The 84523-nt window shown below is 72.6% G+C and carries 95 protein-coding genes, 2 tRNA genes and 1 riboswitch; of the genes, 69 read left to right on the forward strand and 28 right to left on the reverse strand.

All coding sequences use genetic code 11. The annotated features are described in order from the left end of the window. Positions 1 to 306, reverse strand: a 306-nt coding sequence (locus ABFY07_RS34785; protein WP_346178333.1) for a hypothetical protein, incomplete at its 3' end; no start/stop codon positions are given. A 30-nt stretch (positions 307 to 336) separates the two neighbouring features. Here ABFY07_RS34785 and ABFY07_RS34790 point away from each other — a divergent pair. The 3 genes from ABFY07_RS34790 to ABFY07_RS34800 all read left to right on the forward strand — a co-directional run bounded on the left by ABFY07_RS34790 (position 337) and on the right by ABFY07_RS34800 (position 2451). After that, positions 337 to 966, forward strand: coding sequence for an RDD family protein (locus ABFY07_RS34790; protein WP_346178334.1), 630 nt, complete (start codon positions 337 to 339; stop codon positions 964 to 966). A gap of 123 nt (positions 967 to 1089) precedes the next feature. Continuing rightward, positions 1090 to 1776, forward strand: a complete 687-nt coding sequence (locus tag ABFY07_RS34795; protein WP_346178335.1) for an RDD family protein — start codon at positions 1090 to 1092, stop codon at positions 1774 to 1776. A gap of 174 nt (positions 1777 to 1950) precedes the next feature. Beyond that, a complete protein-coding gene (locus ABFY07_RS34800) occupies positions 1951 to 2451 on the forward strand; it encodes an RDD family protein (RefSeq protein WP_346178336.1) in 501 nt (166 codons plus the stop codon). 19 nt (positions 2452 to 2470) lie between these two features. On the opposite strand, the gene ABFY07_RS34805 is transcribed toward ABFY07_RS34800, so the two are convergent. Beyond that, complete coding sequence (locus ABFY07_RS34805; RefSeq protein ID WP_346178337.1) at positions 2471 to 2758, reverse strand: hypothetical protein; 288 nt, start codon at positions 2756 to 2758, stop codon at positions 2471 to 2473. Between the two features lie 331 nt (positions 2759 to 3089). Here ABFY07_RS34805 and ABFY07_RS34810 point away from each other — a divergent pair, with 331 nt between their 5' ends. After that, on the forward strand, positions 3090 to 5483 hold the full coding sequence (locus ABFY07_RS34810) for an immune inhibitor A domain-containing protein (RefSeq protein WP_346178338.1): 2394 nt from the start codon (positions 3090 to 3092) through the stop codon (positions 5481 to 5483). 133 nt (positions 5484 to 5616) lie between these two features. Continuing rightward, complete coding sequence (locus ABFY07_RS34815) at positions 5617 to 5928, forward strand: hypothetical protein (protein ID WP_089512381.1); 312 nt, start codon at positions 5617 to 5619, stop codon at positions 5926 to 5928. A gap of 101 nt (positions 5929 to 6029) precedes the next feature. Here ABFY07_RS34815 and ABFY07_RS34820 read toward each other — a convergent pair whose 3' ends face one another. Further along, on the reverse strand, positions 6030 to 6614 hold the full coding sequence (locus tag ABFY07_RS34820) for an isochorismatase family protein (protein ID WP_065960041.1): 585 nt from the start codon (positions 6612 to 6614) through the stop codon (positions 6030 to 6032). A gap of 744 nt (positions 6615 to 7358) precedes the next feature. Then, complete coding sequence (locus ABFY07_RS34825; RefSeq protein ID WP_346178339.1) at positions 7359 to 8693, reverse strand: nicotinate phosphoribosyltransferase; 1335 nt, start codon at positions 8691 to 8693, stop codon at positions 7359 to 7361. An 82-nt stretch (positions 8694 to 8775) separates the two neighbouring features. On the opposite strand from ABFY07_RS34825, the gene clpS reads away from it, so the two are divergent. The 12 genes from clpS to rdgB all read left to right on the forward strand — a co-directional run bounded on the left by clpS (position 8776) and on the right by rdgB (position 17231). After that, positions 8776 to 9087, forward strand: coding sequence for an ATP-dependent Clp protease adapter ClpS (gene clpS / locus ABFY07_RS34830; RefSeq protein ID WP_065960015.1), 312 nt, complete (start codon positions 8776 to 8778; stop codon positions 9085 to 9087). Next, on the forward strand, positions 9087 to 9695 hold the full coding sequence (locus ABFY07_RS34835) for a DUF2017 domain-containing protein (RefSeq protein ID WP_346178340.1): 609 nt from the start codon (positions 9087 to 9089) through the stop codon (positions 9693 to 9695). Before clpS ends, ABFY07_RS34835 begins: the two co-directional genes overlap by 1 nt. Positions 9696 to 9971: 276 nt before the next feature. Then, positions 9972 to 11429, forward strand: a complete 1458-nt coding sequence (locus ABFY07_RS34840; protein WP_346178341.1) for an amino acid permease — start codon at positions 9972 to 9974, stop codon at positions 11427 to 11429. 124 nt (positions 11430 to 11553) lie between these two features. Then, positions 11554 to 11991 carry a M67 family metallopeptidase gene (locus ABFY07_RS34845; protein WP_065960009.1) on the forward strand — a complete coding sequence of 146 codons (438 nt, stop codon included), beginning with the start codon at positions 11554 to 11556 and terminating at the stop codon, positions 11989 to 11991. A 137-nt stretch (positions 11992 to 12128) separates the two neighbouring features. Then, positions 12129 to 12242, forward strand: coding sequence for a putative leader peptide (locus ABFY07_RS34850; protein WP_342673121.1), 114 nt, complete (start codon positions 12129 to 12131; stop codon positions 12240 to 12242). Positions 12243 to 12351: 109 nt separating this feature from the next. Further along, positions 12352 to 12630: a MoaD/ThiS family protein gene (locus ABFY07_RS34855; protein ID WP_065960007.1), complete on the forward strand. Its 279-nt coding sequence runs from the start codon at positions 12352 to 12354 to the stop codon at positions 12628 to 12630. Further along, positions 12630 to 13580 (forward strand): PLP-dependent cysteine synthase family protein, encoded by a 951-nt coding sequence (locus tag ABFY07_RS34860; protein ID WP_346178342.1) that lies wholly within the window; start codon positions 12630 to 12632, stop codon positions 13578 to 13580. Before ABFY07_RS34855 ends, ABFY07_RS34860 begins: the two co-directional genes overlap by 1 nt. Positions 13581 to 13959: 379 nt before the next feature. Then, positions 13960 to 14712 carry an MBL fold metallo-hydrolase gene (locus tag ABFY07_RS34865; protein WP_346178343.1) on the forward strand — a complete coding sequence of 251 codons (753 nt, stop codon included), beginning with the start codon at positions 13960 to 13962 and terminating at the stop codon, positions 14710 to 14712. 222 nt (positions 14713 to 14934) lie between these two features. Beyond that, positions 14935 to 15267, forward strand: a complete 333-nt coding sequence (locus ABFY07_RS34870; protein WP_079150856.1) for a PTS sugar transporter subunit IIB — start codon at positions 14935 to 14937, stop codon at positions 15265 to 15267. Positions 15268 to 15340: 73 nt separating this feature from the next. Next, on the forward strand, positions 15341 to 16072 hold the full coding sequence (gene rph, locus ABFY07_RS34875) for a ribonuclease PH (RefSeq protein WP_346178344.1): 732 nt from the start codon (positions 15341 to 15343) through the stop codon (positions 16070 to 16072). A 139-nt stretch (positions 16073 to 16211) separates the two neighbouring features. Next, positions 16212 to 16604 carry a hypothetical protein gene (locus tag ABFY07_RS34880; protein ID WP_346178345.1) on the forward strand — a complete coding sequence of 131 codons (393 nt, stop codon included), beginning with the start codon at positions 16212 to 16214 and terminating at the stop codon, positions 16602 to 16604. 24 nt (positions 16605 to 16628) lie between these two features. Beyond that, a complete protein-coding gene (gene rdgB / locus ABFY07_RS34885; RefSeq protein ID WP_346178346.1) occupies positions 16629 to 17231 on the forward strand; it encodes an RdgB/HAM1 family non-canonical purine NTP pyrophosphatase in 603 nt (200 codons plus the stop codon). A 45-nt stretch (positions 17232 to 17276) separates the two neighbouring features. On the opposite strand, the gene ABFY07_RS34890 is transcribed toward rdgB, so the two are convergent. The 5 genes from ABFY07_RS34890 to bcp form a co-directional block, all read right to left on the reverse strand. Continuing rightward, a tRNA-Leu gene (locus ABFY07_RS34890) sits at positions 17277 to 17351 on the reverse strand. A 13-nt stretch (positions 17352 to 17364) separates the two neighbouring features. Beyond that, positions 17365 to 17883: an HNH endonuclease signature motif containing protein gene (locus ABFY07_RS43285; protein WP_428837062.1), complete on the reverse strand. Its 519-nt coding sequence runs from the start codon at positions 17881 to 17883 to the stop codon at positions 17365 to 17367. Beyond that, the gene (locus ABFY07_RS34895) at positions 17880 to 18506 is read right to left on the reverse strand and encodes an HNH endonuclease (RefSeq protein ID WP_346178347.1); all 627 of its coding nucleotides are present in this window, start codon (positions 18504 to 18506) and stop codon (positions 17880 to 17882) included. Before ABFY07_RS34895 ends, ABFY07_RS43285 begins: the two co-directional genes overlap by 4 nt. A gap of 101 nt (positions 18507 to 18607) precedes the next feature. Then, a complete protein-coding gene (locus tag ABFY07_RS34900) occupies positions 18608 to 19423 on the reverse strand; it encodes an alpha/beta fold hydrolase (protein ID WP_346178348.1) in 816 nt (271 codons plus the stop codon). A 248-nt stretch (positions 19424 to 19671) separates the two neighbouring features. Beyond that, entirely contained in the window at positions 19672 to 20139 is a 468-nt protein-coding gene (gene bcp / locus ABFY07_RS34905; RefSeq protein ID WP_065959996.1) for a thioredoxin-dependent thiol peroxidase, read from the reverse strand. Positions 20140 to 20291: 152 nt separating this feature from the next. Between bcp and ABFY07_RS34910 the strand changes: the two genes are divergently transcribed. Both ABFY07_RS34910 and ABFY07_RS34915 read left to right on the forward strand, forming a co-directional pair. Next, complete coding sequence (locus ABFY07_RS34910; protein WP_346178349.1) at positions 20292 to 20612, forward strand: DUF3618 domain-containing protein; 321 nt, start codon at positions 20292 to 20294, stop codon at positions 20610 to 20612. A gap of 98 nt (positions 20613 to 20710) precedes the next feature. Beyond that, complete coding sequence (locus tag ABFY07_RS34915) at positions 20711 to 21052, forward strand: GroES family chaperonin (protein ID WP_065959991.1); 342 nt, start codon at positions 20711 to 20713, stop codon at positions 21050 to 21052. Between the two features lie 130 nt (positions 21053 to 21182). On the opposite strand, the gene ABFY07_RS34920 is transcribed toward ABFY07_RS34915, so the two are convergent. After that, the gene (locus tag ABFY07_RS34920; RefSeq protein WP_346178350.1) at positions 21183 to 23519 is read right to left on the reverse strand and encodes a transglycosylase domain-containing protein; all 2337 of its coding nucleotides are present in this window, start codon (positions 23517 to 23519) and stop codon (positions 21183 to 21185) included. A 290-nt stretch (positions 23520 to 23809) separates the two neighbouring features. Between ABFY07_RS34920 and ABFY07_RS34925 the strand changes: the two genes are divergently transcribed. The 4 genes from ABFY07_RS34925 to ABFY07_RS34940 are packed head-to-tail and all read left to right on the forward strand — an operon-like array spanning position 23810 to position 27259. Next, positions 23810 to 24610, forward strand: a complete 801-nt coding sequence (locus ABFY07_RS34925; RefSeq protein ID WP_065959986.1) for an ABC transporter permease — start codon at positions 23810 to 23812, stop codon at positions 24608 to 24610. 55 nt (positions 24611 to 24665) lie between these two features. Next, complete coding sequence (locus tag ABFY07_RS34930) at positions 24666 to 25430, forward strand: ABC transporter permease (protein WP_428837063.1); 765 nt, start codon at positions 24666 to 24668, stop codon at positions 25428 to 25430. A gap of 21 nt (positions 25431 to 25451) precedes the next feature. Beyond that, a complete protein-coding gene (locus ABFY07_RS34935; protein WP_346178352.1) occupies positions 25452 to 26468 on the forward strand; it encodes an ABC transporter ATP-binding protein in 1017 nt (338 codons plus the stop codon). Continuing rightward, positions 26465 to 27259 carry a DUF1707 SHOCT-like domain-containing protein gene (locus ABFY07_RS34940; protein ID WP_346178353.1) on the forward strand — a complete coding sequence of 265 codons (795 nt, stop codon included), beginning with the start codon at positions 26465 to 26467 and terminating at the stop codon, positions 27257 to 27259. The genes ABFY07_RS34935 and ABFY07_RS34940 overlap by 4 nt, the downstream gene beginning before the upstream one ends. Positions 27260 to 27266: 7 nt before the next feature. Here ABFY07_RS34940 and ABFY07_RS34945 read toward each other — a convergent pair whose 3' ends face one another. Both ABFY07_RS34945 and ABFY07_RS34950 read right to left on the reverse strand, forming a co-directional pair. Beyond that, entirely contained in the window at positions 27267 to 27875 is a 609-nt protein-coding gene (locus tag ABFY07_RS34945) for an ester cyclase (RefSeq protein WP_346178354.1), read from the reverse strand. Positions 27876 to 28006: 131 nt separating this feature from the next. Then, a complete protein-coding gene (locus ABFY07_RS34950; protein WP_346178355.1) occupies positions 28007 to 28732 on the reverse strand; it encodes an SDR family oxidoreductase in 726 nt (241 codons plus the stop codon). A 130-nt stretch (positions 28733 to 28862) separates the two neighbouring features. Between ABFY07_RS34950 and ABFY07_RS34955 the strand changes: the two genes are divergently transcribed. Continuing rightward, complete coding sequence (locus ABFY07_RS34955; protein WP_346178356.1) at positions 28863 to 29801, forward strand: LysR family transcriptional regulator; 939 nt, start codon at positions 28863 to 28865, stop codon at positions 29799 to 29801. A 15-nt stretch (positions 29802 to 29816) separates the two neighbouring features. Here ABFY07_RS34955 and ABFY07_RS34960 read toward each other — a convergent pair whose 3' ends face one another. Next, positions 29817 to 31124, reverse strand: coding sequence for an SGNH/GDSL hydrolase family protein (locus ABFY07_RS34960; protein ID WP_428837064.1), 1308 nt, complete (start codon positions 31122 to 31124; stop codon positions 29817 to 29819). 307 nt (positions 31125 to 31431) lie between these two features. Here ABFY07_RS34960 and ABFY07_RS34965 point away from each other — a divergent pair, with 307 nt between their 5' ends. From ABFY07_RS34965 to ABFY07_RS34985, 5 genes are all read left to right on the forward strand, one after another. Beyond that, positions 31432 to 32733: a DUF445 domain-containing protein gene (locus ABFY07_RS34965; RefSeq protein WP_346178408.1), complete on the forward strand. Its 1302-nt coding sequence runs from the start codon at positions 31432 to 31434 to the stop codon at positions 32731 to 32733. A gap of 96 nt (positions 32734 to 32829) precedes the next feature. Beyond that, positions 32830 to 33651, forward strand: coding sequence for a class E sortase (locus ABFY07_RS34970; protein ID WP_346178358.1), 822 nt, complete (start codon positions 32830 to 32832; stop codon positions 33649 to 33651). 61 nt (positions 33652 to 33712) lie between these two features. Beyond that, positions 33713 to 34021, forward strand: coding sequence for a DUF6412 domain-containing protein (locus ABFY07_RS34975; protein ID WP_346178359.1), 309 nt, complete (start codon positions 33713 to 33715; stop codon positions 34019 to 34021). A 209-nt stretch (positions 34022 to 34230) separates the two neighbouring features. Then, positions 34231 to 34998 carry a YidC/Oxa1 family membrane protein insertase gene (locus tag ABFY07_RS34980; protein ID WP_346178360.1) on the forward strand — a complete coding sequence of 256 codons (768 nt, stop codon included), beginning with the start codon at positions 34231 to 34233 and terminating at the stop codon, positions 34996 to 34998. An 88-nt stretch (positions 34999 to 35086) separates the two neighbouring features. Then, the gene (locus tag ABFY07_RS34985; RefSeq protein WP_346178361.1) at positions 35087 to 35941 is read left to right on the forward strand and encodes a fumarylacetoacetate hydrolase family protein; all 855 of its coding nucleotides are present in this window, start codon (positions 35087 to 35089) and stop codon (positions 35939 to 35941) included. On the opposite strand, the gene ABFY07_RS34990 is transcribed toward ABFY07_RS34985, so the two are convergent. Further along, complete coding sequence (locus tag ABFY07_RS34990; protein WP_346178362.1) at positions 35928 to 37037, reverse strand: Gfo/Idh/MocA family oxidoreductase; 1110 nt, start codon at positions 37035 to 37037, stop codon at positions 35928 to 35930. The genes ABFY07_RS34985 and ABFY07_RS34990 overlap by 14 nt on opposite strands. A gap of 56 nt (positions 37038 to 37093) precedes the next feature. Between ABFY07_RS34990 and ABFY07_RS34995 the strand changes: the two genes are divergently transcribed. Both ABFY07_RS34995 and ABFY07_RS35000 read left to right on the forward strand, forming a co-directional pair. Beyond that, positions 37094 to 38218: an ROK family transcriptional regulator gene (locus ABFY07_RS34995; RefSeq protein ID WP_346178363.1), complete on the forward strand. Its 1125-nt coding sequence runs from the start codon at positions 37094 to 37096 to the stop codon at positions 38216 to 38218. Positions 38219 to 38398: 180 nt separating this feature from the next. After that, a complete protein-coding gene (locus ABFY07_RS35000) occupies positions 38399 to 39367 on the forward strand; it encodes a hypothetical protein (protein WP_346178364.1) in 969 nt (322 codons plus the stop codon). A 25-nt stretch (positions 39368 to 39392) separates the two neighbouring features. Here ABFY07_RS35000 and ABFY07_RS35005 read toward each other — a convergent pair whose 3' ends face one another. Beyond that, complete coding sequence (locus tag ABFY07_RS35005) at positions 39393 to 39560, reverse strand: antitoxin (protein ID WP_346178365.1); 168 nt, start codon at positions 39558 to 39560, stop codon at positions 39393 to 39395. 309 nt (positions 39561 to 39869) lie between these two features. Here ABFY07_RS35005 and ABFY07_RS35010 point away from each other — a divergent pair, with 309 nt between their 5' ends. The 3 genes from ABFY07_RS35010 (at position 39870) to ABFY07_RS35020 (ending at position 41696) form a co-directional block, all read left to right on the forward strand. Beyond that, positions 39870 to 40649, forward strand: a complete 780-nt coding sequence (locus ABFY07_RS35010) for an HAD-IIA family hydrolase (protein WP_065959957.1) — start codon at positions 39870 to 39872, stop codon at positions 40647 to 40649. Positions 40650 to 40756: 107 nt separating this feature from the next. Next, on the forward strand, positions 40757 to 41083 hold the full coding sequence (locus tag ABFY07_RS35015) for a hypothetical protein (RefSeq protein ID WP_346178366.1): 327 nt from the start codon (positions 40757 to 40759) through the stop codon (positions 41081 to 41083). Between the two features lie 4 nt (positions 41084 to 41087). Next, on the forward strand, positions 41088 to 41696 hold the full coding sequence (locus tag ABFY07_RS35020; protein WP_346178367.1) for a sortase domain-containing protein: 609 nt from the start codon (positions 41088 to 41090) through the stop codon (positions 41694 to 41696). A gap of 95 nt (positions 41697 to 41791) precedes the next feature. Here the strand turns inward: ABFY07_RS35020 and ABFY07_RS35025 are convergent, their stop codons facing one another. Then, positions 41792 to 42583 carry a CbtA family protein gene (locus ABFY07_RS35025; RefSeq protein WP_346178368.1) on the reverse strand — a complete coding sequence of 264 codons (792 nt, stop codon included), beginning with the start codon at positions 42581 to 42583 and terminating at the stop codon, positions 41792 to 41794. 14 nt (positions 42584 to 42597) lie between these two features. Beyond that, the gene (locus tag ABFY07_RS35030) at positions 42598 to 42816 is read right to left on the reverse strand and encodes a CbtB domain-containing protein (protein ID WP_065959948.1); all 219 of its coding nucleotides are present in this window, start codon (positions 42814 to 42816) and stop codon (positions 42598 to 42600) included. Positions 42817 to 42853: 37 nt separating this feature from the next. Then, positions 42854 to 43008: riboswitch (cobalamin riboswitch) on the reverse strand. 176 nt (positions 43009 to 43184) lie between these two features. On the opposite strand from ABFY07_RS35030, the gene ABFY07_RS35035 reads away from it, so the two are divergent. After that, positions 43185 to 44243, forward strand: coding sequence for a glycoside hydrolase family 6 protein (locus ABFY07_RS35035; RefSeq protein ID WP_346178369.1), 1059 nt, complete (start codon positions 43185 to 43187; stop codon positions 44241 to 44243). Between the two features lie 293 nt (positions 44244 to 44536). Here ABFY07_RS35035 and glxA read toward each other — a convergent pair whose 3' ends face one another. From glxA to ABFY07_RS35050, 3 genes are all read right to left on the reverse strand, one after another. Continuing rightward, the gene (gene glxA / locus ABFY07_RS35040) at positions 44537 to 46495 is read right to left on the reverse strand and encodes a radical copper oxidase GlxA (RefSeq protein ID WP_346178370.1); all 1959 of its coding nucleotides are present in this window, start codon (positions 46493 to 46495) and stop codon (positions 44537 to 44539) included. 172 nt (positions 46496 to 46667) lie between these two features. Beyond that, on the reverse strand, positions 46668 to 47348 hold the full coding sequence (locus ABFY07_RS35045) for a FadR/GntR family transcriptional regulator (RefSeq protein ID WP_346178371.1): 681 nt from the start codon (positions 47346 to 47348) through the stop codon (positions 46668 to 46670). Positions 47349 to 47459: 111 nt separating this feature from the next. Then, positions 47460 to 47533 (reverse strand) — tRNA-Lys (locus tag ABFY07_RS35050). Positions 47534 to 47757: 224 nt separating this feature from the next. On the opposite strand from ABFY07_RS35050, the gene ABFY07_RS35055 reads away from it, so the two are divergent. Next, positions 47758 to 48351, forward strand: coding sequence for a lytic polysaccharide monooxygenase auxiliary activity family 9 protein (locus ABFY07_RS35055; protein WP_346178372.1), 594 nt, complete (start codon positions 47758 to 47760; stop codon positions 48349 to 48351). A gap of 82 nt (positions 48352 to 48433) precedes the next feature. Here ABFY07_RS35055 and ABFY07_RS35060 read toward each other — a convergent pair whose 3' ends face one another. Together ABFY07_RS35060 and ABFY07_RS35065 are read right to left on the reverse strand one after the other, a co-directional pair. Further along, the gene (locus ABFY07_RS35060; RefSeq protein ID WP_346178373.1) at positions 48434 to 48664 is read right to left on the reverse strand and encodes a DUF397 domain-containing protein; all 231 of its coding nucleotides are present in this window, start codon (positions 48662 to 48664) and stop codon (positions 48434 to 48436) included. Next, entirely contained in the window at positions 48630 to 49565 is a 936-nt protein-coding gene (locus tag ABFY07_RS35065; RefSeq protein WP_346178374.1) for a helix-turn-helix domain-containing protein, read from the reverse strand. The genes ABFY07_RS35060 and ABFY07_RS35065 overlap by 35 nt, the downstream gene beginning before the upstream one ends. A 152-nt stretch (positions 49566 to 49717) precedes the next feature. On the opposite strand from ABFY07_RS35065, the gene ABFY07_RS35070 reads away from it, so the two are divergent. From ABFY07_RS35070 to ABFY07_RS35095, 6 genes are all read left to right on the forward strand, one after another. Beyond that, positions 49718 to 50146, forward strand: coding sequence for an ATP-binding protein (locus ABFY07_RS35070; protein ID WP_065959934.1), 429 nt, complete (start codon positions 49718 to 49720; stop codon positions 50144 to 50146). 55 nt (positions 50147 to 50201) lie between these two features. Then, a complete protein-coding gene (locus ABFY07_RS35075) occupies positions 50202 to 50657 on the forward strand; it encodes a hypothetical protein (protein WP_346178375.1) in 456 nt (151 codons plus the stop codon). Positions 50658 to 51044: 387 nt separating this feature from the next. Beyond that, positions 51045 to 51845, forward strand: coding sequence for a helix-turn-helix transcriptional regulator (locus ABFY07_RS35080; RefSeq protein ID WP_346178376.1), 801 nt, complete (start codon positions 51045 to 51047; stop codon positions 51843 to 51845). 74 nt (positions 51846 to 51919) lie between these two features. Then, complete coding sequence (locus ABFY07_RS35085; protein WP_346178377.1) at positions 51920 to 52888, forward strand: helix-turn-helix transcriptional regulator; 969 nt, start codon at positions 51920 to 51922, stop codon at positions 52886 to 52888. Positions 52889 to 53442: 554 nt separating this feature from the next. Further along, positions 53443 to 53976, forward strand: a complete 534-nt coding sequence (locus tag ABFY07_RS35090; RefSeq protein ID WP_404779193.1) for an ABC transporter permease — start codon at positions 53443 to 53445, stop codon at positions 53974 to 53976. A gap of 109 nt (positions 53977 to 54085) precedes the next feature. After that, positions 54086 to 55057 carry an ABC transporter substrate-binding protein gene (locus ABFY07_RS35095; RefSeq protein ID WP_346178378.1) on the forward strand — a complete coding sequence of 324 codons (972 nt, stop codon included), beginning with the start codon at positions 54086 to 54088 and terminating at the stop codon, positions 55055 to 55057. 78 nt (positions 55058 to 55135) lie between these two features. On the opposite strand, the gene ABFY07_RS35100 is transcribed toward ABFY07_RS35095, so the two are convergent. The 5 genes from ABFY07_RS35100 to ABFY07_RS35120 all read right to left on the reverse strand — a co-directional run bounded on the left by ABFY07_RS35100 (position 55136) and on the right by ABFY07_RS35120 (position 59650). Further along, positions 55136 to 56383, reverse strand: a complete 1248-nt coding sequence (locus tag ABFY07_RS35100) for an MFS transporter (RefSeq protein ID WP_346178379.1) — start codon at positions 56381 to 56383, stop codon at positions 55136 to 55138. Beyond that, the gene (locus ABFY07_RS35105; protein WP_346178380.1) at positions 56380 to 57354 is read right to left on the reverse strand and encodes an LLM class F420-dependent oxidoreductase; all 975 of its coding nucleotides are present in this window, start codon (positions 57352 to 57354) and stop codon (positions 56380 to 56382) included. Before ABFY07_RS35105 ends, ABFY07_RS35100 begins: the two co-directional genes overlap by 4 nt. 71 nt (positions 57355 to 57425) lie before the next feature. Continuing rightward, a complete protein-coding gene (locus ABFY07_RS35110; protein WP_346178381.1) occupies positions 57426 to 58439 on the reverse strand; it encodes a zinc-dependent alcohol dehydrogenase in 1014 nt (337 codons plus the stop codon). Between the two features lie 150 nt (positions 58440 to 58589). Next, entirely contained in the window at positions 58590 to 58811 is a 222-nt protein-coding gene (locus tag ABFY07_RS35115) for a DUF397 domain-containing protein (protein ID WP_346178382.1), read from the reverse strand. Continuing rightward, the gene (locus ABFY07_RS35120; protein ID WP_346178383.1) at positions 58808 to 59650 is read right to left on the reverse strand and encodes a helix-turn-helix domain-containing protein; all 843 of its coding nucleotides are present in this window, start codon (positions 59648 to 59650) and stop codon (positions 58808 to 58810) included. The genes ABFY07_RS35115 and ABFY07_RS35120 overlap by 4 nt, the downstream gene beginning before the upstream one ends. Before the next feature lie 240 nt (positions 59651 to 59890). Here ABFY07_RS35120 and ABFY07_RS35125 point away from each other — a divergent pair, with 240 nt between their 5' ends. The 6 genes from ABFY07_RS35125 (at position 59891) to ABFY07_RS35150 (ending at position 62790) form a co-directional block, all read left to right on the forward strand. Beyond that, entirely contained in the window at positions 59891 to 60055 is a 165-nt protein-coding gene (locus tag ABFY07_RS35125; protein ID WP_346178384.1) for a hypothetical protein, read from the forward strand. Continuing rightward, the gene (locus ABFY07_RS35130) at positions 60056 to 60211 is read left to right on the forward strand and encodes a hypothetical protein (protein WP_346178385.1); all 156 of its coding nucleotides are present in this window, start codon (positions 60056 to 60058) and stop codon (positions 60209 to 60211) included. It begins immediately after the preceding gene. Next, positions 60208 to 60453, forward strand: a complete 246-nt coding sequence (locus ABFY07_RS35135) for a hypothetical protein (protein ID WP_346178386.1) — start codon at positions 60208 to 60210, stop codon at positions 60451 to 60453. Before ABFY07_RS35130 ends, ABFY07_RS35135 begins: the two co-directional genes overlap by 4 nt. 117 nt (positions 60454 to 60570) lie before the next feature. Beyond that, positions 60571 to 60861, forward strand: coding sequence for a hypothetical protein (locus ABFY07_RS35140; RefSeq protein ID WP_346178387.1), 291 nt, complete (start codon positions 60571 to 60573; stop codon positions 60859 to 60861). Positions 60862 to 60946: 85 nt separating this feature from the next. Then, complete coding sequence (locus tag ABFY07_RS35145) at positions 60947 to 61516, forward strand: TetR/AcrR family transcriptional regulator (protein WP_346178388.1); 570 nt, start codon at positions 60947 to 60949, stop codon at positions 61514 to 61516. Positions 61517 to 61611: 95 nt separating this feature from the next. Further along, positions 61612 to 62790, forward strand: a complete 1179-nt coding sequence (locus ABFY07_RS35150; protein ID WP_346178389.1) for a GDSL-type esterase/lipase family protein — start codon at positions 61612 to 61614, stop codon at positions 62788 to 62790. 15 nt (positions 62791 to 62805) lie between these two features. Here ABFY07_RS35150 and ABFY07_RS35155 read toward each other — a convergent pair whose 3' ends face one another. Next, positions 62806 to 64377, reverse strand: a complete 1572-nt coding sequence (locus tag ABFY07_RS35155) for an MFS transporter (RefSeq protein WP_346178390.1) — start codon at positions 64375 to 64377, stop codon at positions 62806 to 62808. Between the two features lie 386 nt (positions 64378 to 64763). Here ABFY07_RS35155 and ABFY07_RS35160 point away from each other — a divergent pair, with 386 nt between their 5' ends. The 21 genes from ABFY07_RS35160 to ABFY07_RS35260 all read left to right on the forward strand — a co-directional run. Beyond that, complete coding sequence (locus ABFY07_RS35160) at positions 64764 to 65546, forward strand: helix-turn-helix transcriptional regulator (RefSeq protein WP_346178391.1); 783 nt, start codon at positions 64764 to 64766, stop codon at positions 65544 to 65546. A 278-nt stretch (positions 65547 to 65824) separates the two neighbouring features. Next, positions 65825 to 66076 (forward strand): acyl carrier protein, encoded by a 252-nt coding sequence (locus ABFY07_RS35165; protein WP_065959905.1) that lies wholly within the window; start codon positions 65825 to 65827, stop codon positions 66074 to 66076. Between the two features lie 36 nt (positions 66077 to 66112). Next, complete coding sequence (locus ABFY07_RS35170; RefSeq protein ID WP_346178392.1) at positions 66113 to 67348, forward strand: beta-ketoacyl-[acyl-carrier-protein] synthase family protein; 1236 nt, start codon at positions 66113 to 66115, stop codon at positions 67346 to 67348. Continuing rightward, positions 67345 to 68577: a beta-ketoacyl synthase N-terminal-like domain-containing protein gene (locus tag ABFY07_RS35175; protein WP_346178393.1), complete on the forward strand. Its 1233-nt coding sequence runs from the start codon at positions 67345 to 67347 to the stop codon at positions 68575 to 68577. The genes ABFY07_RS35170 and ABFY07_RS35175 overlap by 4 nt, the downstream gene beginning before the upstream one ends. Before the next feature lie 8 nt (positions 68578 to 68585). Beyond that, positions 68586 to 69707, forward strand: a complete 1122-nt coding sequence (locus ABFY07_RS35180) for a beta-ketoacyl synthase N-terminal-like domain-containing protein (RefSeq protein WP_346178394.1) — start codon at positions 68586 to 68588, stop codon at positions 69705 to 69707. Next, positions 69704 to 71650 (forward strand): alpha/beta fold hydrolase, encoded by a 1947-nt coding sequence (locus tag ABFY07_RS35185; RefSeq protein ID WP_346178395.1) that lies wholly within the window; start codon positions 69704 to 69706, stop codon positions 71648 to 71650. Before ABFY07_RS35180 ends, ABFY07_RS35185 begins: the two co-directional genes overlap by 4 nt. Beyond that, the gene (locus ABFY07_RS35190; protein ID WP_346178396.1) at positions 71650 to 72954 is read left to right on the forward strand and encodes a beta-ketoacyl synthase N-terminal-like domain-containing protein; all 1305 of its coding nucleotides are present in this window, start codon (positions 71650 to 71652) and stop codon (positions 72952 to 72954) included. Before ABFY07_RS35185 ends, ABFY07_RS35190 begins: the two co-directional genes overlap by 1 nt. Next, positions 72951 to 74051 carry a beta-ketoacyl synthase N-terminal-like domain-containing protein gene (locus ABFY07_RS35195; RefSeq protein WP_346178397.1) on the forward strand — a complete coding sequence of 367 codons (1101 nt, stop codon included), beginning with the start codon at positions 72951 to 72953 and terminating at the stop codon, positions 74049 to 74051. Before ABFY07_RS35190 ends, ABFY07_RS35195 begins: the two co-directional genes overlap by 4 nt. Before the next feature lie 7 nt (positions 74052 to 74058). Beyond that, a complete protein-coding gene (locus ABFY07_RS35200) occupies positions 74059 to 74871 on the forward strand; it encodes an SDR family oxidoreductase (RefSeq protein WP_346178398.1) in 813 nt (270 codons plus the stop codon). 77 nt (positions 74872 to 74948) lie between these two features. Continuing rightward, entirely contained in the window at positions 74949 to 76040 is a 1092-nt protein-coding gene (locus ABFY07_RS35205; RefSeq protein WP_346178399.1) for an alpha/beta hydrolase, read from the forward strand. Further along, complete coding sequence (locus tag ABFY07_RS35210; RefSeq protein ID WP_065959892.1) at positions 76037 to 76363, forward strand: hypothetical protein; 327 nt, start codon at positions 76037 to 76039, stop codon at positions 76361 to 76363. Before ABFY07_RS35205 ends, ABFY07_RS35210 begins: the two co-directional genes overlap by 4 nt. Continuing rightward, positions 76363 to 76770, forward strand: coding sequence for a hypothetical protein (locus ABFY07_RS35215; protein WP_065959890.1), 408 nt, complete (start codon positions 76363 to 76365; stop codon positions 76768 to 76770). Before ABFY07_RS35210 ends, ABFY07_RS35215 begins: the two co-directional genes overlap by 1 nt. Beyond that, positions 76764 to 77171, forward strand: a complete 408-nt coding sequence (locus ABFY07_RS35220; RefSeq protein ID WP_346178400.1) for a hypothetical protein — start codon at positions 76764 to 76766, stop codon at positions 77169 to 77171. Before ABFY07_RS35215 ends, ABFY07_RS35220 begins: the two co-directional genes overlap by 7 nt. 74 nt (positions 77172 to 77245) lie before the next feature. Further along, positions 77246 to 78379: a beta-ketoacyl synthase N-terminal-like domain-containing protein gene (locus tag ABFY07_RS35225; protein ID WP_346178401.1), complete on the forward strand. Its 1134-nt coding sequence runs from the start codon at positions 77246 to 77248 to the stop codon at positions 78377 to 78379. A gap of 25 nt (positions 78380 to 78404) precedes the next feature. Continuing rightward, complete coding sequence (locus tag ABFY07_RS35230; protein ID WP_346178402.1) at positions 78405 to 79388, forward strand: ACP S-malonyltransferase; 984 nt, start codon at positions 78405 to 78407, stop codon at positions 79386 to 79388. Between the two features lie 75 nt (positions 79389 to 79463). Then, positions 79464 to 79718 (forward strand): acyl carrier protein, encoded by a 255-nt coding sequence (locus ABFY07_RS35235; protein ID WP_065959886.1) that lies wholly within the window; start codon positions 79464 to 79466, stop codon positions 79716 to 79718. Position 79719: 1 nt separating this feature from the next. Then, positions 79720 to 80688 carry a 3-hydroxyacyl-ACP dehydratase FabZ family protein gene (locus tag ABFY07_RS35240; protein ID WP_346178403.1) on the forward strand — a complete coding sequence of 323 codons (969 nt, stop codon included), beginning with the start codon at positions 79720 to 79722 and terminating at the stop codon, positions 80686 to 80688. Between the two features lie 4 nt (positions 80689 to 80692). Beyond that, positions 80693 to 81436 carry a 3-oxoacyl-[acyl-carrier-protein] reductase gene (gene fabG, locus ABFY07_RS35245; RefSeq protein ID WP_346178404.1) on the forward strand — a complete coding sequence of 248 codons (744 nt, stop codon included), beginning with the start codon at positions 80693 to 80695 and terminating at the stop codon, positions 81434 to 81436. Between the two features lie 47 nt (positions 81437 to 81483). Beyond that, positions 81484 to 82200 carry a 2-hydroxychromene-2-carboxylate isomerase gene (locus ABFY07_RS35250; RefSeq protein ID WP_346178405.1) on the forward strand — a complete coding sequence of 239 codons (717 nt, stop codon included), beginning with the start codon at positions 81484 to 81486 and terminating at the stop codon, positions 82198 to 82200. Positions 82201 to 82285: 85 nt separating this feature from the next. After that, positions 82286 to 83215 carry an alpha/beta hydrolase gene (locus ABFY07_RS35255; protein ID WP_346178406.1) on the forward strand — a complete coding sequence of 310 codons (930 nt, stop codon included), beginning with the start codon at positions 82286 to 82288 and terminating at the stop codon, positions 83213 to 83215. A gap of 50 nt (positions 83216 to 83265) precedes the next feature. Further along, positions 83266 to 84523 (forward strand): acetyl-CoA carboxylase biotin carboxylase subunit (locus ABFY07_RS35260; protein WP_346178407.1); only part of this gene is annotated, 1258 nt, incomplete at its 3' end.

Here is an 84523-nt window from a genome sequence, read left to right on the forward strand (position 1 = left end):
CCCGGCCGTCCCGGCGGGGCCGCTCCCGCGCAGGGCGCGAGTGGGCTGCCCCCGCAGGGCGGTGTCCTGCTTCCCGGTGGCGCTCCCCCGCAGGGCGGGCCGGCCGGCGGCCCCGCCGCGCCCCCCGGCGGCGTCCCCGCGCAGGCCGGTGCGCCCGGAGCCCGGCCCCAGCAGCAGCCCCTGCCCCCACAACAGCCGCACCCGCAGCACCAGCAACAACAGCCCCAGCCCCAGCCCCAGCAGCAACAGCCCCAGCCCCAGCAGCAACAGCCCCAGCCCCAGCAGCAACAGCCCCAGCCCCAGCACCAGCAGCCGCAGCCCGGCTGGCAGCAGCAGGTGCGGCAGCTCGCCCAGCAGCCCGGGCCCGGTGTGCCCGGCACGCCCCCGGCCCCCGGCGCCGCCCCCGGCGGCCCGCCGGAAGGCGTCATCCCGTGGAAGCCCCCCGTCGACAACCCGTTCCTGCGGGCCGCCCAGACCCAAGGCCGGCCGGCCGCCCTCGGCCGGCGCCTCCTGGCCCGGCTCATCGACTCCGCCGTGCTCCTCGGCGTCGTCGGCGCGGCGGCGTACCCGCTGTGGACCAAGGCGAGCGACCACTTCGACGAGAAGGTGGAGCGCGCCAAGCTCACCGGCGAGACCGTCACCGTCTACTGGCTCGACGGCACCACGGGCGCCTACCTCGGCGCGGTGCTCGGCCTGCTGCTCGTCGTCGGCGTGATCTACGAGGCGCTGCCGACCGCCAAGTGGGGCGGCACGCTGGGCAAGAAGCTGTGCGGGCTGCGGGTCCTGGACATCGAGGAGCACGACACCCCCTCGTTCGGCGCCGCACTGCGCCGCTGGCTGGTGTACGGGGTGCTCGGGCTGCTGGCGGTCGGCGTCCTCAATGTGCTGTGGTGCCTGTTCGACCGCCCGTGGCGGCAGTGCTGGCACGACAAGGCGGCGCGCACCTTCGTGGCGGGTCGCGGCTGAGGGGACGGGCCCGGCCCGCCGGGTGCGGGCACCGTACGGGGCGCTGACACGTACGGTGCATCCCGGTCGCCCGAACGGAGCGCGCCGGATGCGGCCGCCCCGGCTCCGGGGTCGACTCGGGCCATGAGCACCGACCAGCCGACGCCGGGGCCCGATGATCCCCGGCCCCACGAGCCCCGGGACGGCGAGCCCCGCCCCGGGGAGCCCCGCCCCGGGGAGCCCCGGCCGGAGGAGCCCCGGCCGGAGGAGCCGCGGCCCGAGCAGACGGAGGGCGACCGGTTCGCCGGGCGGCAGCCGCCGCCCTCGTACGGCTCGCCCTACGGCGGCACATACGGCGGCGAGTACGGGGCGGCCGACCCGCTCGCGGGCATGCCCCCGCTCGCGAACCGCGGCCGCCGCCTCGTCGCCCGGATCGTCGACGCGCTGATCATCGGCATCCCGGTGGGCCTGGTGATGGCAGTGCTCGTGGGGGACTACGACCCGGTGAACAACAACAACGAGGCGACCGCCATGACGATCGTCTACGCCCTGGTGTACTTCGTCTACGAGGGGTTGATGCTGACCAAGTACGGCCAGACGGTGGGCAAGAAGGTCATGCGGATCCGCGTCGCCATGCTGGAGAACGGGGAGATCCCGGCCGGCCAGCCGGGCTGGCTGCGCGCCGGTACCTACGCCCTGCCGGAGATCGTGCCGTGCTGCGGCTTCATCTTCTGGCTGGTCAATGTGTTGTGGTGCACCTGGGACCGGCCGTTCCACCAGTGCCTGCACGACAAGGTCGCCAAGACGGTCGTGGTCTCCGTCCCGTCCTGATCCGCCGCCCGGCCCACCGCCCGCCCGCCCGCGCGACCGACCGCCACCCGCCCGACCGACCGCCGCCCGCGCGGCCCACCGCCCGCGCGGCCCACCGCCCGCGCGGCCCACCGCCCGCGCGGCCCACCGCCCCCGCGCTGTCCGCTGTCCACCGCCTGCTGGTGTAATCGGGGCATGACCCCCGACCAGCTCTCGTACCAGCACGACGCCCGCCCCGAAGGAATGCCGCCCCCCGCGACCCCCGGTCAGCGCTTCGCCGCCCGGCTGGTCGACACCCTGATCCTCGGCGTCATCTGGACCGTGGCGCTCACCGCGACCGGCGCGCTCGGGTACGCCTACGATCACCCGGGCGAGCAGGACACGGGCAAGGTGATCCTCGCCCTGGTGATCACCATGGCGGTCTACTTCGTCTACGAGGGCGTGATGCTGGCCCGCAGCGGCCAGACGCTCGGCAAGAAGGCGCTGCGCATCCGGGTGGCGATGCTGTCGGACGGGGATGTGCCGCGCGGTCAGGGCTGGGTGCGGGCCGTGGTGTACGTGCTGCCGGGGATGCTGATCCCGCTGCTGGTGGGCACCCTGTTCTGGCTGGTCAATGTCCTGTGGTGCACCTGGGACCAGCCGCTGCGCCAGTGCCTGCACGACAAGGTGGCCAAAACCGTCGTGGTGGCGGCCTAGCCGGACGAGGGCACAGGCCTCAGCCGCGCAACGAGTGCTCGCTGACCCGCGGCTCCAGCGGCTCGGCATGCGCGTGTGCGGAGGTCCGGGGCGCGCGGTTCGTACGGGCCGCCGTCGCCCGGTCGGCGCGGGGGGTGCCGGGCATGGGGACCGTGACGGCGACGAGGAGTCCGAGCACCAGCCCCGCCACGGCGATCACCGCGACCCCGAGGCCCGCGCGCGTCTGGGACAACAGCAGCATGGCGAAGGTCGACAAGACGACGGTGGCCGAACCGTAGGCGAACTGAGCAGGAGTCGGGCGCGGCATGGCGGGATCCGTCCTCGAGGCATCGACTATGCGGGGGGCAGGAGTCGCACGGATGTGCACCGGCAAAATGACTCTACGGTGCTGAATGCCCGAGGGGAAACGCGAGTAAGCGTGACCTGACCCACGGCGCCGTTGCACGGGGGGCGCAGGGGCGCACACAGCCGTGCTCCATTCCAACTGGTGAGATGCGCGGGCCCGTTGGCGTCCGGTATCCGGTAGAGATGGGCCCGGAAACCTACTTGTCCCCTCTGTCCAAGTCAAGGGCTGTCTTTTCTCCTGCCTCTCCGGTCAAATGTCCCGCACTGGTGTCACTGGGGAGGACTGGAGAAGAGTGAACAGTCAACGGAGGGCCGCCAGAGCGGCCGCCATCGCCACCGTGGTCGCCGCGCTCGGCGCGGCGGCGCTCTCGACGAGTGCGGCCCAGGCGGACGAGGGTTCGTCTACGCGTGTCGAACGCCGCGACCCGGCGCCCGCGAAGACCGATGTCGAGCACGACCTGGCCGGGCCCTACAGCAAGCAGCAGGAGGCCCAGCGCGAGGAGGCGCTGCGCCAGGTCATATCCGGCGACGCGAAGGCCGAACGGCGCGGCGCGTCGCGGGTGGTGAAGCTCGGCAAGGACAAGTACGTCGAGCTGGCCCGGGAGAAGACCGACAAGATCTTCACGATCCTGGTCGAGTTCGGCGACAAGGTGGACGACACCACCATGTACGACCCGGACGGCCCGGACGGCCCGAAGCCGCCGGTCAAGAAGTACGGCGGCCAGCCGGGCCCGGCGCACAACACCATCCCCCAGCCGGACCGGGCCGACGACAACAGCACCGCCTGGCAGAAGGACTACAACCGCCGGCACTTCCAGGACCTCTACTTCTCCGCCGAAAAGGGGAAGGAGTCGCTGAAGAAGTACTACGAGAAGCAGTCCTCGGGCCGCTACTCGGTGGACGGCGAGGTCTCCGACTGGGTCAAGGTCGACTGGAACGAGGCCCGTTACGGCTCCAACTACTGCGGCGACACCAACTGCGCCAACGCCTGGGACCTGATCCGCGACGGCGTGAACCAGTGGGCCAAGGACCAGAAGGCGGCCGGCCGCAGCGACGCCGACATCAAGGCGGACCTGGCGAAGTACGACCAGTGGGACCGCTACGACTTCGACGGCGACGGCAACTTCAACGAGCCCGACGGCTACATCGACCACTTCCAGATCGTCCACGCCGGCGAGGACGAGTCGGCGGGCGGCGGCACCCAGGGCACGGACGCGATCTGGGCCCACCGCTGGTACGCGTACGGCACGAACGCGGGGCAGACCGGCCCGGCCGGGAACAAGGCCGGCGGCGCGCAGATCGGCGACACCGGCATCTGGGTCGGCGACTACACCATGCAGCCGGAGAACGGCGGACTCGGCGTCTTCGCCCACGAGTACGGCCATGACCTGGGCCTGCCGGACGAGTACGACACCACCGGCAAGGGCGAGTCGGCGGTCGCCTTCTGGTCGCTGATGTCCGCCGGCTCCTGGCTGGGCACCGGCGAGGACGCCATCGGCGACCTGCCGGGCGACATGAGCGCCTGGGACAAGCTGCAGCTCGGCTGGCTGGACTACGACACGGCGAAGGCCGGCACCAGGTCCCGGCACACCCTCGGGCCGGCCGAGTACAACACCAAGAACCCGCAGGCGCTGGTGGTCCAGCTGCCCGACAAGGCCGTGACCACCGAGGTCGTCACGCCCGCCGAGGGCTCCAAGCAGTGGTGGAGCGGCATGGGCGACGACCTCAAGAACACCCTGACCCGGTCCGTGGACCTCACCGGCAAGTCCAAGGCGAGCCTGGACCTCAAGGGCTGGTGGGACATCGAGGAGAACTACGACTACCTCTACACCGAGGTGTCCACGGACGGCGGCGCCAACTGGACGCCGGTGGACGGCACGGCGGACGGCAAGGCCATCCCGCGCGACGCCGCCGACAAGCCCGCGCTGACCGGGGCCTCGGGCGCGTACAAGAAGCTGTCCTTCCCGCTCGACGCCTACGCGGGCAAGAAGATCCAGCTCCGCTTCCGCTACCAGACGGACGGCGGCGTCGCCGGGAGGGGCTTCGCGGCCGACGCGATCACCCTCACGGCGGACGGCGCGCCGGTGCTGACCGACGGCGCCGAGGGTGACGACAACGGCTGGACCACGGCCGGCTTCTCGCGCATCGGGGCGTCCTTCACCAAGGACTACCCGCAGTACTACATCGCCGAGAACCGCCAGTACGTGTCCTACGACAAGACCCTCAAGACCGGCCCGTACAACTTCGGCTGGCTGGGCAGCCGGCCGGACTGGGTCGAGCACTTCCCGTACCAGAACGGCCTGCTGATCTGGCTGTGGGACACCTCGCAGCCGGACAACAACGTCGGCGAGCACCCCGGCTACGGCCAGATCCTGCCCGTCGACGCGCACGCCACCCCGCACACCTGGGCCGACGGCACGCTGATGCGCAACCGCGTCCAGACCTACGACTCGCCCTTCAGCTGGTACCCGACGGACGGCTTCACGCTCCACAAGAACGGTGTGGCCGCGAAGGTCCCGGCGAAGCGGGGCACGCCGGTCTTCGACGACCACAAGGGTACGTACTGGTACGAATCCAACCCGACGGGTGGGGTGCGGGTTGCTGACACCAACACCCGGATCTCCATCCTGAAGGAGCTGCCGGGCGCCTCCACGATGACCGTGCAGGTCTCCCGGTCCGCCTCCTAAGATCGACAGATCTGCCATCGTCGCAGGTCACAGCGGTAGCGGCCGTCGCCCTCTAGCGGGCGGCGGCCGTTCGCGTTTAGATGCCCCTACGACCTATCTTGTTGACACGACGTCTCACGGGGGGCATGGACCCATGGCCGATGGAGGATTCACCAAGCTGCCGGGCGGCAGCGTGGTCGTGGCACTGACCCTGCCGCGACCGCTCGGCGAGGGCGGCGTACGGGTGCTGGTGCACGCCGCGAACCGCCAGCGCGCCCTGACCAGGCTGCGCAACCTCGGACTGCGGGCGGTCTACCTGCGGGGGAACAGCGCGCCGCCGACCCCGGACGAGGTGACGGCGGTGCTGCACCACCCGGACGGGCTGGTGTGGCGCACGGCGCCCTACGGGGTGGGGGAGCTGTGGCACCCCATCGCGGCCCTGCTGCGGCCGCCCGCGACGGCGTAGGCCCGGCCCGGTGGATTTGCGGTGAGTATGGGACAGCGACACGCCGTGACATCGGTGTGTCGCTGTCCCATACTCACCGCAAACCAGCGAAACAGCGGCCCTCAGACCACCGGCTTGCCCGAGAGCTCCACGCCCGCCGCGCGCAGCTCCTCCAGGGCCCGCTCCGTGGTGGTCTCGGCGACCCCGGCGGTCAGATCGAGCAGGACGTGCGTCGCGAACCCCTCGCGGCGCGCGTCCAGGGCCGTGGCCCGCACGCAGTGGTCGGTCGCGATGCCCACCACGTCCACCTCGGTCACGCCGCGCTCCCGCAGCCAGCGCGCGAGCGGCATGCCGTTCTCGTCGGCCCCCTCGAAGCCGCTGTACGCCGCCGCGTACGCGCCCTTGTCGAAGACCGCGTCGATCGCCCCGGAGGCGACGGCGGGCGCGAAGTTCGGGTGGAAGCCGCTGCCCTCGGTGCCCGCGACGCAGTGCGGCGGCCAGGTGCGTTCGTAGTCGGGGTGGTCCGAGAAGTGGTCCCCCGGGTCGATGTGGTGATCACGGGTGGCGACGACATGGCGGTAACCCGGGGTCGCCTCCCCGATGAGGTCGGTGATGGCGGCGGCGACATCCGCGCCGCCCGCGACCGCGAGGCTGCCGCCCTCGCAGAAGTCGTTCTGGACGTCGACGACGATCAGTGCCCGGTGCATGGCGTGCGCCTTCCGGCTGGAAACAGGTGGGGGACCGGGAAGCGACTCGGCCCGAATCGGTGGCTGTACTGGTGATTCGACGGATGGGGTGGCTGTCACCGAGGGTAGAGACTCGGCCTTCAATGCGGGAGTGGGCGGGGACCGGACGCGGGACCGGTGGGGTCGCGCTCCGGCACGATACGGCGGCCGGGCGCGAATCCGGGCGCACGCGCCGCATCGACCGGTGCGCACGCCGTCGTCACGCGCCGCGTTGCGCCCTACCGTGCGCCCTTCCCGCGCGCGGCAGCGCGCCGGGCGCGGGGCTGCGTGGCCGCCCGGCGCGGCCAGGCCCGGCGTGCGGCCGTCCGGCGCGCGGCCCCGCCTGACGCGCGGCCCCTTGGTAAGGGGCCGCTGGGCGCGCGGCCATGCCCGTTGTGCCGCCGTGCCTGGCGCGTGGCCTCCCGGCGCGGCGGCGTGCCTGGCGCGGGGCCGCCCGGCGCTGGGCCCCGCCGCCTGTTCGTCGCCCGGCCCGCCGCTCGTCCCCTACCGCCCAGGCCCCCGGTCGCCGCGCGGGCCCGCTGCCCAGGCCCACCGTCCGGTCCCGCCGCCCAAGGGTGCCGGGACCGAGGGCGCCACCGCGGGCGCTCGGGGCCGTCGCCCGGCCCCGCCGCTCGCTCCTGGCGCCCCTCGGCTCCGCCGCCCCAGGGGCGCCGGGGCCGAGGCGGCCGGGGGCGGCGTTCCGCCGGAGGGACGAGCCGCCTCCGGTCAGCCCACCACGTACTCCGTCGGGATGACCGCCTCGCCTCGCGAGAGCTGCGTCGCCGACAGAGGCAGCGCCGACCGTGCCGCCACGTGTCGGTCCCGCGCCGCGTCCAGTGGCTCGCGGGCCACCACCTTGCCTCCGCGCACCAGCTCGACCAGCAGCTGCCGGTCCGCGAGCCCCTCCGGGACCGGGCCGCTGCCGACGACCTCGGCTTCGGCCACGCCGTCCTCGTCCAGCCGCCGCGCGGCCCACTTGCGGCCGCCGATCGAGGATTTCGCGCCCATGGACTTCTTCGCCACGGGGCGCAGCGGCGCGGCCGGGTCGTCGGAGCCGGCCCGGGCGACCAGCTTGTAGACCATCGAGCAGGTCGGGTGGCCGCTGCCGGTGACCAGCTGGGTGCCGACGCCGTACGCGTCCACGGGCGCGGCCGCGAGCGAGGCGATGGCGTACTCGTCGAGATCGCTGGTGACCACGATCTTGGTCTTCTTGGCGCCCAGCTCGTCGAGCTGGTGGCGCACCCGGTGGGCGAGCAGCAGCAGGTCCCCGGAGTCGATCCGCACCGCCCCCAGCTCGGTGCCCGCGACCTCGACAGCGGTGCGCACCGCCTCGGCGACGTCGAAGGTGTCGACCAGGAGGGTGGTGCCGCTGCCGAGCGAGTCGACCTGCGCGGTGAAGGCGTCCCGCTCGGTGTCGTGCAGCAGGGTGAAGGCGTGCGCGCTGGTGCCCACGGTCGGGATCTTGTAGCGGAAGCCGGCGGCCAGGTCGGAGGTGGAGGAGAAGCCGCCGACGTACGCGGCGCGGGCCGAGGCGACGGCGGACAGCTCGTGGGTGCGGCGGGCGCCCATCTCGATCAGCGGGCGGCCGGCGGCGGCGACCGACATCCGGGAGGCCGCGGCGGCGACGGCGGAGTCGTGGTTGAGAATGGACAGGATCACCGTCTCCAGCAGGACGGCCTCGCCGAAGCTGCCTTCGACGCGCATGATCGGCGAGCCGGGGAAGTAGACCTCGCCCTCCGGGTAGCCCCAGATGTCGCCGCGGAAGCGGTAGTCGGCGAGCCACTGGAGCGTCGCTTCGTCCACGATCCGCTGGTCGGCGAGGAAGTCGAGCACGCCGCGATCGAAGCGGAAGTTCTCCACGGCGTCCAGCACCCGGCCGGTGCCGGCGACGACGCCGTACCGCCGCCCCTCGGGGAGGCGGCGGGTGAAGACCTCGAAGACCGTGCGGCGGTCGGCGGTGCCGGCGCGCAGGGCGGCCTGCAGCATGGTCAGTTCGTACCGGTCGGTGAACAGCGCTGTCGATGGCACGTCCACCGGCAGTCCGAGGTGAGCGGTGTTCATAGACGATGATGCTACCTCCGCTACTCGTCAAAGTGACGATTTCTGGTGCCGGTTTAGGCGACGGACCATGCCGGGTGGCAGCATGGGAGGTGTGAGTGCGACACCGGTGGAGATCGAACGGCCCCAGTCCAGCGAGGCGCCCTCGGTGGTACCCGAACCCGATGTCCCGTGGGTCACCGTCGTGCACAACGACCCGGTCAACCTCATGAGCTATGTCACGTATGTCTTTCAGACGTACTTCGGCTATTCAAAGGACAAGGCGCACCGACTGATGCTGGACGTCCACCACAAGGGCCGCGCGATCGTGTCGAGCGGCACGCGCGAGGAGATGGAGCGCGACGTGCAGGCGATGCACGGGTACGGACTGTGGGCGACCCTCCAGCAGGACCGCTGATGGCGGGGCACTTCGAGCCGCTGCCCGGCGGCGGGGCCAGGCTGGCCCTGGACGAGGTGGAGATCTCCATCCTGCGCAGCCTGGCCGTCCAGCTGCTGGAGCTGATCGGGCCCGGCGCGGAGCCGGTGGAGGGGCGGGACCCGCTGGACGCGCTGTTCGCCGAGGGACCCACCAAGCCGCCCGCGGACCCGGCGCTGGCCCGGCTCTTCCCGGACGCGTACGGCGGGCCGGACCGGAAGCCGGGGGCCGAGGAGGAGGCCGCGGCGCGCGCCGCCTCGGCCGAGTTCCGCCGCTACACCGAGAACGACCTGCGGGCCCGCAAGCGCGAGGACGCCCTGGCGGTGGTGCGCGGCCTGGACGCCCTCGCGGGGGCGGAAGCCGGGGCCGGCCCGGGGGTGCTGGAGCTGTCGCCCGAGCAGTCCCGGCAGTGGCTCGGGGCGCTGAACGACCTGCGGCTGGCCATCGGCACCCGGCTGGAGGTCACCGACGAGGACGACGGCGGCGAGCTGCTGCGGCTGCCGGACAGCGATCCGCGCAAGCCCATGGTGATGGCGTACTTCTGGCTCGGCGGTCTCCAGGAGACCCTCGTCGAGACCCTGATGCCCTGAGCGGCGCCCTGATCAGTGAGCGGCGTCCTGATCACCGCTCCGGGCGCCCTGGCGGCCGCCCTCGCCACCCCGCGTTCGCCCATCTGACTGTTCGTTTAGAGGATGCTCAAGTCCGGATAACGATCGCGTCACCATGATGGGGCCTTTTGGTGCTTCGTAGGGCCTTTGTCCGCTTCTTCCTGTGGTGTGCCACACATCGCCCCGTGTGGATCAGTGTTGCGACCGTGATAAATCTTCACGATCGCCAGCCGCCACAGGAAGAAAGGCGCAGGAACCATGACCTCAGTGCGGGTCGATCGGCCTGGAGACGACGCCGTCGGCAATGGGGCCGCGAGCAACACTTCCGAAGAGGGCTACGAACGGGGCCTCGGCAGTCGCCAGGTCCAGATGATCGCCATCGGCGGAGCCATCGGCGTCGGTCTCTTCATGAAGGCCGGGGCGAACATCGCCAAGGCCGGACCCAGCATCATCCTGATGTACGCCCTCGCCGGCGTGGTCATCTTCTTCATCATGCGGGCGCTCGGTGAGCTGCTCCTGTACCGCCCGGTCACCGGCTCCTTCTCGGAGTACGCCCGCGAGTTCCTCGGCCCGTTCTTCGGCTATGTGACCGGCTGGACGTACTGGCTGTTGTGGGTGGTCACCGGCATGGCCGAGCTCACCGCGGCCGCCATCTACATCCACTACTGGTTCCCGGACATCCCGCAGTGGGTCAGCGCCCTGGTGTTCCTGGTGGTGCTGTTCGGGGTCAACCTGATCTCGGTGAAGATCTTCGGCGAGGTCGAGTTCTGGTTCTCGATGGTCAAGGTCACCGCGATCATCGGCATGATCGTCATCGGCCTCGGCGTGCTCACCCTCGGCTTCTCCCAGGCCGGTGACACCGCCGCCGTGTCCAACCTCTGGTCCCATGGAGGCGTCTTCCCGAGCGGGATCGGCGACAGCCTGATGACCTTGCAGGGCGTGATGTTCGCCTATATCGCCGTCGAGCTGGTCGGCGTCACCGCGGGCGAGTCCGAGGACCCGGAGAAGACCCTGCCCAAGGCGATCAACACCCTGCCCTGGCGCATCCTGCTCTTCTACGTGGGCGCCCTGCTGGTCCTGCTCTCCGTGGTCAAGTGGACCGAGTTCTCGGCGGGCGAGAGCCCCTTCGTCCACGCCTTCTCGGTGATCGGCATCCCCTTCGCCGCGGGCATCGTCAACTTCGTGGTGCTCACCGCGGCCCTGTCGTCCTGCAACTCCGGCATGTACTCGACCGGCCGCATGCTGCGCGACCTGGCCGCGAACGGCGAGGCCCCGCAGGTGTTCGGCAAGCTCAGCGGCCGCAAGACCCCGGCCATCGGCATCACCCTGTCCGTCGCCCTCATGGGCATCGGCGTGGTCCTGAACTACCTGGTCCCGGAGAAGGCCTTCGAGTACGTCACCTCGGTCGCCACCGCGGCGGGCATCTGGTCCTGGTCGATGATCCTGATCAGCCACATCCGCTACCGGAGCGCCGTGCGCGCCGGCCGGCTCCCCGCCTCGTCCTTCCCGGCCCCCGGCGGCGCCGTCTTCAGCTGGGTCGCGCTGATCTTCCTGCTCTTCGTCACCTGCCTGGTCGCCTACGACAAGGACGCCCGGATCTCGCTGTACGTCGGCGCGGGTTGGGCCGTGTGCCTGGCCATCGGCTGGGCCGTCCTCAAGAGCCGCTCGCCGCAGGTGGCCGCCGCGGCCCCGGAGCGGGACCAGGTCGCGAAGTAGCGACGGACTCCCTCCCGGCAGACGGGCTCCGTCTCGGTAGACAGGCTCCGTCTCGGTAGACAGGCTCCGTCTCGGTAGACGGGCTCCGGATCTCACGATCCGGGGCCCGTCTTATTCTTTGGCCATGCTGACCATCACGCAGGCCCTCCATGACCAGATCGTCGCGCACGCCCGCGCCGACCACCCCGACGAGGCGTGCGGCGTGATCGCCGGCCCGGCCGGCAGCGGCCGCCCCGAGCGGTTCATCCCGATGCTGAACGCGGCCCGTTCGCCCACCTTCTACGAGTTCGACTCGACCGATCTGCTCAAGCTCTACCGCGAGATGGACGACCGGGACGAGGAGCCCGTGGTCATCTACCACTCGCACACCGCCACCGAGGCCTACCCCTCCCGCACGGACATCTCCTACGCCAACGAGCCCGGCGCCCACTACGTCCTGGTCTCCACCGCGGAGTGCGGCAACGACGAGGGCCCGGTCCAGTTCCGCTCCTTCCGGATCGTGGACGGAGAGGTCACCGAGGAAGAGGTCGAGGTCGTCGAAGCGTACGGAAACGCGGGCTGAGACGGGGCTGAGACGGGGGCCGGAACGCGGCCTGAAACGGGTACGCGCCATGCCTCCGTCTCGCATCGTGGTCGAAGACCGACCGCATCGCGGGACGCTTCTCGGAGGGCGGGGTCGGGAATCGATACGATGACTCCATGGTTTTCGATGATGTGAGCGACAAGACGCCGGGCATGCTGCTCGTCGCGCGGCTCCACGTCGACCTGTGCCGGCTCGCCAGCGCGATGTGTCCGCGCCGGGCCGCCGCCTGACCGCCGCGGAGTCACGCCCTCCGCCCGCGCGCCGCCGTGCGCACCGCACCTCCCCCCGGACGTCGTCCGGGAGGGCCCTGAAACCCCGCCCTCCGACAGGAGCCCACACATGGCCATCGAGGTCCGCATCCCGACCATCCTCCGCACCTACACCGACGGCCAGAAGGCGGTCGAGGGCAGCGGGAACACGATCGCCGAGCTGTTCGCCGACCTCGAGACCCGGCACGCCGGCATCCAGGACCGCCTGGTCCAGGACGGCGAGCTGCGCCGCTTCGTCAACGTCTACCTGAACGACGAGGACGTGCGCTTCCTCGACGGCGTGACCACCAAGCTCTCCGACGGCGACAGCGTGACCATCCTCCCGGCCGTCGCGGGCGGCGGGGTCTGATGCGGTACGACAGCCCTCTGGCCGCGGTCGGCAACACGCCGCTCGTCAGGCTGCCGCGGCTCTCGCCCTCCGCCGACGTCCGCGTCTGGGCGAAGCTGGAGGACCGCAACCCCACCGGCTCGATCAAGGACCGGCCCGCGCTCCACATGATCGAGCAGGCCGAGAAGGACGGCAGGCTGACCCCCGGCTGCACCATCCTGGAGCCGACCTCCGGCAACACCGGCATCTCGCTCGCCATGGCGGCCAAGCTCAAGGGCTACCGCATCGTGTGCGTCATGCCGGAGAACACCAGCGAGGAGCGGCGCCAACTGCTCGCCATGTGGGGCGCGGAGATCATCTCCTCGCCGGCCGCCGGGGGCTCCAACACCGCCGTACGGGTCGCCAAGGAACTGAGCGCCGAGCATCCGGACTGGGTGATGCTCTACCAGTACGGCAACGCCGACAACGCGGGCGCCCACTACGCCACCACCGGCCCGGAGATCCTGGCCGACCTGCCGTCGATCACCCACTTCGTCGCCGGGCTCGGCACCACCGGCACCCTGATGGGCGTCGGCCGCTATCTGCGCGAGCACGTCCCCGGGGTGCAGATCGTCGCCGCCGAGCCCCGCTACGACGACGTCGTCTACGGCCTGCGCAACCTCGACGAGGGCTTCGTCCCCGAGCTGTACGACGAGACCGTGCTGACCAGCCGCTTCTCCGTCGGCTCCGAGGACGCGGTGGCCCGCACCCGGCAACTCCTCGCCGAGGAGGGCATCTTCGCGGGCGTCTCGACGGGCGCCGCGCTGCACGCCGCGCTCGGCGTCGCCCGCAAGGCGGTGAAGGCCGGCGAGAGCGCCGACGTGGTCTTCGTGGTCGCCGACGGCGGCTGGAAGTACCTGTCGACCGGCGTCTACACCGCCGCCACCACCGAGGAGGCCATCGAGACGCTGCACGGCCAGCTCTGGGCGTAGGGGGTGCCTTGTGGATCATGCTGGGCTCCCGACGCCTGGCACGCCCGCCCCCAGCTACCGCTGGGAGGTGCCCCCGGCTGCGTTGTCGTCGTCGCACGCAGCGCCGCTGCGCTCTCCTCCTCCGCCTTGCGGCTGGACGCACCAGACGCCGCTCGCTGATCCAGCCTGATCCACAAGGCACCCCCTAGTGGGTGGGGCCGGTGGGTCGTACCGGGACCGCCGGGGGCCGAGTTCCCGGCCGTCCTGGTGATTCCGCCCACAACGCGGGCTTGTGGAGGAGCGACCAGGGCTTCAGCGGCTTACGCTCGGGGGCACCGCATGACCCCCGCACCCGCCCATGGCCTTCGGCATGGGGACCCCCCGAGGAGGTTCCTGCTTCATGAAGCTCACCGTCGTCGGATGCTCAGGGTCGTTCCCGTCCGCGGAATCGGCCTGCTCGAGCTACCTCGTAGAGGCCGACGGCTTCAGGCTGCTGCTCGACCTGGGCAATGGCGCCCTCGGCGAGCTGCAGCGCCACTGCGGTCTCTACGACCTCGACTCCGTGTTCCTCTCCCACCTGCACCCCGATCACTGCATCGACATGTGCGCGTACTTCGTCGCCCGCTACTACCGGCACGACGGCGGGCGCGCCGAGACGATCCCGGTCTACGGCCCCGAGGGCACCGAGCGCCGGCTGGTCCGGGCGTATGACGACGTGCCCGACGAGAAGTGCATGCAGGAGGTCTTCGACTTCCGCACGCTGACCCCGGGCACCTTCACCCTCGGCCCCTTCACGATCCGCACCGCCCGGGTCTGCCACCCCGTGGAGGCGTTCGGCTTCCGCATCGAGCACGGCGGGCGTTCACTGGTCTACTCCGGCGACACCGGCCCCTGCGAGGCGCTGGTGGACCTCGCCCGGGGCGCCGACCTGTTCCTGTGCGAGGCGGCGTTCACGCACGGCAAGGAGGACATCCCCGAGCTGCACCTGAACGGGCGGCAGGCGGGGGAGCACGCGCGGCGGGCCGGGGTCGGCACGCTGGTGCTGACGCACATCCCGCCGTGGACGGATCCCCAGATCAACCAGCGGGACGCGCAGGCGGTCTTCGGCGGGCCGGTGGAGCTGGCGAAGGCGGGCGCGGTCTACGAGCTTTGACGGCGGCGGCCGCCTTACGTGACCGTACGGCGGCAGTCGCCGTACGTGACCAGGCCCCGGAACCGCTCGGTTCCGGGGCCTCGGCCTGTGCGACTCCTCAGCCCGGCGCTTCTCGCCCGGCACTCCTGCGCCTGGGACTCCCGAGCCATGGTGGTCTGAACCACTGGCGGAGGTCTCGGCGGCGGACATGACCGAGCGAACCGGGCTAAACCTGGTTAACGTATGACAACCCGCTCGCCGGTATCGCCCCGGGGATCGCCCAGGGATCGCCCCAGGGCCGAGAAGCGACCCGAGCACCAGGCCGAGACAACAGGAGTGGACATGGCCAGCAAGGCTGAGAAGATCGTCGCCGGGCTCGGCGGTATCGACAACATCATCGAGGTCGAGGGCTGCATCACCCGTCTGCGCACCGAGGTCAAGGACGCCGCCCTCGTCGACGAGGCCCTGCTCAAGGCCGCCGGCGCGCACGGCGTGGTGAAGATGGGCACCGCCGTCCAGGTCGTCATCGGCACCGACGCGGACCCCGTGGCCACCGAGATCGAAGACCTCATGTGAAGCCGCTGACCTGATGGGGCCGGCCTGACCTGAGCCACTGAACCGCCCTCCGCATTGCCGATAGGCTCGACCCATGTCTCGTATCGACGGCCGCACCCACGACCAGCTCCGCCCCGTGACCATCGAGCGCGGATGGAGCAAGCACGCCGAGGGCTCCGTCCTCGTCTCCTTCGGCGGCACCCGCGTCCTGTGCACGGCCAGCTTCACCGAGGGCGTGCCGCGCTGGCGCAAGGGCGGCGGCGAGGGCTGGGTCACCGCCGAGTACGCCATGCTGCCGCGCGCCACCAACACCCGCGGCGACCGCGAGTCCGTCCGCGGCAAGATCGGCGGCCGTACGCACGAGATCTCCCGCCTCATCGGCCGCTCGCTGCGCGCCGTCATCGACTTCAAGGCCCTCGGCGAGAACACCGTCGTCCTGGACTGCGACGTGCTCCAGGCCGACGGCGGCACCCGCACCGCGGCCATCACCGGCGCGTACGTGGCTCTCGCCGACGCCATCACCTGGGGCCAGGGCAAGAAGCTCATCAAGGCCGGCCGCCAGCCGCTGACCGGGACGGTCTCGGCCGTCAGCGTCGGCATCGTCGGCGGCGTCCCGCTGCTCGACCTGTGCTACGAGGAGGACGTGCGTGCCGAGACCGACATGAACGTCGTCTGCACGGGCGACGGGCGCTTCGTCGAGGTCCAGGGCACGGCCGAGGGCGAGCCCTTCGCGCGCGAGGAGCTCAACGGGCTGCTGGACCTGGCCGTCGCGGGCTGCGGGGAACTGGCCGAGATCCAGCGGGCGGCGCTCGCCGGCGAGCTCTGACCCGCGCCGGGGAACGCCACCGGGCAACCCCGCCGAGCAACCCTCTGACGCCTGTTGGCGTGTAGTCAGGTACGGAAACCGGGGGCGGGCGCGCGCGACTGCGGGCGCCCGCACCGCCACCAGGGGAGGGGACCCGTCCATGGCGCCGCGCCACCACCGCCGTACGACCGCGCTCGCCGCGCTCACCACCATCGTCCTCGCAGTGCCGCTCACGGCAGGCTGCAGCGCGGTCGAGAAGGCCATCGACTGCGCGCAGCTCGCCGTGGACATCTCCACCGACGTGGACAACCTCCAGGACGCGGTGAGCGGCGCCGCGGTCGATCCGCAGGACGCCGACAACCTGCTCGACGCCCTCGACAAGGACATCGACAAGATCAAGGACAAGACCGACAACGCGGATGTCGGCAAGGCCGTCGACCACCTCCAAAAGGCCGTGGACAACGTCCAGACCGCCATCGACAAGGGCCAGGACCCCGACCTCGGCCCCGTCAAGGACGCGGCGGGCGAGCTGACCAAGGTCTGCAGCCCCTGACGGCACCGTCGATAATCGACACCCATGAAGCGCCTGATCCTCGCCACCCGCAACACCTACAAGATCACCGAGCTGCGCTCGATCCTGAGCGACGCCGGTCTCGACGTCGAACTCGTGGGCGCCGACGCGTATCCGGAGGTCCCCGACGTCAAGGAGACGGGGGTGACCTTCGCCGAGAACGCCCTCCTCAAGGCCCACGCCCTGGCCCGGGCCACCGGCCACCCCGCCGTCGCCGACGACTCCGGGCTGTGCGTCGACGTCCTCGGCGGCGCCCCCGGCATCTTCTCGGCCCGCTGGTCGGGCCGCCACGGCGACGACCGGGCCAACCTGGAGCTGCTGCTCGCCCAACTCGCCGACGTCCCCGACGAACACCGCGCCGCCCACTTCGCATGCGCGGCCGCCCTCGCCCTCCCCGACGGCACCGAACGCGTCGTCACCGGCCGCCTCCCCGGCACCCTCCGCCGGGACCCCGTCGGCGGCGGGGGCTTCGGCTACGACCCGATCCTCCAGCCCGACGGCGAGACTCGCACCTGCGCCGAGCTGACCCCGGAGGAGAAGAACGCGATCAGCCACCGGGGCAAGGCGTTTCGGGCGCTGGCGCCGGTGGTGCGGGATCTGCTGGGGTGAGTGAGACGAAGGCGCGGCACCTGTCTGGTGCCGCGCCTTCCACGGTGGGCCCGGTGGGACTCGAACCCACGACACACCGGATCTAAACCGGCGTCCTCTGGCCAGCTGGGATACGGACCCGTCGAGCGCGAGTCTACTGCGTGTCGAATCGCTGACGCCAAGTGGCGGTGCGTTGTCGTCCCCGTCCGGAGAAGGTCTTTGTCTGACTGTGGCAGGAGGGACAGAGGTACCGCAGGTTCTGGAGGCGGTTGTCCCACCGATCCCCGTTGATGTGGTCGATCTCCAGTACGAGCCGTCGGCCCTGCCACGTATCACCCGTCCCGCACTCGTCACAGACTCGCGGCACGGCACTCTCCTCGAGCGCGCGCCTTAGCTGTGAGGTTTTCGTCCGGGTGGCCCCGGGCTCGAGTTTCCGGAGGATTGCGGCGGCGGACTTGCGATACGGAGAAGGCCGGCCACACTGGTGGCCTTGGCCGATGAAGTGAGCGGTCGAGATCCCGTACGTGGCGATGCTCCGCTGTACCAGAGCGCGGCTCGCACCTCCGGCGGGGAGCTCCAGAGCGCGCAACACTCCAGCCACGCTGTAGGACTCGGTGACAGCCCGCAATAGCTCGTTCTGGGGAAGCAGCCGCTGCGTGCCACGCCGACTCATGCCGCGCGCTGCCGCTTGCGACCGCGGTATGTGTCAGTCACCGCATGGCAGTTGGGGCACAGAAGCCTCAGGTTCTCTGGGCGGTTATCCCACCAGTCGCCGTTGATGTGGTCGACTTCATGACGCAGCGGCTTGCCGTTCCATTCCCGGCCCGTGCCGCACATCGCACACACCTCCGGAACATCACGCCGGATGAGTTCTCTGCGCAGCCGCTCGCCGGGGATCCTTCCGTCCGACTGCGATCCCAGAACCAGACGGTCCCTCAACCGTCTCCTTGGGCGTTGGGGCGATTGCGCCGAAAAGTGCGACGTGTCGATGCCGAGGGCGGCGATGCGGCGGCCGATATGGGCCTGATTGCCGCCCACAGGGCTGATCCTCAGGCGGCGAACGACCTCGGCCACACTGGTCGAACACGCGACGACTTCGCGGAGTCGTGATTCGCTGTGGCGCACCGGCGGCGTGCGGAGATGCGAGGCGTCGATGCCCGCCTCGGCGAATTTGCGGCGGAGGTAGCTTCTGCTGCCGACGGTCGGCTTGCCCCCGGACCGCCGTATGGCCTCATCGATGGTCTTCGAGGTGCGTGCGACTTCCGAGAGCAGCTCGGGCGTGTATCTGATGCGCATGGTTCCCCTCCCTGTGCGACCACACGTAGCACCATCGCACTGAGTAACGAACCCGTCGCCCAGAAGTCACGCCCACCGCCCGGCCCCGGAGGTGAGGCACGTCACGACTTGATGAAGTCGAGGATGTCGGCGTTGAGCTGATCCTTGTGGGTGACGTAGAGGCCGTGCCCGGCCGCCGGGTACTCCTTGTAGACGGTGCCGGGGATCAGCGCCGCGGTGCGGCGGCCGGTCAGTTCGGCCGGGGCGGAGAAGTCCGCGTCGCCGTGGATGACCAGGGTCGGGAGGGTGAGCCCGCGCAGGTACTCGCGGTTGTCGGTGTGGAAGACGGTCTGCTGGACCTGGAGGGTGGCCCAGGGGGAGGCGGACAGGCACATCCGGATCTTCCAGTCGATCATGGCGGGGGAGGCCTCGGTGCCCAGTTGGGTGGCGAAGTAGGCCTGTGACTGCCGGGTGAGCCACTTGGGGCGGTCGGCGCGGATCGCCGCGAGCATGGCGTCCAGGGCCGCCTCGGGGGCGCCCTCCGGGTTGTCCTCGGTCTGCTTGAGGAACGGCAGGATGGCGGAGACGAACACGGCGCGGTCGGCGCGGTCCTCGCCGTGGCGGCCGAGGTAGCGGGCCACCTCGGCGCCGCCCAGGGAGTGGGCGACGAAGATCACGTCGTGCAGGTCGAGGTGGTCGAGGAAGGCGGCGAGGTCGTCGGCCAGGGTGTCGATGTCGTAGCCGGTGGAGGGGCGGTCGGAGCGCCCGTGGCCGCGCCGGTCGAAGGAGACGCAGCGGAAGCCCTGCTCGACGAAGAAGGGGATCTGGTACTCCCACATCTCGGTGTTGAGCATGGAGCTGGTGACGAAGACGATCGGCCGACCCTGCCCGTAGTCCTCGTACGCGAGGCGGGTCCCGTCAGTGGTCTCGAAGAACATCTCGGCTCCCTGGTTCATCCTGGTTCAGCGGTCCGTCGCTGCGATGTGATCAGGATGTCCGAGCCGCCGGAAGCGGTCGATTACGTGCCAGGTAATGCCGGGGCGGGCCAGATGATCCCGGGGCGGGCCAGATGATCCCGGGGCAGAGGTGATCCCGGGGCCGAGGTGATGCCGGGGCGCTCGCCGGCGCCGCGGGGTGGCCACCTGACCACCCCGCGGCGCCGGGCGCCGCCCCAGGAGCGGTCGGGTCAGAGGCCCAGATCCTTGATGATCTTGGCGACATGGCCCGTGGCGCGGACGTTGTACAGGGCCCGCTCGACCTTGCCCTGCTCGTCGACGACGACCGTGGAGCGGATCACGCCGGTGACCGTCTTGCCGTACATCTTCTTCTCGCCGAACGCGCCGTACGCCTGGAGGATCTCCTTGTCGGGGTCGCCGAGGAGGGTGACCTTGAGGCTCTCCTTGTCGCGGAACCTGGCCAGCTTCTCGGGCTTGTCGGGGGAGATGCCCACGACGTCGTAGCCGTGCTGGGCGAGGAGGTCGAGGTTGTCGGTGAAGTCGCAGGCCTGCTTGGTGCAGCCGGGGGTGAGGGCGGCCGGGTAGAAGTAGACGATCACCTTGCGGCCCGCGTAGTCGGCGAGCGAGACAGGCTTGCCGTCCGCGTCGGGGAGGGTGAAGGCGGGGGCGGTGTCGCCGGGCTGCAGGCGCTCGCTCATGGTGGGGTCTCCTCGGGGCACGTGTGCGTGGCGCGGGTGTGTACGTACCCGACATTAGCCAGGTTCCCGATCGGGGGTGCTGTGGGGCGGGGGCCAGGGGGAACTGACACACTGTCCATCACCGGATCATCGAGATTGACGGAGGCAGCGCGGTGTCGGAGGCCAGGACCCCTGCGCAGATCGAGGCGGACATCGCCCGCAGGCGGCAGCAGCTCGCCGTGACGCTCGACGAGATCGGGGTGCGGATGCATCCCAGGACGATCGTCGGGGACGCGAAGGCGAAGGCGGCCGCGGCCGTGGACCGGACGGCGGGGCGGGCCTATGTGTCGGTGAACCGCGCCGTCACCGGCGTGCGCGCCCAGTTTGTCTCCGAGGAGGGCGCCCCCCGACTGGAGCGCATCATTCCGGTGGCGCTCCTGGTGGTGGGGCTCGCCGGGCTGTACGCGGTGTCCTCGCGGCGTCGCCGTCCGTAGCGGGACGGCGGGAGCGGGGCGGGGCGGCACGGGTGCCCGGGCGGGCTCTGCCCGGGCTGTGCCACCGGCGCGCCGCCCGGCCAGGTACGGTCAAGGGCGTGAGTACGAACACCTCCCATGACAAGCTGCCCATCCGGATGCTGCACGACCGGGTGCTGGTACGAACCGACATCCCGGAGGGCGAGCGGCGCTCGACCGGCGGCATCGTCATTCCGGCGACCGCGGCGGTCGGCAGGCGGCTGGCCTGGGCCGAGGTGGTCGCGGTCGGGCAGAACGTGCGGACCGTGGAGCCGGGCGACCGGGTGCTCTACGACCCCGAGGACCGGGCCGAGGTCGAGGTCCGCGGCGTCGCGTACGTCCTGATGCGGGAGCGCGATCTGCACGCGGTCGCGGCCGAGCGGCTCGAGGGGTCCGAGGACTCCACCGGGCTGTATCTCTAGCCGGTCCATGGAGCCGGTCCATGTAGTCGGTCCATGGAGCCGGTCCATGTAGTCGGATGTAGGCGGTCCGCATGCGCGCAGGGTGGTGGCCGGGGCCACCACCCTGCGCGTTTTGTGTCGCCTGTGCTGCTCAGCCGCCCGACCCGGGGCCGCCGGGGCCGCCCGGGTCACCCGGCCCGCCCGGTCCGCCGCCCGGGTCGGCCGTCGTCGGCTGCGAGGTCGGGACGCCCGTCGGCGGGGTGTACGTCGGCTGGGTCGTCGGGGCCGTCGTCGGGGTGAAGGTGGGCTGGGTCGGGTCGGTGGCGGGGTCGGTCGTGGGGGCCTCGCCGGCCGGCGGGGAGGTGGTCTCCGGCGGCGTGGTGACGGCCGGCGGGGTGGTGGTGTCGGCCGGGAGCGTGGGGGTGTCGGCGCCGTCCTCGGAGCTGAGGTCGAACTCGGCCGGGGTGCGTCCCTGGAGGGCGGCGGCGGTGTACGCGGCCCAGATCTCCGTGGGGTAGCCGCCGCCGTTGATGCGGGGCAGGCCGGTCGCCCCGTACAGCGACTTCTGGGCCCCGGTGGCGGAGTCCTGTCCCATCACGGCCACGACCGTTGCCAGGTCCGGGGTGTAGCCGGCGAACCAGGCCGCCTTGTCGTCCTCGGCGGTGCCGGTCTTGCCCGCGGCGGGGCGCTCGGCGGCCTGGGCGGCGGTGGCGGTGCCGCCGTCCACGACGCTCTGCAGGACGGTGGTGGTGGTGTCGGCGGCGGCGCGCGGGACGGCCTGGTCGGTCTTCTTCTTGGGGAGCGCGATCTCCCGGCCGTCCTTGGTGATCTCGGTGATCTTCGAGACCAGGCTGTACGGGGTGTGCCGGCCGTGGTTGGCGAGCGTCGCGTATGCCTCGGTCATGTCCAGCACGCTGGCCGTGGCGGGGCCGAGCGCGATGGAGGGGGAGGCGGTCAGGTCGGGGGTGTCCTTGGGGATGCCGAGGGCGATGGCGGTCTGCTTGACCTTGGCCGGGCCGACGTCCTGGGCCATCTGGGCGTAGACGGAGTTCACCGAGTTGTCGGTGGCCGTGGTGACGTCGATGGAGCCGTAGTCGACGTCGTCCTCGTTGGCCGGGGCGTAGCCGGTGGGCCCCTCGGGGCCGACCACCTCGCGCTTGTTGGTGCCGTCGTAGATCGTGTCCGGGGTGATCGGCTCCCCGCTCTGGGTGGTGGAGCCGTTCTCCACGGCGGAGGTGAACACGATCGGCTTGAAGGTGGACCCGACCTGGTAGTCGGTGCGGGTCGCGTTGTTGACGAACTGCTTGGTGTAGTCGATGCCGCCGTAGAGGGCGACCACCTCGCCGGTCTTGGGGTCGATGGAGGCGCCGCCCGCCCGGACGTACTTGTCGACCTTGCGGGAGTCGCTGAGCTTGCTCATCAGCTTCTCGCGCACGGCGGCGACGAAGGCGTCCTGCTTCTTCCGGTCGATGGTGGTGGTGATCCGGTAGCCGCCGCGGGCCAGGGTCTGCTCGTCGATGATGCCGTTCTTGGTGAGGTACGCCTCGACGGCCTCGACCAGGTAGCCGCGCTGCCCGGACATGCCCGACTGGACGGTGACCTTGCCGGGCGTCGGGAAGGTCATCCGGTCGCGGGCGGCCTTGCTCAGCCAGTCCTTCTTGACCATGCCGTCCAGGACGTAGTTCCAGCGGGCCAGCGCCCGGTCCTTGTTCTGCGGGTGGGTGACCACGTCGTAGGCGTTGGGGGCGTTGAGCAGGGTCGCGAGGTAGGCGCCCTCGCCGAGGTCGAGGTCCTTGGCGTTCTTGCCGTAGTAGGCCTGGGCGGCGGCCTGGATGCCGTACGCGTTGCGTCCGAAGTAGCTGGTGTTGAGGTAGCCCTCGAGGATGTCGTCCTTGCTCACCTCCCGGTCCAGCTTGATCGAGATGAAGAACTCCTTCACCTTGCGGGAGACGGTCTGCTCCTGGTCCAGGTAGTAGTTCTTCACGTACTGCTGGGTGATGGTGGAGCCGGACTGCTTGCCCTTGCCGGTGGCGGTGTTCCAGGCGGCGCGGACCATGGCCTCGGGGTTGATGGCCGACTCGGAGTAGAAGTCCCGGTCCTCGGCCGCGAGCACCGCGTGCTGGGTGGTCTTGGGCACCTGGCTGAGCGGCACGTACTCCCGGTTGACCTTGCCCTCGCGGGCCAGCGGGGTGCCGTCGGAGTAGAGGAAGACATTGCTCTGGGCGACGGCGATGTCCTTGGCCGCGGGGATGTCGACGAGCAGGTAGCCGGTCACCAGGCCGCCGGCGACGAGCAGCACGATCATCAGGAAGCCGCCGAGCACCATCCGCCAGGTGGGCAGCAGCCGGCGCCAGCCGGTGCGCTTGGGACGGCCCTTTCTGCCCTTGGGGCGGGCGGGCTGGGCGTCGCCGTGGTCGCTGGTGTCGTTGGTGCCGGTGACGTCTGCGCCGCCCATGCCGCCGTCGATCAGTTGGGGCTCGTCGCTCATGTCCTTTGAGACTCCTAGACCGCCGTCGAGGGTTGTGCCGCGGCGGAATCGTGCACGGTCGGGCGGTTGGCCTGGTACGCCCCATAAAACACTGTCGCATCATCCGTTCCGGACCAAGGCCGTGGCCCACACCTGTGACAGCTCTGTGACCGGCGGAATGGACGATGCCGCACCCGCCATCCGGGTGGTCTTCCACGCTCCGGCCGGGTGAATAATGCCTGGCTCTCCCTCCCCCGGCGCCGCTAGGCTCCTGGGCTTCGGCGAACCGGGCGGGGGGAGAGGGGCGGTCCATGCGGCTGTACGCGGCCGTCACGATGAGCGGCTTCAGACGCTACGCGACGTACCGGGTCGCCACCGCGGCCGGGATCTTCACCAACACGGTCTTCGGCTGCATCGTCGCCTACACCTATATGGCCCTGTGGGACCAGCGGCCGCACCTGGGCGGCTACGACCTCTCCCAGGCCCTGACCTTCGTGTGGATCGGCCAGGCGCTGCTGGCGGCCGTGGCGCTGCTGGGCGGGGGCTTCCAGGAGGAGCTGCAGGAGCGGATCCGCTCGGGGGACATCGCGGTCGACCTCTACCGACCGGTGGACCTGCAGCTGTGGTGGCTGGCCGGGGACCTGGGCCGGGCCCTGTTCCAGCTCCTGGGGCGCGGGATCGCGCCGATGGTGCTGGGCTCGCTGGTCTTCGAGCTGACGCTGCCCCGCTCCGCGCTGACCTGGGTGTGGTTCCTGCTGTCGGTCGCCCTCGCGGTGTGCGTGGGCTTCGCGGTGCGCTACCTGGTCGCGCTCAGCGCCTTCTGGCTGCTCGACGCCTCGGGGATCTCGATGATGAGCGGGCTGCTGTGTCTCTTCTTCTCCGGCATGATCCTTCCGCTGAACGTCTTCCCGGGGGAGCTGGGCGAGGTGGCGCGGACGCTGCCGTGGGCGGCGATGCTGCAGGTGCCCGCCGATGTCTTCCTCGGGGAGCACCGCGGGCTCGGGCTGGTGCGGGCCTTCGCCTTCCAGGCGGGGTGGGCGGCCGTGCTGCTCGCGGCGGGGCGGGTGCTGCAGTCGGTCGCCACACGGAAGGTGGTCGTGCAGGGTGGCTGAATCGCTTCGCTCCCGCGCGTACCACGGGCTGCGCGCCTATCTGCTGATCGTCGGGATGTGGGTGCGCTCCACGATGGCGTACCGCACCTCGTTCCTGATCATGACGGTCGGGAACTTCGCGGCGACCGGGCTGGACTTCGTCGTGATCGCGCTGATGTTCTCGCACGTCGGCACGCTCGGCGGCTTCACCCTGCCCGAGGTGGCCTTCCTCTACGGCACCACCAGCACCGCCTTCGGCCTCGCGGACCTGATCCTGGGCAGCATGGACCGGGTCGGCCGCCGGGTCAGGGACGGCACGATGGACACGCTGCTGGTGCGGCCCGTCCCGATCCTCGCCCAGGTGGCCGCCGACCGCTTCGCGCTGCGCAGGCTGGGCCGGATCAGCCAGGGGCTGCTGCTGCTCGTCTGGTCGCTGGTCCGGCTGGACATCGACTGGACGGTCGACCGGGTGCTGCTGGTGCCGGTGATGCTGCTGAGCGGGGGCGCGATCTTCGGGGCGGTCTTCGTGGCCGGCGGAGCCTTCCAGTTCTGGGCCAACGACGCCTCCGAGGTGCAGAACTCCTTCACCTACGGCGGCAACACCCTGCTGCAGTACCCGCCGACGGTCTTCGGGCGGGAGGTGCTGCGCGGCGTCACCTTCGTCATCCCGCTGGCCTTCGTCAACTGGCTGCCCGCGCTGCACATCCTGCGCCGGGACAACCCGCTGGGCCTGCCGGGCCAGGTGGGCTTCGCCGCCCCCCTGGTCGCGCTCGGCTGCTGCGCGCTGGCCGGGCTGGTCTGGCGGCGGGGGCTGCGGTCGTATCGGAGCACGGGGAGCTGAGAGGGGTTGAGGGGAGCCGGGATGGACGGGTGCGCGGACGACGACTTCATCGAGCTGGACGGGGTCGAGAAGGTGTTCCAGGTGCGGCGCCGGGCCGGGCTGCTGCGCCGCGAGCGGCGCGAGGTGCGCGCCGTGGACGGCATCAGCTTCCGGGTGCCGCGCGGCGAGATGGTCGGCTACATCGGGCCCAACGGCGCCGGGAAGTCCACCACGATCAAGATGCTCACCGGGATCCTGGTGCCCAGCGGCGGCCGGCTGCGGGTGGCCGGGATCGACCCGTCGCGCGAGCGCACCCGGCTGGCGCGGCGCATCGGCGTGGTCTTCGGGCAGCGCACGACCCTGTGGTGGGACCTGCCGCTGCGCGACTCGTACGCGCTGGTGCGGCGGATGTACCGGATCCCCGACGGCCGGTACCGCGAGAACCTGGACCGGTGCGTGGAACTCCTGGACCTCGGCGCGCTGCTCGAGGTGCCGGTCCGTCAGCTCTCCCTCGGCCAGCGGATGCGCGGCGACATCGCGGCCGCCCTGCTGCACGACCCCGAGGTGCTCTACCTCGACGAGCCGACGATCGGGCTCGACGTGGTCAGCAAGGCGAAGGTGCGGGAGTTCCTGCGCGAGGTGAACGCCGAGCAGGGCACGACCGTGCTGCTGACCACCCATGACCTGACCGACATCGAGCAGCTGTGCGAGCGGGTGATGGTCATCGACCACGGGCGGCTGGTGTACGACGGCGGGCTGGCGGGGCTGCACGCGGTGGGTGAGAGCGAGCGGACGCTCGTCGTCGACCTGGAGCGGGAGCTGCCGCCGATCGAGATCCCCGGCTGCCGGACGGTGCGGGTGGAGGGGCCGCGGCAGTGGCTCGCGTTCCCGGCCGGGAGCAGCGCCGCGCCGCTCGTGGCGGCGGTGGCCGACGGATATCCGCTGGTCGACCTGTCGGTGCGGGAGCCCGAGATCGAGGACGTCATCGCCCGGATGCTGTACCCGGCGGGGAAGACTGACGCGGCCTCGGGGCCCGGCCCGACTAGTCTGTCCGTATGACGAGCGGTGCATCCTCGGGGGACATGGCGCCCCGACCCCAGGCCGGGCCGCAGATGCGGGCCTCGGACGCCGAGCGCGAGCGGATCGCCGAGGCGCTCAGGGAGGGCGTCGCCGAAGGACGCCTCACCATGGAGGAGTTCGAGGAGCGCCTGGACGCGGCGTACAGGGCCCGGACCCACGCCGAACTCGAACCGCTCGTACGGGACCTCCCGGTGCCCGGCCGCCCGTCCGCCGCCGATCCCGCGCCCGCGGCCGAGGGCGGCTGGGCGGGGCGGATCGGCTCCACCCCGACCTCCCGGACCGGGATCGCGGTCATGAGCGGCTTCCAGCGCAAGGGCCGCTGGACCGTCCCGCGCCGCTTCACCTCCTTCGTCTTCTGGGGCGGCGGCGAGATCGATCTGCGCGAGGCCCGCTTCGAGGACCGCGACACGGTGATCCGCTGCTTCGCGATCATGGGCGGTATCCAGGTGACCGCCCCGCCGGACCTCGATGTCCACGTCGGCGGCGTCGGCATCCTGGGCGCCTTCGACCACAGCGGGCCCGGCGAGGGCTCGCCGGGCTCCCCCCGGGTGACCGTCACCGGCCTCGCCCTGTTCGGGGGCGTGGCCGTGGAGCGCAAGCTGCGCAAGGAGGAGCGCCGGCGCCTCAAGGAGGACCGCAAGCGGTTCCTGGCCGAGCGCCACGCGGAGCGGCGGGAACTGCGGGCCGAGCGCCACGAGGAGCGGCGCGAGCTGCGGGCCGAGCGGCGCGAGCGGCGGAGGTCCCTGGACAGGCGCTGGACGGACGACTAGACGGGTATCAGCCGTTGACGCCCAGCTGGGTCAGCAGGGTCTGGTTGTCCTCGATGTGCCAGTCCTCGATGATCTTGTCGGTCCCGACGTGCTGGATGTCGATGGCGTTGAAGTCGACCTTCTGACCCTTGCCCTGGACACCGTTGAAGGTGCCGGTGAAGTGGCCGCGGAAGACCAGCCGGGCGGTGATCTTGTCGCCGGTGACCAGCAGGTCGGACAGCTCACAGGTCAGGTCCGGCACGGCGGTGCGGAAGTTCTTCGAGGCGAAGGCCGGGCCGGTGGGGCCCTGCGGGCGGCCCGCGGGCAGGGTGTTGTCCTTGAACCGGGGGCTGACGGCGGCGTCCAGGTACTTCTGCTCCCCGGTGTTCCAGAAGGTGTACAGCTGCTGGGCCAGGTGGACCTCCTGGGCCGCGCGCCTCGAGCCGATCGAGCGGTCCACGGTGAGCGCCTGGGGCCGGACCAGGTCGGGCGAGCGGTCGATCAGGTGCTGCGGCCAGGCGCGCGAGGACGGGCGATGGTCTGTGTCGTGGGCGTAGCCGGCGGCGGCGGTGGCGCCGGCCAGGCAGGCCGCGGCAACGGTGACAGCGGCGGTGCGGGTGAAGGTGCGCGAACGCATGAGTTCTCTTCCTCGAGTCAGGGGGTCACGCCTGGGGGTTCCGGGCGTGCCGGGGTGGCCGGCCCGTGCCTGTGACGGGTCGGAAACGAGTGCGGCGGACGGGTTCGGCGGGCGGGTTCGGCGGACGGGGGTCAGGCCAGGCGGCCGCCGCCGTCGACGTGCAGCACGGTGCCGGTGACGTACGGGTTGTCGATGGCGTAGAACACGGCCTTGACCAGGTCCTCCGGGCTGCCCACCCGACGGGCCGGGTTGCGCTCGGCCACCCCCCGCAGGAACGCCTCCTTGTCGGTGCCCAGGCCGTCCCAGGAACCGCTGTCCACGATGCCGGGGGAGACGGCGTTCACCCGAACCGGGGCGATCTCCACCGCCAGCGCCTGCACCAGGAAGGCCAGGGCGCCGTTGGTGGTGGCCATCACCGTCCGCGCGGGCGCCGGCCGCCAGGCGGCCACCCCGGAGAAGAAGGTGAACGAGCCGTTCTCGGCCACCTGCCCGGCAAGGTGCTTGGCCAGCAGCAGCGGGCCGATCACCTTGGCCGAGAAGGCCCGCTGCACATCGGCGAGTTCGAGGTCCTTCAGCGGTCCGTTGGCCGGCATCGCGGCGGTGGAGACCAGGTGGTCGAACCGTCCCACCTGCCCGGCGAAGTCGATGATCGACCGCTCGTCGGCGAGGTCCAGGGCGAGCACCTCGGAAGGCCCGGAGAGCTCACCGGCCGTCCACTCCAGCTTGCGCGGATCCGGACCGGCCAGCACGACAGCGGCGCCGGCCGCCGAAGCGGCCTTGGCGAGCGCGCGCCCGGTGCGCGAACCCGCGCCCACCACGACAAGCCGCTGCCCTTGGAGGGCTGTGTCATCGGACATGGGAGAACTCCTTCGAGCCGTTGGGGATCGGCCGTCCGCTGTTCTTCGCGGCGGCGACACCACCGACCCTCTCCCAGCCCACTGCCATGAGTCCAAGGCATGTTTTTTATCGCGGAGATAAAATCGGCTTATGGCGATCCCGACGCTCCGGCAGCTCGAATACCTGGTCACCGTGGTCGACACCGGGACCTTCACCCGCGCCGCCGAGCAGCTGCATGTGACCCAGCCCGCGCTCTCCCACCAGATGAGGGCCCTGGAGAGCGCGGTCGGGGGGCCGCTGCTCGAACGCCTGCCGCGCTCGGTGCGGCTCACCCCGATGGGCCGGGCGGTGCTGCCGCATGCCCGCGCCGCCCTCGCCGAGGCCGAACGCCTGCACACGGTGGCCCGGCGTACGGCCGGCCTGGAGGAGGGTGAGCTGGAGGTCGCCGTCATCTACTCGATCAGCCTCGGCATCCTGCCGCCGGTCCTGCGAGCCTGGCACCGCCTCCACCCCGGTGTGCGGATCCGGCTGCGCGAATACCCGCACGCCGACAAGCTCCAGGCCGCCATGACCGCCGGCCGCGCCGACCTCGCCATCGGTCCCGCACCCACCGCCTGGGAGGGACCGATCCGCGAACTCGGCACCGAGGAGTTCGTCATCGTCCTGTCGGCCGACGATCCCACGGCCGGCGACCCGACGGCCGACCACCCCACCGGCACGGTCGCCCTCAGCCGACTCGCGGACCGCGCCTGGGTGCACTACGCCCCCGACAACGGTCTCGCCGACCTCCTCGACCAGGTCTGCGCCCAGGCGGGCTTCATACCGCACGCGGCGATCCGCGCCGAGCAGACCTCCGCCGCACCTCTGCTCGCCGCGGCCGGACTCGGCCCGGCCCTGGTGCCGGCCAACATCGTCCCGGCCCACTTCGACGGCGTCCTGCTCCGCCCCGACCCCCCGGTCCGCCGCGCCCTCACCGCCTACACCCGTACCCGTCCCGACCCCCTCACGGTGGCCTTCGCCGACCTCCTCGCCCACCAGGCTCGGGTCAACCCGCCCGGATTCCCGGCGCCGCGGGCTCGGGCCCGGTGACAGGACACCCCCTGGCTACAGCTCGGCCGCCGCGCCGCCCTTGAGGTCGTCCAGGTCGAGTGCCCGCGCCATCGCCCGGTAGCCGTCGTCGCTGGGGTGGAGGTGGTCGCCCGAGTCGTACGCGGGGCGCAGCCGCAGCGGGGAGACCGGGTCGCGCAGCGCCTGGTCGAAGTCGACCACGGCGTCGAAGACCTCGCCCGACCGGATCCGCGTGTTGACCTGCTGGCGCACGGCCTCCAGCCGCGGGGTGTAGCCGCGGTGGCCGTAGAAGGGCGCCAGGGTGGCACCGACGACGCGCAGCCCGCGCGCGTGGGCCTGCTCGGTCAGCCGCCGCAGCCCCCCGACGATCGCGTCCGCGTCGGTCTGGTGCGGGGGGCGCAGTATGTCGTTGACGCCCAGCTCGACGACGACGGCCTTGACGCCCGTACGGGAGAGCACGTCGCGCTCGAAGCGGGACAGGGCGCTGGGGTTGTTCGGCGGCACCTGGGTGCCGTCGGTCAGCACGCGGTTGCCGCTGATGCCCGAGTTGAGCACGCTGTAGCGGGGGGCGTCGGGCTCGGTGCGCAGCCGCTCGGCGAGGAAGTCGGTCCAGCGGTGGTTGGCCCCGGCGGTGGAGGTGATGCCGTCGGTGATGGAGTCGCCGATGACGGCGACGGCGCCGTGGGCCTCCGTGCTCCACACGTCCACGGCCGTCAGATAGCGCCAGTACGGGCTCTGCTCGGTGTAGGCCGCCCCCGCGGTGTCCTCCGTACGGTCGCCGCGCGCCAGGTAGGAGGTCTGGCGGGCGTGCGGGTGGTAGGTCACCGAGCCGGAGGCGCGCGGGGTGTAGGTGGTCACCAGCAGGTCGGCGGCCTCCGGGATGTCCAGCCGCACCGGGTCGCTGGTGGCGGCCTGGCCGGGCGGGATGGTCACCCACGAGCGCTCGCCGAAGGTGAGGCGGCGCATGGTGCCCGCGGCGGCGGTCGGGTTGCTGGGCGCGGCCGCCAGGGCGAGCGAGGCGTGGGTGATCGTCAGCGGGCGGGCGCTGTAGAGGTTGGAGAGCTGGATGCGCGCCTGGCTGCCGCCGACACTGGTGTGGACGACGTTCCTTATCGACATGCCGGCGTAGCCCCGCAGCGTGTTGGGCTCGGCCGCGGCGGCGGACGTGGACCAGGTGCCCACCCAGGTGCCGGCCGAGGCCGGGGCGGCGGAGCCGCCGGACTTGCGGGCGGCGGCGTCGAGGCTGCCGTCGCTGTTGCCGACTCCGACGAATATCGCGGTCGAGATGAGGACCACCACCGCCGCCAGCGCAGCGAGCACGGCATAAGCCGTGCGTCTGGGCATGGGGGGCACACTCATGGACGGGTGTCTCCTCGGGCAGACGGAGCCTGGGCTTCCCAACCCTGGGCTTCCGAAAGTGGACGATAACTGCGAGAAATCAGCCGCGCCGATGCGGTCCGGTCGGTTCACCATGATCCCATGGCCCCGGCCGCGTCCGCCCGTCGGCCTGCCCCCGGCGTACGGGGCCGCTCGCCCACTCAGACGATGGGAACCGCCCGTACGTTCCACTCCATAGGCGACTGACATAGGAAAGAGACAATGACCGAGGGGACGGCTCGACCGGGTGGAGCGAATGGACCGGATGGACCGGATGACGACGGGTGAGTCGGGAGCGCCGCCGCCCGCGGCCTTCTCCTTCGACAGCCCCCTGGACGTGGAGAAGCGCCGCGGCGTGCGCCGCATGAAGACCATCGCGACGGCGCTGCTGCTGGCCGTCGCCGTGGTGTACGCGCTGGCCACCTGGGCGCGGTCGGCCGGCGCGGGCGGCTGGGCCGGTTACGCGGCCGCGGCCGCCGAGGCCGGCATGGTCGGCGCCCTGGCCGACTGGTTCGCGGTGACCGCGCTGTTCCGGCGGCCCATGGGGCTGCCGATCCCGCACACCGCGATCATCCCCACCAAGAAGGACCAGCTGGGCGTGAGCCTCGGCGAGTTCGTCGGCGAGAACTTCCTGTCCGGCGACGTGGTGCGGCAGCGGCTGAGGACCGTCGGCATCGGCAGCCGGCTGGGCACCTGGCTGGCCGAACCCGCCCACGCCGACCGGGTGACGGCCGAACTGGCGACGGCGCTGCGCGGCGCGTTGCGGGTGCTGCGCGACTCCGACGTGCAGGCCGTGGTGGGCGAGGCGATCACCCGGCGCGCCGACGCGCAGGAGATCGCGCCGGGCCTGGGCAAGATGCTGGAGCGGATCGTCGCGGACGGCGGGCACCGCCGGGTCGTGGACCTGGTGTGCCTGCGCGCCCACGACTGGCTCGTCGAGCACAACGAGTCGGTGATGGAGGCGGTGGCGGGCGGCGCGCCCGGCTGGACGCCGCGGTTCGTGGACAAGAAGGTCGGCGAGCGGGTCTACAAGGAACTGCTCCGGTTCGTCAGCGAGATGCGCGACATGCCGGCCCACCCGGCGCGCGGGGCCCTGGACCGCTTCCTCACCGACTTCGCGGGCGACCTCCAGTCCGACACCGACACCCGCACGCGCGTGGAGCGCCTGAAGACCGAGGTGCTGGGGCGGGGCGAGGTGCAGGACCTGATCGCCTCGGCGTGGGCCTCCGTACGGGCGATGATCGTCGCGGCGGCGGAGGACGAGCGCAGCGAGCTGCGGCTGCGGGCGCGGGCGGCGATCCTCTCCCTCGGCGCACGGCTGGCCACGGAGGAGCGGCTGCGGGCGAAGGTCGACGGATGGCTGGAGGACGCGGCGGTGTACGTGGTCACCACCTACCGGGACGAGATCACCTCGCTGATCACCGAGACCGTGGCGGGCTGGGACGCGGAGCACACCTCGCGGAAGATCGAGGCGCACATCGGGCGGGACCTCCAGTTCATCCGGATCAACGGCACGGTCGTCGGCGCGCTGGCCGGGCTGGTGATCTACACGGTCTCGCGGCTGCTGGGGGCGTAGGGCGGGCGTGCCGGCCCGGCGTTGCTCCGGGGAGGGCGTGGCTCTGGAGAGTGCGGGCCGCAGGGCCTATGGTGCCCCGACCGGAGGGAGGTCGGCGTGCGGCGGCAGCGGTTACCGGTGGTCGTACGGGGGCGGCGCACGCGGCGGGCGGTCCTGGCGCGGGTCCTGTGGACCGGCGCGGAGCTGGTCGTCACCCTCGGTCTGGTCATGCTGCTCTTCGTCGTCCACCAGCTGTGGTGGACCAACCGGCAGGCGCGGGAGGGCGCCGAGCGGGAAGTGGCCGCCCTGGAGCGGGAGTGGCGCGCCGGGGGCGCGGACGGGGACGGCTCGGCGGGGGAACGGCCCGGCGGTGACTCGTCGGGGGCCTCGCCCGGCGCCTCCGCTCCGGACTCCGGCCGCGCCGGGGCCCGTACCTCCCCTGCGGCCGCCGGACCCCGGAGCCCGCGCCGGGACCAGACCTACGCCGTGCTGCGCATCCCCCGCATCGGGCTGACCGCCCCCGTGGCCGAGGGCATCAGCAGGGCCGGGGTGCTCAACAAGGGCTACGTGGGCCACTACCCGAAGACCGCGCAGCCCGGCCAGGCGGGCAACTTCGCGCTCGCGGGCCACCGCAACACGCACGGCGAGCCGTTCCGCCACCTCGACGAGGTGCGCCCCGGCGACACGATCCGGGTCGAGGTGGCCGACGCCCGCTACACGTATGTCGTCGAGCGGACCCTGGCGCGCACCTCGCCCTCCGACGGCACGGTCGTCGCGGCGGTGCCGCACAGTTCCCGGCATCCGCGCTACCGCTACACCGAGCCGGGGTACTACATCACGCTGACGACCTGCACCCCGGAGTACACCTCCCGGTACCGGCTGGTGGTGTGGGGCAGGCTGAAGGCGGCCGAGCCGCGCGCTGTCGGTGGCGGCGGCTAGACTCTTTTTCGAACTCAAGTAGCGGGGCAGGCAGGGGAATCGCGCGGGGAGGGGGAGTCCGATGGTCCATCGCGTGGAAGTGCTGCGGGCGCACCTCGGCGTGCTCCTGTTCCTGCTGACGGGATCGCTCCTCACCCACACCGGCCTGATCAGCGCCGTCGCCCTCGCCGCGACCGCCGCGATCGCTGCCGCGCTGCTGACCTGCGCGCTGCTGGCCGCCCGCTGTCTCGCCCCGCTTCCGCCGGGGCGAATACGCACCGCGATACGGGACAGGGAGCGCCGCACGGCGTTCCTGGCCCAGCGGGATCCCGACGCCTCCGGCCGGCCGCGGCCGCGAGCGCCGGGCCGTCGCCTGCCGACGGCCGCGTAGGGACTCTTCTCCCGCAACCCGCAACCCGCAACCCGCATTCGGGCGCGTCCCGTTCCGGGCGCGTCCCGCGTTGGGGCGCGTCCCGTTCCGGGCGCAACCCGCATCCGGGCCCTGAAGCCCGCGCGGCTCGTCACGCCGACTCAACCGGATCCCACCGATTCCGGGACCGCGTTCCGGCACCACGACGAGACCCCGTGGAGGGCTTTCCCATGTCCGTTTTCGCCTCGCTGGGCACCCTGCTGTCCTGGCTCGCCGACCGTCTCGCCCCGCTGTTCGGGGCGTCCGCGACGGCCGCCGCGATCGTCCTGTTCACGCTGTGCGTGCGCGCCGCGCTCCATCCGCTCGCCCGCGCGGCCGTGCGCGGCGAGAAGGCGCGGGCCGCGCTCGCGCCCAAGATGGCCGAGCTGAGCCGCCGTCACAAGGGCGATCCGGAGCGGCTGCGGCGCGCCGTGGCCGAGCTGTACGAGAAGGAGTCGGCCTCGCCGCTGGCGGGCTGTCTGCCGACGCTCCTCCAGCTCCCCGTCTTCTTCGTGATGTACCACCTGTTCTCCACCGGCAGCGGAGCCGGTGACCTGCTGGAGCACACCCTGGCGGGCGCCCCGCTGGGCGGCCGGTGGGGCGGCGACCCGACTCCGCCGCACGGCCCGGTCTACCTCGCCCTGTTCGCGCTGATCGCGGCGGTCGCCGCCTGGACGTACCGCCGCGCCGTCAAGGCGGCCGCGGACCGGCCGGCCGCCCCCGGGGTCCCGGCCGGCGCGGCCAGGCTGCTGCCCCTGCTGTCGTTCGGCACGCTCGTCACCGCGGCCGTGGTGCCGCTCGCGGCCGGGCTGTACCTGGCGACCAGCACGACCTGGACCGCGGTCGAGCGGGCGCTGCTGCACCGTCAGGGCCCCGACGAGAAGGCGGTCGCGAAGGGCGAGGAGCGAGTCGTGAAGGCCAAGAAGGGAGCCCGAGGGACCGGCCGGTCCAGTAGGTGAACGGAGTCTTGCGGAGTGGACGTGGCTCTTGGAGGATCGCCAGCCAGGGAGCGCCCCTTTGACCCTTCGACCTACGGGAGTCATCAGGATGAAGCTGCTGCGTGTCGGACCGGCGGGGGCCGAGCGCCCGGCGGTGCTCGACGAGACGGGCACCCCGCGCGATCTGTCGGGCCTGGTCGAGGACATCGACGGGACCCTGCTCGCCGATGAGGCGGCGCTCGCCCGGATCCGCGAGGCGGCCGCCTCCGGGGAGCTGCCCGCGCTGGACGCCGGCTCCCGTATCGGCCCGCCCCTGGGCCGTATCGGCAAGATCGTGTGCATCGGGCTGAACTACCACGACCACGCCACGGAGACCGGCGCGGCGATCCCCGAGGAGCCGATCCTCTTCATGAAGGCCCCGGACACGGTCGTCGGCCCCGATGACACGGTCCTGGTGCCGCGCGGCAGCGTGAAGACCGACTGGGAGGTGGAGCTGGCCGTCGTCATCGGGCGGACGGCCCGCTACCTGGAGTCCGATGAGGAGGCCCTCGCCTCGGTCGCGGGCTACGCCGTCGCCCACGACGTCTCGGAGCGGGCGTTCCAGATCGAGCGCGGCGGCCAGTGGGACAAGGGAAAGAACTGCGAGACGTTCAACCCCCTCGGCCCCTGGCTGGTGACCGCCGACGAGGTCCCCGACCCCCAGGCGCTGGCCCTGAGGCTGTGGGTCAACGGCGAGCTGAAGCAGGACGGCACCACGGCGGACCAGATCTTCCCGGTGGCCCAGGTGGTCCGCTACCTCAGCCAGTTCATGACCCTCTACCCGGGTGACGTCATCAACACCGGCACCCCGGCGGGCGTGGCCTTGGGACGGCCCGAACCCAAGCCGTACCTGCGGGCCGGGGACGTCGTCGAGCTGGAGATCGACGGGCTGGGGCGGCAGCGGCAGGAGCTCAAGGGAGCGTGACCGTGCGGCCCTCCGCGGCCGAGGTGCGGGCCGCCTCCAGGACGCGGAGGGCGGCCGCCGCCTCGGCGGCGGTGACCGGCGGGGCGCCGCCGGTCCGCAGGGCGGCGGCGACGGCGCGGTAGTAGGCGGGGTAGTCGCCCGGGAGGGTGGCCACGGGCTCGCCGCCGCCGGTCAGGGGGGACTCCCCGGCGCCCAGCCGGCCCCAGGCGGCCTCGGGCTCGGTGCCCCAGGGGGCGCCGCCGTCGGTGCCGGGGCGCAGGCCCTCGCGGAGGGCGGACTCCTGGGGGTCGAGGCCGTACTTCACATAGCCCGCCTGGCTGCCCAGGACCCGGAAGCGCGGGCCGAGCTGGGCGGCGGTCGCGCTCATCCACAGGTGGGAGCGGACGCCGCCGGCGTGGGTGAGGGCGACGAAGGTGTCGTCGTCGGTGCGGGCGCCGGGGCGGCGGACGTCGACCTCGGCGTAGACGGAGGTGACCGGGCCGAAGAGGGTGAGGGCCTGGTCGACGAGGTGGCTGCCCAGGTCGTACAGCAGCCCGCCGATCTCGGCCGGGTCGCCGGACTCGCGCCAGCCGCCCTTGAGCTGGGGGCGCCACCGCTCGAAGCGGGACTCGAAGCGCCGTACGTCGCCGAGCGCGCCCTCGGCGATCAGCCGGCGGAGCGTACGGAAGTCGTTGTCCCAGCGGCGGTTCTGGAAGACGCTCAGCAGCAGCCCGCGGCGCCCGGCCAGCGCGGCCAGGTCCTCGGCCTCGGCGGCGGTCGCGGCGAGCGGCTTGTCGACGACGACCGGCAGCCCGGCCTCCAGGGCGGCGCGCGCGAGGGGCACGTGGGTGCGGTTGGGGGAGGCGACGACGACCAGGTCCAGCTCGCCGGCGCGCGCCCACAGCTCGTCCGCGGAGGCGACGAGGCGCGCCCCGGGGTACGCCTCGGCGGCCTGCCGCTGCCGCTCGGGGCTGGAGGTGACCACGGTGTCCAGGACGAGGCCGTCCGTGGCGGCGACGAGGGGGGCGTGGAAGACCGAGCCCGCCAGGCCGAAGCCGATCAGGGCGACGCGTGCGGGGGTGGAACCAGGGGTGCCGGTGTCAGCCAGGGAAGCCATGGGAGCCACTTTGACAACAGTGTTGCGGAAGCGCAAGCGGCGGCCACAATGGTGGCGTGAACAGTGGCCTGAACAGCGGCGTGCCCGGAGCCAACCTGTCCGCCCTGCGCGGCCACAACGCGGCGCTCGTCCTCGGCCTGCTGCGGGACGCGGGTGAGGGCGGGGTCAGCCGCCTGGAACTGGCCGCGCAGACCGGGCTGACCCCGCAGGCCGTCAGCAAGATCACGGCCCGGCTGCGGGCGGACGGGCTGGCCGCCGAGGCGGGCCACCGGGCGTCCACCGGAGGCAAGCCGCGCACGGTCCTGAGGCTGGTCCCCGGCGCGCGCCGGGCGATCGGGCTGCACCTGGACCGCGACGAGCTGACCGCCGTCCTCGTCGACCTCGCGGGCACCACCCTCGGCCGGCGCACGGTCCCCTTCGACTTCGGCGCCGGGGCGGCGAAGGCGCTCGCCGTGGCAGGGCGCGAGGTCGAGGCGCTGCTCGCCGAGGCGGGCGGCGGCCGCGACGGGCTGCTGGGGGCCGGGGTGGCCGCGCCCGGGCCGCTCGACCACGGGTCCGGGGTGCTGCGCCGCGTCACCGGCCTCCCCCGCTGGGACGGCTTTCCGCTGCGGGACGCGCTCGGCGAGCTGCTCGGCCTGCCCGTCGTCCTCGACAAGGACACCAACGCCGCCGCCCTGGGGCTCACTGTCGGCCGCGCCCGGCGGCCCGCCGGGTCCTCGCCCGCCGGGTCGTTCGCCTATCTCCACCTCGGCACCGGCCTGGGCGCCGGGCTCGTGCTGGGCGGGGCCGTCCACCGGGGAGCCCGCACCGACGCGGGGGAGTTCGGGCACCAGGTGATCCAGCTGGACGGGCCGCCCTGCGGCTGCGGCAACCGGGGCTGCCTGGAAGCGCTGTGCCTGGCCGCCGTCGCGGACGGCGACCCGGCCCGGGCGGCGCGCCTGCTCGGCGTCGGCGCCGCCAACCTCGTACGGCTGCTGGACATCGACCGGGTGCTGCTCGGCGGCCGGGTCGTGCTGGCCGCCCCCGAGCCGTACGCCCGCGGCGTGGCCGCCACGCTGGCCGCGGACGCGGCGCGGGCCGGCGGGCGCGCGGTCCCGGTGGACGTGGTCGGGCAGGGCGGCCCGGTGGTGGCGGAGGGCGCGGCGCAGCTGGTGCTGGCGCCGCTGTTCGCGGTGGGGTGAGGGCCGCCGAAGGGCTGACGAGCCGACGAGCCGAAGAGCCGATCGGGTGAGGATCCGATGGGCCGATCGGGTGAATTCCGACCGCCGGTTGTGGGCCTTCGGCACACCCGGCCGCGTGTCGGCCGCCCGGGCGTGGAAGGCAACAGGGCACCCGGGAAAACACGGCAGCAGAGGTCGCCCATGCGCTCGCCCTCCCCCCTCGTCGTCCGAGCCGCCAAGTCCACCGCCGTCCTCGCGCTCGCGCCGGTCCTGTGGTGCGGCCCCGCCGCGCACGCCCTCCCGCACGCCGCCGCGGCCGAGCCCGGGTCGGTGCCCTCTTGCGGGCGGCGCGGCAGCTCGGAGTTCCCGATCGACGCCCGGCTGTACGGCGGGCCGAAGCGGTATCCGCCCGGCGGCGGCTGGCGCGCCTGGCACCTGGAGCTGCGCAACACCACGCGCGCCGAGTGCCGCGCCATCCACCCCATCGCGATCCTCGTCGACCGCGGGCGCGCCCTGCGGCCCGGCCACATCCGGATGGAGTTCCTCGACCCGTACGGCGAGAACCCCGACGGCGGCACCTGGCGGCCCGTGTCCTTCGAGACCACCGACGAGCACGAGAACATCGGGGTCTTCGGCGACCCCTTCCCGGGCTTCACGGTGCCCGCGCGCGGGCGCGTGGAGGTCGCGGTGCGGACCCGCTTCACCGACTCCGCGCCCACCGGGCCCGTGACCGCGAACGTCATCACGATGCAGCGCCGTGCGGACGACGGGGACTGGGTCGGCCAGTCCGACGACTACGACTTCCGCGTCGAGCGCGCCGGGGAGGCGGGGACGGACCCGGACGAGCGCGCGGACGGGAACGCGGCGGCGGGGGACGGCAGGGTGACGGGGGAGACGGGGACGCCTCGTACGGAGGGGACCTCCACCGGCGAGCCCCCCACCAGCGCGCCCAGCCCCGACGGGACCGGTCGCGAGGCCCGTCCCGAGAGCCCCGGCGGCTCCGGCAAGGAGGCGGCCGCCCGCGGCGAGGACGGCGACCAGGAGGTCATGCCGCCGGCACTCGCCGCGACCGGCCGGGACGCGGTGCTCCTCGGGCTCGCCGCCGTCAGCGGCGCGCTCGTCCTCACCGGGGCCGCCCTGGTGGCCATGTCCCGGCGCCTGCGGCGGTGAGGGGAGGGGAGGTGGCGGGGGAGCGCTATTGCTGCCCGGTGGGCGGCTCGCCCCGCCGGCGCAGTTCCTCGTCCAGCTTCTGCGCCTCGCGCCGGGGCTGGTCGGTGGCGCCCTTGCCGCCCTTGGGCGCGGCGTGCCGCGCGCGGCTCTGGCGCTTGCCGAGCGCTTCCTTGAGCTTGTCCTTGATGCTCATCTGAATCTCCTTCGCGGGGGACGCCCGGGGAGTTCCCGGGGGCCCGGGGGACGCGGAGGCTTCGCTCTCGATGCGGAAGCGACCTTCCATGACCAGGATCGGACGTCCGTCCTGGTCTGTCGCGCTGAGCACCCGGCGCGGGTCCGCCGGGGTCCGCCGCCGAAGCCGGCCGCCGAGGCCGGGCGGGACGGCGGGACCGCGGCGGCCCGGGCCCGGAGCGGCTGACTACGCTTGGTGCGTCGGCCGCGCCCGTGAGGCGCGGCCGGTGTCCCCCTCAGGCGTTATTGGTGCACGGCAGGAGAGTCCGCAATGGCAGAGCGCAAGCCGATCGAGTCCTGGCTCACCGATATGGACGGGGTGCTGATGCACGAGGGCATCCCGGTGCCCGGGGCCGACGCCTTCATCAAGCGGCTGCGCGAGTCCGGCAAGCCCTTCCTCGTCCTCACCAACAACTCCATCTACACCCCGCGTGACCTCCACGCCCGGCTGTCCCGGATAGGCCTGGACGTGCCGGTCGCCAACATCTGGACGTCCGCGCTGGCCACCGCGCAGTTCCTGGACGACCAGCGGCCGGGCGGCACGGCGTATGTCATCGGCGAGGCGGGCCTCACCACGGCCCTGCACGACATCGGCTACGTCCTCACCGACGTGGAGCCGGACTACGTGGTCCTCGGCGAGACCCGTACATACAGCTTCGAGGCGCTCACCAAGGCCATCCGTCTGATCAACAACGGCGCGCGCTTCATCGCGACCAACCCCGACGAGACCGGGCCCTCGGCGGAGGGCGCGCTGCCCGCCACCGGCTCGGTGGCCGCGCTGATCACCAAGGCGACGGGGGCCGAGCCGTACTTCGTCGGCAAGCCGAACCCCCTGATGATGCGCGCCGGGCTGAACGCCATCGGCGCGCACTCCGAGACCAGCGCGATGATCGGCGACCGCATGGACACCGATGTGCTGGCGGGTCTCGAGGCGGGCATGGAGACCTTCCTGGTGCTCACCGGGGTCACCCGGCCCGAGGAGGTCGACCGGCACCCCTTCCGGCCCTCCACGGTCGTGAACTCCATCGCGGACCTGGTGGAGCGGGTCTGACTCCGGCACCGGCCGGCGGCGTCTGACCCGTACGGAGCAGCCGGGAGCCGCAGCGGATGCGGCTCCCGGCGGCGCGCGTGAGCCTCGGTGGTGTCAGGAGGTTCACCATGCGCCCGCTCGCCCTCACGCTCCGTACGGCCGCCTGCGCGGCGGCGGTGGTTCTGGCCGCCGCCGGCCCCGCCGGCGCGGACCAGGAGGACGCCGCCCCCGCACGCCACGCCCCGGCCCGATCCGCTCCCGCGCACGCGGGGCCCGCGCGTCCCGTCCCCGTGCACCGCGCCCACTCGGGCACCGCGCCGGCCGACGCCGCGACGCGCGACGACTTCGGCGGGGCCGAGGCGTACGGACTGGCGCTCTCCGGGGGCACGGCGATGGCCGTCGCCGGGCTCGCGGTGCGCCGCCGCCGTTGCCCGGCCGGACCGGCGGCGGGCTGAGGCGGTGTCCGGGAAGGGCTCCGGCCGGGTGGGCCGGCCGCTCGCCGGGGTGATCTGGGCGGCGCTGCTGCTCGGGCTGTGGGTGTGGGGCCACGACGCCGTGGAGGGACTGGGCGGCGCGGTGCCGATGACGGGGGACGTGGCGGCGGCGGGGCGCCCCCCGACGCATCCGCTGCCGCGCGCCCACCGCCCCCTGCCCGCCCTGCCCTCCGCGCGGCCGCGGGGCGTGGTCGTCGAGTCGGTGGGGCTCGCGGCCCCGGTGGTCGCGGGTGCGGAGAGGGGCCGCTACGGGGTCGGGGGCTGGCACTGCGCCGGGGCGCGGCCGGGTGCCTCGGGGGCGTCGGTGCTGGTCGGGCCCGCCGACGGCGGGGTCCTTCGCCGCCTCGGCGGGGTCAGGCGGGGGGACGCGGTGCGGGTGTTCCGGGCGGACGGGACGGTCGCCGAGTTCACCGTCGAGGACGTCGCGCTGGTGACCGCCGAGCGTCTCGACGCCCGGCGGGTGTACGGGGCGCGGGCCCGGGGGCGGGCGGAGCTGCGGCTGGTCGCGGGCGGCGGGCCGCGCGGCGCGCGGGTGGTCGTGTCGGCGTATCTGACCGGGAGCCGGCGCATCTGACCCCCGCGCATTCCCCGCGCATTCCCCCGCGCATCTGACCGGGCCGGGCCCTGAGGCGGGGTGAGCCGTGCCCACCCCGCCTCAGGGCCGGGGGATCACACGGCGCTGGGGACCGGGTCCGGCCGGTGCCCCGCCGCCCGGCGCTCGCGCAGCGCGCGCAGGCCGAGCGCGCCGAACGTGGCGCCCAGGGCCGCCCACAGCACGGCGTGGGAGGCGAGCGAGAGCATCCGGAAGTCCCACAGCAGCGTGCCCTCGACGGGCACCGGGTCGGGGTTGTCGGGAAGGGCGAACAGGGCGAGGAGCACCGCGACGAGGGTCCCGGCGACCGCCGTCTGGCAGACGGCGGGGGCGCGGCCCGCCGCCGTCAGCCGGGTGTGCACCTGCCAGGCGAGCACCATGCCGAGGGCGCCGATCACCACCGCGGCGACCCACATCAGCTGGCGGTCGCCGACCGTGCCCGCGTCGCCGACCCCCGGGGGGTTGGCCGGATAGCGCAGGCCCGGCAGCAGTGAGAGCCCGGCGAAGCCCGCCGCGGCGAGCGCGATCGCGCGGGGCCAGGGCCGGGCGGAGGCGTCGGAGCGGCGGTGGACGAGCGCGTGCGCGACCGCGAAGAAGACGCCGAGCGCCAGCCCGACGACCACCGTGGTGACGACGAGACCGAAGTGCTGGGTGCCGCGGGAGAACAGCTCCTCGTGGTGCTTGACCGCCGCGGCCGCGGCGGCGTGCGAGTGCTCGCCCTCCTGGCGTTTCTCCTCCAGCCGGATGGCACGGTCCATCAGGGGCTCGGCCAGCAGCAGGGAGAACAGCCCGGCGGCGAGGCCCGCGAGGCCGCCCGCCGCCAGTCCGCGCCGGAGCAGGGGAAGTACGGGGACGTGGCCGTCTGCCATGGTGCCGGACCCGGTCAGTGGCAGGGGGCACCGAAGAGGTGCCGGCCGTCGTGCGAGAACTCGTGCAGGTAGTCGCCGGTCGCCGAGATCAGCGAGCCGTTGTCGATGAAGACCGCGTACAGCGCGATGAGCGCCAGGACGACCGCGCCCGCCGCGATCAGCCAGTCGCGGGTGCGGACGGTGGCGGCCGAGACGGCCGCGGGGTCGGTGTGCCGCGCAGTGTGCAGGGACATCCGCTCTTGCCTCCTTGTGGGGTTTCCACGCCCCTCGCAGGAAGGAGGACGACGGGCCAGTTCCTGACTCCCGGAAGCGCGGCGCGCCCGCGCGCGCTGACTTCCGGTCACAGTGGCGGGACCGTCCCGGAGTCGCACCGGGTTCCTGTGTGCCGTCGCCTCGATATGTGGACTTGTCGCATCGGAGAGTCCCAGTCGGATGAGTGCCTGTCAACCGGGCGAAATCCCGCGAAGGGCTGTGGACAACCGCACCGGGGTCGGTCTGGTGTGTAAGCATGGTTTCCATCGGTCTTGAGGGTTTCGACCGGTCTTGTCCTACCCGGGGCTTGAGGGGTGAGCCCCCGGAGCGTGCACCCAAGGGGGAGTGGATGTACGGGAGTCACACCGGCCGCCGGCGCGAGGCCGTGCGCGGCGGGGCGGCCCGGGGCGGGGCCGTGGTGGGGGCGCTGCTGTCGCTTCTGGCGCTCTCCGGCTGCTTCGGCTCGTCGTCCTCCGACCGCGAGGAGGAGGCGATCGCCGCCGCCAGGCCCGCTCAGCGGCCCCGGAATGTCATGCCGTACTGGGTCAACCCGGACGGCAGCGCCGCCCGGCAGGTCGCCGCGTACCGCAGGAAGGGGGACGACGAGGAGGCGCGGCTGATACAGCGGATCGCCGAGCAGCCGGTCGCCGAGTGGCTGGGCGTGGACGACCCGGAGGGCCAGGCGCGCGGGTTCACCGAGGCCGCCGCCGCGGAGGAGCGGGACGCGCTGCTGGTCTTCTACAACATCCCGCACCGCGACTGCGGGCAGTACTCCAAGGGCGGCGCCGCCGACGGCGACGCGTACCGCGCCTGGCTGGACAAGGCGGTCAGGGGCATCGGCGACCGGGCCACCACGGTGATCCTGGAGCCCGACGCGCTGCCGCACGCGGTGGATGGCTGCACGCCCAAGCGGTTCCTCGAGGAGCGGTACGACTTGCTGACCGGGGCCGTGGACAAGCTCAAGGGCCTGCCCCGCACCAAGGTCTACCTGGACGCGGGGAATCCGCACTGGATCAAGGACCCGCGCCGGATGGCCGAGCCGCTCAGGCGCGCGGGGCTGAAGAAGGCCGACGGCTTCGCGCTCAACATCGCCAACTACCAGACCACCGGGGACAACAAGGTCTACGGCAAGAAGCTCTCCGCCCTGGTCGGCGGCAAGCCCTTCGTGATCGACACCAGCCGCAACGGCAAGGGCCCGGTGCCCGGCAAGGAGGACCCGGAGGCCTGGTGCAACCCCAAGGGGCGGGCGCTGGGCGAGACGCCGACGGTCCGCACGGGCGATCCGGCGGTCGCGGCCTACCTGTGGATCAAGCGTCCGGGCGAGTCGGACGGCACCTGCAAGGGCGGCCCCCAGGCCGGCCGGTGGTGGCCGCGGTACGCGCTCGACCTCGCCCGTAACGCCACCTAGGGCCCGTCTTCAAAGGGGGCGCCCTGCTCACGACGCCGCAGTGACATCAGCCGCTGCCGCGGCGGGCGGCACCTCGCTGTGTTGTCGGAGTCGCCCGCCACGCCGCGGTAGCGGCATATTGACCGCAGCGCCCAGTACGAGGGCGATCCTCCGCCTTGCGATGCTCCCCCAGCTACCGCTGGGAGGTGCCCCCTGCACCAGACGCCGCTCGCGGCCGGACGCCCCCTTTGAAGACGGGCCCTAGCGCCGCATGACCCCGACAGCCGGGCTGTCGGGGTGTCCGGCTGCCGCGGTCAGTGCTTGGCGGCGCCCCGGGAGGCGGGCACCTTCACCCAGACCGCCTTGGAGGGGATCCCCTCGTCGTCCACCACCGTGAGCATGTACCACCCCGGCGGGACCAGCGACGGGTCGTCCGGGATCCTGACGCCGACGCTGTCCCCGCTGGTGATGAAGTCCACCGCGATGGACCGCTGCTCGACATTGGTCACATGCGTGAAGGAGCCGGGGCGGATCAGCCGCACCCGCTGGATCGCCGAGGCGTTGTGGGCCCGGTAGGTGGCCGTCGCCCCGCGCCTGAGGGTCCGGGGAGCGCCGTCGGCCAGCGCGGGCCGTGCGCCGCGGAACAGGTACGGCGGGGTGTACAGGTCGATCTGCTGCTGGAACCTGCCCGGCTTGGTGTTGGCGTCGTCGCTGAACAGCGAGTCGGAGCCGAAGGTCATCACCCGGCCGTCGGGCAGCAGCAGTGCCCCGGAGTGGTAGTTGCGGCCCACCAGCGGGTCGGCCACGCCGCGCGAGGTGTTGGTCCTGGGGTCGTAGATCTCCGCCAGCAGCACATTGCTGCCGCCGCGCCCCCGGTAGTCGCCCGAGCCGTTGGTGGTCAGGACGGTGTCGTCGGGGAGGATGACGCTGCTGGGGTAGCGGACCTTCGCGTACAGCTTCGGCCCGTCGCGGAAGCGCGGCCGGTCCTCGTGCAGGTCCACGACGCGGGTCTTCGCGGTGGACTCGGGGTCCTCGCCGACGCCCCCGCCGCCGAGCACCATGTAGCGCTGCTCCTGGGCCGGGGGCAGCAGCACGGACATCGAGGTCTCCAGGACGTCCGGGTCGCTGATGCCGGGCACGGTCCTGAACGCGTTGGTCTTCAGGTCCCAGACGCCGGGGGTGCGGCCCTTGTCGTCGGGGCCGTATCCGGCGTTGGAGCCGGTGTAGAAGATCCGGCCGCCGTCGGTGAGGAAGAGCGCCGGGTAGGTGGGGAAGAACCGCTGCTTGGGCAGGTACTTCCAGGTGTTGGTCCGGGGGTCGTAGATCTCGTTCTTCCCCGGTACGACCTGGCCGATCTCGTCCAGGCCGGAGACCGAGAGCACCCGGCCGTCCTGGAGGGTGGTCAGGGTCGGGTACCAGCGGGCCTCGTGCATCGGGTCGACCGGGACGTACCGCTCGGCGACGGGATCGAACTCATAGGCGTCCTTGATGCCCTGGAAGTCCTTCTTGTCGAAGGACAGCTTCTGTGCGATGCCGTAGAAGTTCTGCCGGTCCTTCCCCCGCAGCCCGTGGATCCGGTAGTTGTCCTCGGTGCCGGTCTGGTACCGCTTCCCCTTGCGCAGCGCCTCGACATAGACCCGGACGGTGCTGGCGGTCACGGTGACCTTGCCGGTCTTGCGGTTCTTGGTCTTCTTGGCGCGCGGGACCAGGACCGGGTCCTTGGACTCGAAGGTCTTGCCGTTCTTCCTGCCGGTGAAGCGGGTGCCCGCCGGGAACGTCTTGGGCTTGTCCGGGTTCTCGTTGTGGACGAACATCAGGCCGCCGGCCTTCTCCACATCGCCCTTGAGCTTCTCGTAGCGCTGGGTGCCGCCCGCCACCAGCAGCTTTCCGTCCGGCAACTGGGTGTGTCCGGCGCAGAAGAGGTCCTCGGGCGTCGGGATGTTCCGGTACGTGTTCTTCTCGGGGTCCCACAGGACGCTCCGGAAGGACTTGGCGGCGAAGTTCCTGGCGTTGTTGCCGGAGCCCGCGACCAGGAGCACCTTGCCGGTGTGCAGCAGGGCGGCGTGGATCGTGTTGATCCGGTACTCCTCGGGGACGTTCACCACGTCCCAGTGGCCGTTCCTGGCCTTGTACTCCGGCTGATTGATCTCGTAGTGGTGGTACTTGTCCGAGCTGAAGCGGTAGAGGGCCGGTCCGTTCATTCCGGCCAGCACGAGCACGGCCGCCGCACCGATCCCGAAGCGGCGGGTGCGGCGACTCGGTCGGTACTTCACGTCTTATCGTCCCCCAAGGTAGGGCAAGTGATGTCCAAACGGTCATCGCTGGACGACTGTGGCCCAAGTGGGAGGAAGAGGCGAGCGACCCGCCGAAGGCGGCACGGGAAGAAGCCGAAGACGGCCGGGAAGAAGCCCGGGAGGGCCGGGAAGAAGGGGGTCGGGCGACGGGTCAGTCGTGGTGGGGGGAGCGCAGCCGCTCCCGGATGTCGCCGAAGTGATCGCGGACGGCGGCCTCGGCCCGTACGACATCGCCGGCGCGGACCGCCTCCAGGATCTCCCGGTGCTGCCGGCAGGTGACCTTGGGGTCGGCGTGCAGATCCACCAGATCGGTGCGCACCCGGTGGAAGGCGTCCCAGAACGCCTCCAGCACCTCGCTGAGCAGCAGGTTGTCCAGGCCGCGGTGGAGGGCGGCGTGGAAGGCCCGGTCGGTCTCGGCGCGCACCGCGCCCTCGGCGGCCTCCGTCTCCATCCGCTCGACCAGGGCGTCCAGCTCGGCCAGGTCGGCCGGGGGTATGCGTCCGGCCAGCCGCGCGATCAGCCCGGTCTCCACCGCCTCGCGCAGCTCCAGCAGTTGCAGCAGGCTGTCCTCGCCGCGGTAGTGGCCGGCGACGGTGCGGAAGAGCAGCCCCTCGATCATCGGCGCCATCGACATGGGCCCGACGTAGGTGCCGAAGCCGTGCCGGATCTCCACGATGCCCATGGCCTGGAGCCCCTTGAGGGCCTCGCGTACGGAGTTGCGGCTGACGCCGAACAGCTCCATCAGCTCGGTCTCGGTCGGCAGCGGGGCGCCGGACGGCAGCCGCTGGTCGATGATCAGGCGCTTGATGCGCTCCTGAATGTCGCTCGCCATGCCGCGAGTGTGCGCCGCCACAGCCACCTCCGATCGGGCCAGCTTAGCGCCAGAACGCGACAGGGGTTTCTCGGTGAACCGAGAAACCCCTGGTCAGTGGCGTAAGCCAAGTGCGCCGCCAGGGACTCGAACCCCGGACCCGCTGATTAAGAGTCAGCTGCTCTAACCAACTGAGCTAGCGGCGCCTGCTGACGGATGAATCCTACCCGACCTTCGGGGGTGCTCCTGACCAGGCGGCCCGGCCGGGTCCCGGGGGCGGTTCGCGGCTCCCGGGGGCGCTTCAGTGGTATGGACAACTCAAGGGATTGGTATGGACATGACCATGAAAGTCCGGCTAGTCTGCGGCTTGGTCTAGACCGCACTGCACTCGGCTCACCGAAGCACTCCCCCACGTCTTCAGGAGCGAAGCATGCGCAAGAAGATCAGCGCCGCCCTCATCGGCATCGGGCTCGCGGCGGTTTCCGTCCTCACCACCAGCGGCAGCGCCTCGAGCCACGGCTACACCGACTCGCCCATCAGCCGCCAGAAGCTGTGTGCCAACGGCACCGTGGCCAACTGCGGCGAGATCCAGTGGGAGCCGCAGAGCGTCGAGGGCCCCAAGGGCTTCCCCTCCGGCGGCCCGGCCGACGGCACCCTCTGCGCCGGCGGCAACAGCCGGTTCGCCCAGCTGGACGACCCGCGCGGCGGGCAGTGGCCGGCCACCAAGGTCAGCGCCGGGCAGAGCTACACGTTCAACTGGCGCTTCACCGCCGCGCACGCCACCACGGACTTCAAGTACTACATCACCAAGAACGGCTGGAACCCCAGCCAGAGGCTGACCCGCGCGAGCCTGGAGACCACGCCGTTCCTCACCGTCCCGTACAACGGCCAGCGGCCGCCGAGCACCTTCTCGCACACCGGCACGATGCCCAGCGGGAAGACCGGTCGGCACCTGATCCTCGCCGTGTGGACGATCGCCGACACCCCGAACGCCTTCTACGCGTGCTCGGACGTGCAGTTCTGAAGCGCCGAACGGCCTGAAGGGGCGGGGCCCGGTCCGGCGGACCGGGCCCCGCGACCTCTTCCGGGGCGTGCTCCGCACGGGCTCACCCGTCTGACGAGCCCGCCTTCACACCACGGACGAAGGCGGCCCAGACGGCCGGGGCGGCGCCGATGACCGCGCTCGGGTCGTCGCTCTCGCGCAGCCGGACCAGGCCGCCCCACGAGGCGACCTCGACGCACTGGCCCTCGCCCACGGAGTACGAGGACTTGCGCCAGCGCGGGTGCGGGTCCGGGGACGGGTCATGCGGGTTCTCGGGCGCTTGGGAAGTGTTCACGGTGTGGGGCCCTCTTTCCTACGAGACCGGCGATGAGGGCCTTCGTCTCATCCGGCGACAGCGCGCTGTCGACGATGTGGCCGAAGGCGTCGGCGAAGACGTTGACGTCGTCGGCTCCTTCGACGTAAACCGGGCCGCGCAGGTTCTCCTGGGTGACCACGTCCGGCATCGGGCCCGGGAACCCCACGAGCGTGAAGGCCCCCGCGTCCCCCGGGTTGGGCGCGGCGTCGATCGGCATCACCTGAAGCGTGACCGTGGGCCAGTCCGCGACGTCCAGCAGCCGCAGCAACTGCTCGGTCATGATGGCCGGACGGCCGGAGAAGCGCCGGTGCAGGGCCGCCTCGTGGATCACGGCCCACAGCCGCAGCGGGGCGCGCGGGCGGGTCAGCACCGCCTGGCGGGCCAGCCGCACCTCGGCGAGCGCGGCGACCTCGGCCGGGCTGCGGGCGACCGCGTTGGCCGCGATCGTCTCCCGCGCGTAGTCGGGCGTCTGCAGCAGGCCGGGGACGACCAGCGGGGCGTAGTCGCGGACGGACTCGGCGTCGCTCTCCAGCGAGATGTAGTCCGCGTACGCGGGGGCGACCACGCCGCGGTAGGTCTGCCACCAGCCCCGCTTCCCGGCGTCCTTGGCCAGCCCCTCCAGCGCGGCGCGCACCTCCGCGTCGCTGATCGCGTAGGCCTCCAGCAGGCCGGCGACCTCCGTGGCGCGGATCGTCGCGTTCGCGTTCTCTATCCGGGACAGCTTCGGCGCGCTCCAGTGCCGGGCGCCGGCACGCCCCCGCTGGGCCGCGTTCAGCGCCTCGGCCGCCGCGTCCAACGTCATCCCCGCTTCGGTACGCAGCTTCCGCAGAGTGGACCCCAGCCGCCTGCGCCGCACGGTGGGCACCGGATGGTAGGTCATGTCGCCAGTCTGACGTATCGCCAACTACGACCACCAGGCGGCATATGCCAGTCTTGCGCGACCGGGTCGAAACATTGCGAGTGGCACGCCAATGGGACAGGATCGCCTGTGCGACACGGCAGCGCGCCGTGCCTTGGAGGGCCCTGGACGACATGGCAGAGAACTTTCCGCAGGGGGCGCCTCCCAGCAGTAGCTGGGGGAGATACGAGCTGCGCCTGCGCGTCCATCCGCAGACGCTCGCGGACGTACGGCGCGTGGTGGGCGCGCGGCTGCGCCAGTGGGGCCGCGAGGAGTTGATCACCGCGGCGGCCATGTGCGTCACCGAGCTGCTGTCCAACGTCCACAAGCACGCCGCCTCGCCCGACTGCGTACTCGTCCTCGAGAACCGCCCGTACGGGATACGCGCCGCCGTCAGCGACACCGAGCCCTCGCTGCCGGTGGTCAAGGAGCCCGACTTCCTCTCCGAGAGCGGGCGCGGGATGTTCCTGCTCAGCAAGACGGCCGACGAGTGGGGGACCGACCTCAACCCCACCGGGAAGACGGTGTGGTTCACCCTTCGCGCGGAATCGGTCGGTCCGTGAGCCGTCGCCCGGTAGCGTGCGATGCGGCGATGGTCTGCGAACCGGGGAGGGGCCGATGGATCCGCTGACGGCGGGTGCGCTGATCGCGGCGGTCAACGCGGCGGTGTCCGGGGCGGGAGGAGAGGCGGGCCGGCGGGCACTGGACGGGCTGACCGCGCTGACCCGCAGGGTGCTGCGGCGGGGCGCGTCCGACCCGGGCGCGGACCCGGCCGGCGACCCGGGGGCGGATCCGGGCGTGGACCCGGCTGTCGACCCGACGGCCGATGCCGAGCCTGTGACGATTCCGTACGACGACCCCGAGCGGCTGCGTCGGCTGGCCGAGTTGCTGGTCGAACGGGCCCGCCAGGACCCGGAGTTGGGACGCGATCTCGCGGCCTGGCTGAACCGGTACGGAGCACCGGCCGAAGAGCACGGCACCGTCCACAATTCCGTCTCGGACGGCGCGCGGATCACCGGCCCGGTGATTCAGGGCCGGGATTTCCACGGCCCGATCAGCTTCGGCCCCCAGTGATCCGGTGTTCCCCGTGCCCCCCGGACGGGGGTGGGCGTGCGTCCGGTTGCCCGGTGGCAGCAACTGGACAGTGGTACGCGCCGGAGGTCGCCCACGGTGGCGTGGCGGCTGCGCTGGGTGCCGGGTTGCCGACCGATCGGCGCGGACATGTGCAACTTGCTGACAGACGGCGTGTCGCTCCGCGCGCACGACGCTGGGGTACGCTCTGACACGCCGTCGTTTGCCAACTCTTTACCTCACGCCCCGCGTTGACGTCGTCGCTGTGTGCGAATTACTGTCGTCGGCGGAATTACACAGCATTTACACCTGATCTCGTCGCGCGACAAGGAATTCTCGAACCAGGCGGGTATTTCGAAAACTGGTCACCTTCGCCCTCCAGGGGAAGTCATGGTTGGTCTTGCGAGGACGTCCGAGCCGTCACCCGAGCACGGGACGGCCGGGGCCGCGGGCTTCGACCATGTGGAGCGGGCGCTGGTCGCGGCGCACGGCCTGATCGAGTCCGTGGTGACCCGGCACCGCCAGGACCAGGCCCGGCAGTGGTGGACGCGGACCGGGCCCGGCCGTCCGTCGGCCGCCGAGGCCGCCGACCGGCTCATCGCCGGCGCCGAGCGGACCGTGGCCGTCGTGCTGTCCGGAGACCCCGAGCAGGAGGACGCCGTCTGCTCGGCGCTCGCCCGCCCGCCCGGCCCCGGCCGCGCGGGCGTCGCCGTCCGGCTGCTGTGCCTGCCCCGGGCCCTGGCCGGCCCGCGGGTGCGCGCGCTGGCCCGTACCGACCCGCGCTGCGAGGCGCGGGCGGCCGAGGGCGGGCTGCCCGAGGTGCTGCTCGTCGACGGCCGGCTCGCGTACGTACGGCCGGAGGCGGGCCGGGCCGGGCCGCCGGCCTCCCTGGTGGCGGACGCGGCCACGGTGCAGGCGCTGGACCTGATGTTCGCCGGGGCGTGGGGGAACGCCGCGGCGCTCGCCGAGCCACCGCGCCCGGCCGGGCGGCTGTGCACCGACTCCGCGCGGCGGATCCTGGAGTGCCTGCGGGCCGGGGTCACCGACGAGGTGGCGGCGCGCGACCTCAAGGTGTCGCTGCGCACCTACCGCCGCTATGTCGCGGAGATCATGCGCGAGCTGGGCGCGCACTCCCGCTTCCAGGCGGGGGCGCGGGCGGTGGAGGCGGGGCTGCTGCCGGGCGGCCCCTGACGGCACCCCAACCCTGACAGCACTCGAGACCCTGACCATGTCGCGAGGCGGGACGACGGAGCGATGACGAAGCCATGACGGATCGGACGGCGCGGACCACGGCGCGGGCCACGGGGAGAACCACCGGGAGGGCCACGGGGTGGGCGGGGGAGCGGGCGGCGGCGCGGGCCCCCGGCCGGACCGCGGCGCGGCTCACCGAGCGCAGACACCCGGAAGCCCCGCCCGACCGCCCCGCCGCCCCCCGGTCCGGCGGCCAGGAGCCGGCCGGTGCGGCCGAGGACGCCCTGGACCGCACCCTGCGGGAGGTGCGCACCCTCCTGGAGTCCACCGTCCACGAACACCGGGCCCGGCGGTCCCGGGACGCGCTGTTCACCGAGGTGGGGGTGGCGGACGCCGCCTTCCTCGCCGCCGCCGAGCAGGTCGTCGGCCGGGCCGTGCGCAGTGTCGACGCCGCCTTCCCGGAGCCCACGCCCCGGCTGGCGGCCGACCACGCGGCCCTCCACGCCCTGGTCTCGGGCGTCGGTGACGTCGGCGGAGCCGACCCCGTCGAGGTGCGGGTGCTGCGTACCCGGCCCCTCGCCGAGCCCGGCCCCGCGCTCGGGCCGGGCGGCGGCCTCGGGGCGCGCCCCCCGGAGATCCGGATCGCGGCGGTGCCGCTGCCCACGGCGGTGATCGCCGACGGCCGGACCGCCCTGGTGTGCACGGACACGGCCGAGGGGCGGCGGGCCTCCCTGGTGCGCGACCCGGCCGTCGTGGCCACCCTGCTCGGCCTGTTCGGCAACATCTGGCGCACCGCCGCGCCCGCCGCCCGCCCGCTGGACTTCGGCAACCGGGCCCGCACCGAGATGGTGCGGCGGGTGCTGCGGCGGCTGGGGGACGGGGTCACGGACGAGGCCGCGGCCCGCGAGCTGGCGATCTCGGTGCGCACCTACCGCAGGTACGTGACCGGAATCCTGGAGCTCCTCGAGGTGAACTCGCGTTTTCAGGCCGGGGTGCGCGCGTGTGAGCTAGGCATCCTCGACCGTTTCTCCACCGGTTCGTGAAGTCGGGCACGAGGGGCGCCAAGATCTTCCGGATGACGGCGTGATTTCCTTTTTCCCGATCGCATTGTGATCCTGAGCGGCCTGGCGATAGGTTGCACGCGGGCGTGCCGGGGATCTGGCAACCGCCGGTAATACAAGGGGATTTGGGGATGACGCAGGGGCGCGGAAGGGGTGCGACCGCCACGGCGGGCGCCAGTGGCGGACCGGGGACGGCCCCGCCGCATTCACCCCGGCCCGGACAGGTACGAAAGTCCGGGGAGAACGGTGGAAAGGCAGCGCACACGGGCCGCGGAAGTCAAAGCCCCAAGGGGGCGCACGGGCGCCGAGTTCGGAGGAACGCGGCCGGATCCGTGTACCGCGGGGTGCTCCCGCCGCTCGTATTCGGGCTGGCCCTGCTCATCGTGTGGGACCTCGCCGTCCGGACCGGCGCGGTGGACACGTTCTACCTGCCGGCGCCGTTCGACATCGCGAAACATTTCGTCGACGAGCTGCTGCACGGCGATCTGCTCCGGTACACCAAGCAGACGGTGTGGGAGGCGCTGGCGGGCAGCGGCATGGGGCTCGGGGTGGCCCTGCCGCTGGGCTATCTGATCGCCCGCAGCGACCTCGCGGCCTCGGCCCTCCAGCCGTATCTGGCCGCGTCGCAGGCGGTGCCCGCGGTGGCGCTGGCCCCGCTGTTCGCGCTCTGGTTCGGCTACGGGCTGCTGCCCTTCGCCATGCTGTGCGCGCTGCTGGTCTTCTTCCCCATCCTGGTGAACACCGTGCTGGGCCTGCGCTCGCTGGACCCCGATGTGATGGGGGCGGCGCGCGTGGACGGCGTGGGGTGGTGGGGGATGCTGTGGTACATCGAGCTGCCGCTCGCGCTGCCCAGCATCCTCACGGGGGTGCGCAACGGCTTCACCCTGTCCATCACCGGCGCGGTGGTCGGCGAGTTCGTCATGGGCGGCGAGGGGCTCGGACAGCTCCTGTCGGTCCAGCGGCAGGAGGCCGACACCATCGGACTCTTCTCGACACTCGTCATGCTCGCACTTCTCGCCGCTTGCTTCTATGGCGTGATCCGCCTGGTGGAGCGGCTCGTACAGCGCTGACCGACACCTTCCACTCACTGAGGAGAAGTACGTGCGTTTGGTAAGGACGTCCACGAGGCACACCCGGAGACACCAGGTCACGGGGGCGGCTCTCGCGTCGGTGGTGGCCGTGGCCACCCTGACCTCGTGCGCCGACAAGCCGGAGGACGCGGGGGGCAAGGGCGGAGGCAAGATCACGGTCGGGCTGACGTACACGCCCAACATCCAGTTCGCCCCGTTCTACGTGGCGGCCGAGAAGGGCTACTACAAGGACGCCGGGCTGAACGTCGACCTGCGCCACCACGGCGCCGCCGAGGATCTCTTCGGCGCCCTGAAGTCGGGCAAGGAAGACGTGGTCTACGCGGGCGGGGACGAGATGCTCCAGGCCCGTGCCAAGAATGTCCCCCTCGTGGACATCGCCACCTTTTATCAGAAATACCCGGTGGGTCTCATCGTCCCCAAGGAATCCGACATCAAGAAGCCCACGGACCTGAAGGGCCGCACGATCGGCACCCCGGGCCCGTATGGCGAGACCTATTTCGGCCTGCTGGCGCTGCTGAAAGAAGGCGGCCTGTCCGTCAAGGACGCCAACGTGAAGAACATCGGCTTCACCCAGCAGGCGGCGCTGACCGGCAAAAAGGTCGAAGGCGTGATGGGTTACCTGAACAATGACGCCGTCGCCTTCGAAGAAGCCGGCAAGGAGGTCCGTGCCCTTACCCTCGACGGAGGCGACAAGGGAGATCCGCTGGTCGGCGTCGGAATCGGCGTCCAGGAGAAGACGCTGAAAAAGCGCGGCGACGACATGAAGAAGTTCGTCGACGCCTCTCTGCGCGGACTTCAGTACGCCATCGACCACCCCGAGGACACCGTCGAGCTCAGCGCGAAATACGTCCCCGGGCTGAAGGACGCCAAGCGGCAGAAGAACGCGCTGGCGGTGCTCAAGGCCACTACGCCCATGATGCAGAACGACGCGGGCGAGCTGGGCACCAATGACGCGCAGAGCTGGAGCCGCATGGCCGACTTCATGTACGACCAGGGCCTGCTGGAGAAGACGGTCACCCCGGAAGAGGCGTACTCCAACGACTACCTGCCCAAGTCGTAGCAGGCCGAAGTCGTAGCGGGCTCACGGCGCAGCAGACCTCGGCCGTAGCCGGCCTCACGCGCGCCCGGGCGGCGGGGCTCATCCGCCCGCCGCCCGGCGGTGCAGCGCGCCCGCCACCGCGAACGCCGCCGCCGCGCCCACCGCGAGCGCGACCCAGCTGCCCGTGGCCGAGGCGTGCGCGAGCACCAGCAGCCCGAGCGGCGGCCCGGAGGCCGTGCCCAGGTTCCACGCCAGCGACGCCAGGGCGCTCGCCCGGCCCACGGCCGCCTCGCCCGACCAGCGCAGCAGCAGCGGGTAGAAGGCCGAGGAGTACATCAGCTCGCCCGCCGCGAACACCACCGCGAAGGCCAGCAGCAGCCCGTACCGGACCACGGACGAGAGCGCGTCCCCGGCCAGTACGGCGCCGAGACCGCAGCCGAACGCCGCCACCCACAGCACCGGGCCGGCGGCCAGCGCCACCGTCTCCGGCAGCCGCTCCAGCCTCCGCCGCAGCAGCGGCTGCAACGCCACCAGCGCGAACGAGTTGGCCGCCACCACCGCGGACACCCATCCCAGCGTGACGCCCATGTGGTCGTGCAGCAGCAGCGGCACGGTGGCCTCGATCTGGGTGAAGCCGACGATCGCGAACAGCGCCTGGGCGAGCACGAGCAGCGCCATCGGGCGGCCGCGCAGCAGCGTCCGGTATGTCGGCCCGCCGGCCTCCTCGCTCTTCTCGCCGCCTCGCGCGGCCTCGCCGCTGGGCCGCAGGGCCCAGATCACCGCCATCAGCGGGACCGCGGCCGCCGCGTTGGCCACATACAGCCAGCGCAGCGTCCCGACCGGGGCCTGCGCCCCGGTCAGCGCCAGCCCGGCGACGACCGAGCCGGCCCCGATGCCCACGTTGTTCACGATGTGCCGGACGGAGAAGGCCGTACGCCGCCCGCTCTCCGGGACCGCGGCGTCCACGACGCCCACGATCGACGCGTAGAACAGGCCGAAGCCCACCCCCACGCACGCGCCCGACAGCAGCACCAGCGCCACCTGCCCGGCCGGGGCCAGCATCCCGTACCCCACCGCCAGCGCCGCGGCCCCCAGCGCGCCCACCCGGTGCGGCCCCGCCCGGTCCGCCAGCGGCCCGCCGAACAGCGCGGCCGCGAAGCTGGCCGCCGCCATCGCGATGAAGTAGCCGCCCGCGGCCCGGGAGCCCAGCCCCAGCAGCTCGCTGACGTAGATGGCGGTGAACGGGAAGCACAGTCCGTTGCCCAGGGTGGACAGCAGCAGACAGCCCATGAGCAGGCGGAAGCGCCGCCCCAGCACCTCCCGGGGCGGCGCGGCGTCAGCCGTCAAGAAGCCCGCCCGGCGCCTGGGCCCTGTCCGGGCGACCTTCTCGGGCCCGCGACGCCAGCTACGGCACCTCGCTGCGTTGTCGGAGTCGCCCGAGTACGCCCAGTACGAGGGCGATCCTCCGCCTTGCGATGCACCGCATCTGACGCCGCGGGCTGATCCTCAAAGGCCGCCCGGACAGGGCCCAGCGCCTCGCGCACCTTCAGCAGCTCCTCCACCTGCCGCAGGTCGTACGGCGCGGCCAGGGACAGCACCACGTGGACCGCCCCGGCCTCGGCGAAGCCCTCCACGAGCGGCAGCTGGTCCGGGTTGACCATGACCGTACGGGCCACCTCGCCCGGGTCGCGGCCCACGCGCTCGCACCACTGGTCCAGCACGCCGTTCAGCTCGCGGAAGTCGGCGACCGGGTCCTCGGAGGCCCAGCCGTACCAGTTCCACCAGTCGGCCTCGCGCGCCACCAGCTCCAGGGTGCGCCGCCGCCCGGCCCCGCCGATCAGCAGGGGGAGCGGTCCCGCGGGCCCCGGGTTGAGCTTGCCCAGCCGCTCCTTGACCGCCGTGATCGCCGCTTCGAACGCGTCCATGCGCGCGGCCGGGCCCGGGAACGGGATGCCGTACTCCAGGTGCTCCGCCTCGAACCACCCGGCGCCGAGCCCCAGGACCAGCCGCCCCCCGCTGAGCTGGTCGACGGTGCGGGCCATGTCGGCGAGCACATGCGGATTGCGGAACGCGGTGCAGCTCACCAGCGGGCCGATGGTGGCCCGGCTGGTCTCCACCGCCATCGCGGACAGCAGCGACCAGCACTCGTAGTGGCGGCCCGCCGGGTCGCCGTGGTGCGGCAGGAAGTGGTCCCAGGTCCAGATCGAGTCGACGCCCATGTCGTCGGCCTCGCGCCAGGCGGTGCGCAGTTGGTTGAGGTCGGTGTGCTGGGGGTGCAGCTGCACACCGACGCGCAGGGTGGTGTCGTGCGGGGACACGGTGGTCCTCTTTCTGTTGCTCGGTAGTGGTGGAAACGCGGTGGGAACGCGGTGGAATGCGGCCCGCGCGGCTACGGAGTCACGACGACCCGGTACACGGGCGTCTCCGCGGCCTGCTTCAGCGCCTTCTCGACCTCGTCCAGCGCGTACCGCGCGGTGACCAGCGTCTCCAGCCGCCCGTTCAGCGCGCCCCCGCGCAGCAGCTCCGCCGCCGCCCGCCAGTCCTCCGGCTCATGGCTGAAGGAGCCGGTGACCGTCAGCTGGCGGCGGTGCACCTCGTAGCCGGGCAGCTCGGCCGGCGGCCCGTCGGAGCCGCCGTACAGCACGATCCGGCCGCCGTCCGCCACCGCGGCCAGCGCCAGGGCGATGGACTCCCGGGACGCGATGGTCACGAACACCACGTCCGCCTTGGGGAGTTGTCCGATGTCCCCCGGCGCGACGGCCGTGTCCGCCCCCGCTGCCGCGATGGCGGCGAGCCGCTGCTCGTCCTGCTCCACCACGGCCACGCTGCGCGCCTGGAGCTGCTTGGTCACGGCGAGGTGCAGATGGCCCATGTACCCCGCGCCGATCACCGTGACCCGGTCCCCGGCCCGGAAGCCACCCCGCCGCAGCGAGTGCACCACGCAGGCCAGCGGCTCGCCCATCGCGGCCACCGCCGGGTCGGTGTCGCCCACCGACCACACGCGCGAGGCGTGCACCTTGATGTAGTCGGCCAGCCCCTCGCCCATGGTGATCGCGCCGTCCTCGCGCACGTTCCCCTGGAGCGCCACGCAGATCGCCGACTGCCCGGCCCGGCAACTGCGGCAGGTGCCGCAGCGGGGCAGCCCGTCGATGGTCACCAGCGACCCGACCTCCGGCATGTCCTCCAGCCCGGCGGCCTTCTCGCCCACCCGCTCCACCCACCCGGCGATCTCATGACCGGCGGCGGAGGGGTAGACGGGCATGCGCCCGGCGTACAGGTTCGCCTCCATGGTGCACACCCCGCACGCGGCGATGCGTACCAGCACCTCCGAGTCGCCCACGTCCGGCACAGGTATCTCTCTGAGGTCCACCTCGCCTGCCGCGGTGATGACTGCTGTACGCATGGGAACTGCCTTCCGAATTACGGTTGTTGTGCCCGGAGGCTATGCCTGGGGCGCGGACGGAGGCAAGGAAAAGATCACAGTTGTTGAGCCTGCCCGACACGACAACGGCCCCCGGAGAGGGGGCCGTTCGCTTGCTGGTTGTCGCGAGGGTCAGGCGGTGGGGAACTCCCCGTGCTTGACGGCGGAGACGAAGGAGGACCAGGCGGTGGTGGGGAAGACGACCGCGGGGCCCTGGGGGGTCTTGGAGTCCCGAACGGGGACCACGCCGGATGCGGCGAAGGTGGGGGAGAACTCCACGCACTCACCGCCGGACGATGAGCTGTAGGAGGACTTGATCCAGTTGGCGGACACAAGGTTCTGGTGATGGCTCATGGCGTGTACTCCTCGCGCACAGTCTCGATGAAGGCCAACGACTCGTCAGGGGGCAGTGCGTGCGCCCGTAGCCGATCGTAGTTTTGCATGACAATCGCCGCTGTGGCCGCTGTGCGGCAGAGCCTGCCTCCTTGCGGATCATCCGAGTACAGCACCGTAGGTGAGTCCTTGAAGGTGAGCAGCGTGAACGGCACCGAATGCGCGGCTGCGGCTCCGGCCGTGAAGGGGATGACCTGAAGGTCGATGCCGGGGCGAGCGGCCGACTTCACCAAGAAGTCAAGCTGAGCGGCCATGGTGGCCGGGCCGCCCACATGTGTCCGCAGGCATGCTTCGTGGAGAACGGCCCACAGCCTGGGTGACCTGTCCTGGCTGAACACGTCGCGCCGCCTGATACGCGCCTCGACCTTGCCCTGCACCGCCTCGTCCGATGCGAAGGGGTGGCCTGCGCGGAAGATGGCCCGTGCGTACTCCTCAGTCTGGAGCAGGCCGACAATGATGGTCGCGGAGAAGTTGAGGATGTGCGACGCCTTCTGCTCCAACTGAACGTAGGGCACGAAATGCGTGGGGTGGTCGCCCTCCTCCAGCCGCTGGAGCATGCCCGTGAACAGCCCGTTCGTACCGAACACTCGGTCACAGCCGCTGGCGAACTTCTCGCTCGGGAGCAGCTTCCCGGACTCCACCTGACTGACGTACGACACGGAGTAGCCCGTACTCGTGGCCAGGTGCTTTTGCGTGAGGCTACGGCCGAGGCGTACGCGCCTCACATCCGCGCCGTAGCGCTGGAGCGGGTCCAGATAGGGATTACTGAAGTCCTCGGATGAGATCGACTCGTCCAACACTGTGACCTCCCGACTTGCGCCCGCTGCCAGCGGCACGGCAGGGCAGCGGATTACAGCGATCGCTGCTGAACCCTCCCCATTCTATGAGGCATTGCGTTCTCCTGGTGACGAGTTGACTACACCCGGTGCGCACCCCGGGCGGTCAGCCACCATCCCATCGGCCACACGCAAGACCCCCGCGACGCAACTTGGAGGGAGCGTCCGGGGGCGTGGCCCTCAACCCCCTGGAGGTTGATGAGCATGGCCCACGTTATCGCGTGGATCTTCGAAGCGCTGCTACGTCTGCTGCTGCCACCATCCGGCCGCCATCGCGCCGCCACCACCCCGCACCCGTACTCCCGCATCCCGACGACGCCGCGCCCGGCATGCACGTGCCAGGTCGACGGCGTGAGGGTGGTGGCGTAGATGACCACTCCGGCAACGCCCCCACCGCCGCAGGGTCAGGACGACGGCGGACCGCAGCAGGACGGCGACGATCGCCCCACCCTCGAAGAACTCCGGCAACGCTGCGCCACCCTCAGCGAGTTGATCGCCCGGCACCTGGGACGGGGGCCGAAATGAGCAGGACGGCCCGCACGCCGCACATCCTCGCGGTCGGCATGGTGGTGTACGACCGGCATTACGACATGCCTGCCACGATCACCGACTTCGTCGGACCGTTCGTCTGCCTCACCCGCCCCACCGGCCTCACCTGGCGCGCACCCCGGGCATCCGTCCGCCCCGCCACCGCGTACGAGCGGCGGCAACTGCGGGCCATCGCCCGGCTTCAGGCCGAGCGCCAGAGGGGCACCGGCCCCGCGTAGAGGCGGTTTGCGGTGAGTATGGGACAACGACACGCCGACGCCACGGCGTGTCCGTGTCCCATACTCACCGCAAACCCGGGCCACCCACCGAACACCTCGCCGGAGCGGACGATCACCATGCCCCACGGCCCCTGGCGCGCCGAATGGACGTTCATCAGCGAGGCGGGCGTCACCACTGGGACCGCGCGCACGCCCCGGTACGCCGACATCCGCACGGCCGTGTTCAAAGCAGCCGACGCGTCGTTGCGGGATCTGGGCCACGAAGGTGCCGCCGAGCGGGGTGAGCCCTGGAAGCTCCTGGTCGGGGCCCTGTACTCGGAGGCCATGCTGTGTGCCGACGAAGTCGGCGCGTGGCAGTACGTGAGCCCGGACGGCTGGGCGGACATCACCATCCGGTTCATCCCGTAGCCCGCGACGCGGCGATCCCCCGCGGGGCCCTGCCTAAAGCCTTTAGGTAGATGCTGTATGGTTGTAGGCAAAAAGGAGGAAGGTTATGGTGAGAGCAGGGCTGACTCCGGAGCGGCTGACCCTGGCGGGAGCGGAACTGGCCGACGAGGTCGGTTTCGACCAGGTGACCGTCTCGGCGCTCGCCCGGCGGTTCGACGTCAAGGTCGCGAGTCTGTACTCGCACCTGAAGAACTCCCAGGAACTCAAGACCAGGATCGCCCTGTTCGCCCTGGAGGAACTCGCCGACCGGGTCGCCGACGCCCTGGCCGGGCGGGCGGGCAAGGACGCCCTGGCCGCCTTCGCGGACGCCTACCGGGACTACGCCCGGGAGCACCCCGGCCGCTACGCCGCCGCGCGGCTCCGGCTCGATCCCGAGACGGCGGCCGCCAGCGCCGGGGTGCGGCACGCACAGATGACGCGGGCGATCCTGCGCGGCTACGACCTGACGGAGCCCGACCAGACGCACGCGGTGCGGATGCTGGGCAGCGTCTTCCACGGCTACGTGAGCCTGGAGCTGGCCGGAGGGTTTGAGCACAGCGCCCCCGACGCGCGGGAATCCTGGGCGTGGATCGTGGATTCGCTCGACGCTCTGCTGCGGAACCGGGCCACGCCCTGACCAGGTGAGCGCGGCCGCCGAAGGCGGTCCGACGCGCCGCGCCGCGCTCCGGCGCGCATGAACAACCCGGAATCTTCGAGCAACAGGTTGAGGCAATGAGCGCTGAACACGACTGGATCACCACGCCCGTCACCGTGGACCTCCTGCGCGGTTTCCTCGATGTGGAGGCGACCGCGCACGGTCTGCTGCCGCATCGGCTGCCCGCCCGGGCGCGCCGGCAGATCCCCGACGACCAACTGGCCGTGGCCGAGGCCCAGCCCTCCGGCGTGCGGTTGGCCTTCCGTACCCGGGCCACCGCGATCGAACTGGACACGCTGCCCACCAAGCGGGTCTACCGGGGTTTTCCGGCACCGCCGGACGGCGTGTACGACCTGGTGGTCGATGGCCGTCTCACGGCGCAGGCCACGGTGGCCGGCGGTAACGTGCGCACGATCACCGACATGTTCACCCAGTCCTCCGAGCTGACGGAGGGGCCCGCCGGCACCGCCCGGTTCGCCGATCTGCCCGCAGGTGACAAGGCCGTCGAGATCTGGCTCCCGCACACGGAGATCACCGAGCTGATCGCCCTGCGCACCGACGCCCCCGTCGAGCCCGCGCCGGACAGCGGGCGCAGGGTGTGGCTGCACCACGGGAGTTCCATCAGCCACGGCTCGAACGCCGGCCACCCGACGGCCATCTGGCCGGCCCTGGCGGCCGTTGAGGGCGGAGTGGAGCTGGTCAACATGGGGTTCGGCGGCGGCGCGCTGCTCGACCCGTTCACCGCCCGCGCGATGCGTGACACACCCGCGGACCTGATCAGCGTCAAGGTCGGCATCAATGTCGTCAACGCCGACGTGATGCGGCTGCGCGCCTTCGTCCCGGCGGTCCACGGCTTCCTCGACACGATCCGCGAGGGGCATCCGACGGCACCGCTGCTGGTCGTGTCCCCCATCCTGTGCCCGGTGCAGGAGGACACGCCGGGCCCGCTCGCGCCCGACTTCGACGGCGGCACCCTGCGGTTCAAGGCGACGGGCGATCCGGCCGAGCGGGCGGCCGGGCGCCTGACCCTCAATGTCATCCGTGACGAGCTGGCCCGGATCGTCGAGCGGCGGGCGGCCGACGACCCGAACCTGCACTACCTCGACGGCCGTGAGCTGTACGGCGAGAGGGACCACGCGGAATTCCCGCTGCCCGACGGGATCCACCCCGATCAGGCGGGACACCGCCGCATCGGCGAGAACTTCGGGCGGCTCGTGTTCGGTGACGGCGGTCCTTTCGCCGCTGCGAGCGGCTGACCGGGCCGTCGGCGGTCAGTCGCCTTCGGCTGCGGGCGCGGGGGCGGTGGGCCGGCGGAAGGTCCACCAGATGACCGCGGCGCCGACGACGGCCACCGCGGCGCCGACCACGGCCGCGACATGCATGGCGTGGACGAAGCCCTGGTCGGCGAAGTCGGACAGCCGGGGGAGGGAGAGCCGCTGGGCGAGGAGGCGGGTGGCCTCGGGGGACTCCTCGGCGGCGGCGGCCGAGTCGGCGGGCAGGTCGCTCAGCTTGGGGGTGATCTCGTCCCGGTAGACCCCGGCCAGGACGGAGCCGAGGACCGCGACCCCCAGGACGCCGCCGATCTGCCGCATCGAGTTGTTGACGGCGGAGCCGGCGCCGGTGCGGTCGGGGGGGAGGACGGACATGATGGCCTCGGTGGTGGGGGCGATCGCGGCGCCCATGCCCAGGCCCTGGAGGACGAGGAAGACCCAGAACAGGCCGAGCCCGGTGTGCTCGTCGAGGAAGACGTAGCCGAAGAAGCCCGCCGTGGCGATCAGCATGGCGCAGGTCACCACGGACCGGACGCCGTAGCGCCGGACCAGCCGGGCCGACAGCGGGGCGCCGAGCAGCACGCCGAGGGCCACGGGGGCGATGGACAGGCCGCACTCGAGCGGGGTCTGACGGTGCACGCCCTGGAGATAGAAGCTGGTGTAGTACATCGAGCCGTTGACGCCGAAGAACGTGAGCATGATGGCGACACTGGCGCCGGTGAACCGGACGTCGCGGAAGAGCCGTACGTCGAATCCGGGACTCGACACGCGTAGTTCGATCACGACGAAGACGACGACCAGGACCGCGCCGCCGGCGAGCGAGCCGAGCACGGCGGGGCCGCTCCAGTCGCCCCGGTGGCCGCCCTCGATGACGCCCCAGACGACGGCGAACAGGCCGGCGGTGGAGAACACCACCCCGAGTGGGTCGAACTTCTTGCGGACCTTGGTGACCACGCCGGGGAGGTAGAGGAACGAGCCCACCGCGCACAGCACCACGATCGGCACGTTGACCAGGAAGACCGACCCCCACCAGAAGTGGTCCAGGAGCGCGCCGCTGAGCATCGGGCCGGTGGCGATGGCGATGCCGCTGGAGCCGGACCAGATGGCGATGGCCGTGGCGCGGTGCCGCTCGTCGAAGACCTGGGCGATGAGCGCGAGCGTCGCGGGCATGATCAGCGCGCTGCCCAGGCCCATCACGCCCCGGGCGACGATGAGTTCGTCGGCGGAGCCCGCGTAGGCGGCCCAGACCGAGGCGGCGCCGAAGACGAGCATGCCGGTGAGCAGCAGCCGGCGGTGGCCGTAACGGTCGGCGAGCACCCCGCCGGTGAACAGCAGCACCGCGAAGACCAGCGTGTAGGAACTGATGCTCCACTGGAGCTGGTTGGGGCTGGCGCCGAGGCCCTCGTCCGGGTCGGCCAGGGTCTTCAGCGCGACGTTGAGCACGGTGTTGTCCAGCCACACCGCCAGTTGGGACAGGACGAGCACCGACAGGGCCAGCCACTGGCGGCCGGTGGGCGACCCGGGCGGGTCGGCCGCCGCGGCGGCGGTCGTCGCGGTGTTCTGTGCAGCCATGTGTGCGGCGCCTTTCGGGACCCGAGGGTGAGAGGGGGTCCGCCGTCGTACGGCAAGGGACTCGTGCTGGCTTCAAGCGAAGTTATCAATGGGGGGCGGAAGCCGCAGCCTCTTGGGCACATGGGCAAGGCTTATCTCGGCCTGACCGAAGCCTGATGGAAGCCTGACTTAAGCCATGCTGAAGCCCGGCTCGAGCCGGACTCGGTCCTGGTGGGTGGCATTTTCCTGCCGAAGATTGAGCATATATACCCCCTAGGGTATCCCTTGCGGTAAGGGCGCGCCCTCGTTACTGTGCCGAAAAGGGGATCCGGGGGTGTCCTTTGAGCCATTTTCGAATTCAACCAGATGACGTGGCGCCCATTGATGGAATAGCGGGGGAACTGGGCGTGAGGGGGGCGATTCGGGCGGAGCCGCAGACCGGGCCGGACCACTTGGAAGAGACCCTCGGGGAGGCGTTACGCCTGCTCGAGTCCGCCGTGCACCACCACCGGCGCGCCACGCTCGCCTGTGTGACGGCCGACCTGCCCGTGGACGGCGAGGCGGTGGCCGGATGGGTGGCCCGGCTGGTGCTGCGGGCCGAGGAGGACGTGATCTGGGCGCTCCCGGAGCTGGCCTCCGAGGAGCACGCCAAGCTGACCGCCCAGACCCTCGCCCAGCTCCTCGACAAGGGCGTCAGAGCCCGGCTGTTGTGCCCGCACCCGGTGATCCGGGGCGCGCGCTGGCAGCGGAGCATGGGGGAGCTGGGCCCTGGCCTGGAGGTCCGGATGTCCGGCGCGGTCTCCCAGGAGTTGGTCGTGGTGGACGGCGCGGCGGTCATCGCCCCCGACGCGGCGCCCGGGGAGCCGGGCGGGTCCCGCGCCTCGATGATCCAGAACTCGACCGTGGCCGACATGCTGCACCGGCTGCTGAGCGGCATGTGGGACGCGGCGCAGCGCCCCATGCGGCCGCTGTCCTTCGAGGGCGGGGCGCGGGGGCGGGTGCTGCGCGAGGTCCTGATCCTGATGGCCGAGGGCTACAAGGACGACGCGGCGGCCAGGAAGCTCGGCCTTTCGGTGCGTACGTACCGGCGCTATGTGGCCGACATCATGCGGGACCTGAGGGTGGAGTCCCGGTTCCAGGCCGGGGTGCGGGCCGCGCGCGCGGGGCTCATGGAGGGCTATCCCGACTGACGGGTGCCGGCCCGGCTTTATGGCCTGAAGCGCACGGCCAGAAGCGCATTGCCCCGGCCCAGCACGAGCGCTGGCAACTTGCTGCCGATTAACCGGGCGCAACACCTGGGGCCGGGGCGGGTGCGGCAGCTATATGACAGCCGGGGTTACCAACGGGTCGCCTGGGCCGAGCCCATGACAGGTAGTGGACTCGGGGGTTGTCGGGCTCTGGAACCGGCGATTAGCGTCATGGGAACGTTCCTCGCTTTGCCCATGCCCAAAAATGGAGGTGTGCGGTAATGGCCGCCATCGTCGAAGAGCGCCAGGAAACAATCAAGGAAATTGTGACGGATATCCTTGAGATAGATCCGGACGAGGTCACCGAGACCAGCCTCTTCAAGGAAGAACACGACGCGGATTCACTGCGCGCCATCGAGATTCTGGCGGCCCTGGAAAAGGAGTTCAACGTCGTCATCGCGCAGTCGGAACTCAGCCGCATGGTCAACCTCGAGGGCGTCTATACGGTCGTCTCCGAAGCGGCCGGCTGGTAACGAATCCGTGGCGGACTCAAGCGAAGGCAGGGCGATATGCAGGGTGAGGCGGCCCGCAGGGTCGTGATAACGGGCCTCGGCACGGTGTCCGCCATCGGCGTCGGCACCGCCGAGTTCCTCGCCGGGCTGCGGTCCGGCAAGAGCGCCGCGAAGCCGATCACCGCTTTCGACACCGAGGGGTTCGACCACACCACGGCGTGCGAGATCACCGACTTCGACCCCGGCGAGTGGATCCACCACCTCGATCCGCGCACCCTCGGGCGGGCCGCCCAGTTCTCCGTATCGGCGGCCCGGATGGCGCTGGCCGACGCCGGACTGACCGACCACGACCTGCGGGACGTCGCGACCCTGATCTCCGTCGGCACCACCGACGGGGAGTCCAGGGACCTCGACCACCTGGTCGAGGTGGAGGTCGACCAGGGCCCCGAGCAGATGGACCCCGTCGTCGCCCGACGCGTCCCGGCGGGCCGGCTCTCGGCCGCCGTCGCCCAGGAACTCCGCCTCACCCGGGTGGAGGCGGTCACCCTCCCCACCGCCTGCGCGGCGGGCAACTACGCGATCGGCTACGGCTTCGACGCGATACGCGGCGGAGATGTGGACTTCGCCCTGTGCGGCGGCGCCGACGCCCTGTGCCGCAAGACCTTCACCGGTTTCTACCGGCTGGGCACCATCGCCCCCGAGCGCTGCCAGCCTTTCGACATCGACCGCAGGGGAATCCTCACCGGCGAGGGCGCGGGCATTTTGCTGATGGAGAGCCTGGAATCGGCGCTCGCCCGCGGTGCCCGTATCTACGCGGAAGTCCTCGGATACGGCCTCAACTGCGATGCGCACCACCCCGTGGCCCCGCATCAGGACAGCGTCGCCCAATGCATGCGTATCGCTCTCGACAATGCCGAAGTCAAGCCGGAGGAAGTCGACTTCATCTCCGCGCACGGCACCGGCACCAAGGCCAACGACGTGACCGAGGCGCGCGCCATCCGCCAGGTCTTCGGCGACGACAACCCGCCCCGCACCGTGTCCGTCAAGTCGATGATCGGCCACACCATGGGAGCCGCCAGCGCGCTCGCCGCGATCGCCTGCTCCCTCGCGCTCACCGAGGGCTTCATCCCGCCGACCATCAACCACGTCCGGACCGACCCCGAGTGCGGCCTCGACGTCGTCCCCAACGAGGCCGTCGCCGCCGATGTGAAGGTCGTGCAGAACAACGGGCTGGCCTTCGGCGGCAACAACGCCGTCGTGATCTTCGGCAAACGCGACGCGGACTGGTCATGAGTCAGCTGGTGACCGGCGCCGGTGCCGTGGCGAGCGTGGGCGAGGGCGTCGACGAGGTCTTCCGGGCGCTGTGCGCGGGCACCAGCGGACTCAGCGAACTGCGCGGCTTCGACCGGGACCGGTACCGGGCGCGCCACGCGTACGAGATCGACGACCGCCCCGCCGAGGGCGGCGACATCCCCGGCCGCGCCACCGCGTGGCTGCTGCGGGCCGTCGCCGAAGCCGCCGCCCAGGCAGGGCTCGGCGACGACCTGAGCCGGGTGCCGGTCCTGGTCGGCACCGGCCTGCGGGAGCTGCGCTCGGCCGAACTGGCGTGGTGCGACGGCGTGCCCCTCGACCCCGGCCGGCTGCACTTCGGCCCCGCGCTGCGGGCGCGCTTCGGCGCCGAGCGCAGCTACACCTTCTCCGGCGCCTGTTCGGCCTCCCTCTACGCGCTCGCCCTCGCCGCCGACCTGCTGGCCACCGGCGCCGAGGACACCGTCGTGGTGGCCGGGGTCGACACCCTCACCGAGAGCATGTACGGGCTCCTGGACCGGGTGCACGCCGAGCCGCCCGAATGCGTCCGGCCCTTCGACCGCGCGCGCCGCGGGGTGTTGATGGGCGAGGGCGCGGCGGCGGTGGTGCTGCGACGGGAAGAGAGTCAGGAAGAGAGTCGGGAAGAGAGCGCTGTCAGCGGTGCGGTCCTGGGGCGGCTGCGGGCCGTCAGCATGAACTGCGACGCGCGCCATGTCACCGCCCCCGACCCCGACGGGATCGCCGAGGCGGTGCGCGAGGCACAGGGGCGGGCGGGTGTCGCGCCGGGCGACATCGACCTGGTGCTGCTGCACGGCACCGGCACGCTGCTCAACGACGAGGCGGAGGCGGCGGCCATCGCCGAGGTCTTCGGCCGTGACGCCGGGGCGCCCCTGATGACCGCCATCAAGTCCATGACCGGCCACACCTCGGGCGGCTCCGGGCTGCTCAGCCTGATCGTGGCGCTCCGGGCGCTGTCCTCGGGGCAGGTCCCCCCGACCCTGGGGCTGACCGACCCGGTGGCGGAGGCGGCCGGCTTCCGCTTCGTACGGGAGCGGGTGGAGGGCGCCGAGCTGCGCCTCGCGCAGGTCGACGCCTTCGGGTTCGGGGGCGTCAACGCGGTGGCGATCGTGGAGCGGGCGGGCGCGTCGGGCGCGGCGGCCGGGGCGGGTGCGGCGGGCGTGGTGGCCGGGGCGGACGGGAGGGACGGAACATGACCCCCCGGATGTCCGCGACTCTTCCGACGGTGGTCGTCACCGGCGTCGGGCTGGCTCTGCCGGGCGCCGACACGCCCCGGCAGCTGCTGCGCGCCGCGCCCAGCCGGCCGTACGAGCCGTTCGAGCCGTTCGACACCGGCGCCCGCATCGGCCGCCGCGGCCACCGCTACAAGGACCGCGCGACCCGGCTGGCGCTGTGCGCCGCGCTGGACGCGCTGCGGGACGCCGCCCTGATCCCCGGTGACAGCGAGGAACTGACCGTGCCGGGCGGGACGGTGGGCGTCGTCGCCAGCTCCAACCTGGGCAACCTCGACACGGCCTGTCTCACCGCCGCCGCCATCGCCAAGGAGTCGACCGCCGCCCTCAGCCCCATGGGCCTGCCGAACGCCTCCAGCAATGTGATCGCCTCCTGGGCGGCCATCCGCTTCGGTCTGCGCGGGCCGAACCTGATGCTGTGCAACGGCGCCACCTCAGGCCTGGACGCCGTGCACTGGGCCGCCACGCTGGTGACCTCCGGGCGGGTGCGCCGCGCGCTGGTGATCGGCGTCGAGACGTGCAACCCGGTGGTCGAGGGGCTGTTGAACAGCCCGGCGGGGGACCCGGCCGGGGAGGCGCCTGGGGGCCCGGCCGGGGAGGCGCCTGGGGGCCCGGGCGGGGAGGCGCCTGGGGGCCCGGGCGGGGAGCCGCTGTTGGACGGCGCCGCCGCGCTCGTCGTCGAGGGTGCCGCCTGGGCGCGCGACCGCGGCGCCGAGCCCGTGGCCGCCCTGGGCCGCTACGAACGCCGGGCCGGGCTCGCCGAGTGCGTCCGGGCGCTGCTGCCCGAGGACCGCGCGCCCGGCGTCTGGTTCACCCCCGGGACCTCCCCCGGGCCCCGGGCCGCCGGGGCGGGGATGCTCCCCGGCACCGTCCCGCGGTACGACCTGACCGCCGCCTTCGGCCGCGCCTCCGGCGCGCTGGGCGTGCTCCAGTGCGCCGCCGCGGTCGGCTGGCTGGGCGAGGCCGGGGCGGGCGCGGGGGACGCGCTGGTCACCAGCGGCGACGACCCCGCGGACGCCGTGGCCGCCCTGCTGCTCCGTCCCCCCGGGCGGCCCGCGGCCGGCCCCCGGCAACCGGGCGGAGCCGCCGCGTGAACCCCGCGTACGCCGAGGAGCCGCCCATAGCCGTACGGCGGATCCGCCCGGCCGCCGCCCCCGCGGTCTCGGCCTCCGCCGACGACGCTCCCGCGCGGATGCTGCTGCTGCACGGGCTGGCCGGTGGCGCCTCCGTGTGGGAGGGCCTGGGCGCGCTCGCCGGCCCGGCGTGGGAGCTGTGGGCCGCCGACCTGCCCTGGAACGGCTTCGCGCTGCCCGGGTGGTGGGGCCGGCCGCCCGCCCACTGGGTGGAGCGGGCCGTGGCCGCCGTGCCCGGGGGACCCGATGTGGTCGTCGGCCACTCCTTCGGCGCGAACGCGCTGCTCGCCTGGCTGGCGAAGACGGAGGCGGAGGCGGAGACGGAGGCAGGGGCAGGGGCGGGGGAGGCCGCGCGTCGCCCCCTCGGGGCCGTCCTCGTCTCCCCCTTCTACCGGCCGCGCGAGGACGACTTCGACTGGGCCACGCTCTCGTACTACGTCAACCAGTTCGACCGGATGCTGGAAGAGGGCCTGCGGGTCGGTGCCGGCGACCGGCTGCCGCCCGAACTGCGCCACCAGATGGCGCTGAAGGTCCGCGACTGCGTCGGCCCGTGCGGCTGGCTGAGCTTCTTCACGATGTATCTGGACACCCCGCGGCTGCCCGTCGAGGAACTGCGGACCCCTTTCCTGATCGTCGCCGGGGAGCGGGACGAGGCCGCCCCGGCGGCCGAGGCCGAGCGGCTCGCACGGGCGCTGCCCCACGCCGACCTGCGCGTCCTCACCGGCGCCGGCCACTTCCCGATGGTCGAGCGCGCGGCGGAGTTCTCGGACGCGGTGGGCGGCTTCCTGGGGCGTGTCCGCGACGCCGCGCGCCCGGCGGGACCCCGCGCGCCCGGCCCCCGCACCACCGCCGCCCGGGGCCCCCGGCCGGGCGACCCCCCTTCCCTCGATGGAGTACATCTGATGACAGCTGCGGTCGAGCCGACGTTGACCAAGGCCCTGCTCGCCGACACCACCACGGTGCGGCTGCGCCCCCGCTACGAGGGCTCCAACATCTGCACCTGGATCGGCTTCAAGCACGTCAACTACCTCGTGGAAGAGGCCGTGCTGATCCACTTCGCGCACTGCGGCATGCCGGCCCGGCTGCTGTACGAGGAGTACGGCCTGGGCCTGGACGTCGTCGGCCTGGACAGCCGCATCCTGCACGCGTTCCACATGGACGACGAGGCCGAGGCGGAGGTGGTGCCGGACACCTCGCCCGACGACGACACCCTCGGCTTCAAGGTGACCCTCCGGGTCGACCGCGACGGCTCCACCCTCAAGGCCGTCACCTCCAAGGTGCGGGTGTCGCTGCGTACGGACACCTATCTGGGGCTGCCCACCGAGATCCCCGGGGAGCTGGCCCGCTTCACCGTCGGCCGGCTCGGTGCCCACGAGGGAGCGGCGGAGGCGGCCCGGGCGGCGGCGGACGCCGCACCGGCGGCGGGCGGGGACGAGGCGGCGGTGCTGGCCGCCCTGACCGAGGGCCGCAACGCCCACGCCTGGAAGTGGAACATCTCCTACCCCTCCTGCCACTTCACCGAGCGCCTCCAGATGGACGGCTATCTGCGGCTCATGGAGGAGGCCAAGGACCGCTTCGTGCGGGACCGGGGCATCTCCATCAAGACGCTGCTCGACGAGCGCCAGTGGATCCCCGTCGTGCCGCACTCGGTGATCGACATCGTCGACGAGGCGCTGATGGAGGAGGACCTCTACACGGTCTACACCGTGGAGGAGATCTACAAGAACTTCACCTACACCTCCCGCATGGACTGTTACGTGGTCCGCGACGGCAGGCTCGCCCTCACCGCGACCGGCCGGATCGTGCACGGCTACGCGCTGATCGAGAACCGCCGCGACTGGCACCTAATCCCCTTCGACCGGCGGGTGCTGGACGCGCTCGGCGGGAAGCCGGACGGCAGCTGATGGACGGGGGCGTACTGGTCACCGGCCTGGGCGCGGTGAGCTGCGTGGGCTCGGGCGTGGACGCCCTGTGGCGGGGCATGCGCGCCGCGCGCAGCGCGCCGGTGCGGGTGCCCGACCCGCTGGCGCGCATGGACCATCCGCACATGTATCTGGTGCCCGAGGCCGAGGTGCCGGCCGGGCCCGCCACCGGGCACGGGGCGCAGGGCGGGCTGCCGCTGGGCCGCGCGTCCCGGCTGGCCGTCGGGGCGGCGCGGGAGGCGGTGGCGGACGCGGGGCTCACCGGCCTGGCCGGGGTGGACCCGCGCCGGGTGGCCGTCGCGGTCAGCAGCGGCATGGGCGACTCCGACCTGCACGAGCGGCGGCGCGCGGGCGGGCCGGCGGGGCCCGACCGGTGGGCGCCCGTCTTCCCGGTCGCCTCGGCGGTCGGCGCCTGGCTGGGCGCCCAGGGGGCCAACACCTGCCTCAGCAACGCCTGCGCGGCCAGTGGCTACGCGCTGTCCCTCGCCGCCGACCTGATCCGCTCGGGGGAGGCGGACGTGGTGGTGGCCGGCGGCAGCGAGGCGTACTCGCGGGTGGGGCTGGCCTGCTTCAACCGGCTGGGCGCGATCGACCCCGAGCGGTGCCGCCCGTTCGCCGCCGACCGGCGTGGGACGGTCTTCGGGGAGGGCGCCGCCGTCCTCGTCCTCGAATCGGCGGAGCACGCGCGCCGGCGGGGCGCGAAGACGGTGTACGCGCGCCTGGCGGGCACCGGCTGGAGCTGCGACGCCCACCACGCGACCGCGCCCGAGCCCGGCGGTGCGCAGATCGAGCGCGCGATGCGCGAGGCCCTGCGGGAGGCGGGGGCGCTCACGGACCCGGGGACGGCGGGGGCGGCTACGGGGCCCGGGGCGGTCCCGGGCCCGGGGACCGCCGGCGCGGCCGGGGCGGTCCCGGGCGCGGCCGGGGCGGGGCGGCTCGGGTTCGTCGTGCCGCACGGCACCGGGACCCAGCTCAACGACGTGGTGGAGGTCAGGACGCTGTCCGCGGTGCTCGGCGAGGCGGCCCCGCTCACCCCGCTCTACAGCCTCAAGGCGCTCCTCGGCCACACCGGCGGCGCGGCGGGCGCGTTCGCGGCGCTGGCCGCCGCGCTGGTGCTGCACCACGGGACGCTCCCGCCGAACGTGCCGGTGGGCGCCCTCGATCCGGAGTGCGAGGCGCCGCTGCCCACCGCGCCCACCCCCGTGACCGCCCCCTACGGCCTGGTCAACGCCTACGCGTTCGGGGGCAACAACGTCTCGCTGGTGCTCCAGGGGGCGGCGGCGTGAACTTAGGCGTGAATCTGGTGGTGTCGGGCGTCGGGACGGTGCGCGCCGAGGGCTTCGACTTCAAGACCGCGCTCGGCCCGCGCGGCTACAAGTACCTGCCCCCCGCCTCCCAGTTCTTCCTCGCCGCCGCCAAACGGGCCCTGGCCGACGCCGGTCCGCGGAGCCTGGAGGCGGTCGACCCGGAGCGCCGCGCCGCCGCGGTCGGCACCAACAGCGCGGCCGCCTCGCTGCACGACGCGATGGACCGCACGGTCATCGAGACCGGCGCCGCCGAGCTGAGCCCGGCCACCGCGCCGTACTTCTCGATCAACCTCTTCGGCAGCCGGCTGGCCACCGAGCACCATCTCCAGGGCTTCAACCTCACCTTCACCAGCCCCCGGGTCGCCGGTCTCGAAGCGCTCCAGAACGGCGGGCGCGCCCTCGCCGCCGGCCGGGCCGGCCGGCTGCTGGCCGGGGCCACCGAGCAGGCGCTGGCCGAGGGCGAGCCGGGGGCGGACACCTCCGAGGCCGGGGCGGTCGCCCTGGTGCTGGAGCCGGCGGCGGCCGTCGCGGCCCGGGGCGGGCGGGCGTACGGCACGGTGGCGGTCCGCTCGTTCTTCCTGCCGCCCGCCCTGGCCGCCTCCGAGGGCGGCGCGGAGCGCGCCCGGGCGCTGATTGAGGATGCGCTCGACGCCCTCGGCCACCCGGCCGGGGCGCCCGCGCCGGACGGCCCGCCGCCGGTCACGGCCGTGCTGGACGGCTCCCCGGTGGGCCGGGCGGTGGCGGCGGCGCTGGGGGAGCGGGCCGAGCACGTGCCCGCGGGCGCCGGCTGCCTGGAGCCGGTGGCGCTGGTCGCCGCCGCCCTGGCGGGCGGGGCGGGTCCGGCCCGGGTGGTGGTCACCGCGGCGGCGGAGGGGAACGCCGCGGTGTGCCTGGTCACCCCGGCCGGTCGAGCAGGGACCCAAGCCGCGGCACAAGACGCAACACGGTCCGGGACGCAAGCCGAGCGAGAAGCCGCAGCACAAGCCGAGGCGCGAGCCGGAACGCGAGCCGGAACGCGAGCCGCAGCACGAGCCGAGCGACAACCCGCAGCACGAGCGGAAGAAGGCGGAGGGTGAACGGCTGATGATCACTTCACTCGAGGGTTCCTGGTGCCTGATCCTGGGCGCCTCCAGCGGCATGGGCCTGGCCACCGCCCACGAGCTGGCGCGCGAGGGCGTCAACATCCTGGGCGTCCACTTCGACACCACCGACGGGCAGGAGAAGGCCGCCGTCGCGCGCGAGGAGATGCGCACCCACGGCGTCCAGGCGCACTTCTTCAACGCCAACGCCGCCTCCGCCAGAACCCGGGAGGAGCTGCTGCCGCGGTTCGCCGAGCTGACCGGCGGGGCGGGCGTGAGGATCCTGGTCCACTCGCTCGCCTTCGGCACCCTGCTGCCCTTCGTGGCACCCGAGACCGAGCCGGGCGTGACCTCCCGCCAGATGAACATGACGCTCGACGTCATGGCGCACTCCCTCGTCTACTGGACGCAGGACCTGTTCACCGCCGGGCTGCTGCGCGAGGGCGCGAAGGTGTACGCGATGACCAGCGGGGGCGGCGCCCGGGTCATGCCCAGCTACGGCGCCGTCTCCGCCGCCAAGGCCGCCCTGGAGTCCCATGTGCGCCAGCTCGCCCTGGAGCTGGCCCCCTCCGGCATCGCCGTCAACGCGCTGCGCGCCGGGGTGACGCCGACCCCGTCCATGGAGCGCATCCCCGACAGCGACCGGCTCGCCAGGCACGCGCGCGGGCTCAACCCGCACCGCAGGCTGACCCGGCCGGAGGACGTGGCGGAGGCCATCTCGCTGCTCTCGCGCACCGACTCGTCCTGGATCACCGGCAATGTGATCGGGGTCGACGGCGGCGAGAACCTGACCTTCACCCCCAACGACCCGACCTGACCTGCCCCTGCCTGATCCGACCCGGCCTGACCGGCCTGTCCGACCGATGTGACCCGACCGCACGCCGAGGACCGACGATGACCACTCCAGACACCGGCGACGCACCGCCGCGGCGCCCGGCCGGCGCCCTGGCCGCCCCCGCCGCGCCGCTGCTGGGCATCGCCGGTGCGGCCAAGCACGCGTACCAGCTCTACCACCCCCCGCTGCCCACCGGGCGCGCCCGCACACCCGCCGACCGGGGCCTGCCGATGCGCCACAAGACCGTGGTGGCCTCGTACGACGGCGTGCCGCTGCGCGCGTGGGTGGTGCCGGGCGCCGGGCCGCACACCGTCGTCGTCTGCCACGGCATGGGCCGCACCAAGTCCATGACGCTCGGCCACATCCGGCTGCTTCACCGGGCGGGCCACCACGTCGTCGCGTACGACATGCGCAACCACGGCGACAGCGGCGCCGACCGGGCGCTCACCCGCATGGGCGAGCGCTACACCAGCGACCTGCGGGACGTGGTGTACGCGACCGCCGCCGACCCCGAGCTGCGCGGCGGCGCCCTCGCCCTGTTCGGCTTCTCCTTCTCGACCTGGCCCGCCCTCCAGGTGGTGCCGCGCTCCCGGGTGCCGGTGGCCGCGGTGATCGCGGACAGCGGCCCGGCGTACGACGTCCCGGCCGGGCTGCGCCACTTCGCCGCGCTGCGCGGGCAGGCCCTGCCCCGGTGGCTGCGCGGGCCGCGCACCCTCGCCGCCCACCGGCGCGCCTTCGCGTTCTTCGCGCTGCGGATGCTGAGCCTCACCGACTGGCCGCCGGACCTGTCGGGGTGCGACACCCGGCTGATGTTCATCGGCAGCGCCCTCGACTCGTTCGTGGACCCCGCCACCGTCGAGCGGACCGCCGGCCACTACCCGGGCGCCCAGTACTGGACGGCGGCCGGCGCCCCGCACATGAGGGGGCTGCGGTTCGACGCGGCGGAGTACGAGAAGCGGGTCCTCGGCTTCCTGGCCGAGGCGTTCGAGGCGTTCGAGGTGTCTGAGGTGTCCGGTGTGCCCGACGCTTCCGTAGTGTCCGGGGCGTCCGGGGCGTCCGGGGCATCCGAGGTGTCCGGCGCGCCCGGGGCATCCGAGGTGTCCGGCGCGCCCGGGGCGTCCGGGGCGTCCGGCGGGGCGGAGGCCGTATGACCGACCACCTGCTCGTCGAGAGCGGCGGGCCCGAGTCCGGGGCCGCCTGCGAGCGGTTCGCCGGCGACGCGCTGCGGCTGCTCCAGGACGGCCACCACGTGGTGCTGTTCCTCGTCGAGAACGGGGTGACCGCCGCGCTGCCCGGCGCCTCCCAGGGCGTCGCGGCCTTCCTGCGGAGCGGCGGCGAGCTGTGGGTGGACACTTTCTCGGCCGCCCAGCGCGCCCTGGTGGCGGGCGACCTGCTGCCCGGCTCCCGCATGGCGGACATGGACGAGGTGGCGGACCGGCTGCTCGCCCCCGGCTCGCGGGCGGTGTGGCACTGATGGCCTGGACACCGCCGCGCACCGAGGTGCTGCTCCAGCTCTCCGGGGCCCCGCACCAGACCGAACTGGTCGGCTCGGCCCTGCGGCTGACCACCTCGCTGCTGGACAGGGGCGCGCGGGTGCAGGTGTGGGCCTGCGGCGACGCCACCCGCCTGACCTGGGCGGGCCTGGGCGACACCAAGCCGCGCAACTACGCCGACTGGGACCGGGAGTACCCCTCCGCCCCCCGGATCGTGCGCGAGCTGCTGACCGACCACCCGGACCGCCTCCACTGGTACGTGTGCGCCTTCTGCTCCGAGGAGCGGGGCACCGCCGACCAGATCCCGCAGGTCCGCAGGCGGCCCCTGTTCAAGTTCGCCGAGCACGTGGCGGCCGCCGACAAGTGTCTGACGCTGGGGGTGTGCTGACCGTGTCCGAGGCGACGGCCCGCTGGCTGGTGATGATCGAACGCGCCTACCGGGGCGCGGTCGAGCGGCAGTTCGCCGATGTGCTGCCCCTGGTCGTCGAGCTGCACCGGCAGAGCGGCGGCACCGATCTCGCCCTGCGCGGCCTCGCCGCCAGCTACGCCCTGGACACCGACTACGAACCGGCCCTGCGCATCGGCCGGCGCACCCTGGACACCCTCACCGACCCGCGCGCCACGCTGCGCGAGACCCTCGCCGCGGGCGTGGCCGTGCTGGTCGAGGAGCCCGACCTGACCGCGCTCGGCCGCACCGCCGCGGACCGGCTCCTGCCCGGCGTACGCGTCGTCGAGGGAGGCGGACTGGCCGCCCGCTGGCCCTCGTACGAACAGGTGTGGTTCCTGTGACCGGCCCCCGGCGCGCCGGCGCGCCCGCCGCGCACACCCCAGCCTCCACCCCTACCGAAGGAGTACACGGATCCATGGTCTACGCCACCGTCACCGGCGGCCCGGTCATCTCCGCCTGGGCCGCCGTGTCTCCGCTGGGCCTGCACGGGGCGGACTTCTCCACCGGGCTGCGCTCCGGACGCAGGGCCGCGGGGCCACTGGACCCCGAGGAGTGGTCCGTGCCCTTCCAGGAGGCCTGCCTGGTGCCCGACTTCCACATCAAGCAGATCCTCGGCCGCAAGGGCACCCGCTCCATGGACCGGGCCACCGGGCTGGCCGTCACCGCCCTCGGCCGGCTGCTCACCGACGGGGACGCGACCGGCGAACGCCTCCCCGGCGTCGGCGAGGACACCGGCGTGGCGCTGGGCACCAGCACCGGAAGCGCCCAGTCCATCATGGACTTCACCCGCGACTCCCTGGTCAGCGAGCGCCCCTTCTTCGTGGACCCGGCCCGCTTCCCCAACACCGTCATGAATTGCGCGGCCGGGCAGTCCGCCATCTGGCACGGGCTCAAGGGCCCCAACACCACCGTCGCCGGCGGCCGCGCCACCGGGCTGCTCACCCTGCAGTACGCGCTGCGCCTGCAACGCGCCGGGCGGGCCGGCACCGTGCTGTGCGGGGCCGTCGAGGAGTTCTCTTCCGCCCGCGCCTGGCTGGAGTGGCACGCCCGCGCCGACGGCGACACCGCGGCCGTGCTCGGCGAGGGCGCGGCGGTGTGGCTGCTGGAGCCGGAGGAGTCCGCGCGCGAGCACGGCCGGGGCGGCCTGGTCGATGTCGCGGGTGTCGAGTTCGGCTTCGCCGCCGACCCGGAGCGGGCCCGCACGGTGCTGGCCGAGGTGGTCCGGCGGCTGCTGGACCGTACGGGCACGGAGGCCGGGCGGCTGTGGGCGGTGGCCGACTCGCAGGCGCCCGGCGCGGAGGGAGAGGCGGAGCGCGCCGCCCTCGCCGAGGTCCTCGGCGGCCACGAGCCGCTGCGGGTCGCGGCCGCCGACTCCATCGGGGACACGTACGCCGCCTCGGCGGCCTTCCAGATCGCCGCCGTACTGGCGCTCGCCGAGCGGCGGGAGGCGGCCCCCGGCAGCCCGGCCCTGGTCACCTCGGTCGACCGGGACGGCGTGGTCGGCGCGGCCCTCCTGCGGACCCGGCCGCACGCGACCACGCAACCGTGAGGGACACCATGAGGAGCTGGCTGAGATGACGAACGGGACCATGGAGAAACCGGAGCGGGACGGCGACCCGGCGGAGCCGCGCAGCGCGCTGGTGTTCCCCGGGCAGGGTGCCCAGAAGCAGGGCATGGGCGAGGCCTGGCGCGAGACCGAGTCCTGGCCGCTGGTCGCCGGGATCTCCGAGTACACCGGCGTCGACGTCGAGGACCTGCTGCTGAAGGCCGACGACGAGACACTGCGCCGCACCGACCTGGCCCAGATCGCCGTGTTCACCACCGAGGTGCTCGCCCACCGCGAGGCGGCCGCCGCCGGTGTGCTGGGCGAGGTGGCCGCCTGCGCGGGGCACAGCCTGGGCGAGTACACGGCGCTGTACGCCTCGGGGGCGCTCTCGCTCGCCGACACCGCCCGCCTGGTCGCCGCCCGTGGCCGGGCCATGCGCGCGTGCGCCGAGAAGTCGCCCGGCACCATGGCCGCGGTGGTCCGCCTCGACGAGGAGACCGTGGAGGAGCTGGCCGCGCGGACCCGCGAGGCGGGCGAGGAGCTGTGGGTCGCGAACATCAACGCGCCCGGCGCCATCGTGGTCTCGGGCACCGCCGACGGCGTGGCCCGGCTCGGCGAGTCGGCCGTGGAGAGCGGCGGCAAGGTGATTCCGCTCGCGGTCGGCGGCGCCTTCCACAGCCCGCGCATGGCGGACGCGGCGGCCGAGCTGAAGGCGGCGCTGGCCGCCGTGGAGTTCGCCGCCGAGCACATGCCCGTCGTCGCCAACGTGGACGCCCGCCCCCACACCGGCGGCGACGGGTGGCGGGACCTGGAACTGCGCCAGCTCACCAGCCCCATCCGCTGGGACGCTTGCGTGCGCACCCTGGCCGAGGAGCTGGGCTGCACCCGGTTCGTGGAACTCGGCCCCGGCCGCCAGCTGACGGGGATGATCCGCCGCATCGCGGCGGGCGCGGTGACCGTCCCGGTCGACTCCTCCGCCGCCCTCACCAAGCTGACCGCCGAAGCCCCCTGAACAACGCCGAGAACGCCGAGAAGCTTCAGAACGCCGAGAACGCCCAGAACGCTCAGAACCGCGAGGAGAATCCGCATGGCCGACACCGCCGCCGCCCTGGACCTGGAGGAGCTGCGCGCCTTCGTCGCCGACGTCCTCGACGTCGAGGAGGAGGATGTCACCGACGACGCCGACTTCGTCAAGGAGCTGGGCGTCGACTCGCTCATGGCCCTGGAGGTCATGGTCGTCCTGGAGAAGAAGTACTCCGTGAAGCTGCGGGAGCAGGAGATGAAGGAGATCACCTGCCTGCGGAACGTCCATGACCTGCTGGCCTCGAAGCTGGGGAAATGAGGTGACGGCGACGGCGTGCGGCCCGGTCGACGGCGCGGTCGAGGTCGTCGACCCCGGATCCCCGGGCAAGCGCCCGGCCCGGACCGCGGTCCGCATCGACGCCACGGAACGGGTGTTCGCCGGGCACTTCCCCGGCTTCCCGGTCCTCCCCGGCATGTGTGTCGTGGAGTGCGCCCACCGCGGCGCCCTGGCCACCCTCCCCGAACCGGGCGAGGCCTGGGCGCTGATGGCCGTCGAGTCCTCCCGGTTCACCGGCCCTGTCCTCCCCGGCGACCTGCTGACCTGCGAGATCACCTGGTCGCGCGAGGACGGGGCCTGGCGCTGCCGGGTGGCCGCGGCCACCCGGCGCGGGCCCGCCGCGCTCGTACGGCTGCGCTACGCCCGCGACGGCGGGCCACGGCCGGCCCCCGAGGCCCCCAGAGGCTTCCAGGCCCCCGGTGAGCCTTCGGCCCCGCCCGGGGATCCGGCACACCGGGTGGCGATCACGGCGAGCGCGCTCAAGCGGCTGCTGCCGCACCGCTATCCGATGCTGCTGGTCGACCGGGTCACCGAGCTGGTGCCGGGCGAGCGGGCGACCGGCTGGAAGGCGGTCAGCGGCAATGAGCCCTGGTACGAGGGGCTGCCGGACAAGGCCGGCGACCAGGACCACCACTACCCGTGGACGGTCCTGGTCGAGTCGTGGTGCCAGGTCGCCGCGGTGCTGGTGACCCGCGACCGGCCGAATCCGGAGGTGCTCAGCGGCCAGGTGATGCTCCTGGGCGGCATCACCGACGCCCGGCCGGCCCGCCCGGTCGTTCCCGGCGACCTGGTCGAACACCGTGCACGGCTGACCCGCCGGGTGGGCGACACCTTCGTCTTCGAGGGCGAGAGCCGGGCCGGGGGCGAGGCCGTCCTGACGGTCGGCCGCATGGTGATGACGACGCGTCCGGCCGCCGACCTGACGGCCGCGACCCCTACCGGAGGTGAGTGACCGGATGACCGACCCCGTGAACCGCGTCGCCCTGGTCTCCGGTGGCTCGCGCGGCATCGGCCGCGCCACCGTGCTGCGGCTGGCCCGGGACGGCTTCGACGTCGCGTTCTGCTACCGGTCCGGCCCCGACGCCGCGCACGCCCTGGAGAGGGAGGCGGAGCAGCTCGGCGGCGGGCGGGTCGTCGGCAGGCGGGCGGACGTCTCCGACGCCGACTCGGTGCGTGAGCTGGTCGCCTTCACCGAGGAGCGGCTGGGCCCCATCGACGTCGCGGTCACCTCGGCGGGCATCACCCGGGACAATCCGCTGCTGCTGATGAAGGACGAGGAGTGGCGGCAGGTGATGGACGTCAACCTGGACGGCACGTTCCACCTGTGCCGCTCGGTGGTCTTCGGGATGATGAAGCGCAAAACCGGCTGCATCGTGAACATCTCGTCGGTGGCCGGAGTCCACGGACACGCCACGCAGAGCAATTACGCGGCGTCCAAGGCGGGGATCATCGGATTCACCAAGTCGCTCGCCAAGGAGGTCGGCCGCTACGGCATCCGGGCCAATGCGGTGGCGCCCGGATTCATCGACACCGACATGACCGCCACGCTGTCGGAGAGCGTGCGGAAGCAGATGTCGGGAAGCATTCCGCTCGGCCGCTTCGGCCGCCCGGAGGAGGTCGCCGACATGGTGGCCTTCCTGGTCGGGGCGGAGTATGTGACGGGAGCGGTGTTCGAGATCGACGGCGGCATCGTCATCTGAGCCGGCCGGAGGGAAAAGCCGGACGGGAACGGAAAGGGGGACCGGCGATGGCCCGGGAGCGCGGCAGGGTGGCACGCTTCTATTTCAATTTCCGCAGTCCGTACAGCTGGATCGCCTACCGTGATCTGATGGACCGCTATCCGGATGTCGCGCAGGCGGTGGAATGGCGCCCGTGGTGGGAACCGGACGCGGACGGCGAGCGCCTGATGAACGAGCACGGCGAGACCTTCCCGTACACCCCCATGTCCCGGGAGAAGCACCTCTACATCCTCCAGGACGTACGGCGCCTCGCCCGCGCCCGCGGGCTGGACATCCGCTGGCCGGTGGACCAGGACCCGGTGTGGGAGGTGCCCCACCTGGCGTACTTCCCGGCGCTGGACGCCGGGCTCGGCCCGCGGTACATCGAGCGCGTCTACCGGGCCCGCTGGCAGGAGGGCCGCGACATCTGCGACCCGGCGGTGATCACCGGCGTCGCGGAGGAGCTGGGGCTGCCGGCCGACCGGCTGGCGGGGGCGGCCGGGGACCGGGAGCTGCGCGAGGGGCGGGGGCTGGCGGCGCTGCTCGCCCTGGGCCGGGACGGGGCGTTCGGCGTCCCGTTCTTCCGCCACGGCTACGACCGGTTCTGGGGGGTGGACCGGCTGCCCGCGTTCGTCGAGTCCGTCCGCGCCGGGCCGCGCGGGGGCGCGCCGGCCCCGCCGCCGCCCGGCCCGGACCTCGCCGCCGCCCGCTCCGCGGACCACGGCCACGCCGGGGGCTGCGGCTGACCCGCACGACCCGGATCGCACACGAAACCGAGACGAGACAGCTCTGACTCCCGACGGACACCCCACCCCTCCCCGGAGGACGCAGATGCCCGAGCCACGGCAGAAGCCGGTACGGAACTCCGCGCTGAGATCCCGCGCCCTGTCGGTCGCGGCGCTGCCGCTGGCCCCCTTGTACGGGGCCTGGCTGGCGTACCGGGCCTTCCATCCGCGCCGCCGGGCGCCGCACGAGTCCCCGCGGGACCACGGGCTGCCCGGCACGGAGCTGAGGATCCCCTTCGCCGCCCGGAAGTACATCCACGCCTGGCTGTGCCCCGGGTCGGAGCGGAAGGTGGTGGTCCTCGGGCACAGCATGGGGACGGACAAGACGCGCAGCCTCGGCCACGCCAGGTTCCTGCACGACGCGGGCTACACCGTCTGCCTGTTCGACCACCGCAACCACGGGGCCAGCAGCGTCGACCGGGCGCTGCTCGGCCTCGGCGACCGGTTCGCCAGCGACATCACCGCCGTTGTCTCCCATCTGCGCGGCAGCCTGGGCTACGGCCCGGCCCGGATCGCCGTCTACGGCTTCACCTTCTCCTGCTTCTCCTCCATGTGGGCGCTGACGCACGAGGGCTTCTCCGTGGACGCGCTGGTCTGCGACAGCGGCCCCGGCCACGACGTGCCCCCGCTGCTGCGCAAGTCCCTGGAGGCCGGGATGTTCCCGCTGCCGGGGCTGCTCAGCGGGGAGCCGTCCCGGTCGGTGGTCACCGGGGTCATGTGCGCGCTGGGGCCCGCCATGGTCCGCGCGCAGTGGCCGCCGCCCACGACGGGGAAGTTCGCCGAGATACCGCTGCTGTTCATGTCGGGGGAGCGGGACGACATCGTGCCGCCCTCCTCGGTGGACGCGCTCGCGGAGCGCTATGACCAGGCCGAGACGCACGTCCTGCCGAACGCCGGACACCTGCTCGGCCTCGAGACCGATCCCGAGGCATACGCGAATGTCGTACTGGATTTCCTCAAGCGGGCCCTGGGGTAGCCACCGACCGTCCGGGACGGACGGTTCTTCTGACAGAGGGAAGAGAGAGCATGAAAAAGGTGCTCATCGCCAATCGTGGCGAAATCGCGGTCCGCGTTGCCCGTGCCTGTCGGGATGCCGGGATCGCGAGTGTTGCGGTCTATGCCGATCCGGACCGGGACGCGGTGCATGTGCGCGCGGCCGACGAAGCCTACGCGCTGGGCGGTGACACACCAGCGGCCAGCTACCTCGACCAGGCCAAGGTCCTGGCCGCCGCCGCCGAATCCGGCGCCGACGCCGTCCACCCCGGCTACGGCTTCCTGTCCGAGAACGCCGACTTCGCCCAGGCCGTCCTGGACGCCGGCCTGACCTGGATCGGCCCCCCGCCCGCCGCGATCCGCGACCTCGGGGACAAGGTCGCCGCCCGCCACATCGCCCAGCGCGCCGGCGCCCCCCTGGTCGCCGGCACCCCCGACCCCGTCTCCGGCTCGGACGAAGTCCTCGCCTTCGCCCAGCAGCACGGCCTCCCCATCGCCATCAAAGCCGCCTTCGGCGGCGGCGGCCGCGGCCTGAAAGTCGCCCGCACCCTGGAAGAAGTCCCCGAACTCTACGACTCCGCCGTCCGCGAGGCCGTCGCCGCCTTCGGCCGCGGCGAATGCTTCGTCGAGCGCTACCTCGACAAGCCCCGCCACGTCGAGACCCAGTGCCTGGCGGACACCCACGGCAACGTGGTCGTCGTCTCCACCCGCGACTGCTCCCTCCAGCGCCGCCACCAAAAACTCGTCGAAGAAGCCCCCGCCCCCTTCCTCACCGACGAGCAGAACGCCGAACTGCGCCGTGCTTCCAAGGCCATCCTCAAGGAAGCCGGCTACGTCGGCGCCGGCACGGTGGAGTTCCTGGTGGGCACGGACGGCACGATCTCCTTCCTGGAGGTCAACACCCGCCTCCAGGTCGAACACCCGGTTACCGAAGAGGTCACCGGCATCGACCTGGTCCGGGAGATGTTCCGCATCGCCGACGGCGAACCGATCGGCTACGACGACCCGCCGATGCGCGGCCACTCCTTCGAGTTCCGCATCAACGGCGAGGACCCCGGCCGGGGCTTCCTCCCCGCCCCGGGCACCGTCACCACCTTCGCGCCCCCCACCGGGCCGGGGGTGCGGCTGGACGCGGGGGTGGAGTCCGGGTCGGTGATCGGCCCTGCGTGGGACTCCCTGCTGGCCAAGCTCATCGTCACCGGCGCCACCCGCGCCCAGGCCCTCCAGCGCGCGGCGCGGGCGCTGGCGGAGTTCCAGGTCGAGGGCATGGCGACCGCGATCCCCTTCCACC

Source organism: Streptomyces sparsogenes subsp. cuspidosporus (assembly GCF_039532705.1).
Taxonomy (GTDB): Bacteria; Actinomycetota; Actinomycetes; order Streptomycetales; family Streptomycetaceae; genus Streptomyces; species Streptomyces sparsogenes.

What these genes read in the sequence shown, in the direction of transcription:
- ABFY07_RS34795 (WP_346178335.1), top strand. Translation starts at nt 1,090, where the DNA reads ATGAGCACCGACCAGCCGACGCCGGGGCCCGATGATCCCCGGCCCCAC.
- ABFY07_RS34800 (WP_346178336.1), top strand. Translation starts at nt 1,951, where the DNA reads ATGACCCCCGACCAGCTCTCGTACCAGCACGACGCCCGCCCCGAAGGA.
- ABFY07_RS34805 (WP_346178337.1), bottom strand. Translation starts at nt 2,758, where the DNA reads ATGCCGCGCCCGACTCCTGCTCAGTTCGCCTACGGTTCGGCCACCGTC.
- ABFY07_RS34815 (WP_089512381.1), top strand. Translation starts at nt 5,617, where the DNA reads ATGGCCGATGGAGGATTCACCAAGCTGCCGGGCGGCAGCGTGGTCGTG.
- ABFY07_RS34820 (WP_065960041.1), bottom strand. Translation starts at nt 6,614, where the DNA reads ATGCACCGGGCACTGATCGTCGTCGACGTCCAGAACGACTTCTGCGAG.
- ABFY07_RS34825 (WP_346178339.1), bottom strand. Translation starts at nt 8,693, where the DNA reads ATGAACACCGCTCACCTCGGACTGCCGGTGGACGTGCCATCGACAGCG.
- clpS (WP_065960015.1), top strand. Translation starts at nt 8,776, where the DNA reads ATGGGAGGTGTGAGTGCGACACCGGTGGAGATCGAACGGCCCCAGTCC.
- ABFY07_RS34835 (WP_346178340.1), top strand. Translation starts at nt 9,087, where the DNA reads ATGGCGGGGCACTTCGAGCCGCTGCCCGGCGGCGGGGCCAGGCTGGCC.
- ABFY07_RS34840 (WP_346178341.1), top strand. Translation starts at nt 9,972, where the DNA reads ATGACCTCAGTGCGGGTCGATCGGCCTGGAGACGACGCCGTCGGCAAT.
- ABFY07_RS34845 (WP_065960009.1), top strand. Translation starts at nt 11,554, where the DNA reads ATGCTGACCATCACGCAGGCCCTCCATGACCAGATCGTCGCGCACGCC.
- ABFY07_RS34850 (WP_342673121.1), top strand. Translation starts at nt 12,129, where the DNA reads ATGGTTTTCGATGATGTGAGCGACAAGACGCCGGGCATGCTGCTCGTC.
- ABFY07_RS34855 (WP_065960007.1), top strand. Translation starts at nt 12,352, where the DNA reads ATGGCCATCGAGGTCCGCATCCCGACCATCCTCCGCACCTACACCGAC.
- ABFY07_RS34860 (WP_346178342.1), top strand. Translation starts at nt 12,630, where the DNA reads ATGCGGTACGACAGCCCTCTGGCCGCGGTCGGCAACACGCCGCTCGTC.
- ABFY07_RS34865 (WP_346178343.1), top strand. Translation starts at nt 13,960, where the DNA reads ATGAAGCTCACCGTCGTCGGATGCTCAGGGTCGTTCCCGTCCGCGGAA.
- ABFY07_RS34870 (WP_079150856.1), top strand. Translation starts at nt 14,935, where the DNA reads ATGACAACCCGCTCGCCGGTATCGCCCCGGGGATCGCCCAGGGATCGC.
- rph (WP_346178344.1), top strand. Translation starts at nt 15,341, where the DNA reads ATGTCTCGTATCGACGGCCGCACCCACGACCAGCTCCGCCCCGTGACC.
- ABFY07_RS34880 (WP_346178345.1), top strand. Translation starts at nt 16,212, where the DNA reads ATGGCGCCGCGCCACCACCGCCGTACGACCGCGCTCGCCGCGCTCACC.
- rdgB (WP_346178346.1), top strand. Translation starts at nt 16,629, where the DNA reads ATGAAGCGCCTGATCCTCGCCACCCGCAACACCTACAAGATCACCGAG.
- ABFY07_RS43285 (WP_428837062.1), bottom strand. Translation starts at nt 17,883, where the DNA reads ATGAGTCGGCGTGGCACGCAGCGGCTGCTTCCCCAGAACGAGCTATTG.
- ABFY07_RS34895 (WP_346178347.1), bottom strand. Translation starts at nt 18,506, where the DNA reads ATGCGCATCAGATACACGCCCGAGCTGCTCTCGGAAGTCGCACGCACC.
- ABFY07_RS34900 (WP_346178348.1), bottom strand. Translation starts at nt 19,423, where the DNA reads ATGTTCTTCGAGACCACTGACGGGACCCGCCTCGCGTACGAGGACTAC.
- bcp (WP_065959996.1), bottom strand. Translation starts at nt 20,139, where the DNA reads ATGAGCGAGCGCCTGCAGCCCGGCGACACCGCCCCCGCCTTCACCCTC.
- ABFY07_RS34920 (WP_346178350.1), bottom strand. Translation starts at nt 23,519, where the DNA reads ATGAGCGACGAGCCCCAACTGATCGACGGCGGCATGGGCGGCGCAGAC.
- ABFY07_RS34925 (WP_065959986.1), top strand. Translation starts at nt 23,810, where the DNA reads ATGCGGCTGTACGCGGCCGTCACGATGAGCGGCTTCAGACGCTACGCG.
- ABFY07_RS34930 (WP_428837063.1), top strand. Translation starts at nt 24,666, where the DNA reads ATGTGGGTGCGCTCCACGATGGCGTACCGCACCTCGTTCCTGATCATG.
- ABFY07_RS34935 (WP_346178352.1), top strand. Translation starts at nt 25,452, where the DNA reads ATGGACGGGTGCGCGGACGACGACTTCATCGAGCTGGACGGGGTCGAG.
- ABFY07_RS34940 (WP_346178353.1), top strand. Translation starts at nt 26,465, where the DNA reads ATGACGAGCGGTGCATCCTCGGGGGACATGGCGCCCCGACCCCAGGCC.
- ABFY07_RS34945 (WP_346178354.1), bottom strand. Translation starts at nt 27,875, where the DNA reads ATGCGTTCGCGCACCTTCACCCGCACCGCCGCTGTCACCGTTGCCGCG.
- ABFY07_RS34950 (WP_346178355.1), bottom strand. Translation starts at nt 28,732, where the DNA reads ATGTCCGATGACACAGCCCTCCAAGGGCAGCGGCTTGTCGTGGTGGGC.
- ABFY07_RS34955 (WP_346178356.1), top strand. Translation starts at nt 28,863, where the DNA reads ATGGCGATCCCGACGCTCCGGCAGCTCGAATACCTGGTCACCGTGGTC.
- ABFY07_RS34960 (WP_428837064.1), bottom strand. Translation starts at nt 31,124, where the DNA reads ATGCCCAGACGCACGGCTTATGCCGTGCTCGCTGCGCTGGCGGCGGTG.
- ABFY07_RS34965 (WP_346178408.1), top strand. Translation starts at nt 31,432, where the DNA reads ATGACGACGGGTGAGTCGGGAGCGCCGCCGCCCGCGGCCTTCTCCTTC.
- ABFY07_RS34975 (WP_346178359.1), top strand. Translation starts at nt 33,713, where the DNA reads ATGGTCCATCGCGTGGAAGTGCTGCGGGCGCACCTCGGCGTGCTCCTG.
- ABFY07_RS34980 (WP_346178360.1), top strand. Translation starts at nt 34,231, where the DNA reads ATGTCCGTTTTCGCCTCGCTGGGCACCCTGCTGTCCTGGCTCGCCGAC.
- ABFY07_RS34985 (WP_346178361.1), top strand. Translation starts at nt 35,087, where the DNA reads ATGAAGCTGCTGCGTGTCGGACCGGCGGGGGCCGAGCGCCCGGCGGTG.
- ABFY07_RS34990 (WP_346178362.1), bottom strand. Translation starts at nt 37,037, where the DNA reads ATGGCTTCCCTGGCTGACACCGGCACCCCTGGTTCCACCCCCGCACGC.
- ABFY07_RS35000 (WP_346178364.1), top strand. Translation starts at nt 38,399, where the DNA reads ATGCGCTCGCCCTCCCCCCTCGTCGTCCGAGCCGCCAAGTCCACCGCC.
- ABFY07_RS35005 (WP_346178365.1), bottom strand. Translation starts at nt 39,560, where the DNA reads ATGAGCATCAAGGACAAGCTCAAGGAAGCGCTCGGCAAGCGCCAGAGC.
- ABFY07_RS35010 (WP_065959957.1), top strand. Translation starts at nt 39,870, where the DNA reads ATGGCAGAGCGCAAGCCGATCGAGTCCTGGCTCACCGATATGGACGGG.
- ABFY07_RS35015 (WP_346178366.1), top strand. Translation starts at nt 40,757, where the DNA reads ATGCGCCCGCTCGCCCTCACGCTCCGTACGGCCGCCTGCGCGGCGGCG.
- ABFY07_RS35025 (WP_346178368.1), bottom strand. Translation starts at nt 42,583, where the DNA reads ATGGCAGACGGCCACGTCCCCGTACTTCCCCTGCTCCGGCGCGGACTG.
- ABFY07_RS35030 (WP_065959948.1), bottom strand. Translation starts at nt 42,816, where the DNA reads ATGTCCCTGCACACTGCGCGGCACACCGACCCCGCGGCCGTCTCGGCC.
- ABFY07_RS35035 (WP_346178369.1), top strand. Translation starts at nt 43,185, where the DNA reads ATGTACGGGAGTCACACCGGCCGCCGGCGCGAGGCCGTGCGCGGCGGG.
- ABFY07_RS35045 (WP_346178371.1), bottom strand. Translation starts at nt 47,348, where the DNA reads ATGGCGAGCGACATTCAGGAGCGCATCAAGCGCCTGATCATCGACCAG.
- ABFY07_RS35055 (WP_346178372.1), top strand. Translation starts at nt 47,758, where the DNA reads ATGCGCAAGAAGATCAGCGCCGCCCTCATCGGCATCGGGCTCGCGGCG.
- ABFY07_RS35065 (WP_346178374.1), bottom strand. Translation starts at nt 49,565, where the DNA reads ATGACCTACCATCCGGTGCCCACCGTGCGGCGCAGGCGGCTGGGGTCC.
- ABFY07_RS35070 (WP_065959934.1), top strand. Translation starts at nt 49,718, where the DNA reads ATGGCAGAGAACTTTCCGCAGGGGGCGCCTCCCAGCAGTAGCTGGGGG.
- ABFY07_RS35075 (WP_346178375.1), top strand. Translation starts at nt 50,202, where the DNA reads ATGGATCCGCTGACGGCGGGTGCGCTGATCGCGGCGGTCAACGCGGCG.
- ABFY07_RS35080 (WP_346178376.1), top strand. Translation starts at nt 51,045, where the DNA reads ATGGTTGGTCTTGCGAGGACGTCCGAGCCGTCACCCGAGCACGGGACG.
- ABFY07_RS35085 (WP_346178377.1), top strand. Translation starts at nt 51,920, where the DNA reads ATGACGGATCGGACGGCGCGGACCACGGCGCGGGCCACGGGGAGAACC.
- ABFY07_RS35090 (WP_404779193.1), top strand. Translation starts at nt 53,443, where the DNA reads ATGGGGCTCGGGGTGGCCCTGCCGCTGGGCTATCTGATCGCCCGCAGC.
- ABFY07_RS35110 (WP_346178381.1), bottom strand. Translation starts at nt 58,439, where the DNA reads ATGCGTACAGCAGTCATCACCGCGGCAGGCGAGGTGGACCTCAGAGAG.
- ABFY07_RS35115 (WP_346178382.1), bottom strand. Translation starts at nt 58,811, where the DNA reads ATGAGCCATCACCAGAACCTTGTGTCCGCCAACTGGATCAAGTCCTCC.
- ABFY07_RS35125 (WP_346178384.1), top strand. Translation starts at nt 59,891, where the DNA reads ATGGCCCACGTTATCGCGTGGATCTTCGAAGCGCTGCTACGTCTGCTG.
- ABFY07_RS35130 (WP_346178385.1), top strand. Translation starts at nt 60,056, where the DNA reads ATGACCACTCCGGCAACGCCCCCACCGCCGCAGGGTCAGGACGACGGC.
- ABFY07_RS35135 (WP_346178386.1), top strand. Translation starts at nt 60,208, where the DNA reads ATGAGCAGGACGGCCCGCACGCCGCACATCCTCGCGGTCGGCATGGTG.
- ABFY07_RS35140 (WP_346178387.1), top strand. Translation starts at nt 60,571, where the DNA reads ATGCCCCACGGCCCCTGGCGCGCCGAATGGACGTTCATCAGCGAGGCG.
- ABFY07_RS35145 (WP_346178388.1), top strand. Translation starts at nt 60,947, where the DNA reads ATGGTGAGAGCAGGGCTGACTCCGGAGCGGCTGACCCTGGCGGGAGCG.
- ABFY07_RS35150 (WP_346178389.1), top strand. Translation starts at nt 61,612, where the DNA reads ATGAGCGCTGAACACGACTGGATCACCACGCCCGTCACCGTGGACCTC.
- ABFY07_RS35155 (WP_346178390.1), bottom strand. Translation starts at nt 64,377, where the DNA reads ATGGCTGCACAGAACACCGCGACGACCGCCGCCGCGGCGGCCGACCCG.
- ABFY07_RS35165 (WP_065959905.1), top strand. Translation starts at nt 65,825, where the DNA reads ATGGCCGCCATCGTCGAAGAGCGCCAGGAAACAATCAAGGAAATTGTG.
- ABFY07_RS35170 (WP_346178392.1), top strand. Translation starts at nt 66,113, where the DNA reads ATGCAGGGTGAGGCGGCCCGCAGGGTCGTGATAACGGGCCTCGGCACG.
- ABFY07_RS35175 (WP_346178393.1), top strand. Translation starts at nt 67,345, where the DNA reads ATGAGTCAGCTGGTGACCGGCGCCGGTGCCGTGGCGAGCGTGGGCGAG.
- ABFY07_RS35180 (WP_346178394.1), top strand. Translation starts at nt 68,586, where the DNA reads ATGTCCGCGACTCTTCCGACGGTGGTCGTCACCGGCGTCGGGCTGGCT.
- ABFY07_RS35190 (WP_346178396.1), top strand. Translation starts at nt 71,650, where the DNA reads ATGGACGGGGGCGTACTGGTCACCGGCCTGGGCGCGGTGAGCTGCGTG.
- ABFY07_RS35200 (WP_346178398.1), top strand. Translation starts at nt 74,059, where the DNA reads ATGATCACTTCACTCGAGGGTTCCTGGTGCCTGATCCTGGGCGCCTCC.
- ABFY07_RS35205 (WP_346178399.1), top strand. Translation starts at nt 74,949, where the DNA reads ATGACCACTCCAGACACCGGCGACGCACCGCCGCGGCGCCCGGCCGGC.
- ABFY07_RS35210 (WP_065959892.1), top strand. Translation starts at nt 76,037, where the DNA reads ATGACCGACCACCTGCTCGTCGAGAGCGGCGGGCCCGAGTCCGGGGCC.
- ABFY07_RS35215 (WP_065959890.1), top strand. Translation starts at nt 76,363, where the DNA reads ATGGCCTGGACACCGCCGCGCACCGAGGTGCTGCTCCAGCTCTCCGGG.
- ABFY07_RS35225 (WP_346178401.1), top strand. Translation starts at nt 77,246, where the DNA reads ATGGTCTACGCCACCGTCACCGGCGGCCCGGTCATCTCCGCCTGGGCC.
- ABFY07_RS35230 (WP_346178402.1), top strand. Translation starts at nt 78,405, where the DNA reads ATGACGAACGGGACCATGGAGAAACCGGAGCGGGACGGCGACCCGGCG.
- ABFY07_RS35235 (WP_065959886.1), top strand. Translation starts at nt 79,464, where the DNA reads ATGGCCGACACCGCCGCCGCCCTGGACCTGGAGGAGCTGCGCGCCTTC.
- fabG (WP_346178404.1), top strand. Translation starts at nt 80,693, where the DNA reads ATGACCGACCCCGTGAACCGCGTCGCCCTGGTCTCCGGTGGCTCGCGC.
- ABFY07_RS35250 (WP_346178405.1), top strand. Translation starts at nt 81,484, where the DNA reads ATGGCCCGGGAGCGCGGCAGGGTGGCACGCTTCTATTTCAATTTCCGC.
- ABFY07_RS35255 (WP_346178406.1), top strand. Translation starts at nt 82,286, where the DNA reads ATGCCCGAGCCACGGCAGAAGCCGGTACGGAACTCCGCGCTGAGATCC.